The 115343-nt window shown below is 67.8% G+C and carries 99 protein-coding genes, 1 tRNA gene and 1 pseudogene (2 of these 101 cut by a window edge); 36 read left to right on the top strand and 65 right to left on the bottom strand.

Features of this window, described 5'->3' with window-relative positions; all coding sequences use genetic code 11:
- The 3 genes from selA to ISN75_RS10515 form a co-directional block, all read left to right on the top strand.
- Positions 1–205, top strand: the end of a protein-coding gene (gene selA, locus ISN75_RS10525) for an L-seryl-tRNA(Sec) selenium transferase (RefSeq protein ID WP_343821094.1). It extends 1220 nt beyond the left edge of the window; 205 of the gene's 1425 nt are visible here — the last part of the coding sequence; its start codon lies off the left edge, out of view; its stop codon occupies positions 203–205.
- On the top strand, positions 202–2190 hold the full coding sequence (gene selB, locus ISN75_RS10520) for a selenocysteine-specific translation elongation factor (RefSeq protein WP_343821095.1): 1989 nt from the start codon (positions 202–204) through the stop codon (positions 2188–2190). The genes selA and selB overlap by 4 nt, the downstream gene beginning before the upstream one ends.
- Positions 2143–2239: transfer RNA gene (locus ISN75_RS10515), tRNA-Sec, on the top strand. Before selB ends, ISN75_RS10515 begins: the two co-directional genes overlap by 48 nt.
- Positions 2240–2442: 203 nt before the next feature.
- On the opposite strand, the gene selD is transcribed toward ISN75_RS10515, so the two are convergent.
- Positions 2443–3483 (bottom strand): selenide, water dikinase SelD, encoded by a 1041-nt coding sequence (gene selD / locus ISN75_RS10510; RefSeq protein ID WP_343821096.1) that lies wholly within the window; start codon positions 3481–3483, stop codon positions 2443–2445.
- A 125-nt stretch (positions 3484–3608) separates the two neighbouring features.
- Between selD and ISN75_RS10505 the strand changes: the two genes are divergently transcribed.
- The 3 genes from ISN75_RS10505 to ISN75_RS10495 all read left to right on the top strand — a co-directional run bounded on the left by ISN75_RS10505 (position 3609) and on the right by ISN75_RS10495 (position 5931).
- A complete protein-coding gene (locus tag ISN75_RS10505; protein WP_343821098.1) occupies positions 3609–4439 on the top strand; it encodes an endonuclease/exonuclease/phosphatase family protein in 831 nt (276 codons plus the stop codon).
- 87 nt (positions 4440–4526) lie between these two features.
- Positions 4527–5381, top strand: a complete 855-nt coding sequence (locus tag ISN75_RS10500; protein WP_343821099.1) for a class I SAM-dependent methyltransferase — start codon at positions 4527–4529, stop codon at positions 5379–5381.
- A gap of 82 nt (positions 5382–5463) precedes the next feature.
- Positions 5464–5931: an H-NS histone family protein gene (locus ISN75_RS10495; RefSeq protein WP_343821101.1), complete on the top strand. Its 468-nt coding sequence runs from the start codon at positions 5464–5466 to the stop codon at positions 5929–5931.
- A gap of 242 nt (positions 5932–6173) precedes the next feature.
- On the opposite strand, the gene ISN75_RS10490 is transcribed toward ISN75_RS10495, so the two are convergent.
- On the bottom strand, positions 6174–6485 hold the full coding sequence (locus ISN75_RS10490) for a hypothetical protein (RefSeq protein ID WP_167257272.1): 312 nt from the start codon (positions 6483–6485) through the stop codon (positions 6174–6176).
- Positions 6486–6913: 428 nt separating this feature from the next.
- Complete coding sequence (locus tag ISN75_RS10485) at positions 6914–7186, bottom strand: hypothetical protein (RefSeq protein ID WP_167257225.1); 273 nt, start codon at positions 7184–7186, stop codon at positions 6914–6916.
- Positions 7187–7525: 339 nt separating this feature from the next.
- Here ISN75_RS10485 and ISN75_RS10480 point away from each other — a divergent pair, with 339 nt between their 5' ends.
- Together ISN75_RS10480 and ISN75_RS10475 are read left to right on the top strand one after the other, a co-directional pair.
- Positions 7526–8743, top strand: a complete 1218-nt coding sequence (locus ISN75_RS10480) for an SGNH/GDSL hydrolase family protein (RefSeq protein ID WP_168647427.1) — start codon at positions 7526–7528, stop codon at positions 8741–8743.
- Between the two features lie 147 nt (positions 8744–8890).
- Complete coding sequence (locus ISN75_RS10475; RefSeq protein WP_168647428.1) at positions 8891–9457, top strand: dihydrofolate reductase family protein; 567 nt, start codon at positions 8891–8893, stop codon at positions 9455–9457.
- 80 nt (positions 9458–9537) lie between these two features.
- Here ISN75_RS10475 and ISN75_RS10470 read toward each other — a convergent pair whose 3' ends face one another.
- The 6 genes from ISN75_RS10470 to ISN75_RS10445 all read right to left on the bottom strand — a co-directional run bounded on the left by ISN75_RS10470 (position 9538) and on the right by ISN75_RS10445 (position 16058).
- On the bottom strand, positions 9538–9873 hold the full coding sequence (locus ISN75_RS10470) for a hypothetical protein (RefSeq protein ID WP_167257269.1): 336 nt from the start codon (positions 9871–9873) through the stop codon (positions 9538–9540).
- Positions 9874–9952: 79 nt separating this feature from the next.
- Positions 9953–10774, bottom strand: a complete 822-nt coding sequence (locus ISN75_RS10465; RefSeq protein WP_343821103.1) for a heme ABC transporter ATP-binding protein — start codon at positions 10772–10774, stop codon at positions 9953–9955.
- Complete coding sequence (locus ISN75_RS10460; protein ID WP_343821105.1) at positions 10771–11829, bottom strand: iron ABC transporter permease; 1059 nt, start codon at positions 11827–11829, stop codon at positions 10771–10773. The genes ISN75_RS10465 and ISN75_RS10460 overlap by 4 nt, the downstream gene beginning before the upstream one ends.
- Positions 11826–12674, bottom strand: a complete 849-nt coding sequence (locus ISN75_RS10455; protein ID WP_343821107.1) for a heme/hemin ABC transporter substrate-binding protein — start codon at positions 12672–12674, stop codon at positions 11826–11828. The genes ISN75_RS10460 and ISN75_RS10455 overlap by 4 nt, the downstream gene beginning before the upstream one ends.
- Positions 12667–13752: a hemin-degrading factor gene (locus tag ISN75_RS10450; RefSeq protein ID WP_343821109.1), complete on the bottom strand. Its 1086-nt coding sequence runs from the start codon at positions 13750–13752 to the stop codon at positions 12667–12669. Before ISN75_RS10450 ends, ISN75_RS10455 begins: the two co-directional genes overlap by 8 nt.
- A 14-nt stretch (positions 13753–13766) precedes the next feature.
- Positions 13767–16058 (bottom strand): TonB-dependent hemoglobin/transferrin/lactoferrin family receptor, encoded by a 2292-nt coding sequence (locus ISN75_RS10445; protein ID WP_343821111.1) that lies wholly within the window; start codon positions 16056–16058, stop codon positions 13767–13769.
- Between the two features lie 163 nt (positions 16059–16221).
- On the opposite strand from ISN75_RS10445, the gene ISN75_RS10440 reads away from it, so the two are divergent.
- Positions 16222–16491 carry a hypothetical protein gene (locus ISN75_RS10440; RefSeq protein WP_343821113.1) on the top strand — a complete coding sequence of 90 codons (270 nt, stop codon included), beginning with the start codon at positions 16222–16224 and terminating at the stop codon, positions 16489–16491.
- A gap of 74 nt (positions 16492–16565) precedes the next feature.
- Complete coding sequence (locus ISN75_RS10435) at positions 16566–16832, top strand: hypothetical protein (protein ID WP_167257263.1); 267 nt, start codon at positions 16566–16568, stop codon at positions 16830–16832.
- Positions 16833–16850: 18 nt separating this feature from the next.
- Here ISN75_RS10435 and ISN75_RS10430 read toward each other — a convergent pair whose 3' ends face one another.
- The gene (locus ISN75_RS10430; protein WP_167257262.1) at positions 16851–18770 is read right to left on the bottom strand and encodes a hybrid sensor histidine kinase/response regulator; all 1920 of its coding nucleotides are present in this window, start codon (positions 18768–18770) and stop codon (positions 16851–16853) included.
- A 533-nt stretch (positions 18771–19303) separates the two neighbouring features.
- Here ISN75_RS10430 and glgA point away from each other — a divergent pair.
- From glgA to ISN75_RS10385, 9 genes are all read left to right on the top strand, one after another.
- On the top strand, positions 19304–20845 hold the full coding sequence (gene glgA / locus ISN75_RS10425; protein WP_168647434.1) for a glycogen synthase GlgA: 1542 nt from the start codon (positions 19304–19306) through the stop codon (positions 20843–20845).
- Positions 20846–20849: 4 nt separating this feature from the next.
- A complete protein-coding gene (glgB, locus tag ISN75_RS10420; protein ID WP_343821115.1) occupies positions 20850–23090 on the top strand; it encodes a 1,4-alpha-glucan branching protein GlgB in 2241 nt (746 codons plus the stop codon).
- Between the two features lies 1 nt (position 23091).
- Positions 23092–24843, top strand: a complete 1752-nt coding sequence (gene treZ / locus ISN75_RS10415; RefSeq protein ID WP_343821118.1) for a malto-oligosyltrehalose trehalohydrolase — start codon at positions 23092–23094, stop codon at positions 24841–24843.
- Positions 24833–26746: a 4-alpha-glucanotransferase gene (gene malQ / locus ISN75_RS10410; protein WP_343821119.1), complete on the top strand. Its 1914-nt coding sequence runs from the start codon at positions 24833–24835 to the stop codon at positions 26744–26746. Before treZ ends, malQ begins: the two co-directional genes overlap by 11 nt.
- The gene (gene treY / locus ISN75_RS10405; RefSeq protein WP_343821121.1) at positions 26743–29343 is read left to right on the top strand and encodes a malto-oligosyltrehalose synthase; all 2601 of its coding nucleotides are present in this window, start codon (positions 26743–26745) and stop codon (positions 29341–29343) included. The genes malQ and treY overlap by 4 nt, the downstream gene beginning before the upstream one ends.
- Positions 29340–29513 (top strand): DUF2934 domain-containing protein, encoded by a 174-nt coding sequence (locus tag ISN75_RS10400; protein WP_167257256.1) that lies wholly within the window; start codon positions 29340–29342, stop codon positions 29511–29513. The genes treY and ISN75_RS10400 overlap by 4 nt, the downstream gene beginning before the upstream one ends.
- Complete coding sequence (gene glgX, locus ISN75_RS10395) at positions 29503–31680, top strand: glycogen debranching protein GlgX (protein ID WP_168647439.1); 2178 nt, start codon at positions 29503–29505, stop codon at positions 31678–31680. Before ISN75_RS10400 ends, glgX begins: the two co-directional genes overlap by 11 nt.
- 58 nt (positions 31681–31738) lie before the next feature.
- Positions 31739–32110 (top strand): hypothetical protein, encoded by a 372-nt coding sequence (locus tag ISN75_RS10390; protein WP_167257254.1) that lies wholly within the window; start codon positions 31739–31741, stop codon positions 32108–32110.
- 227 nt (positions 32111–32337) lie between these two features.
- Positions 32338–33285: a DUF535 family protein gene (locus tag ISN75_RS10385; protein ID WP_343821124.1), complete on the top strand. Its 948-nt coding sequence runs from the start codon at positions 32338–32340 to the stop codon at positions 33283–33285.
- 3 nt (positions 33286–33288) lie between these two features.
- On the opposite strand, the gene ISN75_RS10380 is transcribed toward ISN75_RS10385, so the two are convergent.
- The 27 genes from ISN75_RS10380 to ISN75_RS10250 are packed head-to-tail and all read right to left on the bottom strand — an operon-like array spanning position 33289 to position 53405.
- Positions 33289–33642: a hypothetical protein gene (locus ISN75_RS10380; protein ID WP_343821125.1), complete on the bottom strand. Its 354-nt coding sequence runs from the start codon at positions 33640–33642 to the stop codon at positions 33289–33291.
- A gap of 33 nt (positions 33643–33675) precedes the next feature.
- Entirely contained in the window at positions 33676–34386 is a 711-nt protein-coding gene (locus tag ISN75_RS10375; protein ID WP_167257251.1) for a sigma-70 family RNA polymerase sigma factor, read from the bottom strand.
- A gap of 10 nt (positions 34387–34396) precedes the next feature.
- Positions 34397–35149, bottom strand: coding sequence for a flagellar type III secretion system pore protein FliP (gene fliP, locus ISN75_RS10370; protein WP_168647442.1), 753 nt, complete (start codon positions 35147–35149; stop codon positions 34397–34399).
- Positions 35146–35523, bottom strand: coding sequence for a hypothetical protein (locus ISN75_RS10365; protein WP_423385151.1), 378 nt, complete (start codon positions 35521–35523; stop codon positions 35146–35148). The genes fliP and ISN75_RS10365 overlap by 4 nt, the downstream gene beginning before the upstream one ends.
- Before the next feature lie 4 nt (positions 35524–35527).
- On the bottom strand, positions 35528–35842 hold the full coding sequence (locus ISN75_RS10360; protein ID WP_168647444.1) for a FliM/FliN family flagellar motor switch protein: 315 nt from the start codon (positions 35840–35842) through the stop codon (positions 35528–35530).
- Positions 35839–36558, bottom strand: a complete 720-nt coding sequence (locus ISN75_RS10355; RefSeq protein ID WP_343821129.1) for a FliM/FliN family flagellar motor C-terminal domain-containing protein — start codon at positions 36556–36558, stop codon at positions 35839–35841. Before ISN75_RS10355 ends, ISN75_RS10360 begins: the two co-directional genes overlap by 4 nt.
- A 13-nt stretch (positions 36559–36571) precedes the next feature.
- Complete coding sequence (locus tag ISN75_RS10350; protein ID WP_243868172.1) at positions 36572–37741, bottom strand: flagellar hook-basal body complex protein; 1170 nt, start codon at positions 37739–37741, stop codon at positions 36572–36574.
- 11 nt (positions 37742–37752) lie between these two features.
- Positions 37753–38178, bottom strand: coding sequence for a flagellar hook assembly protein FlgD (locus tag ISN75_RS10345; protein WP_167257246.1), 426 nt, complete (start codon positions 38176–38178; stop codon positions 37753–37755).
- Positions 38168–38905, bottom strand: coding sequence for a hypothetical protein (locus ISN75_RS10340; protein ID WP_343821131.1), 738 nt, complete (start codon positions 38903–38905; stop codon positions 38168–38170). Before ISN75_RS10340 ends, ISN75_RS10345 begins: the two co-directional genes overlap by 11 nt.
- Positions 38902–39345, bottom strand: coding sequence for a hypothetical protein (locus ISN75_RS10335; protein WP_343821132.1), 444 nt, complete (start codon positions 39343–39345; stop codon positions 38902–38904). The genes ISN75_RS10340 and ISN75_RS10335 overlap by 4 nt, the downstream gene beginning before the upstream one ends.
- Entirely contained in the window at positions 39342–40676 is a 1335-nt protein-coding gene (locus tag ISN75_RS10330) for a FliI/YscN family ATPase (RefSeq protein WP_343821134.1), read from the bottom strand. Before ISN75_RS10330 ends, ISN75_RS10335 begins: the two co-directional genes overlap by 4 nt.
- Complete coding sequence (locus tag ISN75_RS10325; RefSeq protein WP_343821136.1) at positions 40673–41347, bottom strand: FliH/SctL family protein; 675 nt, start codon at positions 41345–41347, stop codon at positions 40673–40675. The genes ISN75_RS10330 and ISN75_RS10325 overlap by 4 nt, the downstream gene beginning before the upstream one ends.
- Positions 41344–41790: a hypothetical protein gene (locus ISN75_RS10320; RefSeq protein ID WP_343821137.1), complete on the bottom strand. Its 447-nt coding sequence runs from the start codon at positions 41788–41790 to the stop codon at positions 41344–41346. Before ISN75_RS10320 ends, ISN75_RS10325 begins: the two co-directional genes overlap by 4 nt.
- Positions 41787–43157, bottom strand: a complete 1371-nt coding sequence (fliF, locus tag ISN75_RS10315; RefSeq protein ID WP_343821138.1) for a flagellar basal-body MS-ring/collar protein FliF — start codon at positions 43155–43157, stop codon at positions 41787–41789. The genes ISN75_RS10320 and fliF overlap by 4 nt, the downstream gene beginning before the upstream one ends.
- 7 nt (positions 43158–43164) lie before the next feature.
- Complete coding sequence (gene fliE, locus ISN75_RS10310; RefSeq protein ID WP_167257239.1) at positions 43165–43461, bottom strand: flagellar hook-basal body complex protein FliE; 297 nt, start codon at positions 43459–43461, stop codon at positions 43165–43167.
- Position 43462: 1 nt separating this feature from the next.
- Positions 43463–43846 carry a flagellar basal body rod protein FlgC gene (locus tag ISN75_RS10305; protein WP_167257238.1) on the bottom strand — a complete coding sequence of 128 codons (384 nt, stop codon included), beginning with the start codon at positions 43844–43846 and terminating at the stop codon, positions 43463–43465.
- A gap of 10 nt (positions 43847–43856) precedes the next feature.
- Positions 43857–44231: a hypothetical protein gene (locus ISN75_RS10300; protein WP_167257237.1), complete on the bottom strand. Its 375-nt coding sequence runs from the start codon at positions 44229–44231 to the stop codon at positions 43857–43859.
- Between the two features lie 11 nt (positions 44232–44242).
- Positions 44243–45346 carry a flagellar basal body P-ring protein FlgI gene (locus ISN75_RS10295; protein ID WP_343821140.1) on the bottom strand — a complete coding sequence of 368 codons (1104 nt, stop codon included), beginning with the start codon at positions 45344–45346 and terminating at the stop codon, positions 44243–44245.
- A gap of 17 nt (positions 45347–45363) precedes the next feature.
- Complete coding sequence (locus tag ISN75_RS10290) at positions 45364–45945, bottom strand: flagellar basal body L-ring protein FlgH (RefSeq protein WP_343821142.1); 582 nt, start codon at positions 45943–45945, stop codon at positions 45364–45366.
- Entirely contained in the window at positions 45935–46636 is a 702-nt protein-coding gene (flgA, locus tag ISN75_RS10285) for a flagellar basal body P-ring formation chaperone FlgA (RefSeq protein ID WP_343821144.1), read from the bottom strand. Before flgA ends, ISN75_RS10290 begins: the two co-directional genes overlap by 11 nt.
- The gene (locus ISN75_RS10280; RefSeq protein WP_167257233.1) at positions 46633–47403 is read right to left on the bottom strand and encodes a flagellar hook-basal body protein; all 771 of its coding nucleotides are present in this window, start codon (positions 47401–47403) and stop codon (positions 46633–46635) included. The genes flgA and ISN75_RS10280 overlap by 4 nt, the downstream gene beginning before the upstream one ends.
- Positions 47404–47410: 7 nt before the next feature.
- Positions 47411–48088 carry a flagellar hook basal-body protein gene (locus ISN75_RS10275; RefSeq protein WP_343821146.1) on the bottom strand — a complete coding sequence of 226 codons (678 nt, stop codon included), beginning with the start codon at positions 48086–48088 and terminating at the stop codon, positions 47411–47413.
- A 9-nt stretch (positions 48089–48097) separates the two neighbouring features.
- Complete coding sequence (locus tag ISN75_RS10270; protein ID WP_167257231.1) at positions 48098–50179, bottom strand: flagellar biosynthesis protein FlhA; 2082 nt, start codon at positions 50177–50179, stop codon at positions 48098–48100.
- The gene (locus tag ISN75_RS10265) at positions 50176–51246 is read right to left on the bottom strand and encodes an EscU/YscU/HrcU family type III secretion system export apparatus switch protein (protein ID WP_343821147.1); all 1071 of its coding nucleotides are present in this window, start codon (positions 51244–51246) and stop codon (positions 50176–50178) included. Before ISN75_RS10265 ends, ISN75_RS10270 begins: the two co-directional genes overlap by 4 nt.
- Before the next feature lies 1 nt (position 51247).
- Complete coding sequence (locus tag ISN75_RS10260) at positions 51248–51994, bottom strand: flagellar biosynthetic protein FliR (RefSeq protein ID WP_343821149.1); 747 nt, start codon at positions 51992–51994, stop codon at positions 51248–51250.
- On the bottom strand, positions 51991–52263 hold the full coding sequence (locus tag ISN75_RS10255) for a flagellar biosynthetic protein FliQ (protein WP_167257228.1): 273 nt from the start codon (positions 52261–52263) through the stop codon (positions 51991–51993). The genes ISN75_RS10260 and ISN75_RS10255 overlap by 4 nt, the downstream gene beginning before the upstream one ends.
- Before the next feature lie 2 nt (positions 52264–52265).
- Complete coding sequence (locus ISN75_RS10250) at positions 52266–53405, bottom strand: tetratricopeptide repeat protein (protein WP_343821151.1); 1140 nt, start codon at positions 53403–53405, stop codon at positions 52266–52268.
- A gap of 621 nt (positions 53406–54026) precedes the next feature.
- Here ISN75_RS10250 and ISN75_RS10245 point away from each other — a divergent pair.
- Positions 54027–54167 (top strand): annotated as a pseudogene (locus ISN75_RS10245) (DUF4291 family protein); the annotation flags it as partial.
- Positions 54168–54532: 365 nt separating this feature from the next.
- Here the strand turns inward: ISN75_RS10245 and ISN75_RS10240 are convergent.
- Entirely contained in the window at positions 54533–54967 is a 435-nt protein-coding gene (locus ISN75_RS10240; RefSeq protein ID WP_423385150.1) for a hypothetical protein, read from the bottom strand.
- Positions 54968–55371: 404 nt separating this feature from the next.
- Between ISN75_RS10240 and ISN75_RS10235 the strand changes: the two genes are divergently transcribed.
- Positions 55372–55734, top strand: coding sequence for a hypothetical protein (locus tag ISN75_RS10235; protein WP_343821153.1), 363 nt, complete (start codon positions 55372–55374; stop codon positions 55732–55734).
- Between the two features lie 41 nt (positions 55735–55775).
- Here the strand turns inward: ISN75_RS10235 and ISN75_RS10230 are convergent, their stop codons facing one another.
- The 6 genes from ISN75_RS10230 to ISN75_RS10205 form a co-directional block, all read right to left on the bottom strand.
- Positions 55776–56084: a hypothetical protein gene (locus ISN75_RS10230; RefSeq protein WP_168647461.1), complete on the bottom strand. Its 309-nt coding sequence runs from the start codon at positions 56082–56084 to the stop codon at positions 55776–55778.
- Position 56085: 1 nt separating this feature from the next.
- Complete coding sequence (locus tag ISN75_RS10225) at positions 56086–72846, bottom strand: LysM peptidoglycan-binding domain-containing protein (RefSeq protein ID WP_343821154.1); 16761 nt, start codon at positions 72844–72846, stop codon at positions 56086–56088.
- Positions 72847–73060: 214 nt separating this feature from the next.
- Complete coding sequence (locus tag ISN75_RS10220) at positions 73061–75469, bottom strand: TonB-dependent receptor (protein ID WP_343821155.1); 2409 nt, start codon at positions 75467–75469, stop codon at positions 73061–73063.
- A gap of 257 nt (positions 75470–75726) precedes the next feature.
- A complete protein-coding gene (locus ISN75_RS10215; protein WP_343821156.1) occupies positions 75727–76713 on the bottom strand; it encodes a FecR family protein in 987 nt (328 codons plus the stop codon).
- Positions 76710–77267 carry an RNA polymerase sigma factor gene (locus ISN75_RS10210; RefSeq protein WP_168647464.1) on the bottom strand — a complete coding sequence of 186 codons (558 nt, stop codon included), beginning with the start codon at positions 77265–77267 and terminating at the stop codon, positions 76710–76712. The genes ISN75_RS10215 and ISN75_RS10210 overlap by 4 nt, the downstream gene beginning before the upstream one ends.
- A gap of 183 nt (positions 77268–77450) precedes the next feature.
- The gene (locus tag ISN75_RS10205; RefSeq protein ID WP_167257374.1) at positions 77451–77945 is read right to left on the bottom strand and encodes a DUF6496 domain-containing protein; all 495 of its coding nucleotides are present in this window, start codon (positions 77943–77945) and stop codon (positions 77451–77453) included.
- 321 nt (positions 77946–78266) lie between these two features.
- On the opposite strand from ISN75_RS10205, the gene ISN75_RS10200 reads away from it, so the two are divergent.
- Genes ISN75_RS10200 through ISN75_RS10190 form a run of 3 tightly spaced genes read left to right on the top strand, consistent with a single transcriptional unit; the run spans position 78267 to position 80227 of the window.
- A complete protein-coding gene (locus ISN75_RS10200; protein ID WP_167257375.1) occupies positions 78267–78530 on the top strand; it encodes a stress-induced protein in 264 nt (87 codons plus the stop codon).
- Positions 78531–78582: 52 nt separating this feature from the next.
- On the top strand, positions 78583–79200 hold the full coding sequence (locus ISN75_RS10195) for a DUF4142 domain-containing protein (RefSeq protein ID WP_343821160.1): 618 nt from the start codon (positions 78583–78585) through the stop codon (positions 79198–79200).
- A 58-nt stretch (positions 79201–79258) separates the two neighbouring features.
- Positions 79259–80227, top strand: coding sequence for a BON domain-containing protein (locus ISN75_RS10190; RefSeq protein WP_343821162.1), 969 nt, complete (start codon positions 79259–79261; stop codon positions 80225–80227).
- Positions 80228–80335: 108 nt separating this feature from the next.
- Here ISN75_RS10190 and ISN75_RS10185 read toward each other — a convergent pair whose 3' ends face one another.
- Together ISN75_RS10185 and ISN75_RS10180 are read right to left on the bottom strand one after the other, a co-directional pair.
- A complete protein-coding gene (locus tag ISN75_RS10185) occupies positions 80336–82033 on the bottom strand; it encodes an ABC transporter ATP-binding protein (protein WP_343821164.1) in 1698 nt (565 codons plus the stop codon).
- Positions 82030–83061 carry a serine kinase gene (locus tag ISN75_RS10180; protein WP_343821165.1) on the bottom strand — a complete coding sequence of 344 codons (1032 nt, stop codon included), beginning with the start codon at positions 83059–83061 and terminating at the stop codon, positions 82030–82032. Before ISN75_RS10180 ends, ISN75_RS10185 begins: the two co-directional genes overlap by 4 nt.
- Before the next feature lie 200 nt (positions 83062–83261).
- Here ISN75_RS10180 and ISN75_RS10175 point away from each other — a divergent pair, with 200 nt between their 5' ends.
- Together ISN75_RS10175 and ISN75_RS10170 are read left to right on the top strand one after the other, a co-directional pair.
- Positions 83262–84752, top strand: coding sequence for a B12-binding domain-containing radical SAM protein (locus ISN75_RS10175; RefSeq protein ID WP_167257378.1), 1491 nt, complete (start codon positions 83262–83264; stop codon positions 84750–84752).
- A 55-nt stretch (positions 84753–84807) separates the two neighbouring features.
- The gene (locus tag ISN75_RS10170) at positions 84808–86010 is read left to right on the top strand and encodes a nucleotidyltransferase family protein (protein ID WP_423385169.1); all 1203 of its coding nucleotides are present in this window, start codon (positions 84808–84810) and stop codon (positions 86008–86010) included.
- A gap of 207 nt (positions 86011–86217) precedes the next feature.
- Here ISN75_RS10170 and ISN75_RS10165 read toward each other — a convergent pair whose 3' ends face one another.
- The 15 genes from ISN75_RS10165 to ISN75_RS10095 all read right to left on the bottom strand — a co-directional run bounded on the left by ISN75_RS10165 (position 86218) and on the right by ISN75_RS10095 (position 101186).
- Positions 86218–87321, bottom strand: a complete 1104-nt coding sequence (locus tag ISN75_RS10165; protein WP_343821169.1) for a glycosyltransferase family 4 protein — start codon at positions 87319–87321, stop codon at positions 86218–86220.
- The gene (locus ISN75_RS10160; RefSeq protein ID WP_343821171.1) at positions 87318–88445 is read right to left on the bottom strand and encodes a glycosyltransferase family 4 protein; all 1128 of its coding nucleotides are present in this window, start codon (positions 88443–88445) and stop codon (positions 87318–87320) included. The genes ISN75_RS10165 and ISN75_RS10160 overlap by 4 nt, the downstream gene beginning before the upstream one ends.
- 7 nt (positions 88446–88452) lie before the next feature.
- Positions 88453–89952, bottom strand: a complete 1500-nt coding sequence (locus tag ISN75_RS10155) for a B12-binding domain-containing radical SAM protein (protein ID WP_168647471.1) — start codon at positions 89950–89952, stop codon at positions 88453–88455.
- Between the two features lie 8 nt (positions 89953–89960).
- On the bottom strand, positions 89961–90659 hold the full coding sequence (locus ISN75_RS10150) for a class I SAM-dependent methyltransferase (protein ID WP_343821173.1): 699 nt from the start codon (positions 90657–90659) through the stop codon (positions 89961–89963).
- Positions 90656–91858 carry an amidohydrolase family protein gene (locus ISN75_RS10145; RefSeq protein WP_423385168.1) on the bottom strand — a complete coding sequence of 401 codons (1203 nt, stop codon included), beginning with the start codon at positions 91856–91858 and terminating at the stop codon, positions 90656–90658. The genes ISN75_RS10150 and ISN75_RS10145 overlap by 4 nt, the downstream gene beginning before the upstream one ends.
- A complete protein-coding gene (locus ISN75_RS10140; protein ID WP_423385149.1) occupies positions 91855–92721 on the bottom strand; it encodes a class I SAM-dependent methyltransferase in 867 nt (288 codons plus the stop codon). The genes ISN75_RS10145 and ISN75_RS10140 overlap by 4 nt, the downstream gene beginning before the upstream one ends.
- 207 nt (positions 92722–92928) lie before the next feature.
- Positions 92929–93762, bottom strand: coding sequence for a Wzz/FepE/Etk N-terminal domain-containing protein (locus tag ISN75_RS10135; protein ID WP_343821175.1), 834 nt, complete (start codon positions 93760–93762; stop codon positions 92929–92931).
- A complete protein-coding gene (locus ISN75_RS10130; RefSeq protein ID WP_343821177.1) occupies positions 93752–94906 on the bottom strand; it encodes a hypothetical protein in 1155 nt (384 codons plus the stop codon). Before ISN75_RS10130 ends, ISN75_RS10135 begins: the two co-directional genes overlap by 11 nt.
- On the bottom strand, positions 94903–95829 hold the full coding sequence (locus ISN75_RS10125) for a glycosyltransferase family 2 protein (protein WP_343821179.1): 927 nt from the start codon (positions 95827–95829) through the stop codon (positions 94903–94905). The genes ISN75_RS10130 and ISN75_RS10125 overlap by 4 nt, the downstream gene beginning before the upstream one ends.
- Before the next feature lie 2 nt (positions 95830–95831).
- Positions 95832–97082: an O-antigen translocase gene (locus ISN75_RS10120; protein ID WP_343821180.1), complete on the bottom strand. Its 1251-nt coding sequence runs from the start codon at positions 97080–97082 to the stop codon at positions 95832–95834.
- Positions 97079–98191 (bottom strand): DegT/DnrJ/EryC1/StrS family aminotransferase, encoded by a 1113-nt coding sequence (locus ISN75_RS10115; RefSeq protein ID WP_168647477.1) that lies wholly within the window; start codon positions 98189–98191, stop codon positions 97079–97081. Before ISN75_RS10115 ends, ISN75_RS10120 begins: the two co-directional genes overlap by 4 nt.
- A complete protein-coding gene (locus tag ISN75_RS10110; protein WP_343821182.1) occupies positions 98188–99123 on the bottom strand; it encodes a GNAT family N-acetyltransferase in 936 nt (311 codons plus the stop codon). The genes ISN75_RS10115 and ISN75_RS10110 overlap by 4 nt, the downstream gene beginning before the upstream one ends.
- A complete protein-coding gene (locus ISN75_RS10105) occupies positions 99110–100093 on the bottom strand; it encodes a hypothetical protein (protein ID WP_343821183.1) in 984 nt (327 codons plus the stop codon). Before ISN75_RS10105 ends, ISN75_RS10110 begins: the two co-directional genes overlap by 14 nt.
- Before the next feature lie 5 nt (positions 100094–100098).
- Positions 100099–100764 (bottom strand): acetyltransferase, encoded by a 666-nt coding sequence (locus ISN75_RS10100; protein WP_343821185.1) that lies wholly within the window; start codon positions 100762–100764, stop codon positions 100099–100101.
- Positions 100761–101186, bottom strand: coding sequence for a sugar 3,4-ketoisomerase (locus ISN75_RS10095; RefSeq protein ID WP_167257393.1), 426 nt, complete (start codon positions 101184–101186; stop codon positions 100761–100763). The genes ISN75_RS10100 and ISN75_RS10095 overlap by 4 nt, the downstream gene beginning before the upstream one ends.
- Before the next feature lie 364 nt (positions 101187–101550).
- Between ISN75_RS10095 and ISN75_RS10090 the strand changes: the two genes are divergently transcribed.
- The 8 genes from ISN75_RS10090 (at position 101551) to ISN75_RS10055 (ending at position 108237) form a co-directional block, all read left to right on the top strand.
- Positions 101551–102126, top strand: coding sequence for a cytochrome b (locus tag ISN75_RS10090; protein WP_423385167.1), 576 nt, complete (start codon positions 101551–101553; stop codon positions 102124–102126).
- Between the two features lie 57 nt (positions 102127–102183).
- Entirely contained in the window at positions 102184–103524 is a 1341-nt protein-coding gene (locus tag ISN75_RS10085; protein ID WP_167257394.1) for a cytochrome C, read from the top strand.
- A 79-nt stretch (positions 103525–103603) separates the two neighbouring features.
- Positions 103604–103939 carry a c-type cytochrome gene (locus tag ISN75_RS10080; RefSeq protein WP_167257484.1) on the top strand — a complete coding sequence of 112 codons (336 nt, stop codon included), beginning with the start codon at positions 103604–103606 and terminating at the stop codon, positions 103937–103939.
- A gap of 56 nt (positions 103940–103995) precedes the next feature.
- A complete protein-coding gene (locus ISN75_RS10075) occupies positions 103996–104652 on the top strand; it encodes a hypothetical protein (protein ID WP_243868193.1) in 657 nt (218 codons plus the stop codon).
- Between the two features lie 98 nt (positions 104653–104750).
- Positions 104751–105335, top strand: a complete 585-nt coding sequence (locus ISN75_RS10070) for an RNA polymerase sigma factor (protein ID WP_167257396.1) — start codon at positions 104751–104753, stop codon at positions 105333–105335.
- Entirely contained in the window at positions 105332–105979 is a 648-nt protein-coding gene (locus ISN75_RS10065; protein ID WP_167257397.1) for a zf-HC2 domain-containing protein, read from the top strand. The genes ISN75_RS10070 and ISN75_RS10065 overlap by 4 nt, the downstream gene beginning before the upstream one ends.
- Before the next feature lie 32 nt (positions 105980–106011).
- On the top strand, positions 106012–107274 hold the full coding sequence (locus ISN75_RS10060; protein WP_343821411.1) for a S8 family serine peptidase: 1263 nt from the start codon (positions 106012–106014) through the stop codon (positions 107272–107274).
- Between the two features lie 210 nt (positions 107275–107484).
- The gene (locus ISN75_RS10055; protein WP_167257398.1) at positions 107485–108237 is read left to right on the top strand and encodes a carbonic anhydrase; all 753 of its coding nucleotides are present in this window, start codon (positions 107485–107487) and stop codon (positions 108235–108237) included.
- A gap of 182 nt (positions 108238–108419) precedes the next feature.
- Here ISN75_RS10055 and ISN75_RS10050 read toward each other — a convergent pair whose 3' ends face one another.
- The 3 genes from ISN75_RS10050 to ISN75_RS10040 form a co-directional block, all read right to left on the bottom strand.
- Positions 108420–108560, bottom strand: coding sequence for an AraC family transcriptional regulator (locus ISN75_RS10050; RefSeq protein ID WP_167257399.1), 141 nt, complete (start codon positions 108558–108560; stop codon positions 108420–108422).
- A gap of 42 nt (positions 108561–108602) precedes the next feature.
- Positions 108603–109142 carry a hypothetical protein gene (locus ISN75_RS10045; RefSeq protein ID WP_167257400.1) on the bottom strand — a complete coding sequence of 180 codons (540 nt, stop codon included), beginning with the start codon at positions 109140–109142 and terminating at the stop codon, positions 108603–108605.
- A 136-nt stretch (positions 109143–109278) separates the two neighbouring features.
- Positions 109279–112602 (bottom strand): autotransporter outer membrane beta-barrel domain-containing protein, encoded by a 3324-nt coding sequence (locus ISN75_RS10040; RefSeq protein WP_343821188.1) that lies wholly within the window; start codon positions 112600–112602, stop codon positions 109279–109281.
- A 421-nt stretch (positions 112603–113023) separates the two neighbouring features.
- Between ISN75_RS10040 and ISN75_RS10035 the strand changes: the two genes are divergently transcribed.
- Positions 113024–113470 carry a GNAT family N-acetyltransferase gene (locus tag ISN75_RS10035; RefSeq protein ID WP_343821190.1) on the top strand — a complete coding sequence of 149 codons (447 nt, stop codon included), beginning with the start codon at positions 113024–113026 and terminating at the stop codon, positions 113468–113470.
- Here ISN75_RS10035 and ISN75_RS10030 read toward each other — a convergent pair.
- Positions 113462–114316 (bottom strand): NmrA family NAD(P)-binding protein, encoded by an 855-nt coding sequence (locus ISN75_RS10030; RefSeq protein ID WP_343821192.1) that lies wholly within the window; start codon positions 114314–114316, stop codon positions 113462–113464. The genes ISN75_RS10035 and ISN75_RS10030 overlap by 9 nt on opposite strands.
- A 111-nt stretch (positions 114317–114427) precedes the next feature.
- Between ISN75_RS10030 and ISN75_RS10025 the strand changes: the two genes are divergently transcribed.
- Positions 114428–115343, top strand: partial view of a LysR family transcriptional regulator gene (locus ISN75_RS10025; RefSeq protein WP_343821194.1) — the 5' portion only. It continues 2 nt past the right edge of the window; only the first 916 of its 918 coding nucleotides appear in the window; it begins with the start codon at positions 114428–114430; its stop codon straddles the right edge of the window (only 1 of its three bases is visible, at position 115343).

Below are 115343 nucleotides of genomic sequence, written 5' to 3'. Positions count from 1 at the left end.
ACTGCTGATCCGCCCGCACGGCAGCCAGGCCGTGCTGGAACGCCTGTCCGCCGCCATGCGCGCCTTGCCGCAGCCGGTGCTCGGCCGCATTGCCGACGGCGCGCTGCGCCTGGATCTGCGCTGCCTGGCCGAGGCGGACGAAGCGGACCTGCTGGCCAGCCTGGCCTGGCTCGATCTCGACGGACTCCACGCGGGCACTCCATGATCGTCGGTACCGCGGGCCATATCGATCACGGCAAAACCTCGCTGATCAAGGCCCTGACCGGCGTCGACGGCGACCGCCTGAAGGAAGAAAAGGCCCGCGGCATCACCATCGACCTCGGCTTCGCCTACCTGCCGCTGGGCGACGCCGGCACGCTCGGCTTCGTCGACGTGCCCGGCCACGAGCGCTTCGTGCACACCATGGTGGCCGGCGCCAGCGGCATCGATATCGCCCTGCTGGTGGTGGCGGTCGACGATGGCGTGATGCCGCAGACGCTGGAACATCTGGCGATCCTGGACCTGCTGCAGATCCGCCGCGGCGTGATCGCGCTGACCAAGGTCGACCTGGCGCCACCGGGAAGGCTGGCCGAAGTAGGCGCGCAGATCCGCGCCGCCACCGCGGGCACGGCGCTCGGCGATGCCGACATGTTCCCGGTTTCTTCCGCCACGGGCCTTGGCATCGACGCGCTGCGCGAGCGCCTGGCCACCGAAGCGCGGACGCTGGGCGAACGCGCCGCCGACGGCCGCTTCCGCCTGGCGGTCGACCGCGTATTCACCCTGCCCGGCATCGGCCTGACGGTGACCGGCACGGTGCTGTCCGGCACGGTGCGCGTGAAAGACCAGGTGCTGCTCAGCCCTTCCGGCTTAAGCGCGCGCGTGCGTTCGCTGCACGCACAGAACCGTGCGGTGGAACTCGGGCGCGCCGGCGACCGCTGCGCGCTCAACCTCAGCGGCGAGGACATCGCCAAGGATGCGATCCGCCGCGGCGACATGGTGGTCGATCCGTTCCTGCATGCGCCGGTCGAACGCATCGACGCGCGCCTGCGCCTGCTGCCCGGCGAACCCAAGCCGATGAGCCAGTGGTTTCCCGCGCGCCTGCACCACGGCGCCAGCGAGGTGGGCGTGCGCGTGGTGCTGGTCGAAGGCGAGCAGCTGGCGCCCGGGGAGGCGGCCGACGTGCAACTGGTGCTGAGCCGTCCGATCGCTGCCGCCGCGCTGGACCGCTTCGTGCTGCGCGACGTCTCCGCACAGCGCACCATCGGCGGCGGCCAGTTCCTGGATCTGCGCGGTCCGCCGCGCCAGCGCCGCACCGCCGAGCGCCAGGCGCAGCGTGCGGCGCTGCTGATGAGCGATCCGCTGCAGGCGTTCGCGGCACTGCTCGATGCGCCGCCGTTCGCCTGGGACCTGGCGGCATTCGCAAGAGATCGCGCCTTATCTGCTGCCCGCGCGGACGATATTGCCGCCGCGCTGGCGCCCGTCATCTTCGCCGATGGCGCCGAACGCATCGCCATCGGCCAAGTGCATTGGCAACATTTCGTGGCGCGGCTGCTCGAGTTTCTCGGGGCCTTCCATACGGCCAATCCGGACCTGCAAGGCATCGGCCGCGAACGCCTGCGCCTGGCCCTGCAGCCGCGCCTGCCCGCGCCCGCCTTCGCGCAGGCGCTGCAGCATCCGGATCTGGCCGGGCGCATCGTCCGCGACGGCGCCTTCGTGCGCCTGCCCGGCCATACCCTGCGGCTGAGCCCCGAACGCGAAGCGCTGTGGCAGGCCATCGCCCCGCTGCTGAATGGCGAGGCCCGCTTCCGCCCGCCGCGAGTGCGCGACCTGGCCTGGGCGCTGGGGCGGCAGGAGCCTGAAGTGCGGCAGCTGCTGCGCTTCGCCGCGCGGCTGGGCCGAGTCGACGAGGTGGCGCACGATCATTTCTTCCTGCGCGCGACCATGCACGAGATGGCCCTGATCGCCGCCGCGCTCGCAGCCCAAGGCACGGACGGCCGCTTTACCGCCGCGCAGTTCCGCGACCGGCTGGACAATGGTCGTAAAGTGGCGATCCAGATCCTAGAATTCTTCGACCGGCAAGGCGTGACGCTCAATCGCGGCACCTTGCGCCGGGTGCAGGCGCGGTATCTGGATCTGTTCGCGCCGGCGGCAAGCGCAGCGCATGGAAGAGAATCGTCTCCGGTGGGGCGTCCGGACTTCAAATCCGGGTGAGGCAGATCAGACTGTCTCGGGTGGGTTCGACTCCCACTCTCTTCCGCCATCGTCGTTCGGCGTGACGGTATCGCCAGCGTTGAATTGGCTCGTCATCCCGGCGCAGGCCGGGATCCAGTGGCGGCAATGCCCCGCCGCTGCCGATACGCAACCCGTTGATGGGCTCTACGCGAAAACCTGGCCGCATCGTTACTGGATCCCGGCCTGCGCCGGGATGACGAGCATGGGACGACGGCGCACATACCAGCCGCCTCAAACCACGTCGATACCAGGCAGCCCTTTTTCCACTGTTCCGATGATGCTCGCCCGCGGATATCCCGCCGCCGCGATCGTTGCGCGTATTTCCTCGGCCCTGTCGGCCTTGCAAGCCACCAGCAAACCACCGGAAGTCTGTGGATCGGTCAGCAGCGCACGCCACCATTCCGGTACATCGGCAGGCAGCACCACACCGTCGCCATAGCTGCTCCAGTTGCGTTTCGATGCACCCGTTACGTAACCCGCTTCCGCCAGGGCTTCCGCGCGAACGAACAGCGGCAGGCTCGCCAGCTCGATGCGGATCCGCGCACCGCTGCCGCGCGCCATCTCCAGCGCATGCCCGAGCAGGCCGAAGCCGGTGACATCGGTGAGCGCGTGCACGTCCTCGTCCTGCGCCAGCTCGTGGCCCACGCGGTTGAGCAAGGTGGTGGAAGCGAGCATCTCGTCATACGCATCCATCGGCAGCATCTGCTTCTTGAATGCCGCCGAATAAATGCCGACGCCGATGCCCTTGGTGAGAATCAGCGCATCGCCCGGCCGCGCCCCCGCGTTGCGGCGCACCTGCGCCGGCGTGCACAGGCCGATCGCCGCCAGGCCATAGATCGGCTCGGCCGAATCGATGGAATGGCCACCCGCCACCGGGATGCCGGCCTGCGCGCAGATCGACTCGCCGCCGGCGAGAATGGCGCGCACCGTGTCCACCTCCAGCTTGCCCAGCGGCATGCCCAGGATGGCCAGGGCCATGATCGGCTTGCCGCCCATGGCGTACACGTCGGACAGCGCATTGGCCGCGGCGATGCGGCCGAAATCGTAAGGGTCGTCCACCACCGGCATGAAGAAATCGGTGGTGGCGATCACGCAGGTGCGTTCGTCCACCTGCCATACCGCCGCGTCGTCGCTGGATTCGGTGCCCACCAGCAGTTGCGCGAACGGCTGCAGCGCAGGCTTGCCGGCCAGCAATTCCTGCAGCACCGCGGGCGCCAGCTTGCAGCCGCAACCGCCACCGTGGGCCAGATCGGTCAAACGTTCAGAGGCCATGCCGGATCCCTTGAAGAGCCGCTGGCCCGAGGCCGGGCCGCGGCCAGCATAACGGAACGATTACCCACTTTCCGTCACACGGCGGGGCTATAGTCGGACGTCCATTCCGCCAAGCGCTTACGTCCATGCCGAACTTTTCCCGCCTCGCCTTCGCCCTGGCCCTCGCCGCCTCCGCCCTGTCCGCCTCCGCGGCGGAGCTGAAAGTGATGAGCTTCAATGTCCGCACCCTCGCCGCCCAGGACGGACCCAATGCCTGGGACAAGCGCCGCGAACTGTTCGCCGAAACCATCCGCCAGGCGCATCCGGACGTGATCGGCACGCAGGAGCTGTTCAAGCAGCAGGGCGACGACACCGTGCAGCGCCTGCCGGAATACACCTGGTTCGGCCGCGACCGCTTCGGCAAGCATGCCGAGGAACACATGGGCATCTTCTATCGCAAGGATCGGCTGAAGCTGGTGAAGTCCGGCGACTTCTGGCTGTCGGACACGCCCGACAAGGTGGCCAGCATCACCTGGGGCAATGTCTTTCCGCGCATGGTCAACTGGGCGCTGTTCGAACGCCTGGACGACCACAAGCGCTTCTATCTGCTCGACACCCATTTCCCCTACCGCGACCAGGACGAGGACGCCCGCACCAAGGGCGCGCGCGAAATGGCCGCCTGGATCGCCAAGCTGCCGGCCGACGTGCCGGTGATCGTCACCGGCGACTTCAATACCGAGCCGAGCAGCGAAGCGCACAAGGTGCTGACCGCGGAACTGAAAGACGCCTGGGACACCGCGCCCAAGCGCGAAGGCCCGGCCAAGACCTTCCACGACTTCACCGGCCAGCCGACCGTGCAGATCGACTGGATCCTCTATCGCGGCGTGAAGGCCAACGCGGTACGCGTGCTGACCACCTCGGAGGACGGACGCTATCCGTCGGACCACTTCCCGATCGCGGCCGATTTCACCTTGTAAGCCGCGCATCGCAACCATTCGCCGCCGCGGGGCGACTCAGTAGTGATCCAGGGCATCCGGCCCTGGCGAGCGACCGTCGCCCCGCCCATGAACGCACCGCAGCTTCGTCCCGCCGCCGGCCCGGGCCTCCTGGGCGATACCGTCGCCCGCGATTACTCGCACAAGCTGCGGCTGTTCAATGCCTACGCCGAACCGGAACTGCGCCAGGCCATCGCCGCCCTGGACCTGCAACAGGGCATGCGCGTGCTGGATGCGGGCTGCGGCACCGGCGAAGCGCTGGGCTGGCTGGCCGCCAGGGTCGGCCACGCGGGCATGGTGGTGGGACTGGACCTGGCCTCGGCGCATACCTCGGCGGCGCGCACCTGTGCGCCGCGCGATGCCTGGATCATGCAGGCCAACCTGCTGATGGCGCCGCTGGCGCGCGAGACCTTCGACCTGGTGTGGTCGGTCAATACGGTCAACCACCTGCGCGATCCCGAACAAGGCGTACGCGCCCTCACCGCCCTGCTGCGCCCGGGCGGCCGCATCGCGCTGGGCCAGAGTTCGCTGCTGCCGGACATGTATTTCGCCTGGGACTCGCGCCTGGAGCGCGTGACCAACGAAGCCGTGCGCCAGTACTACCGCGACCGCTACGGCCTGCACGAACGCGACCTCACCGCCGTGCGCTCGCTGGTCGGGCTGCTGCGCCGCAGCGGCCTGCGCGACGTGGCCGTGCGCACCTGCCTGATCGAGCGGGTGGCGCCGGTGAGCGCGGCGGACGAGGCGTATCTGGTCGAAGCGATCTTTCGCGGCAGCTGGGGTGAGCGGCTGCGGCCTTATCTGTCGGATGGGGATTACGCCGCCCTGGTGCGGCTGTGCGACCCCGAACATCCGGACTTCGCCCTGCGCCGTCCGGATTTCCATTTCCTGCAGAGCTTCACCCTCGCCGTCGGCGCGATCTGATCGACAGAATCGGCGGCGGCGCCCCATGCCGCCCGCAGGCCATGTGTTAAGGTCGGCCGCCTAACGGGTACAGGACATTTATATGGCTATCAATCTGAAGTCGCTTTCCGCCGACCAGCTGGCAACCCTTATCTCCAATGCCCGCTCGCAACTGGAACAGTCGCGCAGCCAGCAGATCGGCGAAGTGCGCGGCAAGATCGAAGCGCTGCTGAAGTCCTCCGGCCTGACCCTGGCCGAGGTGTTTCCGCGCCAGGTCGGCAAGGGCAAGGCCAAGGGCACGGTGGCGGCCAAGTACCGCAACCCGGAAGACCCGAGCCAGACCTGGTCGGGCCGCGGCAAGCGCCCGCTGTGGCTGGTGGCCCAGCTGAAGAAGCGCGGCGTCACGCTGGACAGCCTGCTGATCGACGGCACGGCCGCACCGGCCCGCAAGAACGTCGCCGCCAAGCGGGTGGTCAAGAAGGCCGCCGGCAAGAAGACCGGCAAGCGCGCACCGGCGCGTGCCGCGAAGAAGGCCACGAAGAAGACCGTGCGCCGCGCCCGCAAGGGCTGAGATCCTGCCTCATGGCGTGGCGCTTGCCGCGCCGTGCACTGCCGCTCGATGGCTTTCCCTGCTGATTCGGCATGAATCCCCCCTCGACCGGACGGCGCCCCCGCGCCGCACCCGATCTCAGCGCACGAGATCACCGGTTTCCGTGACATAACCCGCAGTGGCCGCAGCCACGCAGGTTCCGTAACGCAAAGTGCCCCGCAAAGGCGGGGCACTGGATGCTGCATCGAAGCCGCCGGTGGCGCTTACTGGTGCACCTGCACCGGATTGCAGCTGGGCGAGCTCAGCGTCGGCGGCGAGGCCAGCAGGCCCGGGGTCTGCACCGACGAGCAGTTGAACACGCGACCCTTGGTGGTGGTGGCGGTGTAGGTCAGCTGCTGGGCGCCGAGCTTGTCCGGCTCGCCCGCCTTGACGTTGGAGATGGTCAGCTCGTCCGACGAGGCCAGGCCGATCATCTTCGCCGTCTCGGTCTGCAGCGGCACGATCGCCTCATTGACGCTCATGGTGGAGCAGCCGGCCAGCGCCAGCATGGACAACAGGCTCAAAGTCTTCCTCATGATTCCCTTTCCTTTTCCATGGTCGGTGTGGTCCCGCCGCCGTCGCGGACAAACGGAGGAACGCCAGAAGCGCGTGGGGTGGATGGTCTTGCCGGTATCCCCTGAGCAGCGTGGAATCTCCCTTTCGACGCCGTAGCGCTTCGCGGCAAGATCCCTTTTCCGCCGACCGAGACACCGGCAATGCGACCGATCCGACAGGGTGTTCCTGGATCGGACGCATGACCGGCGCGCCTCGCCGCCGAGAATAGCACGCAGGTATTTGCGTACCAGACGCGGATCTCGGCCAGCGGAAATCCGTCACGTAATGCGCCCGTACCGGCAATGCAGGACAGTGGCGCACGCACCGGCACGGAGCACCATCGGCGCATCGGTCACGTCACGCAAAGCCGATGACGCGGCACCGCCACGCTCGCCGCGGCAACAACACCCTAGGTATCGAGAGCGTCTTCCTCGCGCCGGCTTGCCGTCGCCGCGACCAGCGACTCCAGCTCGTAGCGAGCCATCCCCGTGTCGCCCTGCTCCAGATAACCGAGCGCCTTCTGCAGGCGCTCGCGCAGCACCTGTGCCTGCGCTTCGCGGCGGGCACGGAAACGCGCCTGGCGCTGGGCACCGGTGAGCGGACTTTCCTTGCGCGGACGACCGCGGCTGCGCTTGAACGCCAAAGGCAGCTGCAGGGTGCCGGGATCGCGTGCGTCGACCATGTTCGTGCTCCTGGTGAGATGGCGGGCATTTTAAGTTACGTAACTATAAATAGCAAGCGAAAATCCGTCATTTCTGGAAGAAATTTCCAGATAAATAAGTTCTTTAAGAAATTTTCTTAGAGTGATTTGTCTTGCCGTGGCGCGGTCTTTTGGCCAGCCGAGGGCGCTGGGGCAGACGTCACGTAACGTCGCCTCGCATCGCCAGGAAAAAGGAGCCCCCACCCTTCAGGCCGCCCGCATCGGGCCGGCCCGTCTGATTTTGCAAACGCCGGTCGCGGATACCGTAAGCGCGACTTTGTTATACAAACTCCCCCGATCACCCCAGGCAAAGGATCCGGCATGCACCGTCATCTCCTGCAGTTTTTCCTGGCCGGCGCACTGTGCGCCCTGCTCGCCCCGGCCCTCGCCGCCCCCGCAAAAGACGCGCATTGGGTGGCCGCCTGGAGTGCATCCATGGATTCGCCGGGGCCGCGGCTGTCGGACCAGACCGTGCGGCAGATCGCCCGCGTCAGCATCGGCGGCAGCGCGGTGCGCGTGCGGCTATCCAATCTCTATGGCGACGGGCCGGTGACGCTGGGGCCGGTGCATGTCGCCGTGCGCGCCGAGGGTTCTTCGACCGTGGCCGGTTCCGATCGCGAACTTCGCTTCGGCGGCAAATCCACCGTCACCATTGCAAAGGGCGGCAGCGCCCTGAGCGACGCCGTGACGATGGAAGTGAAGCCGCTGCAGGAACTGGCGGTAAGCCTCTATGTTCCCGCCGGCGCCGCGCCGGGCCCGTCGACGTTACATAACGCCGGCCTCGCCACCGCGTATCTGACCGAGCACGGCGACGCCACCGCAGCCACCTCATACCCCGGCACCGAAGTGCACGGCAGCCGCTTCTTTCTCAGCGACATCCAGGTCGCCGGCCCTGCCGAACGCCACGCCGTAGTGGCCTTCGGCGACTCCATCACCGACGGCGTCGGCGGCCAGCAGAACACCTACGAGCGCTGGCCCGACCAGCTCGCCGCACGCCTGCGCGCCGACCCGGCGCTGGCCACGGTGGCGGTGGCGAATGCCGGCATCGGCGGCAATCGTGTCTTGAACGACAACTTCGGCCCCAGCGCGCAGAAGCGCTTCGACCGCGACGCGCTGGACCAGCCCGGCGTGCGCTGGATCGTGCTGCTGGAGGGCATCAACGACATCGGCGGCTCCGGCCAGCCGGCCACGCCGAAGGACGACGTCTCTGCCGAGCAGATCATCGAAGGCATGAAGGCATTGATTGCCCGCGCTCACGCCAGGGGCGTGAAGATCTACGGCGCCACGCTCACCCCGTTCGGCGGCGCGGGCTGGCCGTATCACTCGTCACGTAACGAGCAGAAACGGCAGGCGGTGAATGCGTGGATCCGCAGCGGCGGCGCCTTCGATGGCGTGGCGGATTTCGACCAGGCCACCCAGGACCCGGCCCACCCCGACCGCATGCTGCCGGCCTACGACAGCGGCGATCACCTGCATCCGAACGGGGCGGGTTTCGAGGCGATGGCGAAGGCGGTCGACCTGAAGTGGTTTGCGCACTGATCTGACATCCATCCGATAGCCACCTCTCCATCAAACGTCATCCCGGCGCAGGCCGGGATGACGTAGCGGGCCCTGGTCGATTTCCGGAAACTCCATTCGTCGTTCCCGTACAAGCCGGATGCACCGGCCCGACCTGGAGACCCGATCATGCGACGCCTTATCCTGAAAATGTCCATCTCGCTCGACGGCTTCGTCGCCGGCCCCAACGGCGAAGGCGACTGGATGGTGCCCAGCCGCGACGAAGGCGGCCGCGAGTGGGTCGGGGAGACGCTCGCGCAGGCCGGCCTGCATCTGATGGGGCGCAAGTCGTTTTTCAGCATGGCCGGTTACTGGCCGACCGCCGGCGACGCTCTCGCCGTGCACATGAACGAGATTCCCAAGGCGGTCTTTACCCGGCAGGACGCGCTGGATGTGAGCTCGGCCGGCTCGGGCAACTGGCCACAGGCCGAAGTGATCCGCGGCGACCTGGTGGCCGAGGTCAACCGGCTCAAGCAGCAGCCGGGCAAATACATCCTGGCCCAGGGCGGCGTCGAATTCGCGCAGCACCTGGCGGCGGCCGGGCTGATCGACGAATACCGGCTGGTGGTGCACCCGGTGGCGCTGGGCTCGGGCCAGGCGCTGTTCGCCCGGTTACCCAAGCCGCTGCATCTGCAGCTGCGCTCGTCGACGGTGTTCCGCTCCGGCGCCATGGCCCAGGTTTTCCGGCCCGCCTGATGCCGCTCAGCCGGGCGGCGCGAGCTTTCCGGCGGCCGCTTCCAGCGCAAGGCACAGCTCCGCGGCGGCTTGGGCGATGCTCAAGCCGGATGCTGTTTCCCGCACCCCATGCAACGCCGGTAGCGCCCCCAGCGCCCTTCGCCCACGCCGCCGAGCAGGCAGCCGCAGACATAGCAGACCGCGCCGCGCCCGCGCCGCCAGCGCAGCAACCGCCCGGCCTGCACCGCATACAAGGCCACGCTCGCCGCGCCGCCGGCGACGATCAGATACGAAGGAAGATCCAGCGCCGACACGCCATGCGCCACGCGCGGAAGGCCGAGCAGGCTTTCCGTGCCCCATGCGAACAGTGCGCCGCACAGGGCCGGCAACAGGCAGGGCGCCATCAGGCGCAGGCACATCCGGTCGACGTACGACATGGCGGGCTTTCCGGGGACGAGTCGGAAAGCGTCGCCCAGGCACATCTCAGGGATTGAGACCGGCCGGCCAGGCGGTCGGCTAGACGGCATGAATCAGCGGCCGCCCCTCGCCATCGCGCGCGCAGGCCAGGGCCACGCCATAGATCTTCGACAACACCTGCGCATCCAGCACCTGATCGCGGCCGCCATGGCGCACCAGCCGCCCCTGCGCCAGCAGGGCGACATCGTCGGCGTAGCGCGCGGCAAGATTGAGCTCGTGCAGCACGGCGATCACGCCGAAGCCCTGCCCCGCCAGCTGCCGCGCGTGTCCAAGCAATTCGTGCTGGTGGGCGATATCCAGCCCGGCCTCCGGCTCGTCCAGCAACAGCCAGCCCGGCGCCTCGCGGCAATCCCAGATCTGCGCCAGCACGCGCGCCAGCTGCACGCGCTGCTGCTCGCCGCCGGACAGCTCCAGGTAATTGCGCTGGCGCAGCTCCCAGGTACCGGTGGCCCGCAACACCGCCTCGACGATGCGGCGATCGGATGCCTGCGGCGACGCGGCGCCGTGCGGACTGCGCCCCAGCATCGCCACTTCCTCCGCGCGAAAACCGAAACCCAGCTGCACGCGCTGCGACAGCATGGCGCGCCGCCGGGCCAGTTCCGGTGCCGGCCAGCGCGCCAGCGACACGCCATCCAGCATGGCCACACCCAGCGAAGGCCGCAACAGGCCGGCCAGCACCCCGAGCAGGCTGCTCTTGCCGGCGCCGTTCGGGCCGATCAGCGCCAGCACACGCCCCGGTTGCGCACGCAGGTTGACCGCTTGCAGCACGCGGCGCGAGCCATAGTGCAGATGCACGTCGCGCGCTTCGAGCACGCGTTCGTCCGCGCCGGATACGGCGCGCCAATCCACCGCGAGGTTCATCCCGCCTCTCCCGCGCGCAGCCGCGACAGCAGCCATAAGAAGAACGGCCCGCCCAGCAGCGCGGTGATCACGCCCACCGGCAATTCCGCCGGCGCCACCGCGACACGCGCCACCGCATCCGCGCCAATCATCAGGCTGGCCCCGGCCAGCGCCGAGCCCGGCAGCAGCAGGCGATGGTCCGGCCCCCACACCAGCCGCAGCACATGCGGCACCAGCAGGCCGACGAAGCCGATCACGCCGCACATCGCCACCGCCGCCCCCGTCGCCAAGGCCACTACCGTCACCAGCCGGCGGCGCAGCTTCCGCGGTTCGAAACCGAGCAGGCTGGCCTCGCGCTCGCCGAGCAGCAGCGCGTTCAGTGCGCGCGCCTGGGTCGGCAACCACAGCAGCGGCAGCAGCATCAGCGGCGCCACCGCGCCGAGCCGCGCCCAGCTGCTGCCGCCGAGGCTGCCCAGGGTCCAGAAAGTGAGATCGCGCAGCTGGTGCTCGTTCGCCAGATAAGTAAGCACACCCACCCCAGCCATCGCGATCGCATTGATCGCCACACCGGCGAGCAGCAAGGTGGCGACGCCGGGGCGGCGGCTGCCGAACCGATAGACCAGGAAGGTCGCCAGCAAGCCGCCACCGAACGCGGCACCCGCGATGGCGAACGAACCGAGCAAGGGCGACAGCGCCGCGGTCACCGCACCGCCGAGCACGATCATCCCGATCGCGCCCAGCGCCGCGCCAGCCGACACGCCCACCAGTCCCGGTTCCACCAGCGGATTGCGGAACAGGCCCTGCATGGTGGCGCCGCTGCACGCCAGGGCCGCGCCGACCAGGCTGGCCATCAGCACGCGCGGCAGGCGCAGCGTCAGCACCACCGCGTCCCGGCCCTGCATCGGCAGGCCATCCAGCCAGCGCAGCAAGGCGCCGAGCACTTGCGTGGCCGACAACGGCATCGCACCGACCGCCATGCCGCCGATCGCCGCAACCGCCAGCAGCGCCGACAATCCGCCCAGCGCCCAGCCGCGAGCGTTCAGGGCATGGCGGCGAGGCAAGGCAATGCTGTTCACGGCTGCGCGCCGGCGAAGACGCGCTGCAGCTCCAGTTCGTGCTCGGCGTTGCGCGGACCGAAACCGAGCAAGGCCTGGCCGTCGACGAAGACGATGCGGCGCGCCTTGCCCGCGGGCGTCAATGCCACGCCGGGGAGTTGCAATACGCCACTCACGCCGCCCACCTCATCCGCGCGCTCGCGCATCAGCAGGATCACGTCCGGCGCCAGGGCAACGAGCGCTTCGGCGGAGACCGGCTTGTAGCCGGTGAAGCCGTCCGCGATCTGCGTGCCGCCGGCCAGCACGATGGCGCTGGCGGCGGCGGTCTCGCGGCCGCCGGCCTTGGGACTGCCTTCGGTGGCCATCAGGAACAGCACGCGCGGGTGGCTTTTCATGCCGGCGACGGCTTTCGACAGTTCGGCGTATTGCGTTTCGATCCGGTGCGCGATGGCATCGGCTGCCGCCTCGCGCCCCAGCGCGCGGCCGATCTCCCGTACTTTCGCCACTACGCCTTCGGGCGTGCGCGTGGCCGGCATCAGCTCGATGCGCACGCCCGCCTCGCGCAACTGCGCCATCACCGGCGGCGGACCCGCATCGTGCGTGGCGAGAATCAGGTTCGGCCGCAAGGCCAGCACGCCCTCGGCAGCCAGTTGACGCACATACCCCACATTCGGCAGCTCGCGCACCGCCGCCGGCCACAGGCTGGTGCTGTCGACGCCGACCAGGCTCTGTTGCGCGTCCAGCGCATACACGGTTTCGGTGATGTCGCCACCGAGTGCAACCACGCGCGGCGCGTCAGCAGCCGCCACCTGCGTGCACAACGCGAGCGCCACGGCGCCCAACCAGCAACGGCTGCGCTCAAACATGCGGCACCTCCGCATCGGCCAGGCCTTCGGCCAGTTCGCGCCAGGCCGCCAGTTCCGGCGTACCGGGCTTGCGCTTGCCGAAGAACTGCACGATCTGGCCACCGCCGCCGTCGTACAGCTCCAGCGAGGTGACCTGCCCTTCCGGGCTGGGCTTGCGCACTATCCAGCTCTCGGCGATGCGGTCCTCGCGCAGATGCAGGTTGAAATCCTCGTCCAGCACGTTGAGCCAGGGTCCGACGGTTTTGATGTTACGTACCGGACCGGTGTGGATCTGCACGACACCGGGCGAACCGACGAACACCATGACCGGCAGGCCGCTGGCCGCGGCACTGTCCAGCACCGTGCGCACCGCGCCGCCATCGACGCGCCGCGCGAATTCGGCGCCGGCCAGGCGCAAGGCCTGGGTGCGCGTCACCTCGTGCTTCTTCAGCAGCGCGAAGAAATCGTGCGGATCGCGCATGCGGCGCCATTGTTCGCGCAGCGAGGCGACGTCCACCGCCTCGTCGTCGCGGCGCAGCGGCAGCGGGTCTTCCACTGCCGCCAGCTCCAGCAAGGGCGACTGCACCGGCGCCGCGAAACGCGCCACCAGGCCGGACCAGGCATCCTGCAGGCTCTGTTCGGTGAGATACACCTTGTGCACCGCGCGCCCGTCGCCATCGAAGAACTGCAGGCTGCGCAGCCAGCGCCCGCGCGATTCCTCGCGCACCGCAAAGCCGAACACCCAGTGGCGCAGGAACAGGCGCAGGTCGATCGCCTCATCCAGCACCACGCCCATGCTGCCGCCGATCTCGATGTTGGCGAACGCGCCCTTCTTCTCGTGCACGCAATGCTCGTTGCGGGTCAGCACCATCACCGGGCCCAGTTCCGGCAAGGCGCGTATCAGTCCGGCCCACGGACCTTGCAGGCGGGTGACGCCGTCGCCGCAGCGGCTGGCGACCAGCTCGGCCTCGCTCACGCCCAGCCGTTCGGCCAGGTCGCGGGCGCGCAGTTGCGGCTGTTCCTGGCGCAGGCGGCGCCAGGCCTCGAGCAGTTCCGGCAGCGAGGGCGCGGCGGAAGCGGAAGTGATTTCGTTCAACATGTGCGGCACTCCTTTCAGAACGCGATGCGCGCGGCCACGCTGAAGCTGCGGCCGGGCATGGAGAGGCGGTCGGCCGGGATGCCGCCGGTGCCGGCGTCATTGATCCCGTTGCCGGTGACGAGGTTGCCGAGCGCGCCGCTGTTCAAGCTGCCCCAGTCCCAGTACTTGCGGTCGGCCAGGTTGCTGATGCCGGCATACAACTCGACGTTGGCGAGCGGCGAGTAATGCGCGTACAGATCCAGCGTGGCGTAGCCGCCGGGGCGGAAGGCCCCGGGATCGCCCAGCCGGCTGTGCCTGCGCACGCCGGTGCCGATCAGTTCCGCGCCCCACCGGTTGGCGTCGTAGGCGATGCCCAGCACCAGCTTGGCCGGATCCACCGTATTGAGCGGGCTGTAGCCGCTCGCACCGGGTTCGATCAGGCGCCCGCTGGCCACCGCCGCGCTGCCGCGCACGGACCAGCCCTGCAAGGCTTCGTTGAAATAAGCCAGCCGCAGCGCGCCGCTGGCTTCGGCACCCTTGATATAGGCCTTGCGCGCATTCACCGCCTGATAGAACAGGTTCATGCCGGGGTTGACCTGCACCCAGTCCGGCACCTGGCTGGCCTTGAGCTGGTAGCCCGACCAGATGAAATCGCGATAGCGGTTGTAGTAAGCGGCGACGTTGAACCAGCCCGCCTCGCCCTTGCCGCGCAGGCCCAGCTCCAGCCCGCGGCTGGTCTCGGCCTTGAGCTTTTCGTTCGGCAGGAAGGCGATATTGAAGCCGGGGAACGGCTGCTCGTTCCAGGCGCCGGCGATCTCGCTGTACAGCGGTGGGCGAAAGCCCTGCGCGTAGTTGGCATACGCACTGAGCACGCCGTTGAAATGCCACAGCACGCCCAGCTTGGGTGAGGCGTGGGTCTTGCTGTAGTCCTGCCGCACGTAGCCGGGGTTGTAGGCGGCGTAGAGCGCGTCGTCCTGCGGCTTGTACGAGTAGCGGTCCACGCGCACGGCCGGCGTGAGTTCCAGCCTGCCGCCGAGCAGGCCGATCTCGTCCTGCGCGAAGGCGGAGTAGCGATCGGTTTCGCTGTCCGGAATCAGATGCAAGGGATAGTTGCCCGGCATGAACGGCTTGCCGCTGCCGCTCGCGCCGGTGCGCTTGTTGACGCCATAGCCGCCGGCGTACGACTGCGCATCGGTGCGCGACAGCTCCACGCCATAGCTGATCGCCTGCGTGACCGGCCCGCCCTCGCCCAGCTGCTTCACCGCCACCAGCTTGCCGCCGAACACCTTCTCCTGCAGCGGCAGGCTCTGGTAGTAGCGCGTGAGCGTGGCGGTTTCGGTCTGCGTGCTGGTGCGGGTGCGGCTCTTCTGCCAGTAAACGTTCCAGTCCAGCGTGTCGGCCAGCGCGCTGCCCAGTTGGGGGAACCATTGGCCGGCGGTGGCGCGCACGCGCATGTTCTCGTCCTGCGAGCGGTAATAGCCGGCGGCCGGCGTCACGTTCGAGAGCGAATTGGTGCGCGTGCGCGTCTGCGAGCCATCCACGCCGATGCGGTCGGCGCGGCCGCTGTCGGCGGTGTGCACGTATTTGCCGAGGAAACTGTCCAGGCTGTAGCTGCGCGGATCCGGCCGCGTGCGCGCGGCGCCGGTACCGCCGGCCTCGCCCTGGTTGGCAAGCTCGCTGCCCTCGCGGTGGTTGCCGACAAACAGGATGCCGTTGCGCTTGTCGCCACCGGCCAAGGTCACGGTGGAGGCGAGGCTGCGGTCGCTGCTGTCGTACAGCTCTTTCAGCGAGACATAGGTATCGCGCCCGTCGCGCAGATAGTCCGCCGGATCCTTGGTGCGCAGGCTGACCACGCCGCCCAAGGCGTCGGAGGGATACAGCACCGAGGCCGGGCCGCGCACGATCTCCACGGATTTGAGCTGATCCAGGTCGACGAAGTTGCGTCCCGCGCGGAAACTGCCGCCGGCCACGTCGGCACCGAACGACGCCGGCATCGACACACCGTCGATCTCGATGCGCGTGCGGTTGCCGGACAGGCCGCGGATATTGAAGCTGTCCAGCCCGAAGCGGCCGCCGCTGCCGATCGCCGACACGCCGGGCTCGTAGCGCACCAGATCGCGGATGGACACATTCAGATGCCGGTCCATCTGCGCGCGGTCGATGGTCGACACCGTGCCGGGCACATTGAGCTGGATCGACGGCGCCAGCGCGGTGACCTGCACGCGCGGCAGATCGGTGGCGTCGGCGGGCGCGGCCGACTCGGCGGCCACGGCGGGAACAGCAAGCAGCGCGCCGATCACGGCGGCCAATGGGGCGATGCGAAGCATGGGCGAACCAGTCCTTTGCCTGAGCGTGGAATCACGCGGCGGGCTGGCAAAGGAAACGGAACTGCGGTCCCTGAGGCTGGCGGCCGATCGATGGAAAGCGGCGAGGTGCTGAAGCCCTCGCCGACAAATGAGAATCTATCTCATTTGTAAAACGGATGTCCAGATGAGTCCGCTGGAACGCGGCGAATGGGGACGCCGTGGCTGCAATCTGCCGCCCAACGTCACCTGGAACGAGACAAATGCCATGCCGTTTTCCGCTGACGAGGCATCCGATAAGCCACGAATGCCGGCCCATGGAGGATGCGCATCTCCATACAAACGCGTTTCGACGCAGCCATCAGGCCACTGCAGTTACCCGGAGGGGCGCAATTCACGTCACAACCACATCGCTGAATTTGCCGAGCCAGAAAAACGTGATGCAAATCACACGTGATCTGCGCATCTGGCCCAGCCCCTGCTTACCTGCCATCGAGGCCAGAAGCCTCGGCTTTGCAGGGGGAAATCAATATGGAACAGATCGTCGAATGCCTGATCGCCGGAGGTCCGCAGCACGGACTGGTGCGCCGGCAACTGTGGGATCCGGACTACCCGGTAGCGCCGGTGCTGGCCTCCGCCGACGGCGAACTCTGCACCGCCGCGGCACGCCGCCCCGCCGGCCCGTGCAGCAACCGCTATCTGCTGCTGCATCCGCGCGCGACCGGCTCGGAAATCCTGTCCATGATGGCGGTGCTCGCCGGGCAGGCCGACAGCGCCTATATCTGCATCAAGCACTGAGCCGGCGATGCAGCGGCCTCAGGCCAGCATCTGCATCAGCACGGCCTTGTCGATCGCCTGCATCAGTTCGGCGCGGCCATACGGCTTGGCCAGGCGCACCACGTTTCCAGGCAGATCCTTCGGCGTTTCCGAATAGCCCGACGCCAGGATCGCCGGCAGCTGCGGCCACTGCGCACGCACCTGCAGCAGCAATTGATGGCCCTGCACGCCCGGCATCATCTGGTCGGTGATCAAAAGGTCCAGCTCCACGCCGCCGAACAGCGCTTCCAACGCTTCGTTCGCCGAGGACTTCTCATAGGTGAGATGGCCCATGTCCTCCAGCACCGCCGCGGTGGTGGCGAGAATCAGCGGGTCGTCGTCCACCAGCATCACGCGCAGCTGGCCGTTGCGCGAAGGCTCGTCCATCGGCGAGGGCGGCGTCTCCATCTGCGTCTCCGTCGGCGCCACCGGCAGCCACACTTCCGCGCGCGTGCCCTGCTCCGCTTCGCTGTGCAGCACCAGCCGGCCGCCGGACTGCTCGGCCAGGCCATGCACCATCGACAAGCCCAGTCCGGTGCCCTTGCCCACGCCCTTGGTGGTGAAGAACGGCTCGGTGGCGCGTTCCAGCGTGGCCGCATCCATGCCCTGCCCCTCGTCGGTCACCGACAGGCAGACATAGCGGCCGGGCGCCAGGCCCACCGCATGGCCTTCGTCCACCTGCACCGACTGCGCGCCCAGCGTGATGCGTCCGCCTTCCGGCATCGCATCGCGCGCATTCATCACCAGGTTGAGAATGGCCAGCTCCAGCTGGTTGGCGTCCACCAGCACGCGTTCCAGCGAGATCGGAAACGCCAGGTCGACGCCGATGCGCGGCCCCAGCGAACGCTCCATCAGCCCGACCAGGTTGCGCGCCAGCGGACGCAGATCCAGCGCCGCGGGTTTCAACTCCTGCCGCCGCGCGAAAGCCAGCATGCGCTTGGTCAGCGTGGCGCCGCGCTCGGCGCCGGACAGCGCGTTGTTGAGCAGGGCGAGGCTGGAAGGATCGTGCTGCAGGCGGCGGGTCAGCAGTTCCAGATTGCCGATGATCGCCATCAGCAGATTGTTGAAATCGTGTGCGACGCCGCCGGTGAGCTGGCCCACGGCTTCCATCTTCTGCGCGTGGAACAGCGCCTCGCGCGTGTTCGCCAGCTCCTGCTCGGCCTCGCGCCGGGCGGTGATGTCGCGGGTGATCTTGGCGTAGCCCACGTGCCGGCCGTGGTCGTCCAGGATGCGGTCGATCACGATATGCGCCCAGAAGCGGCTGCCGTCCTTGCGCACGCGCCAGCCTTCGTTCTCGAAGCGGCCGATCCGCGCGGCGGTGGCCAGGCCCTTGGCCGGCAGCCCGCGTTCACGGTCCTCGTCGGTATAGAAAGTGGAGAAATGCTTGCCGATGATTTCGCGCGGCGCATAGCCCTTGATGCGCTGCGCGCCGGCATTCCAGCTGGACACCTTGCCTTCCGGGTCCAGCAGATAGATGGCGTAGTCGGTCACGCCCTGCACCAGGATGCGGAACTGCTCCTCGCTGCGCCGCAGGGTTTCCTGCGCCTGCTTCGCGGCGGTGAGGTCGCGCGCCAGGATGGCGTAGCCGGCCTGCTCGCCGTCGTCGCCGCAGGCCGGATCCACCGTTACCTGCGCCCAGAAGCGGCTGCCGTCCTTACGCAGCTGCCAGCATTCCAGGTCGTGGCGTCCTTGTTCCCGCGCCTTGGCGAGAATCTCCGCGGGCAAGCCCAGCGCGCGGTCTTCGGGCACGAAGAAGGTCTCGAAGGGCGCGCCGAGGATCTCCTGCGCACCATAGCCTTCGCAGCGTTCCGCCCCCCGGTTCCAGCTGCGCACCGCTCCGTCGGTGTCCAGCATGTAGATGGCGTGATCGATGGTGGCGTCCACTAGCAGTCTGTACTTGTTCTCTTCGGTGAGGGGCATAGATCGGCCTCTGTCGCATCGGCAGCGCACCGCGGCAGCGCCGCGGCGTCGCATGCCAGAGGTTGGCATCGGACCGATAGTGAAACCTTTGACCGCCCCTTCGCAAGCTTTCGCAAAGCTCGCCCCTGCAATCTGCACGGAACGCGTCAGGCGATTTCGCGCGGCAGCGTAGACAGCGCGAAGTGATGGGGACGTGACCCGGATTCGCTGCTTGCACTCACTCCTGCGCGGCATCGTCAACGATCTGGTCCATGCGTGTTTCACGGCATGCGTGGCGTGCGCCTGCCGATACTGCGAAGACGAGCCCGACAGCGCGCGATGCACTGCGCGGCACGCGATCGCAGCGCCACGGAGAGTCCATGAGCAGCACTCGTCTTCACGCCATGCAGGGTCGCGCTATACGCGTGCTTGATCGAGGCATGCATAGCCTGTGCCTGCCGGATGCTCCCTCATCCGCGCTCCCCGACCGGCTTCTGCCGCTGCCTAGCCGCACGCATCCCGCGGCCGCGGTGTCCTACGCGAGATAAGTGCCCATGCCCTTCCAGCACAAGGATCCCCTGCCTTCCCACCGCCACGGCGAATCGCTGGCCCGCCGCGTGCTGACGGACCGCCATCGCCATGCGCGCCCCACGCGCATCGCGCCGACGCCGCCCTCGCGCGTACTGTTCGTCACCACCGAGATGACCGACTTCGTCAAGACCGGCGGCCTCGGCGACGTCGCCGCCGCGCTGCCGCGCGCGCTGCGCTCGATGCTCGACGTCCGCGTGCTGCTGCCGGCTTACCCGAGCGTGCTCGACAAGGCGCGCTCGGTGGTATGGGAAGGACGCACGCAAGCGCGCGCCGGCCTGCCCGCCTGCGAGATCGGCCGCATGCAGACCGAAGACGGCCTCACCATCTACGTGCTGAAGCAGCCGGAACTGTTCGAGCGTCCCGGCTCGCCGTACGTCAGCCCCGTCGGCGCCGACTGGAGCGACAACGCGCTGCGCTTCGCCACGCTGTCCATGGCCGCGGCGCAGATCGCCGCGGGCCGGGCGCACCTGCCCTGGCAGCCGGAACTGCTGCATCTCAACGACTGGCCCACCGCGATGGCCGCCGCCTATGCGCGCTGGGACGGCTGCCGGATACCCACGGTGCTCACCCTGCACAACCTCGCCTATCAAGGCTATTTCCCGCTGGCGCTGCGCAGCCTGCTGGACATTCCGCCGCATGCGGCGGAGGCGGAAGCGCACGGCCAGCTGTGCTTCCTGCGCGCCGGCATGGCGCATGCGGATCACCTCACCACGGTCAGCCCCAGCTACGCCCGCGAGATCACCGAAGGCGCGCACGGCATGGGCCTGCACCAGCTGCTGCGGAAGAAGGCCGCGCTGGGGCAGCTGGCCGGCATTCTCAACGGCATCGACGACAGCTGGGACCCGGCGGTCGATCCGGCCTTGCCGGCGCCGTTCACCGCCCATCGCAGCGAGGCCCGCGCGGAAACCGCCCAGCGCGTGCGGGTGGAACTGGGCCTGCGCGACAGCCGCGGGCCGCTGTTTGCGATGGTCGCGCGGCTGGTGCACCAGAAAGGCATCGACATGGTGTGCGAGGCCGCGCCGCAGATCGTTGCCGCGGGCGGCCAGCTGGCACTGATCGGCTGCGGCGATCCGGGCATGGAGCGCGAAGTCGCGCGGCTGGCGCGGCGCTTTCCCGGCCAGGTGGCCGCGCATGTCGGCTTCCGCGAAGCGCTGGCGCGGCGCATGTTCGCCGGTTCCGATTTCCTGCTGATGCCCTCGCGCTTCGAACCCTGCGGCCTCAGCCAGATGTACGCGCAGGCCTATGGCAGCCTGCCGATCGCCTATGCCACCGGCGGCCTGCTCGACACCGTGGAAGACGGCGTCACCGGCCTGCTGTTCCGCGAGCCGAGCGTGGCCGGCCTGCGCCGCGCGCTGCAGCGCGCGTTCCGCATCCACGAGGAACCGCGCCTGCTGGCCGCGATGCGCCGCGCGGCGATGCTGCAGCGGCACGACTGGAGCCGCTCGGCGCACGCCTATGCCGCGCTGTACGCGTCGCTGCTGCCGCGCCGCTCCGCGGCGGCCTGAACCGATGGAACACCGGCGCTCCAGCACCGCCGCGCCCGCGCAGGAGGAACACACCCGGAGCGAGCCGCGCGAACACGCGCACGCCAGCGGCCTGCTGGCGGCGGGCCGCCACCACGATCCGTTCGCCTGGCTGGGCCCGCATCGCGACGGCGCGGACGATGTGGTGCGCATCTGCGCCCCGGGCGCACTCGGCGTGGACGTGCTGCATGCGGACGGCCGGATCTGGGCCGCTGCGCAGCCGGCCGATGCACACGGCATCTTCGCCGCGCGCGGCCGCGCCCTGCCGCCCGGCTACCTGCTGCGCCTGCGCTGGCCCGGCAGCGTCGAGGTGGTGGCCGACGCCTATGCGTTCGGCCCCTTGCTGGACGAATCGGCGCTGGATCAGTTCCACCGCGGCAAGCTGCTGCGTCCGGGCGAGGTGTTCGGCGCGCATCCGGTCACGGTGAACGGCGTCGGCGGCGTGCGCTTCGCGGTGTGGGCGCCGAATGCGCGGCGCGTGTCGGTGGTGGGCGACTTCAATGGCTGGGACGGCCGCCGCCATCCCATGCGCTGCCGCCACGCCGCCGGCGTGTGGGAAATCTTCCTGCCCGGCGTCGTGCCCGGCGCGCGCTACAAGTACGAACTGCTGGACCGCCATGGCCGCCTGCTGCCGCTGAAGGCCGATCCGTATGCGCGCCAGATGGAACACCCGCCCGCCTCCGCCTCGGTGGTGGCCGCGCCGCTGCGGGTCAAATGGCACGACGCGCACTGGATGGAACGCCGCACGCGGCATGCGCGGCGCGACGCGCCGCTGTCGATCTACGAAGTGCACGCCGGCTCCTGGCGCCGCGCCGAGGACGGCTCCGGCTACGACTGGCCGCGCCTGGCGCGCGAACTGATTCCCTACGTGCAGGAGCTGGGCTTCACCCACATCGAGCTGCTGCCGGTGAGCGAGCATCCGTTCGGCGGCTCCTGGGGCTATCAGCCGGTAGGCCTGTATGCGCCCACCGCGCGCCTGGGCAGTCCGGACGACTTCGCGCGCTTCGTCGACTCCTGCCACGTCGCCGGCATCGGCGTGATCGTGGACTGGGTCGCAGCGCACTTCCCCGACGACGCCCACGGCCTGCAGCGCTTCGACGGCACCGCGCTGTACGAACATGCCGATCCGCGCGAAGGCTTCCATCACGACTGGCACACGCTGATCTACAACTACGGCCGCCGCGAGGTCAGCCAGTTCCTGCTCGGCAATGCGCTGGAATGGCTGGAGCGTTTCCACGTCGACGGCCTGCGCGTGGATGCGGTGGCCAGCATGCTCTACCGCGACTACAGCCGCCGCGAGGGCGAATGGATTCCCAATCATCAAGGCGGCCGCGAAAACCTGGAAGCGATCGGCTTCCTGCGCCATCTCAACCGGCGCGTGGCCGAGCACTGCCCCGGTACGATGCTGATCGCGGAAGAGTCCACCGCCTGGCCCGGCGTGACCGGCAGCGCCAGCGACGGCGGCCTGGGCTTCGCCTACAAATGGAACATGGGCTGGATGCACGACACGCTCGGCTACATGAAGCGCGATCCGATCCATCGCCGGCATCATCATCACGAGCTCACCTTCGGCATGACCTACGCGTTCGCCGAGCGCTTCATCCTGGCGCTCTCGCACGACGAAGTGGTGCATGGCAAAGGCTCGCTGCTGCAGCGCATGCCCGGCGACGAATGGCAGCGCTTCGCCAACCTGCGCGCGTACTACGGCTTCATGTGGGCGCATCCCGGCAAGAAACTGCTGTTCATGGGCGGCGAATTCGCCAGCCCCTGGGAATGGAGCCACGATGGCGCGCTCGACTGGAGCCTGCTGCGGTATCCGCTGCACGAAGGCGTGCGCCGCCTGCTCGCCGACCTCAACCGCCTGCTGGTGGTGGAGCCTGCACTGCACGAGAACGACGATCATCCGCGCGGCTTCTCGTGGGTGGTGGCCGACGATACGGCGCAGTCGGTCTACGCCTTCCTGCGCTTCGGCCAGCACCAGGCGCCGCCGCTGCTGGCGGTATGCAACTTCACCCCGGTGCCGCGCCACGGCTACCGCGTCGGCGTGCCGCATGCCGGCACCTGGCGCGAGCTGTGCAATACCGACAGCGCCGCCTATGGCGGCAGCAACCTGGGCAACGGCGGCATGCTGGCGAGCGAGCCGCTGCCCAGCCACGGCCACGCCCATTCGCTGTCGCTGCTGCTGCCGCCGCTGGCCACGGTGATCCTGCGCGCCGAAGGCGAGTGAGATGGCGGCGCAGGCCTTCCGCTACGGCGCCATCCTCACCGGGCGCGGCGTGCGCTTTCGCCTGTGGGCGCCGGCGGCGCGGCGCGTGGAGCTGATAATCGGCGCGCAAGCGCACGCGATGCGCGCAAAGCCGCACGGCGAGTTCGAACTGCTGCTCGACGTGCCCGCGGGTACCGCGTACCGCTATCGCATCGATGGCGCCAGCGAAGTGCCGGATCCGGCTTCGCGCCGCCAGCAAGGCGATGTGGACGGCTATAGCGTGGTGGTCGATCCGCACTATCCATGGCGCCATCCCGATTGGGCCGGCCGGCCGTGGAAAGAAGCCGTCATCTGCGAACTGCACGTGGGCTGCCTCGGCGGCTACGACGGCGTGCGCGAGCGCCTGGCGTCGATCCGCGCCGCCGGCTATACCGCGATCGAACTGATGCCGGTGGGCGAATTTCCAGGCCAGCGCAACTGGGGCTACGACGGCGTGCTGCCATATGCGCCGGAGTCCTCGTACGGCACGCCGGACGCGCTCAAGGCCCTGGTCGACGCCGCGCACGGACTGGGCCTGATGGTGCTGCTCGACGTGGTCTACAACCACTTCGGCCCGCACGGCAACTATCTGCACGCCTATGCACCCGCATTCTTCCGCGGCGACCAGGCCACGCCCTGGGGCGCGGCCATCGATTTCCGCCGCGCACAGGTGCGCCGCTTCTTTATCGACAACGCGCTGATGTGGCTGGAGGAGTTCCGCCTGGACGGCTTGCGCCTGGATGCGGTGCATGCGATCGCCTCGCCCACCTTCGTGCCGCGGCTGGCACAGGCCGTGCGCGAACGCCTGCCGCGCGGCCGCCACGTGCATCTCGTGCTGGAAAACGAGCGCAACGACGCCGGCCTGCTGCGCGGCGCGGCCCGCGCGCAATGGAACGACGACGGCCACAACGCGCTGCACGTGCTGCTGACCGGCGAACACGAGGGCTACTACGCCGACTACGCACGCGATCCGCTGGGCCGGCTCGCCCGGGTGCTGTCCGAAGGCTTCGCCTTCCAGGGCCAGCGCGACCGCCACGGCCGCCGCCGCGGCCAGCCCAGCGGCGACCTGGCGCCGACGTCGTTCGTGCTGTTCCTGCAGAACCACGACCAGATCGGCAACCGCGCACTGGGTGAACGGCTGAGCGCGCTGGTGCCGCCGGCGCGCTGGCGGGTGGCGATGGCGCTGGTGGCGCTGAGCCCGATGGTGCCGCTGTTCTTCATGGGCGACGAATGGGGCTGCGCCACGCCGTTCCTGTACTTCACCAGCCATCCGGCGGAGCTGGGCGCGAAAGTGCGCGAGGGCCGGCGCGCGGAGTTCGCCGCGTTCAGCGCGTATGCGTCGGCGCAGCAGCGGGCGCGGATTCCCGACCCGAATGCGCGGGCGACGTTCGAGGCTTCGGTGCCGCGCGTGGACGATGCCGGCGCTGCGGCGGCCGCGCGTGCATGGTTCCGCGGCCTGCTGGAGCTGCGCCTGCGCGTACTGGTGCCACGGCTGGAACCTTGCCGCGCGCTCGGCTGCGAACGCCTGGGCGAAGCCGCGCTGGCGGCACGCTGGGAGCTTGCCGATGGTTCGCTGTGGACGCTGGCGTTCAATCTCGGCGAGCGCGCGGTCGCTTTCGCCGCGCCCGATGGCAGCCGCCGCGTGCATGGGGAAGACGCGCATGGCGCCGCATCCGGCGATGGCCTGCCGCCCGGCAGTTTCGGTGCCTGGCATGGACCCGGCCATGCCGCGTGACGGCCTGCAGGCACGGGCGGCGGCGGCCGGCATCCGGGTGCGCTGGACCGATGCGCAGGGCAAGCCATGCCGTCTCTCCGACCGCACGCTGGAAGGACTGCTGCATGCACTGCCTCCGATCGACGCGCATGAAGAGCCTTGTCTTGTGCTTCCCATCGGCGGCGAACTGCCTGGCGGCGGCGCGCGGCATGCCGTGGACGAAACAGGCCGCCGCATGGCATTGAAGAACGGCCGCGCACCGTCGACGCCCGGCTATTACAGCTGGCGGCACGGTGCCCGCACGCTGACGCTCGCGGTGGCGCCGCCGCGCTGCTTCGGCCCGGCCGATCTCGCCGGCACCTCGCCGCGCCTGTGGGGTCTGGCGTCGCAGGTGTACAGCCTGCGGCGCAGCGGCGATGGCGGCCTGGGCGACAGCCGCGCCGTCGGCGAACTGGGCACCCGGGTCGGCGCGGCCGGCGGCGATGCGCTGGCTTTGAGTCCGCTGCACGCGGCCGCTCCGGTGACCGGGCTGCACAGTCCTTATGCGCCGTCGCATCGCGCGTGGCTGGACTGGCTGCAGATCGATCCGGCCACCGTCTTCGGCGAAAGCGCCTTGCACGATGCCATCCGGCACGCCGGCGCCGCCGAAGCCTGGGCGCGCGCCGAACGGGCGCGCCTTATCGACTGGCCCGCGCAGTACGCGCTGCGCCATCGCGTGTGGTGGCAGTTGTTCGAACGCCATGGCGAACGCGAACCCGCGCTGGCCGGGCTGCGCCGGTTCGTGCGCCAGGGCGGCGCCGCGCTGCGCGCCTACGCCGGCTTCGCCGCCTATCAACGCTGGCAGCTCGAACGGGACGGCACCCCCGATGGGCGCAGCTGGCGCGACCCGCGCGGCCTCGATGCCGCCGTGCGCGCCTTCGCCCGCGCGCATCCGCCGCGCATCGCCTTCGAGTGCTTCCTGCAATGGCTGGCCGCCACCTGCTGGGCGCATGCACACGCGCAGGCGCGGCAGGCGGGGCAGCGCCTGGGGCTGGTGTGGGATATCGCGGCAGGTTTCCAGCCGGGCGGCGGCGAAGCCTGGCAATCCCGCGACCTGCTGATGCAAGGCGCGCAACTCGGCGCGCCACCGGACGCCTTCAATGCGCAGGGCCAGGCCTGGGGCCTCGCCGCCTACGCGCCGCAAGGCCTGCGCGCCAGCGGCTACCGCCCGCTGATCGACCTGCTGCGCGCGGCGATGTCGCGCGGCGGCGGCGTGCGCATCGACCATATCCTCGGCTGGTCGCGCGCCTGGCTCATTCCAGCCGGCCTCGACGCGAACGAAGGCGGCTACGTGCGCTATCCGCTGCGCGAGCTGCTCGGCCTGCTGGCGCTGGAATCGTGGCGCCACCGCTGCGTGGTGATCGGCGAAGACCTCGGCACCGTGCCCGCCGGCCTGCGCGCCACGCTGGCCCGGCACGGCGTGCTGGGCCTGGACGTGCTGCTGTTCACCCGCGATGCGCACGGCCGCTTCATCGACCCCGCGCAATGGCGCCGCGGCGCGGTGGCGATGAGCACCACCCACGACCTGCCGCCGCTGGCCGGCTGGCGCGACGGCGTGGACCTCCACGTGCTGGCGCGTGCACAGCAATGGCCCGCCGCCGCGCAGCGCCGTGCCCACGCCGCGCGGCGGCGCGAGGCCGCCGCGCTCGATCGCGCCGCCGCGCGGCGCGGCCTTTCACCGGCGCGCGCGGCCATCGCCATGACCCTGCGTGCGGCCTCGCCCCTGGCGCTGATTCCCCTCGAAGACCTGCTCGAACGCCGTGAGCAGGTCAACGTGCCGGGCACCGTGGCCGAACACCCCAACTGGCGCCGCCGCCTGCGCTGGCGAGGCGTGCGCCTGCGCGAGGCGCTGGACTGGCTGTCGCGCGAACGGAGTCCCGCATGAAACCCTGGACCGCCACCGCGCGCCTGCAGCTGCGCCCGGAATTCGACCTGCGCGCCGCCGCCGCGCAGGTGCCCTACTACGCGGCGCTGGGCATCAGCCATTTGTATCTGTCGCCGATCGCGCAGGCCCGCACCGGTTCCACGCACGGCTACGACGCGGTCGATCCGACCCGCGTCAGCGCGGCGCTCGGCGGGGAGGAGGCCCTGGCCGCGCTGGTCGAGGCGCTGCATGCGCACGGCATGGGCCTGCTGCTGGACATCGTGCCGAACCATATGGCCGCGTCCGTCGAGAACCCCTGGTGGCGCGACGTGCTGCAGCACGGACGTGAAAGCCGCTACGCCGGATGGTTCGACATCGACTGGAGCTCGCCCGAAGCCGAGGGGCGCGTATGGCTGCCGGTGCTGGCCAAGCCGCTGGCCGAGGTGCTGGACGAAGGCGGCCTCACGCTCACGCGCGCGGGCGAAGCGGACAGCGAGCTGGCCTATGGCGAACTGCGCCTGCCGCTGGCGCAGGGTTCGCTCGAACATCTGCGCAGCCTGGGCCTGCCGCTGGACCTGCCCCTGCCGCCCGCGGCGATGCGCCGCCTGCTGGAGCTGCAGCACTACCGTCCGGCGTGGTGGCGCAGCGGACCGGACGTGATCAATTACCGGCGCTTCTTCGATATCGACGCGCTGGTGGCGCTGGACATGGACCACGGCGAGGCCTTCGACGCCGTGCATGCGCTGCCGCTGGCGCTGATCGCGCGCGGCTGGGTCGATGGCCTGCGCGTGGATCACGTGGACGGCATCGCCTGCCCGCGCCTGTATCTGCGGCGCCTGCGCACCGCGATGGACGAGGCCGCCGCACAGTCCGGCCGTCCGGCGCAGGCGGTGCGCCTGTATGTGGAAAAAATCCTCGCCCCCGGCGAAACATTGCCGCGCGACTGGCCGGTGGAAGGCAGCACCGGCTACGACGCGATGGACCTGATCGGCGCCGTGCAGCACGATCCGCGCGGCCACGCCGCGCTCGCACGCCTGTGGCAGGCCTGCACCGGCCACGCGCCGGACTTCCGCCGCGAGGAACGCCGCGCGCGCCGGCTATGGTTGCGCTACGGCCTGCGCAGCGATTTCATCCGCTGCCTGCGCCAGTGGGAAACCTATCTGGCCACTCAGCCGGAAGACGGCGACCTCAGCGCCGCCGCGCTGGCGCGCGCCTTGTACGGCGTGCTCGCGCGCCTGCCGGTCTACCGCAGCTATCTCGGCCCCGCGATCGCCACCGCGGCGGACAGCGAGGCGCTGGTCATCGCCTTCGAACGCGCCGCGCGCGATGGCCGCAGCGACGATCGCCCCGCCCGCGAATGGCTGCGCCGGCAGCTGCTGGAACGCGTGCCGTCGGCGATGCCCGGCCTGGCCGGCGTGGCGCTGAAGCGCGCGCGGCAGCGCTTCGAGCAACTGGCTGCGCCGCTGTGCGCCAAGGCGGTGGAAGACACCGCGGGCTATCGCTATGGCGTGCTGCTTTCGCGCAACGAAGTGGGCAGCGATCCGGCCATCTTCGCGCTGGCGCCGGAGGCTTTCCATGCGGCCATGCAGCGCCGCGCCGGGCAATGGCCGCACAGCCTCAACGCCACCGCCACGCACGACCACAAGCGCGGCGAGGACACCCGCGCGCGGCTGGCCGTGCTGAGCGAGCTGGCCGGCGACTGGAGCGTGCGCGCCGATGCGTGGATACGTGCGCTGCAGGCGCGTTGCAGCATCGATGCCGGCGATCTGTCGATGCTGCTGCAGACCATCGTCGCCGCCTGGCCGCTGGAGCTGCAGCCGCGGCAAGCCGCGGTGCTGGCCGCCTATCGCGAGCGCATCCATGCCTGGTGGATGAAAGCCTTGCGCGAAGCGCGCCTGCGCACCAGCTGGACCGCGCCGGACGAAGCCTGCGAAGGCGCGGCGCAGGCGCTGCTGCAGGAGCTGTTCGTACCCGACGGCAGGTTGCTGCACGAGATCGCCGCCGCGGCCCATGAGCTGGACGTGCCGGGCGCGGCGAAAGGTCTGGCGACGGTGGTCCTGCGCAACACCATGCCCGGCCTGCCGGATCTCTACCAGGGCACCGACTACTGGGATCAGTCGCTGGTCGATCCCGACAACCGGCGCGCGGTCGACTACGCGGCGCGCAGCGCCACGGCGGCCGCGGAAACACCGGTGGCCGAACTGCTCGAACGCTTCCGCGACGGCGCGATCAAGCAATGGCTGCTCGCGCGCCTGCTGCATCTGCGCCGCCGCGTGCCCGTCGTGTTCGATGCCGGCGGCTATCGCCCCGTGCCGGTGGAAGGCGCCGCGCGCGAACGCGTGCTGGCCTTCGAGCGGCGCTGCCATGGCCATCGCCTCGTCGTCGCCGTGCCGCATCTGTGCGCGGACTGGCTGCGCGGCGCGTGCACGCCGCGCATACCGCAAGAACACTGGGGCGACGGCAGACTGCGCCTGGAAGACCCGCCGCCCGGCGGCTTCATCGACGCGCTGGACGGGCGTCGCGCGATGCCCGGCGGCGCGGCGGCAGGATTCTGTTCCGCCCTGTTCGCGCAGCTGCCGCTGGCGGTGCTGTACGCGCAGGACCAGGAGGCCACATGAGCGACACAGCGAGCGGCGACGAGGAGCGCGAGCAGCGCATCCGCGAACTCGCCCACCATATCTGGGAAGCGGAAGGCTGTCCGGCCGGACAGGAGCTGCGCCACTGGTACGCGGCCACGCGGCTGGTGGAAGCGGAGGAAAGCAGCGGTGGCGACGACGATGCCCCCTGAAGAGCGCCGCGCCAAGCCGGTGGATCCGCACGACGCCGCGCCGCACCCGGCGCGCCGCCAGTCGCGCGTGCGCGAAGGCCTGCCCTACCCGCTGGGCGCTACCTGGGACGGGCTGGGCGTCAACTTCGCCTTGTTCTCCGCGTATGCCACGCGCGTCGAGCTGTGCCTGTTCGATCGGGACGGCAAGGAAACCGAACGCATCGTGCTGCCCGAGTACACCGACGAGGTATGGCACGGCTATCTGCCCGATGCGCGCCCCGGCCAGATCTACGGTTACCGCGTGCACGGCCCCTACGAACCGGACGAAGGCCATCGCTTCAATCCGAACAAGCTGCTGCTGGACCCTTATGCCAAGCACATCGTCGGCGAACTGCAATGGCACGACGCCGTGTTCGGCTACACGCTGGGCCATCGCGACCGCGACCTGTCGTTCGACACGCGCGACAGCGCGCCCTACGTACCCAAGGCCCGCGTGATCGACCCGGCCTTTACCTGGGGCCGCCACCGCGCGCCGCGGGTGGCGTGGGAAAACACGGTGATCTACGAGGCCCACGTGCGCGGCTACACCATGCGCCACCCCGGCATCGCGCCGGAACTGCGCGGCAGCTTCGCCGGCATGGCGGCGCAGGAGGTCACCGACTACATCCGCTCGCTCGGCGTCACCTCGGTGGAGCTGCTGCCGGTGCATGCCTTCGTCGACGACAAGCACCTGCTGGAGAAGGGCCTGCGCAACTACTGGGGCTACAACACGCTGGCGTTCTTCGCGCCGCACCCCGGCTATATGAGCGTGCACAGCATCGACGAGTTCAAGTCGATGGTCTCGCATTTCCACGACGCCGGACTGGAGGTGCTGCTGGACGTGGTCTACAACCACACCGCCGAAGGCAACGAACTCGGACCCACGCTGTCGCTGCGCGGCATCGACAACCGCAGCTACTACCGGCTGGCCGACGATCCGCGCCGCTACATCAACGACACCGGCACCGGCAACACGCTCAATCTCAGCCATCCGCGCACCCTGCAGCTGGTGACCGATTCGCTGCGCTACTGGGCGCGCGACATGCGCGTGGACGGCTTCCGCTTCGACCTGGCCACCATCCTTGGGCGCGAATCGCACGGCTTCGACCAGGACGGCGGCTTTTTCGACACCTGCGGGCAGGATCCCATCCTCAGCCGCGTGAAACTGATCGCCGAGCCCTGGGACCTGGGCCCCGGCGGCTACCAGAGCGGCGGCTTCCCGCCCGGCTGGGCCGAATGGAACGACCGCTTCCGCGATACCTTGCGCGCGTTCTGGCGCGGCGACGAAGGCATGATCGGCGAACTGGCCACGCGCCTTACCGGTTCGGCCGACCTGTTCGACCGGCGCGGGCGCCGGCCGTATGCCTCGGTCAACCTGGTCACCGCGCACGACGGCTTCACCCTGGCCGACCTGGTCAGCTACGAGCAGAAGCACAACGAAGCCAACGGCGAAGACAACCGCGACGGCAACGACCACAACCTCAGCCGCAACTACGGCGTGGAAGGTCCGAGCGGCGACGAAGCGATCGAGAGCGTGCGCCGCAAGCAATGCCGCAACCTGCTCGCCTCCCTGCTGCTGGCGCGCGGCACGCCCATGCTGGTGGCGGGCGATGAATTCGCGCGCACCCAGCAGGGCAACAACAATGCTTATTGCCAGGATAACGAACTGGCCTGGCTGGACTGGCGCGGACCGCGCGCCAACGAGGAGCTGGTGCGCTTCGTGCGCAAGCTCACCTCATTGCGCAAGCGCCACACCCTGCTGCGCCGCAACCGCTTCCTGACCGGCGAGCCGGACGACGTGTTCGGCGTGCGCGACGTCACCTGGCTCACCGCCGCCGGCACGCCCATGCAGGAGGCCGACTGGCACGAAGCTTCCAGCCGCAGCCTGGGCATGCTGCTCGACGGCCGCGCCAGCCCCACCGGCATCCGCCGCATGGGCGAGGACCTCAGCCTGCTGCTGATCGTCCATGCCGGCGAAGAGCCGCTGCGCTTCCAGCTGCCGGCGGTGGAAGACGTGCAGGAGTGGCGGCTGCTGCTGTCGACCGACGCCTCGCTGCAGGAAAACAGCCGCTACGACAGCCCGGGAATGCTGACGGTGCCGGGGCGCACCCTGTGCCTGCTCAGGGCGCGCAGCCGGCGCGACGCATAAGAAGAGTTTCCCTCTCGCGGCGTTCGGCGCGAACATAGCCCGATTCCCGGAGCCCACCATGCCCATCGCCACCCTGGTCCACGCCCCCCAGATCGCCTTCGACCTGGGCGAACTCGACGCCCTGCTCACCGGCCTGCCCGGCGATTTCCCGCCTCCGCTCTACCGCACCCTCGAGGAACTGCACACCCGCCTCAGCGACTACCACCGCCTGGCCGGCACCATCGTCCCGCGCGACGAACTGGCCGCCCTGTACGAGGCCATCGTCGCCCCGCTGGACGAAGTGGAAGCGCAGTCGCGCGCCCGCGTGCTCAGCGAATCGATGGAACACTGGTGCCACGAAGTGAATCGCCAGATGACCCCGCTGCGCGAGGCGATCACCGGCGAAGCCACCGATATCGCGGCGTTCGACGACGAAGGCTGGGACGCCTGAGCGGGCTGACGCAGGTTTTTTCGGCGAAACTGACTGGCGGCGAAACCATCGCGTGATGGATCGCGGCTTTTTTGACAGCCTCTTCACCGCGCATTTCAAAAATTCCGGCATCGGCCGTCTTGGCTTCCGTTCAAGCGGCTTGGACCGGAATCCTCATGAAGGCAGCAGTACACGAAGAGTGGCTGGACGCAGCCCCTGCGGCGCTAGCGCCGCGAGCGGGAGCGCTCTTGCTGCTGCGGTCGTTCCAGGGGCGCTGGGACCTGGGCTACACCCCCGCACCGCGCCAGATCCACGGCTATCTGAGCCACGCCCGCCATAGCCTCGCCTATCTGCCGCGCCAGCTGGACTGGCTGCGTTTTCTCGACGGTTCCGAAGAAATGCGCCAGGCCGTGCGCAGCGACCCCGGCCTCTACAGCCGCTGGCATGCGCCCTTTATTTCGCGCGAACTCGATGCCCCGGCACGCCTGCGCATCCTGCAGGCGCATTACCGCTTCCTGCTCGAACGCTTTCCCCCGCGCCTGCGCGACAAGCTGCTGCGCGGCCACGACGTGCGCATCGGCACCCTGCGTCTGCGCAATGGCGAGGCGGTCCATCTGCATCTGCGCAAGCCCGCAGTGCGTGCCATGGGCGAACTGGGCCTGTACCTCGTCACCGGCAGCAAGGAAGTGCTGTCCTCGTGCATCTTCACCTTCGGCGGCGAGGACGGCCTGCTGATCGGCGCGATGCAGGGCTCGTGGTCGTTCCTGGGCCGCGCGCCGATCCGCGAGTTCACCCGCGGCAGCCACGGCGTGCGGCCGAAGAACCTGCTGCTTACCTTGATGCGCGTGCTTGCGCGCCTGTACGGCATCGAGCGCCTGCGCGGCGTGGCGCAAGCGGCGCATCCCTTCGCCGCGCGCATCCACGCCGACTACGACAGCTTCTGGCAGGAAAACGGCGGCATCCCCGGCGAGCACGGCTTCCACGAACTCCCGCGCTTCGGCACCCGCCGCCCGGTACGCCTGCTGCCCAGCAAGCGCCGCGCCGCGCGCCGGCAGCGCGAACAGTTCCTGGATGAAGCGCGTGCCGTGTTCCTGCGCGCGCTGGACTGGCGCCGCCCTTCGCAACCCTCGCCCGACGATCAGCGCGATGTTTCGCGGCTGCCGCCAGCAGCGCTGCGCCCGCGCGCCTGGGCCTGAGGTTCAGCGCAAGGCGTGCAGCGCCTCGCGCAGCACGGCCTGCAGGCGCGGATCGCGCAACATCGCCTCGTTCACCGCGCTGACCACGCCTGCAAAGGCCGGATCGCTCTCCACGTCCTTACCCCACTCATGCTGCAGGATGCAGCGCAGCAGCTGGGGCTGGATCGCGCGTAAGGCTTCGTCGCTGTCGATATCTACGCCCGCCGCAAGGCTGCGCAGTTCGCCACGCAGATCCGGTGGCGCGGTATCGCCCGCCGCAGCGCCCGTTTCTGTGTCCGCCGCGCCCGCTTTCGACCTGGAAAGCTTGCGCAGCGCATCGATCAGGGCCGAAGTCTGGGTAGGGCGTATGCGATCCATCGGGAGACCTGGTTGGGCCGGGCAAGCCGGCAGCTAAAGCACGAATTGCCAGGCGTCCGCCTGCATCAGCGATCTTAACCGTTCGAGTCCCTGTCGATGCAGCTGGGAAATCCTGCCCTTGGTCAGCGCCAGCGCCAGGGCGATCTCCACGAAGGCCATATGCTGCAGATAATGCAGCTGCAGCACCAGGCGCTCCCGCTCAGGCAGGCGGGCCAGATGGCGATGGACGCGATCGCTCAGCTGGTGGCGCACCGCCTCGTCGTAGGGCGTGGGCACGCTGCTGTGTTCCGGTTCGACCGGCACCGACAAGGCATAGCCCGCACCCAGCGACGCCACTAGCCGCACCAGGCGCTCGACCGGATCGTCCTCGGTTTCTTCCAGCAGGGAATCGATGCCATCGGCGCGCACCTGCTGGCGCACCTCGTGCGTGCCCGCCAGCGCGCGCAATCCGTTGAACACCGCGCCGCGCACGCGCTGCCTGGCATAGGCCTCGAACGGCACGCCGCGCCGGTGGTCGAAAGCGTCGATGGCTTCGATCAGGCCGATCGAGGCGTTCTGCACGTAATCCGGCCAATCGGCGCTGCGTCCGCGCACGCGCATGAACACGGCGCGCGCCAGCTTGCGCGCCCAGCCCACGTAGTGTCCGAGCAAGGCCTCGCGCGCCTGCATGTCCCCGGCCACGCGCCAGCGCGTCCACAGCTCGGCGCCGGGTTCGGCGGCGTGCTCCTGCGCTGGATACGGCATGGCGGCCATTTCAGTGCCTGTAGCTTCCCAGCAGGGCCTGCGCCACGAGCACCCAGCCGTTGATCAGCAGGAACAGCAGCACCTTCAGCGGCAGGCTCACCGTGGCCGGCGGCACCATGATCATGCCCAGCGCCATCAGGATCGCCGCCACCACCAGGTCGATCAGCAGAAACGGCAGGAAGATCACGAAGCCGATCTGGAAGGCTGTGCGCAACTCACTCAGCATGAAGGCCGGAATCAGGTGCAGTGCCTGTACGTCGGCCAGCGACTTGGGCTGCGCCGCGCCGGCCATGTCCACCACCGCGCGCAGATCGCCTTCGCGGGTCTGCCGGATCATGAACTCCTTGAACGGTTGAAAGCCCTGCGTCACCGCCGTTTCCGTGCTGATGCCGTTGGCCAGCCACGGATCCAGCGCATGGTCCTTGGCCGACTGCAGCACCGGCATCATCGAAAACAAGGTAAGGAACAGCGACAGCGTGATCACCACCGCGTTCGGCGGCGTCTGCTGCAGGCCCAGCGCCGTGCGCAGCATGGACAGCACGATCACGATGCGGGTGAACGAGGTCATCGCGATCAGCAGCGCCGGCAGCAACGACAGCGCCGTGAGCACCGCCACCTGCCGCAGCGCCGGCGCGAGATCCGCACTGTTCTGGTTCACCGCATCGCGCAGCGGATCGATCGCCGCGGCCGCGGGCAGGCAGAACGCTACGCCGAGCACTGCCGCGAAAGCCAGCCACACATAGCGCCGCAAGCGCGCCTTCATGGCGCTGCTCCATCGTTGGCCGTTGACGCAAGCGGACGCAGCGCAGCTACCTGCACACCGCTGCGCGCCTCCACCACCAGCAGCCGCTCGTCGCCATCATGCAGCACATAGGCCGAACAACCGGGCCCCAGGCGCAGCCGTTGCGCAACGCTGACGCCGGGCGCTTGTGCGCACGGCCCATTGATCAGTGCGCCACCTTTCCAGCCGCTGCGCTTGAGCAACCATAAAGCGGCAAACGCTGCGCCCAGCAATAAAGCGGCAACCAGCAGGCTGCCACCTCCCGAAGCGGCAGGCGCGCTCTCATGGCTGAAAGGAATCGGCGCGGCCGGCGCGACCGAAGCCGCGACCGTTGGCATGGCAACATCCACACGCATGGGCTTACAGCACCTGCACGATCTGCACGCCGAAGTGATCGCCCACCGCCATCAACTGCGCGGTGGCCACGGGCTTGCCGTTGAGCTGCAGAGTCACCGGCTCTTCCAGTCCTTGTCCCAAGGTAAGCACCTTGCCTGCCTTCAGCTCGAACAGTTCGGCCAGGCTTACTTCGGTTTCGCCGAGCACGGCGGTCAGGCGCACTTTGACGTGGCCCACCAGGCTCAGATCGGGCGCCGCGGCACGAGCGGATGCGCCTTCGTCCGCTTCGGCATCGGCGAGCGGCGGCAAGACGAGCGGTTCAACCAGTACGGAATTCATGGTGCGGACTCCAGATGTTCGGTGGACGCCAGGCGCAGGGCGGGGTGTCCGCCGCGCTCGCCCAGCAGTCCCTGAAAGAGCGGCCGGTCGACGCCGGCCACGGTGATATCCAGCGGGCGCGACAGCGGCGCCAGCGTGGCAATCACGTCGCCGGGCGCCAGGCCTTGCAGTTCGTCGAGCGAGATCTCGCCCAGATCGAGCGACGCGCGCAGTTGCGCGGACGCCGGCGCAATCGCTTCGATCCGCGGTACCAGCGCAGCCACGCGCGGCGCGGAAGCCGGCGCCCAATGCGCCGCCGCACGCCGGTCCAGCCACAGGCGCAAGCGCAATCCGCCGATGCCAAGCACCAGCGCACAGCCGCCCCAGCGCGGATCGGCCAGCGTGTCCGGCACGGCTTCGATCGCGCCGACGCTCGCATCGTCCAGCGTCTCGACGCCGGTCATGCGGCGCGCCAGATCCAGCAGCGCGGAACGCTCCAGATGCGCGGCAAGTTCACCACCCTGGCTGGCCGCGAGGCCGGTCAGCGAACCGACCAGATCGCCATCGACGCAGAACGCCACGCCGCGGCTTTCGACCTGCCGGCACACGCCATCCGGCACCACGTCGGCGCCGCCGTCGGCAAGCACCTGCGCCGCGCTCATGGCCCAGGCATTCCACCACGCCTGCACTACGGCGCCCGCCTTCGCCATGACGGCGTGGCGGCGCGTTTCGCCCATCCAACCAAACGCCTTAGCCGCCACCGCCGCCTCCCGTGCTGGAATACAGCTGCTGCAGCATGCTGTCGGTCACGGTGAGCACGCGCGAGCTGGCCTGGTAGCCGCGCTGCACGATAATCATCTCGGTCAGCTCGCGGGTGAGGTCGACGTTCGACTGTTCCAGGCTGCCGCCCAGGATCTTGCCCAGATGGCCGGAGGTGGCCTTGCCGTAATTGAGCTTCACATCCGGCCCTGCGGTATAGAGCGCGCCGGGACCTAGCTGCAGCAGCTGCTCGTCGGCCACTTCGGCCAGCGCCAGCTGCGGGCCGGTCTTCTTCTCGTTGTCCGAGTAGGTGATCTGCAGCAGGCCAGCACTATCGAAGCTCACCTGCGACATGCCCACCACGGCGTGGCCGTCGACCGCATGCGCACCGATATTGGAGCTCGCGCCGGTAATCTGCGTCGCGCCGGAGAACCCGCCCGGCGTACCCGCATTGAAGGTCACCTGCTGGCTCGCGCCGTTGCCGCTGATGGTGACGTTGAAGCTGTTGAAACCCGGCGTCGGCGTACCGCTGGTATCGAAACGCAGCTCGCCGCTGCCGACCACGTTGCTGCCCTCCTTCACGGAGACCAGCCAGTCGTTGGCGGTGACGGCCTTGTTGTTGGTCAGCGTCACCGTCAGCGTGTGCAGGCCGCCGGAAGCGTCGTACACCTGCAGCCCGGTGACCTGCTGAGTGGTGTCGTTCGGCGAAAGATTGCCGCTGAAATTCACCGAGGTGGTGGCCTGCGGCGGCAGCGTCTGCAGATCGGCAATGCTGAAATCCGCCAGCCCGCCAGCATCGTTGAGCGCGGCCACGCGGTAGCCGGTAACGTCGTCGATCAGCTGGCCGCTGTCGTCGAAACGGAAATGGCCGCCCCGCGTGTAGAACAGATTGCCGTTGTCGTCCCGCAGCACGAACAGGCCCTTGCCCTGGATCGCCGCGTCGGTGCTGGTGCCGGTCTGCTGCGTATCGCCCTGGCCCAGGTCGGTCACGTCCTGCGACAGCGTGGTGCCGATGCCGTCGCCGGCGTTCTCGAAGAACGCAGTCTGGCCGCGGAAGCCCGGCGTATTCATATTGGAAATGTTGTTGCCGATCTTCTCCAGGTCGCGCGAGAAGCCCAGCAGGCCCGACAGGCCGTTGAACAGTGCTTGCATCATGGGCATGGCGCTATTCCTCAGGGCTGCACAAGGGTGATCTGCGACAGGCGCACGCCGGTCATCACGTTGCCGCCGCTGCTGGCGGTCACCGACAGCTGCACGCCGCCAGTGGTGAAGGACACGGCCGTGATCTTGCCGGCGGTGGTCGAACCATCCACGCCGGTGACCTGCACCGGATGGTTGAGCAGGCTGATCGACTGGTCGGTGGACTTCATGCTGAGCAAGTCCTGGATGCCCTGGTTCATCTCGCCATTGAGCTCGATGCCCTCGAACTGCGACAGCTGCAGCAGGAACTGGCTGTTATCCAGCGGCTGCATCGGGTCCTGGAACTGCAGCTCGCTGACGAACAGCCGGATGAAGTCCTCCTGGTTGATCGCCTTGTTGCTGACGCCCGAGGCGGTGGCAGGCGCGCCGAGGACGGCGCCGATCGAATCAACGGCCATGCGGTTCTCCCTTGCCGATATCCTGGTTAACGGCGCCTGCGCGCCAGATGTCCTGTCCGTTGAGCACGATGCGCTGCAACGGCTGGCCCGCACCGCGGGCGAATGAGTGCAATTGTTCGACCAGCGCGCGCTGCTGCGGCGCGTCCAGGCGGTAGTCGCGGATCCACAGCGTGGCGGTGCCGTCGCTGAGGCGCACCATGCGGCGCGCCCATTCAGCGAAGTCGCCGCTGGTGCCGGTGCGCAGTGCGGTGGCTTCAACGGTAGCGCTGCTGTCTCGCTCGATCGGAATAGCCATTCCATCGGTGCGGATGGCAACCGCGTCGGCATCGCTGCCAACCGCCATAGCATCGGCTGATGCGTGTGGCACGGGCATGGCATCGGGTGTCGACGCCAACGCCAACTCCGGCGAAACGCCGCCGGCCGCATGGCCGTCCGCGCCGTCACGGTTGCTGTCGAGCATCGACAGATAACCGGTCGCATGCAGCCCCTGCGGGTAGATCCTTCCCGACATGCCCGCCATCGCCAGACGCACGTCGAGCGGTGCGGCGGCATCGTCGGCGTGAGGCTGAGCATGCTGGCGGCTTTGCGACAAACCATCGGCGCCGCTTTGCTCCGATGCGTGCGACGAACGCACATGCGCCTCGAAATCCTTGCGCGGATTCGGCTTGGGCGGAGCCGGCTTGGCAGGCAATACATCCGGCGTATTGAGCGGCAACAAAGGATTCACTTAGCCGCCCCCCTGCCTAGCCACAGATCCATCAGATCGGCGGCCACCTTGGCTTCGACCGCCTGTTCTGCCTGCTCTCGTGCTTCGGTGGCGCGCTCGCCGGCCATATCTCGCCGTGCGCGGGCCAAGGTCCAGTCCTCCGAAGCTTGCCGGAGCGCCGTTTCGCTCTGCGCCAGCGTGTCGGTGCTGCGCGCAAGGACGGTTTCGGCGGCCATGGCCGCGTCCGCATACAGCGCATAGCGCGCCATATCCGCCGCGGGATGATGCAGAGCCGACTCGCGTGCGCGTTCGAAGGTCTCCAGCGTGGCCTCGTCTCGCTCCTTGATCTCGCGCGCAGCCTGCGCATCCGCATGCGCAGTGGCCAACTGCTGCCGCGCGCGTTCTTCGCGGAAGCGCTCCAGCGCGGCAAGACGGGCCAGGGTCGCGGCGCGATCGCTCATCGGGCGAGGCTCCCCTGGCCATGAAGAATCGACGCCAGCGCCGCATAAGCTTCGTGGCGATCCAGGCTGACGTCGGGCGTCTGCCGCAGGCTCTGCTCCAATGCCGGAGCCAGCTCGACGGCGCGGTCCAACCGCGGATTGGCGCCGCGCTGATACGCACCCATGTCGATCAGGTCGCGCGAAGCTTCATAGGTGGCCAGCAGCGCCTGCGCTTCGGCCACATGCCGGCGCTCTTCCGCCGTGGCCAACCGCCCCAGCCAGCGGCTGACGCTGCGCAGGGGATCCACCGCCGGCAGCTGCCCGCGATGGGACAGATCGCGCGACAGCACGATATGCCCGTCCAGCAGCGCACGCATATGGTCGGCCACCGGCTCATTCATATCGTCGCCCTCGACCAGCACGCTGTAGACGCAGCTGATCGATCCCGAACCCTTGAGCGCACCGCCGCGCTCGGTCAGGCGCGGCAATGCATTGAAGACGGAAGGCGGATAGCCGCGCGACGTCGGCGGCTCGCCCGCGGCCAGGCCGATCTCGCGCTGCGCCATGGCGAAGCGCGTCACCGAGTCCACCATCAGCAGCACGTCCTTGCCCTGGTCGCGGAAGTATTCCGCCACCGCATGCACGGCATGGGTGGCATGCGCGCGCACCAGCGGCGGCTGGTCCGAGGTGGCTGCCACCACCACCGCATGGCGCATGCCCTGTTCACCCAGCGCCTGGGTGACGAAATCGCCAACCTCGCGCCCGCGCTCGCCGATCAGGCCGACCACCACCACGTCCGCGCGCACGTGCCGCGCCAGCATGCCCAGCAGCGTGGTCTTGCCTACTCCGGAACCGGCGAACACGCCCATGCGCTGGCCTTTGCCCATCGGCAGCAGCGTGTCGACCACACGCACGCCGGTTTCCAGCACCGTATCTTCCTCGCGGCGCGACAAGGGATCGATCGGCGCGCGGTAGACCTCGTAATGCGCTTCCGCGGCCAGAGCACCCTTGCCGTCCAGCGGTGCACCGAACGCATCCACCACGCGCCCGAGCATGCCCATGCCCACCGGAATGCGCAGGCTATGGCCCAGCGCACGCAAGCGATCGCCCACGCGCAACCCCGCGGCCTGACCCATCGGCATAAGCAGCACACGGCCATCGCGGAAGCCGATCACCTGCATCAGCAAGGCCTCGGTGCTGCCGGACTTCCGCAACTCGCACAGTTCACCCAGATGCGCATCGGGGCCGATCGCCTCCACCACCAGGCCATTGCTCGCCACCACCTCGCCTTCGCGCACGAACGCGGGCAGCTGGCGCAATTGCTCGTGGAAACGGGCGACCAGGGCGCTCATGCGTGGGCGTCGCCGTCATGGAGTGCGGCGAGCAAGGCATGGCGCAGTTGCTGCGTGCGCGCGTCGAGGCCCGCATCGAAGCGGCCTCGGCGGCTTTCCAGCACGCAGCTGCCCGCCTGCAGGCTGGCATCGGCGACAACGGGGATACCTGGCACCAGCGCCTGCAGCGCCGCCGCATCGGCTTCCGCCACGCGGACGCTGACCACCTCGCTGCCCAGCTCGCGGCGCGCTTGTTCGCACAAGGCCGCGACCAGGCTACGGTCCGCGGCCTTGTCGCCAAGCACGCGCAGCATCGCGGCATAAGCCATCTCGACGGCAGCCGACTCCGCCCAGCGGCGGTCTTCTTCCAGCGCGGCAGTCAATGCATCCGACACCGTGGCGAGGCGTTCGTGCTCGACGCGCAACGTCTGCTGCGCTTCATCCAACGCTGTCTTCGCCTGCTGCTCAAATTCAGTGCGCGCCTGCGCCGCGGCGGCCTCGAACTCCGTCCTCGCCTGGCGCAAGCCATCGCGATAACCCTGTTCGAAACCGAAGCGATGTTCCTCCGCGTCGGCCTCCTCCGGCATGATGCTGGCGAGCGTTTCGCCACGCTCCCCGAACGCGCGCGACTGTCCCTGCACGATATCGTGCCGTGACAGCCGGCGGGCGCCTTTGGTCAAATCCTGGCTCATAGCCACTCCGCGAAGCTACCGGCCTTGCCGGGCCATTGCGCCAGCGCTGCACGCAGCGAAGGCGGCAACGGCTGTATCAGGCGCGCGGCTTCTTCGCGCACCTTGCGGGCGCGCGTCACGCCGAGGCTGTCGAGGTCGACATCCCGATCTTCCGGCTGACGCGCGGCCAGCCAAAGCGCGATCCAGGCGGGATCGACCTGCTTCAAGGCGGCGGGCAGCGCAGTCTGCGTCACCGTCGCTTCCGTTTCCGCGGCCGCGATAGCGGGAGCCGGAATCTCCAGCTCGCCCAACTGGCCGCTCCAGCGCTTCAGTTCCGGCGAACGCAGCACCCTCTGCAACGCGCGTGCGTGCTCCACGGGCAGCTGCTTCAGCAGCCAGGCGCGGTCACCGGGATGCAGCGCCGCGAGCCGCGCGGCGGCTATGCGCAGGCCCTGGGTGTTCATGGACGCTCCGGTGCGTCGATCCAGCGGCGCACGTCCTGCAGCAAGCGCTCGCGTTCCGCGGCGGGCAGCCGCTTCGGCGAACGCAGGCGCGCCATGCCGACACCGGTGCCGAAACACAGCAGGCCCAGCAGGCCGGCCATCGCCCAAGGTGCGCCGGGCGGCAGTTTCGAAGACGCCGCAACCATCTCCGCCGGGCGTGCGCCGCGCTGGCTGGCCACGGGAGGCAGCACGATGGCGGCCTTCGGCGCGGCAGCTACCGCCGCGATATCCAGGCGGTCGCCGCGCTGCGCATCCAGACCGACCGCGGCACCGATCACCGAGGCCAGCTTGGCGCTGGTTACCTCGTCCACCGACGAAGGCAACATGATGCCCAGACTGATCCGCTGCACCTGCCCCGGCGCCACTTCGATCTCTTCCTGCTGGCGGCCGTGCGCGTATTCCAGTTCCGACTCGCCCGCGCTGCTCGCCGCACGGGCGGTGTCGCCCTCCGGACCCGGTGCGCCATGCGTGTTCGACGTCTTCTGCCGCACCAGCAGTCCGTTGCCATCCTTGCCCTGCGCCAGCAGCGTGTCCTTCACCTGCTTGATGCGGTCGTAGTTGAGCTGCACGTTCACCGACACCGCGAACGAAGCCGATTCGCCCAGCGCCTCGCGCAACAGCGCTTCGACGCGCTGGCGCAGGCGCGTTTCCACGCGCGCCTGCTCCTCGCCGCTGTCGCCGGCCGTGCCACCCGACAAGATGGCGCCGCCCTGCCCCAGCACCGTGACGGCATCCGGCGACAGACCATCCACCGCGGATGCAACGAGGCGCTGGATGCCGGTCACCTGCTTGGGCGCCAGCGAGCGCCCAGGCTGCAACGCCAGGCTGACCGAGGCCTTCGAAGGCGAATCCTGGCTTTCGAACATACCCGCGCGGCGCAAGGTGAGATGCACGCGCGCGGCCCGCACGTCCGGAATGGTGGCAATGGTGCGTTCCAGTTCGCCCTGCAGCGCGCGCTGGTAATTCACCCGCTGGGCGAACTCGGTCACGCCGAAATCCGAATCCTTGAACACCTCGAAGCCCACGCTGCCGCCGTGCGGCACGCCTTGCGCGACCAGCTTCATGCGCGCGTCGTAGACCGACTCCTCCGGCACCAGCACAGTGGCGCCGTCGTCGGCGAAGCGGTGCGGCACCTGCAGGCCATCCAGCGCGCCGGCGATTTCCGCGGCGTCGACCTGTTTCAACTCGGTGAACAGCACGCCGTAACGCGTGCGCGTCGACCACCAGGTCAGGCCGGCGGCCAGCACCACGATCAGCAGCAGGCCGATGCCGAATGCGAGGCGGCGCCCATGCGACCAACTGCCCCAGAGCGAACGAAGGAATTCCATGGACGGCTCAGACCTGCATGCTGGTGATGTCGCGGTACGCCGCCAGCACGCGGTTGCGCACCTGCACCACGAACTGGAGATCGATGCGCGCCTTTTCCAGCGCGATCATCACGTCGTGCACCGGCAGGTCCGCGCCGGCGGCCAGCGCACGCGTCGCCTGGTCGGCGGCGTTGAGCTGCTGGTTGACGCCTTCGACGCCTTGGGCCACCAGACTGTCGAAGCCCGGCGCGGTCTGCACCGGCGTGGCGCGCGCGGAAGGAGCGATATCGCCGAGCGCGGCAAGGGGAGCAATGGGTTCGATCATCTCAGCGGCCTCCGATGCTCAACGATTTCAGCAACATGCCATGCAGCGTATTGAAGGCGCGGATATCGGCCTGGTACGCGCGCTGCGCGGACATCAGCGTGGCCATCTCCTGCGCCAGGTCGACGTCCGGGTACTGCACCGTGCCGTCCGGCCCGGCCAGCGGATTGGACGGATCGAGCACGGTCTGCCCGGCGCCATCCGCGCTGGACGCGCCGGCGGCAATGGCCGGCCCATCCACTTCGCGGGTGAACGCAGCCGCCTGCGCCGCGGCGCGCTGCTGCACCGGCATGTCGGCGGTGGCGATGCGCTGGCTGGCCGCCTCCATGCGCATGCGCTCGTAATCCAGGCCGGAACGCGTCACGGCGAACATGGCATCAAGACTCATGACTGCAGACTCATGACTGGTCTCCGCTGAGCGCCAGGCTCATGAGGGCGAACTGGCGCGTAGCCGCTTCCGACAAGGCTTGGTAGTGCGCGCTGGCCAGGGCCAGTTCGGTCACTTCGTGATCCAGGCTGAGCGAGCCGTCGGCGCTGTCGATGCGCTGCGAGGTAGTGCTGCCCAGGCGGGCCGAGGCAAGCGCGCCGGCATCGACGTCGCCACCGTCGGCAACCCGCTGCAGCAGGTCCAGCGCGTCGCCGAAGTCCGCGCGCTGCACGGTGCCGTCGGGCCGGTTGGCAAAGGCCACGTTGTGGCTGGCGATCTCCGCCCGCCGCTGGGCCATGTCCAGCGCAAGGCCGATGGCGCCGAGAGTGACATTGTGATCGGACATCCGTATTCCCCTTACTGGATGAGCAATTCGCCGCGCAACGCACCGGCCGCCTTGATCGACTGCAGCACGGTGATGACATCGCGGGTGGAAAGATGGATCGCGCGCAGCGCGGAAATCAGGTCGCCCACGGTGGCGCCGGTGGGCAGCTGCACCATGCGGGCATCGTCTTCGTTCACCTTGATTTTGGTCTGCGGCACGATGGCGGTGCGGATATTGCGCGAGGGGTCGACAAACACGCCGTCGCCCGGCTGCGAAACCAGGTAGTCGGTCTTGATCGACACGCGCAGGTCGCCCTGCGAAATGGTCACGCTGGCCAGCTGCACGTCGCCGCCGGACACCACCGTGCCGGTGCGCTCGTTGACCACCACGCGCGCGACCTGGTCGGGCTGCACCATCACGTTTTCCAGCGCGGCGATGTTCTGCACCGCGCTGCCGGGCTGGCTGAAATGCACCACCACCTTGCCGGCGTGCGCGGCGCTGGCCTCGACGCCGGGCAGCGTGCGCTGCACCGCCTGCGCCACGCGCGAGGCGGTGGTGAAATCGGGCTGGTACAGAATCAGATTGATGGTGCCGCCCGGCCCCAGCGCACCCAGCGGCGCGGAACGCTGCACGGTGGCGCCTTCCGGTACCAGGCCAGCGGTGGGATGGTTCTTCTGTTCTAGGTTGCCGTGCGACTGCACCTTGTAGCCGCCGACCGAAATCGCGCCCTGGGCCAGCGCATAGACCTGACCGTCAGGGCCATCGAGCGGCGTCAGCAGCAAGGTGCCGCCGCCGAGGCTGCGCGCATCGCCGACCGAGGCCACCGACACGTCCAGCTTCTGGCCGGATTCCGCAAACGCCGGCAGCGTCGCGGTCACCATCACGGCCGCCACGTTGCGGCTGTTCAGATCGTCGGTGGACACGTTGACGCCAAAGTGGCTGAGCGTGTTCGCCACCGACTGCAAAGTGGCGTGGTTGCGGTTGGTATCGCCGGAGCCGGCCAGGCCGACCACCAGGCCGTAGCCGATCAGCGCGTTGTCCTGCACGCCTTCGGCGCGTGCGATTTCCTTCAGGCGCACGCCCACGAAGGTCTGCGTCTGCGCCGAAGCCGCGAACGCAGCCACGGCCAGCAGCACGGCACAGAGCCCGCGCCTCATAGCAACCCCAGCCATTTGCTGACCCTGTAGATGATGCTGCGCTTCTGCGGCTCGCTGACGTCGCCGCGGCCGGTGAATTCGATGTTCGCTTCGCTGATGCGGTTGGACAGGATGGTATTGGAGGAGGAGATGTCCTCCGGCCGTACCGCGCCGCTCAGCGCAATGCGCTGCTTCTCGCCGTTGACCACCACCGATTGCTCGCCGCGGATGCGCAGGGTGCCGACGTCGTCGATGCCGGTGACCCTCACCGCGATCTGCGCCTGCACCGCGCCCGAGCGCGTGGTCTGCCCCGCGCCGCTGTCGCTGCCGGAAAGACCGAGATTGCCGTTGTAATCGTGATGCGTGGTGCGCAGGCTGCCGCCCAGACTCACGTTATTGGCCGAGTCGGTGTTCGCGGCGGCTGACGCGCGCGAAGTCTCCACCACCAGGATGGTGAGCGTGTCGCCCACGCGGTGCGCGCGGCGATCCTCGGCCAGGCCGCGGTAGGTGCGCGGGTCGATCATGCCGCCGCTGTCCTGCGCGCATGCGGCAGGCAGGCCGAGCAGCAGCAGGGCTGCGAATGTGTATTCACGGAACAACTTGCGCCACTCCCCGGTCCGTCACCGTCGCCTTTACGGGTTCGCTGGTACCGGCCACCTGCACCGGCACCGTCTCGCCCTTGTTCGCAGCGCGCATGGCCACGCCCGCGCGCTCCACCGTGATCCCGCCGTAGCTCGCCATCAGGCGTACCTGCTGGCGATTGTCGACGTCGGGCACGTCCTCAAAATCTTCGATGCTGGCCACCTGCCCCGCGCGCACCGGATGGCGCAGGCGCTTGCCTTTGAGCGCATCCGGCGAGGCCAGCGGCGCGGACGAGCCGAGCGCCACGTCCACATTGCGTTCTTCCAGCTGCAGTTGATCGGCCGGCAGCCGCTCGACCACGTCATCGCGGTAAACCCAGGCCTGCCCCGTCGCCGACAGCGCAAAACCCACCGGCACCGTGCGCAGCACGCGACCGCCGCTGCGCACTTCCACCATCGCCGTGAAGCGTGCGCGCGGCCAGCGGCCGGCGATCGGCAGCGCGCGAAATTCCAGCGCGCCCTTGGCGGCCGGCAGGTGCTCCGGACGCGTCGTCACGTCCAGCTGCAAATGCTCATAGCCGTGGCCAAGGCGCTGCTCCACCGCCGCACGCGCTGCCGCCACCGCGCCATCTGCGGCGGCATCGCCGGCGCACGCGGCGGCCGGCGCCAGGCACGCCAGTGCGAGCAAGGTGGCGAGGCGAAGGCTCATCGATTGAGATTGTTGATGGTGTCCAGGATCTGGTCGGTCGCCTGCAGCACGCGCGCATTGAGCTGGTACGCGCGCTGCGCCAGCACCAGCGCGGACATCTCGCCCACCAAGTCGACGTTGGAACCCTCGACATAACCCTGCGACAGCGTGCCGAAGCCTGCATCGCCCGGCTTGCCCACCACCGGGTCGCCCGAATCCGGCGTCACCGCGAAATTGTTGCCGCCGACCGAGCGCAGCGCTTCCGGCGCGGCGAACGTCACCAGCTGCAGGTTACCGACCACGCTGTCCTTGGCGTCGCTGCCGAGCTGCGCATGCACGTCGCCGTTGCTGCTCACCGTGATATGGGTGGCGTCGGCGGGAATCTGGATGCCCTGCGCCAGGCGATGGCCTGCGGCGGTGGCCAGATAGCCGTCGTTGTCCACCTTGAGCTGGCCGGCGCGCGTGTACAGGCGGCCGCCGTCTTCGCCGCTTTCGATTTCGAAGAAGCCCGCGCCCTGGATCGCCAGGTCCCAGGTGTTGCCGGTCTGCTGCAGGGCGCCGTCGATCATCACCGGCGCGGTCTCGCTGATGCGCGTGCCGGCGCCGAGCTGGTTGGCCGCAAGGCCTTGCTGCGCCTGCGCCGGCGTCAGCGCCGACACGTCAGTGAAGGCCACGCGCGAGCGCTTGTAGCCCGGCGTCTGCATATTGGCCAGGTTGTTGGAGATCACGTCGATCTGCTGCTGCTGCGAGTTGAGCCCGCTGGCGGCGATATGGAGTGCTTCGATCATGGCGTCCTCAGGAGTCCTTGCCGATCTGGTCGATACCGGCCACGAGAGCCGTGTGATAGGTGGAAATCGCGTGCTGGATGGAACTGGCGTGGCGCGACAGCTGCATCAGCCGCACCATTTCCTCGCCGGGGTCGACGTTGGAACCTTCGAGCGCGCCCTGGTGCACGCGCACATCGGCGTCCGCGGTGGCGCTGGCGGCGTACATGCCGCCACCCAGCGGCTGCAGCGTGGCGCCGTCGGCCACGTCGACCAGGGCCAGCTGCGCGACCACGTCCTTGCCGTCGTGGATGGCGCCGTCTTCGCCGATGGTTACGGCAGAACTCGAGAGCACGATGGGGCCGTCGGCGCCGAGCACCGCGCGGCCCTGCGCGTCCACCAGGCGTCCGCTGGCATCCAGCGAGAACTGGCCGGCGCGCGTCAGGAATACCTGCTCGTCGCCCGCGCTCACCTGGAAAAAGCCCTGCCCTTGCAGGGCAAGATCCAGCGGTCGGCCGGTCTGGATCAGGGCGCCGTCGCGCTGGTCCACGCGCGTGGGCGCCGCACCCAACGCACCTTCGAAACCTTCGGCGCGCTGCACCGCGCGATAGCCCGGCGTGGTCAGGTTGGCCACGTTCTGGCTCAGCGTGCCCAGCGCGCGCACGTCGGCGCTCAAGTAACGGGCAATCGAGCTGATAGGGTCGCTCACTGGGTCTCCTTATGCCGCGGCCGGCGCCGCCGCGGTGGGCGTCACGCTGCCGAAGGCCCGCACCACGATGGTGCCGGGCAGTTCGTTGATGCCGATCACCGCCACATGCGGCAGCGAGCGCTGGATCAGGGCGCGCACGTGCCGGCGCAGCAGCGACGGGCACAGCAGCACCGGTGAAAGGTTCTTGGCCAGCATCGCGTCGGACTGCCGGGCCAGGCTGCCCAGGAAGCCGTCGAGCATGTTCGGATCGGTCAATAGCATCGAATGCCCCTCGCGCTGGCGCGCCGCCTGCAGCATCGAACGTTCGAATTCCGGCGCAAGGGTCAGCACGTGCAGCTCGCCCTGTTCGTTGCTGGCTTTCTGGCAGATACCCGCGCCCAGGCGCTCGCGCACTTTCTCGGCAAGGTCCTCGGCCTGCTTGCTCACCTTGCCGGCGTCCACCAGCACTTCGAAGATGGTTTCCAGCTGGCGGATGCTGACCAGTTCGCGCAGCAGGATCTGCAGCACCTTCTGCACGTCCGTATAGCTCAGGACGGTGGGCACCAGTTCGTCGACCAGACCGGCCTGGCGCTCCTTCAGGCGCAGCGCAAGGCGCTCGACTTCGGCGCGCGTGAGCAGGTCCGCCGCGTGGCGCTTGGCCAGTTCGTTGAGGTGGGTGACCAGCACCGTATCCGGATCGACCAGGGTGTAGCCCGCGCCGCGCGCGTACTGGCGCGCATCCGGCGAAATCCATTGCGCCGGCAGTCCGTAGGCCGGATCGCGCGTTTCGCGGCCTTCCAGCTTGGGCCGCTTGCCGCCCGGGTTGATCGCCAGCACCGCATCGAAATGCAGCTCGCCCTGCCCGATGCGGTTGCCGTTGAGCAGCACCTGATACTGATGTTCGCCCAGCGTGCCCGCGGTGGCTTCGCGCGTCATCACCGGCGGCAGCACGAAGCCGAAGTCCAGCGCGAACTGCTTGCGCAGGCTCTGCATGCGTTCGTTGAGTTCCGCCGCGCGGTGCTGGAAGACTTCCTTCACGGCCGCGCCCAGGCGCAGTTCGAGCGGGTCGATCTGCAGACTGCGGTAGAAATCCTCTTCGCCCTTGGGCTTCGCTTCGGGCGTGTCCGCTTCGGTTTCCGCGGCGGATTCAGTGGATGCGCTACGCCTTGCCAGCCAGATCATCGCCGCGATGCCGGCCAGCACGAAGGCCACCGGCAAGACCGGCAGGCCGGGCAGCAGCATCACGATAAACAGCGTGATGCCCACCACCATCAAGGTGCGCGGGTTGGACAGCACCTGCTTGGCGATCTCGCCGCCCAGCTCCGCATCCGACGCGGCGCGCGTGATGATGATGCCGGTCGCCACCGCGATCACCAGCGATGGGATCTGCGTGACGATGCCGTCGCCCACCGTCAGCAGCGTGTAGCGGTGCACGGCCTCGGTCCATGGCATCCCATGCTGGAGCATGCCGATGGACAGGCCGCCGATGATGTCGATCAGCAGAATGACGATGCCGGCGATGGCGTCGCCCTTGACGAACTTGGTGGCGCCGTCCATCGCGCCGTAGAAGTTCGCCTCGCGCTCGATCAGGGAGCGGCGGCGGCGGGCCTCGGCCTCATCGATCAGCCCCATGTTCATGTCGGCGTCGATGCTCATCTGCTTGCCGGGCATGCTGTCCAGGGTGAAGCGCGCGGCCACTTCCGCCACGCGCTGCGCGCCGCTGGTCACCACCACGTACTGCACCACCACCAGGATCAGGAACACCACCAGGCCGATCACATAGTTGCCGCCCACCACATAGCTGCCCACCGCACCGATCACATGGCCGGCGCTGCCGCCGTTGAGGATCAGCCGCGTGGCCGACACGTTCAGCGCCAGGCGGAACAGCGTGGTGATCAGCAGCAGCGACGGAAAGGTGGAAAAGCTCAGCGGCGAGTCGGTCAGGAAGGTGATCAGCAGCACCAGCAAGGCGATGCTGAAGTTCACGATCAGCAGGAAATCCAGCAGCCCCGGCGAGACCGGCACGAACAGGATGGTGAGGATGAAGATCATCGCGCCGACCAGCGCGAGATCCCGCCTGCCATCCAGCAGCTGGCGCAGCAGCCCCTTCATGTATGCACCTTGTGGCCCGGGCGCGACATCACCCAGCGGTAGACGGCGCCGACCTCGCCATAGCGTTCGGCCGGCACGCTCTCGTCCAGCGCGCATTCGCGGAACAGCGCACGGGCCAGCGCCGGCGAGCGCACGATCGGCACGCCATGCCGCGCCGCCACCTGGCGGATGCGCGCGCTGAGCCAGCCGCTGCCCTTGGACAGCACCACCGGCGCGAGCATGCGCGAGCGGCGGTATTGCAAGGCCACCGCCACGTGCGTGGGGTTGGTCACCACCACGTCGGCGGACGGCACGCGCGCCACCGACTGGATGCGCTTGAGCATGTCGCGCGCGAGGCGGCGGCGCTTGGAGCGGATGGCCGGGTCGCCTTCGCGGCGCTTGTGTTCGTCCTTCAGCTCGCGGCGGCTCATGCGCAGCTTGCGGATGAATTCGCGGCGCGAGAACAGCAGGTCCAGCACCGCGATCAGGCCGAATACGAACAGCAGCCATTTGGCCAGATGGCCGAACAGGTCCGCCAGCTCCGCCGGAATCGCCGACGGCGCCGCGCCCGCGGTAGCCATCAGTGGCTGCCACAGCGCATGCGCCATCCACGCCAGCACGGCGGCGAGGATGCCCAGCTTCAGCAGCAGGCGGCCCAGGTCCCACAGCGTGCGCAGCGAGACGATGCGCTTGAAACCCTTGACGGGATTCAGTCGCGAAGCGTCGGGCTTCAATGGCTGCGTCGAGAACATCGGCCCGGTCTGCAGCAGGTTGGCGGCGATGGCGGCGATGACCAATGCAAAGATCGACGGCGCCAGTGCATGCCACACCGGCGCGAACGCACCGCCCAGCCAATGCCACAGTCCGGCACCGGGCGCCGGCGCCGCACCGGCCATCGCCAGCGAAGCGCGCACCGCATCGGCCATGGCGCGGCCGATGCCGGCCAGCCCCGCGATCAAGGCGAAGCAGAACACCGCCAGGCAGATCACCGCCGTCAGCTCGGTGCTGCGCGCGGCCTGCCCTTTCTCGCGCGCTTCCTGCAGGCGGAACGGCGATGGCTGTTCGGTCTTGTCCTGGTCTTCGGCCATCTCAGCCCCGGACCATGGATTGCGCGCCGGCCAGGCCGTCCGCGAACAGCCGCCCCAGCAGCGCCGGCGCCAGGCGCAAGGAACCGGCCAGCAGCACCAGCACCGTCGCCACCTTCAGCGGCAAGGCAAGGAAATAGATATTCGCCTGCGGCATCGAGCGGCTGGCGAAGGCCACCGCGATATCCACCGCGAACAGGCCCAGCACGACAGGTAGCGTCACCATCAGGCCGAGCAGAAATTGCGAGCCGAGCAGGTTCAGCAGTGCTGTGAGCGAGGGCGCATGCGCTGCAGCGCCTAGCGGCACCCAGCGCACCGAGGCGACCAGGTGGCGCAGCAGCAGCAGATGGAAACCGAGCGCGAAGAAGGTGAGCGTGCCGGCCAGCGACAGCACCGTGCCGAGCAGCGAATCGGTGCCCTGCAAGGCCGGATTGAACAGGTTCGCCGAGGCCAGGCCCGCCTGCACGTCGAGCATGCGCGCGGAGAAACCCAGCGACGCCATCGGCAGCATCACCGCCAGCCCATAGCAGGCGCCGACCAGCAATTCGGAACAGGCCGCCAGCACCAGATCCGCCGGCAGCGCCGACGGCGCGGCAACGCCGGTGAGCAGCCAAGACAGCGCCAGCAGCAGGATCGCGCGCACGTGCAGCGGCGCCCACGCGAACGGCGTAAACGCCGGCATCAGCAAGACGGGGACGAAACGCAGCGTGGCCAGCATCCAGGCCACCACGGCAAGCTGCAGGCCGATCATGCCGATCCCATGCCTCCGGCCATGCCGATCACCTGCCGGGCGAATTCCACCACCACGGCCATCATCCACGAGCCCAGCAACAGGAACAGCGCCACCACCAGGATCAGCTTGGGGATGAAGGTGAGCGTCATCTCCTGGATCTGCGTGACCACCTGGAACACCGACACCAGCAGGCCCACCAGCAAGGTGCCGAGCAGGATCGGCGCGGACACCTTCGCCGCGGTCAACAGCATCTGGGCCAGCAGGTGCATGCCGGTATCGGCGTCCATGCTCAGGCGCGTCCGGCCGGGCGCAGGCGCGCCTGCAGCTGCTGGATGAAATCGACCGGGCGGCGCGTGGTGTCCATGCCCGCTTCGGCCAGGATGCCGTCGACCATCGCCGCCGCCTCGCGGTCGCGCCCTTCCGCGCTCCACAGCAGGCTTTGCGCGTAGCGGGCGTTGCGGCTTTGCGGGTCCAGGCGCAGCGCGCGCTTGATGTCGTTGCGCGCATCGTCGGCATGGCCGTTCAGCGCATGCACCAGGGCGATGCCGCCGTGGGATTCACCGAAGTTGCGGTCCAGATCGAGCGCCTTGCTGAAATGCGCGTACGCCTGGGCCGGGTTGCCGAGCAGAAGATCGCACCAGGCCAGCGCGTGCCAGGTGCCGATGTGCTGGCTCATGCGGTCCGTGGCGCGGCTGAGAAAAGCATGCGCGGCAGGCACGTCGCCATTGAGCATCAACGCTTCACCGGCACCGGCGAGTGCGCGGCCGGCTTCCGGCTGCGTGGCCAATACCTGGGCGAAGGACTGGTAGGCGGACTGGGCATCGTGCGACCACAAGCCGAGCGTGCCCAGCGTGGTGAGTGCGTCCGATTGCGCGGCGTCGATGCTGAGCGCGTGCTGCGCGGCATCGCGCGCATCGGCCACCTGCGCCAGGTCGAGGTAAAGCATCGCCAGCAGGCCCCAGGCCTCGGCATGCCGTGGATGGTTCTGCACCACCGCGCCGGCGACGGCCGCCGCGGCTTCGTACTGCTGGCGGTGCTGCAGCAGGCGGGCATGCAGCAGGGCGATCGCCGGTTCATCGGGCGAGCGCGGCAAGACGGAGGCAAGTACGCGTTCGGCGGCATCGAGCCGGCCCGCGCCCAGCAGCGCGAACGCAAGATCGTGGCGAACGGCGACGCTGTCGGCGCCGGCTTCGAGGCAGGCCACCAGCGCATCCGCGGCCACCGCGAAGCGGCCACGCGCCAGCTCGCATCGTCCTGTGCGGAAAAGGAAATCCGGGCGTTCGCGCAATGCGGTCGGCACGCTGTCGAGCGTGCTTTCGGCCTCGTCGAGCAGACCATGGGCCAGCAAGGCATCGACCAGATCGATCACGATCAGGTCATTGCCCGGGTCCTGGCGATGGAAATCCCGCAGTTGGATCAGCCTGTCCATGGCGACCTCCCGTTTGACCACTCCCTGTCACGAACGGCGGCGCCCGCAGGCACCACGACGAACCGGTACGACACTTCCCCTCCAACGACCCTTTCCAAGGCCGGCACTGCGTCCCCTGAACAACCGCCAGATCCCTATCCATGCGGCACGCCAAATCAGCATAGGGGTGAAGGAAATGGCATAGCAAGATCAACTTTGTGGCGTTTTTGGTTCACAAATGACCGAAAGAAAATGTGATTTATATCGTGAAGAAAATGTCTAAGAAGCTCCGTTTATCGGGTGATTGATTCGGCAACTTCTTTTGCTTGTTATAAATTTTTGTGTCGTTATTTCTTGCGACCGCATCAGGGCGCGACGCCACAGATGAATGATTTCTTGCACCAGGCTTTCCTGTTTTAGCGACTTTGGGTCATTTGGGCATGGGCAGGGATTTCAGCACTTGTATGCAGTGCAGCAATCGACGGAACATCGCGCACGCGTGCAAAGCGCCCTTCCCCAAACAACTCCTGTCTACTGGAATATCAAGCCACGTCGCGGGGTTTCGCGGCCTCGAATTGGGCTGAAATTACGCGGCGATAATCGACAGAATTAATCCAGTAGAAAATACAAATAGCCCTTGAAATGACGCAAACAAACTTTCCCCAACGCCAGATTCGCGCGCTTTACAACGAGCACACGCTCCGCGTTTATCAGGCCTATTCCCACGCCATCGCCGACAGCGCCCTCGCCCACCAGACCTTCGTCTCGCCACCGTTCAACATCCCCGATCTTAGTAAATCTCTAATGGAACTCATATATTCACCAGACAGACAAAGGGGCCGGAGGTGGTTAAGCGCTTACTCGAAACGATGGCGCCATCTGACATGCCGTAAAGAAGGATGCTGATGTCGCCAGCTTTTGTCATCGCCAAATATCTGCATATCAGTTCATCGAAGAACTCAGCATGCCTCGCGGACTGCGCCTACTTGAAGTATGAGCGCGAGCTGGGAGACAAAGGGGCCGGGGGTAGTTAAGCGCTTACTCGACTCGCCGGAAGCGCTCGATATGAGGCAGCCGAAGTTGAGATTCTGGCCACCGCACTTAACTACCTCCGGCCCCTTATTGCGCCCCTTTATCATACACGTCCATTATTGCGCTTTTTCAGGTGGCTCTGGCTGACTCTCCGTCCAGTTCCAGCCCGTCTCGCTAATTATGAGGTCCTCAAAATCGCAAGATGCAGTAACAATCCTCCCCCCACTCCTGATTTGCCGAATGAGTGCCGCAACCCTCAACTGGAAACCCATAACCTGCTCATCCAACTCGTCCTCCGCCACTATTTCGACATAGTACTTCGATGCCTCAATAAAATCGTAAGGTTTCTTATTTAGCCGCGACGGGTCAAAGTCTTCATTATTGTAAACCAGCAAACTAACATTCATGCCCGAAAAAATATTCTTTCCAGATTCATAGACCGCCCCTTTTACCGCATCAATGACCTCATTCGTATCTATGTACAACATGCAAGAGAACTGATCCATTAAAACATCCCTAGAATCCGAACGATAAAGGCGTTTGCGGGCCATTATCAAAAGCGCCACCCTCTTGAATGACAGTAATTTGAACCTTGTCTTCCGGAATGTCTAAGGTTCGCGCAATAATTGCCTTCATCGCCGTCAGTTTTGCCTCACCCGCAAATATCCTACCGTTTTGGATGGCGGCGGTGCGAGACCTAAATTTAGCGCCCTTGGGTCAGGACTGCCGAATCGCTGGGCAACCAGTTCATCGAAACGCTCAGGGGAAACACGGATCCCAAAGTCAAAGTCCGAATTAGACAAAGGGGCCGGAGGTAGTTAAGCGCTTACTCGAAACGATGGCGCCATCTGACATGCCGTAAAGAAGGAGGCTGATATCGCCAGCTTTTGTCATCGCCAAATATCTGCATATCAGTTCATCGAAGAACTTAGCATGCCTCGCGGACTGAGCCTACTTGAAGTATGAGCGCGAGCTGGGTGATCAACGACTCCAAGCGATGGTCAAAAAGGGCTTGGGCAGCCAGCATCTGTACGGCCAAAGGGCCAGCCGTCAGCCTCAAGAGGCAACCGAAGTTGACATTCCGGGACTGCGTATAACTACCTCCGGCTCCTTATTCGCTCTTCAACGTCATGGCCTCAACCCCTTCAAAGCCCAGGTCCCGCAAGCGCTGAGCGAGTTCGATGGAGTAATCCAAGTAACCTCGCTCGTTTATAGACTTTTCAGTAAAAAAATTCTTCCCGAGTATGTCGAGAGCATCGTCAAGCTCGATGATCGACTGGCGAGTCCTATGCGTAAACTCGAGTATGTAGATGTCTGACACCTCACCCTCTGGAATTCCGAATAACACGAATTCCAAACCTATTTGACGCCAAGCCTTTCATCGACCTCAATGAATCTCAACAGCTCGTCGAAAAAAGCAGTGAGGCCGTGATCAGCCTTAAGGTCGTCCCGAATATCTTTCATCAAGCCATAGAATTCGGCGAACTCACCAGCGCTTAGTTCATCTGCGCTGATCATGTTCATACCGAAATCATCTATAGACTCAAGAAGCCCCCTCGCTACAGGTGACGTCGACACGCGCGCACGAATTGCACTGGTAATGCGTGCAAAGTCTACCGTCCTTACGTCGAGCGATTTTTGCTTGCTAAGAATGATGGTTCCGGACATTTCAATGCACCAAATAGATGACTTTTTTCTGAGAAGACACAGGAAGATTGTTCACGAAATCAAACAACGTCCCCCGGTTCGTCGGCGTTAAGAAGCGGGTATCAAACGGCATCATATCAACGCCGTTAGGCGCGGCAAGCTTATCGGCAAACGATTGAGAGAACTTTGGGAATGTCTTATCAAAATACATATTGATCTTATCGGCCTGAGCAAAGCTATCTGGCGTAAGCTTGAAATCAATACGGGCCCCAGAGAAGTCCCCTGACGTCACCAGGTAGTCGGCACTCGTGCCGCTTGGGGCGCGCTCCAAAGTTCCACCCAAATAGTTTTCCATCTCAGCTGCTGCCCCAGCTTCGCCGGGCGCATACGCTGCTCTATCTCCGTCTATAACGTTCAAGCGTTGCTGGGCGGCGATGTCAACTGGATCACGCGCAAAAAGGGTAGTCGGCCCAGAAGGGTTCATTTGGAAACCAGTACGACCAATCGCTTCGGCGTTGCCAGCATCAGCAATCGTGTTTGGAACACTTCGAATTGTAATCCTCTGAGCCGAGTCTTCCGCAAAATCAAACTGCCACGCCCCCTCAGGCCTGGCCATCCAGGTATCCACCGTCGCCAGTTCCGCCTGCCTTTCCGACAGACTCATCGACGACGAGAACCATGGCCCACGTGCTGAAAGAACACTCTCCGCCAATACTTCCCTTACAGCCACCTGCCCGGCGCTCTCTAAGCCAAAGACGGGCGCCGTGACCACACTCACGCCCAGCTCCAAGCGGTCGTTCTTCACCTCCATACCCATGCGGGATCCTTGGGTAAACGGATTGATCCCCTGCAACGTCACGCCATTGTCTTCTGCCGTCAGCGCCGCCCAATAGTCTCCCAACCTCTTGAGGACTCCAGGTGCGGCAGTTAACCCGGGCATGGCCACTACGGGAACACCATTTGCATCTCGCGGCGTACTATGAGCCATCACCTCCGCGTTGTCGTACATCGCGTTCCAGGGCGTATAGGGAGTCGCCCTAAAGCTCGGCTCCTCGCTGCGACCCGTCAGGCTGGACACCAGATTCGACCACTGGAACGCCACGCCAGGCATGGGCATGGCTCCGACTTGCGGTTCCGTGCCCAAAGCAGCTTGCAGGCTGACCGGATCGCCGGATCCCAGGAAGGTATCCGACACATCAGCCGTCACGCTTACCCCCTCAAGCTCGCTTATCGCCGGCATGGCATAAGGAACCCCCTTCCAAGCCACGCTCGAAGCCCCACTCCAATCCGGCGTTCCGGTGAACCAGGTGTAGTTATCCCGACTTAGTCCGTCAAACGCATAGTTACCAGACTCTGCCGGCATAGCCGGACCACCAGCACCCACCCACGAGCCGTCCGGCGTCTCCAGGAAGTTCACGTATGGACCCGACGAACCATTCAGGTGCATGGCGGAGTAGGCAATGGCGCCTTCAGACGTGCGTACTTGATTTGCCACAAGCGCGGTATTCGTCACGCCATAGCCATTCCCAGGCGCTGCTTGTGCATAACGTTCATCCACGGCCGCAACCTGAGGAGAGTCATCCATCGCGCTCTGTGCTCGCAACTCATAAGCGAGCTCGTCCTGTCCGGCCTGAGAGTTCCATAGAGTGAGGGGATTCATGGAGTCATAAGCCGCGACTTGCGTAGGCAGGCCAATGGCAAGGCCACTTTGCCCACCTTGACCATTCCACCTCGACAGCGGATTCATCGGGTCATAAGCACCTCCGACCGAAACCTGCTGACGGGACGCCCCTGACGGCTCATCCGCCTGCGCGCGCAACGGGAACTCGGACGTCACCCCCATGGCTAACGCATTGCCCGCCACATCCTCACCGATCTGCTGCCAGCTCGGCACATGGTTGTCCCCCAGCGCGGACCCCGTCACTTTCCGCACCACATCGCCAAGGGCACGCGATTCAAGTCGCTGCAGATAATCGCTATCGCCGTATTGATTGATCCCCATACTGGCCACGGTGTCGCCCAGCGCGCCGCTCGTTCGATTCGCAAGACTGTTGGACACCAGCCCCGCCCAGCTGAAATGCGTCGGCTGGCCCGTGATCTTCGAAGCAATCACATCATCGGCATAGCTCCCCGCCCCCTGCAGTGCTTGCCCCCAGCCGTTCAACACCGGCTGCCCCGCGCTGTCCACGCCAGCGGTGAACGCCGTACTGCCCTGCAATCCAGAAGTCACGCCCGCCGTCGCCGCCGCACTCAACGCGCTTTGCCCGACCTCGCCCCAGCTGAAGCCCTGATGGACGCCGGTGATATCGCCGGCAATCTGACCGGCCGCGTTGCCGGCGGCCGCTGCCGCCGCGGCCGAGGCCACCGATACCGCCGCCGCCGTCGTTGCGGTCACTTCCACGCCGGCGGCAGCCAGCTGCTCATACAGAAAACTACTGACCTGGGGACCGGCGTAGTACGTCACGATCACCACCACCGCAATCACTACGATCATCGCCAACGCATTGCAATGATGCTGACTCGGCGGCGGCGGCGGCGCGATCGTCGGCAGACTCGGTGTGGTGCTGCCCGTGATATCACTCGGGTTGTACGGCTTGAACGTCGTCGCATCATTGACGTTCGTGCTCACCACCGGAATCGTCAGATCCTGGCCAATGCTCAAGTCATTGTCGCTACTCATGGCGTTCGCTTGAGCAATGACATACCAGAGACTGGCGTTGCCATAGACCGCCTGCGCAATGCTCTTAAGCGTATCCCCCGCCTGCACCACATACCCGCCCGGGCCACCCTCGCTACTACTGAACGCAGTAACCCGATCCAGCACATTCAAGGTGCCACCTTCGTCGTACTGGGCCACCTGCTCGCCCATCACATACACGAAGTGCTGGTTCTGATGCCCCGGATTCGCCCCCTGATCAATGGTCGAACCATTGGCCGTGCCATCCCGGCGACTGACGATCTGCCCATTCCCGTCATACCCGAACACCCGCACCGTATCCCGCACCGTGCCGCCGGCATATTGCGTGTGCTGCGCGATGGCCACGCGGTTGCCGCGGCTGTCGTAATAGCTCTCGTCCGTGGTCGGACGTACGTTCGGCGTATTGGAGATGTTCTGGCCGGTAGTGGCGGCCTCCAGGTAGCTGTCCTTGCGCAGATAGGTGATGGTGTACTGGTCGACGCGTCCGCCCGCATCGCGGTACTGGTACGACACGACATTGCCCATCGCGTCGTAACCGGCCGAGGCATTGGCGCCGGCATAGACCACCGCATTGTCGAGCGTCAGGCCACCATACGTGGTGTCGTCCGGGCCCGGCAAGGTGGTGGGCAGGTTGTCCGTGCCCGAGCCGTCCCAGCCGCTGAGGCGCGTAAAGTTCTGCTGCTCGGCCAGGCGGCCGACGGAGTCGTACCGGCTGACCGTAGCGCCGGAAAGCCTGCCGCCCACATCCGCACCAGTGCCGGTGTTACCGTCGATGTCATCCGGATCGCCCTTGGTGTTCGGGCGCTGATCCAGCGTGGTGCCCAGCGCATAGAACTGGTTGATCACCAGCACGTGCCCGGCCGCGTCGTAGCTGCGCGTCTCCGCGATGCCGTTGAAGCTGCCGCCGGCGGTGATGTCCACCGCATAGTCCGCGCGCACCATTTCGTTGCGGTCGTCGTAGTGCGAGCTCTGCACCAGCGTGTGGCCAGCCGCGTTCACCGTGGTACGCGTGACCACATTGCCCACCGCGTCATAGCCAAGCGCATAAGAAGACGAAGATGCAGTGACGACGATATTGCCGTTCTGCAGCGCACCTGCCGACACCTGCACGCGGTTGACGCCATCGTAGGTGTACCAGGCATCGACCGTGGTGCTGCCGCTGGTGGCCGTCACCTCGCGGCGGTTGCCCGCAGCGTCGTAGCGATAGGTTTCGTCCAGCGTGGTGGTGCTGGTGAGCACGTCCGTCACTACCACGTGGCTGATGCGGTTGTGGCTGTCGTAGGTGGTCTGCGTCACCGTGTGGATCGACTTGCCGTTGCCGTCCTTGGTGACGACCTCCTGCCGCGTCTGGTTGCCGTTGGCGTCGTAGCTGTAGCTGTAGACCGAGCCGTCGGCGAAGGTCTGGGTGGCGAGCTGGCCGTTGGCGTAGTAGGTGTTGGTGGAGCTGTTGGGTGAAGTGGCGGCGGTGACGTAAGGCGGCACCGATGCGTTCTGCGGCGTCGGTGACCAGTTGTCGCTCTCGCCCAGCAACAGGCCGCTGGACTGGTCGTAGCTGTAGTTGTAAGCGGCGCCGCTCATGTCCACGTGATGGACGACGCGGCCGTAGGCATCGCGGTCCCAGGTCTCGCTGTCGCCATTGGCATTGATCTGGCTGATCAGGTTGCCGCTGCGGTCGTACACGAAGGTGTTCTGGATGACGCCCGTGGGTACCTGCGGGACGTACTGATAGTTCCACACCGCCGCGTCGAAGGAGGCCGCGCCGATGCCGTTGGCATAGCCAAAAACGGCCAATGCCGCATAAGCCGCGCCCGGAGGTGCCGACGCCGTGACGGAGGAGTTCTTCCAGGCACCGCGGCGATCCGTGCTTATGAGGTTGCCCTGGCTAGTGCTGATCAGGTTGCCGGATGCATCGAACCACTGGATGGCCACCGCACCCGCAGCAGCGGCGCCGGAAGGAGACAGGTATAGCGACACCTGCACCGACGCGGAAATGGTCTGCCCCGCCGTGACCGGTACATGGTCGCGGTTGACCATGTAGCCGCTGCCATTGCCGCCATAACCGCCGACCCAGGAACCGTTGGAGGTGTTGTCCTGCGTATGGATGGACCAGCCGGCTCCCTTGTCCCAGCCGCTGTCGCCGTTCTCGAAATCCGGATTGGTCGGCTGCGGCGTGAAGGTGCCATTGGGCAGGCTCACCACCAGCTGGCCATCCGGCGCGAGCATGATGGCGCCGGCCGGGGGCACGTAATCCATCGACACGCCGTAGCAATAGACGCTGCTGGCGATGTTGTAGTTGATCGCGTTGATCCCGAATCCCATCCAGGCCGCGCCCGCCGGAGCCGTCGCCGTCTGCGTGGAATAGCCGATGCCCCGCCCCGCGGAAAGGATGTCGTTGTTGTAAGGCGCGCTGATGAAATTGCCGTTGGCGTCGAACCAGAGGATCTGGACCGCTCCGCCGCCATGTTCGCCGATCACCTGGAACTGGCCACGGGCGGTGACCGTCTGCCCGGGCACCACCGGCACGCGATTCAAGTTGGTCATCGCGCCGGCGCCGCTGGCGGTCTGGCCCGAGAAGCAGGCGGTCGAGCCCACCGAAGACCAGCCTGGATCCGCCTGCCAACCGTTCAAGCCATCGCTGAAATTCGGATTGGTCGGCTGCTGCGTCCACGCCTGGCCGACCCCGCCATGCTGATTGGCCTGGCTGGCGGCGCGCTGCGCCGCATCCTGGCTCCAGATCACCCGGCCCTGGCTGTCGTAGCCGTAGTAGTTGGCGTGCTTCGCCGCATTGGTCGCATCGCCTGTCTGCAGATAGGCGGCACCCAGGCCGTCGTAGCTGATCAGGCGATTGCCGGCTTGATCCAGCACGTAGGCCTGCTGCCATACCGCAGAACGCGTAGTGCCGTCGGCCGACAGCTCGAAGTCGCCCTGCTGCACCGTGCGGCCGAGATTGTCGAGATTCTTGAAAGTGATATGGCCGGTACCGCTCTGCTCAGCCACCTCGCGGCCGTAGAGGTCATACGCGGTGTACGAGGCCGCGCCGGTGCCATCGACCGTCTTCACCACCTGGCCGACTGCATCGTAGATGGTGCGGGAAGTGTTGCCGTTCTCGTCGATCGACAGCGTCAGATTGCCATCGACGTCATAACCTGACGTCTTCACCGTGGTGGTGGTGGTGCTGTTGCCGTGAGCGTCCACCACCGCAACCGCCGCCCCCGTTTGGGTGAGGACCTGATTGCGTTCGCTATAGGTATAGGTCGTGGTCTGACCCGTTGCATCGGTGGAACTGACGACATTGCCCCAGCGGTCGTAGCTGGCGGCAAGCGCGGCATTGCTGCCGCTGGCGGCGCTGTTGCTGGGAGCTTGTACGGCAGTGGCGCGGCCGTCCAGGTCACGGGTGTAGAACGTTGTCGCCGTGCCCGTGCCGCCAGTGAGCGGCACGGTGTCGGTGATGAGCTGGCCGGCGAGGTTATAGCCGTAGGTGTGCACTACGCCCGTCTTCGGGTCGGTCACCGTTACCGCGCGACCCGCCTCGTCATAGACGGTAATGCCGTTCAGCGTGACGCCATCGCCGGTGCCGATCGCTTCGCCGAAGGCGTTGTAGGCCGTCGAGGTGGCGAGATCCGGCGCGAGGGCGCCAATGCGCTGCACGCTGGTCGACAGCAGATGGTCGTCCAGATCGTAGGTGCTGGTCGAAACGATATGGGTGGTGCTGCCGTCGTTGCCATCCTGCGTCCAGAACGTCTGCCGCAGATGGCCGGCGTTGTCATAGGTCATGTACCTGGCCTTGCTGGAAGACCAGTCGACCAGCTCGCCCGAGCCCACGGTCAAGGTCGCCGTAGCGTGCCCCTGCCCGTCGTAGCGGGAATACGTCATCAAGGTCTGGCTTCCGTTCATGGAAGCCTGCATCGTCAGCAGACGATTGCCGAAGGCGTCGTAGTTATAGGTCACCCACTGCGAGGTGTTGATGTACAGCGAATCGCTGGTCAGATCCAGCGCAGGATTCGCCGCCAGCAAGGCCTGCCAGTTCGACACCAGCACCTTTTCCTGCGGGCTGCTCACCAGCAGGATCCGCCCCAGCGCATCGTATTGCGTGGTGATCGTACGCCCGCCCTGCGTCGTCATCATGACCCGGCCTTCGCCGTCGTAGACGTAGCTGGTGGTCACGAAACCATGGACCGTGGCGCCGCTGGCATCGACGTAAGTCCGCAGGACCGATTCGCTGCTCTTCTGGCCCAGGCTGTTGTAGGTGCAGGTCGAGGTGCGATCGGCGCCCGATGCGCCGGGCAACGCGGGCGGCGCACCGCCAGCCACCAGGCCGGCCGTGGCGATGGGTGTCGCCCACTCGGTGGTCGATACGGCATCGCCGTACGCGTCGTAGGTCCAGCTGGTGACGTAGCCCTGAGGATCGACCGAAACGGTCTTGTGGCCGAGCGCGTCGTAGTAATTGAACGTGGTCGCCCATACCGCGTCCCCGGAGGCGGGATCGCCCTCCACCAGGGTCGACTGGCTCGAGAGATTGCCGTAGGCGTCGTAGGTGTACGTGGTGACCGGCGAGCCGGTGGCGGTGCTGCCGTCGCTCCTGGTGTATGTCACCGCGGGCTGGGTGACGGCAACCTTGCGACCGAGGCGGTCGTAGGTGGTGACGATGGAGCGGTCGTCCGAAGACGTGGTGAGCTCGGACTGCAGCTGAGAGAGGGTGAGCGGATTGTCGGCGGACCAGGCGCCCTCCGACATTGCCTGAAGATCGAGCGCATTGGCGTAGCGCGTTACGACAGTCTGGTTGCCATGGACGTCGTACTGGTAGCCAGTGACATAGCCGCTCGCGTCGACGGTGTAAGCCAGGCGGTCGTCGGCCGTGTAGATCGCATAGGTGTGGCGGCCCGCGGCATCCTTGGTGACCAGCAGATGGCTGTTGTCGTCGTAGGTGGCGTAGGTCCACTGACTGGTGGACGTTTCGTCTACGGCGTGAGTGGTTGGGTTGTAGATATTCGCAGGGGACTGGTCGACGGTCAGTACGCTATGGCCTTGATAGTCGTTGTTGTACTGGAGGTAACGCGCCGCATACTGGCCGTCATCCACCGTGGACCGTGTGAGAAAGCCATCTGCGTCGTACTCGTACGTGGTGACGATGGGGCGCCAGTCCATGGTGTATTGGCCATCGACGATACGCCCGACCACGACGGATGGACTCGTCTGCTGAATGAGGTTTCCGCTGCTGTCGTATTGATAGAGCCAGGTCTGGCCGTCCTTATTGGTAAAGGAGGTCTTGAGGCCCCGTGTGTCATAGGTATAGGTGCCGCTTACCGAGCCGGACAGTGAATCCAGCGTCTTGATCACGTTGCCGGCTGCGTCGTAGACCAGGCCGCTGGCCCGGACATCCGATGCACCCGGGTTGGCCTGCGCGACAGCCGCACTCACTCCGCTCGCATCCCATGTGGAGGGCGCGATGGCGTTGGCGTAGGTCAGCGTCCAGGCCAGCCGCCCATCGCCGTCGTAGCGCTTTTCGGTGACGTAGCCATTGGCATCGATGCCATAGGCCTCCCGTCCGGCGCCATCGTAAACATGGCGGGTGATATGCGCGCCGCTCGTCGCCACGAGCTGTGCCACAGCGTCTGCACTGGTGCCGGCGTTGAACGCCGAGAGCGGCAGCAAGGCTCCGTAGGCGATATCTTCGATGGCGTTGCCATCGCCATCGTATCGATGCTCGATGACGGAGGCCTCACTGCTGGAAACCGCCTGTGCGGAGAAGCGCACCCGACCCATCGCGTCGTAGTAGGTGTACGTCACCTGGGCGGTGGACTCGCTCGCCCCCGCGGACTGGAGGGCTGTCGCGACATCCGCGGACGTAGCCGTTCCAGCGGCCAGTGCACTGGCAAGAGCACCTGCCGGGTGCAGGGCCGTGCCGTAGACGATCGTTTCCGTCACCTGCCCGGCGGCGTTGTAGCGGAGCTCCGTCACCATGCCGCTCGGGTCGATGGTGAACTGCAGTTGGCCGGCGGTGTTATAGACCAGGTAGGAAACGGAATCGTCATCGCTCGTCGCCAGCTGTGGCTGGCGAGGCGTGGTCGAATCGTATTGATAGGAAGGAAGGAGATTCTTGTAGCGCCGGATGGACACAAGCTGGCCATCGGCGTTGTAGCTTCTCTGGGTCACCAGGCCGTATGGGGGCTGGATTCCTTCGCCGCCGAAGGTTTTGTCTCCAACGGGGTCGACTTGGTAGATGAGCTGATTGGCTTCGTTGTAGATGAAGTAAGGGTTGTAGCCATCGAAAGAAGTGCCCTGGGAAGTGACATTCCCATTGGCGTCGTACGTGGTGGATACGTCGTTCCTGCCGCCGGTATCGGGGTAAGTCTCGGTCGCACGCCCCAGCGCATCGTAGTTGTACTGAGTGTTGCCCTGCCCCGACAAAACCTGCGATCCCCCGCGCCATACAGTAGTGATGTCATTGGCGGCGTTGTAGTAATACTCCGTGCGCAGATTCAGATGATCGGTACCCGCCCCCGGGTCCTGGATCATCACCGCCAGCTTGCCGTTGCCATCGTAGGCGTAGGTGGTGAGAACACCGCTGGCGTCCGTTTCGGCAATCTTCAAACCTGCGCCGTCATAGGTGCTGACGACGCGCAGGTTCAGGCCATCGGGATCGACCGTCTTCACCACCACTCGTCCAGCGTCGTCGTAGGTATATGTGGTGACGTGGCCAGCCGCATCGACGGTGCGCACCAGGCGGCCATCGCCGTCGTAGCTGTTGGTCGCCACGCTGCCGTCGGGGTTGTCCGTCTCCAGCAGCCGTCCGGCACCGTCGTATCGATACGTCGTGGTGTAGCCGGCGGCGCTGGTGGAAGACACAACCTGCCCTTCGCGATTGCGGGTCGTGCTGGTGACGACATTGCCGGGTGCCGTGACCACGACGCTGCGCAGGGCATCGTCGTAGGTATAGGTGGTCACCCGGCCCATGGCGCTCGTTTCGGCGATGACGCGGTCGTAGGCGTCGTAGTCCGTATGCGTCTCGCGCTGGAGACCATCCACGCTTTGGGCCTGGCTTATGCGGTGGCCGAGATGATCGTAGGTGTAGGTGGTAGTGACTTCGTTGCCATCCGTGGCGGAGATGAGTTCACCAAACGCGTCATAGTCGAATGCCACATTGCTCAGGCCAGGATCGGAGCTGTAGCGATCTGAAACGCTCCAGCCATTGCCTTCGACGCCATCGGACCGGCTGATCAGCAGCCCTCTTGCGTTGTATTCGTAATGGGAAATCCGGGAGTCGAACTGGTCGCTGGCCCAGATGCGCTCGCCGAAGCCGTTGTATTGGTAGAGGTAGACGTGCTCGTCGCCATTGCCGTCATAGGCGACAGTGGCCGTATGGCTGTCACCGACGCCGTTATAGGAGTAAGTGACGGAATATTGATCGCCCGAGATGACTTCGACCAGGTTGCCCAGCCCGTCGCGGACATACAGGGTGATCTGGTCGGGATTGTCGCTAGCCAGCTCGGCGGACTTGAATGCCTGCAGTTTCGCGATCGTCGGAGGATACCCGTCCGCCATTGAAAAGCGAGACGAATATACAATCGACGCAGAAATCTCGCCGAAAGCGTTGTAGTCCGTTTCGACGACCTCACCCATCAAGCCGTCGACGTCACTTTCCATACTATGGACCGTGTAATTGCGTCGACCTGCTGCGTCATAGACGTACCACGTGCGATTGCCAAGCGCGTCGGTAGCCAAGGTCTGGTGACCCGCCAGATCGTACTCATAGCGCGTCTCGATGCCGGCTCCATCGGTCTGCGACAGAATATTGCCTGAACCCCAACGGACCAGCGTGACCGTTCGGGCGTCAGCCGTACCGTCGGCCACGGTCGTCGACTTCAGCCGCCCGGCCAGGTCGTAGCTGTAGCGGGTGACGGTACCCTCTTCGTTCTGCTCGGTGGCCAATTGGCCGTACGCATCATAGGTGCGGCTACTGGAGCGGGATGAGGCGCCGACCAGAGCTGCCATCACGCCGGCCAGGCTGTCGTCGGCAAGTCCACGCACGGAGCGGTTATAGCGCTGTTGCGTCAGCTGCTGGCCATCGAGGTCATAGGTGTACTGCGTGAAATACTCGCCGTCGAACTCACCAACCACCTGGCCGAAGGCATCGAAGTACCTCTTGGTGGAGCGGTCGTCGTCGCTGGGCTGGATGATCAGGTTCTGCAGTACGTCGGCATTCGTTTCAGTATCCGCCTGCAACGCGTACGCATGTGTACCGACGAGATGGCCTGCCGCATCGTACTCATTGGTGGTCAGGTACCAATCGGCATCCAGCGCCCCGGTCAAGCGACCATTGGCGTCATAGTAGTAGCTGTTAACTCTCGGATTCGCGTTGCCGCCGCGATCGATCGCCATCTGTTGAACCAGGCGGCCGGCCGCATCGTAGTAGTACGAAGTAACCGAGCCATTGGTGTAGCCGCTGGACTGGGTAGAAGGGTCATTATTTTCGTCGTATTGCCAGGTGCCGCTTCCCACGGAATATCCATCAGTGACCGTCTGGACACGGCCCGCCGCGTCGTAGGTGGTGGTCACCACGCGATCAAGCAGAGGCTTTGCCGTCGGCAGCACCGACTGGAGGTTGACGCTGACGACACCATTAGCCAGCCAGCCGCTGGTACTGATCGTCGTGGCGTAACCGGTCTGATTGATAGCGCGGCCAAGGTCGTCCCGCGTATAGGTGATGACGGCACCTGCTGCATCCACCGTCGCTGCCACATTTCCGGCCGCGTCATAGAACGTGTAAGACGCATTGCCGAGCGGATCCACCACGGCGACCTGGCGGCCCGCCTGGTCGTAGACATACTGCGTGGTGCTGGTGGAAAGGGGCGTCTGCGTGCGTGGAACGATGAAGTCGAGCGACGAAGTAGTCGCCGTGCCTCCGAAGTACTGGGTTTCAAGCAGCGTACCGTACGATGTTTGCTTTACGACGCGTCCCGCCGCGTCGTAAGCGAACTGTGTAATGTGCCCGCCCGTCACGCCGTAGCCTTCCGCTACGGTGATGGAATAGACCACACGGCCGTTCGCGTCGTAGTACGTATAGGTGGCGTGTGCGTTGACATCGGCGTCGCCCGCTGCCGTCAGCGCGGCCTGCACATCGGCGATCTGGGCCGTTCCTTCGCTCAGGGCGAGCTTCAAGGCTGCACTTGGTGCTATCGGAGTTGCGTACGCCAGCTTCGCGCCGACCTGGCCAAGCGTGTTGTAGCGCGTCTCGGCCACATTTCCCAGTGGATCGATGGCGAAGCGCACGTGGCCGTCCGCGTCATAGACCACATAGGAGACATGGTCTGCGCCGGTCGCCGCGGCGGCAGCCAGTGTGGCACCGAGCGCCATATTGGAAGCGGTCGTTCCGGCAGCCAGTGCCGCGAGAGCCGCGGTGCTGACCAAGGCGCCATAGGCGTGCGTGGCTACTACGCGGCCGTTGGCGTCATACGACTGCTGGGTTACCGCCCCCATGGCCGAACCCGGCTGGCCTGCCGGGGTGATGGTGAAGACGGCTTCGTTGGCTTCGTTGTAGATCGTGTACGTCGTGGCGCCGTTGCCGTCGGTCGATGCGACGAGGTTGTCGTTGGCGTCGTAAGCGTACGTGGTGGTGATCTGGAGTCCTGTCGGATCCACGATCTTCCGGGTCAACCGGCCAAGGTTGTCGTAGACGTACTTGGTTGTGCTGGCTGCATCGGTGCCGCCAGCCACCGTGGTGGTCAATACGTGGCCGGCGCCGTCGTACGTATATGCCGTGACGAGTGCGGAACCACCAGACTGGGATCCCTCCGTCTTGCTCAGGACGTTGCCATCGGCATCGTAAGTGTAGCTGGTGATCGTACCGGCCGGGCTCGTCGTGCTGAGCAGGCGACCTTCGCCGTCATAGAGATTGGAAGTGGTGAGCGCAAGGCCTGCCGGGTCGACGGTTTCGCTGAGCAAGCGTCCATCGGCATCGTATATGTAGGCGACCTTGTGGCCAGTGGCATCGACGACCGTGCTCAGATGGCCATTCGCGTCATAGGTGTTGGTGGTGATTTTTCCGGCCGCATCCTTGGTGGTCAGCAGCCGGTTTTCGTCGTCGTAGGTGTAAGTCGTGGTATTACCGGCACTGTCTGCCGTACTCAGCGTATTGCCGAGCATATCCTTGGTGATCTGGGTAACGACGCCAGCGGGCGTCGTGATGGTGGTTACCAGGCCTGAGTCGTTGTACTGATAGGTGGTGACGCCACCGGCGGCGTCGATCTGCTTCACCACCCGGTCGTAGCGATCGTAGTTCGCCTGGGTCGTGCGGAGCTGGCCGTCGACGACCTGACTGGTTACAACCTGGCGAGACGAGACATCGTAGCTGTAGCTGATCGTCTGCCCACGTGCATCGGTGCGGCTGATCACCCGGCCGAACGCGTCGTAAGCCACTTGAGAAGTCTGGGATGCAGTGCCTCCGGCGTCGTCCGTTTCGCTGACGCGCTGCCCGCGCTGGTCATAGCGATACTGCGTAATTGAGCTATTGCTTGCGCTGGGCGTGCTGCCCGGGTTGCTCAGCTGGCTGGTGACCTTTACCAGATCGCCGAAGGCGTCGTACTCATTGGCAATGACGTAGCCGTCGCCATCGGTGGTCGAGGCCACCTGCCCATTGGCGGTATACACCGTCGCGATATGGTTATTGGCATCGCCAGCGGCGTTCGGCAACGCGGCAACCGCATCAGCCACCTGGGCCAGCGTCGCACTGCCCGCATTGAGTTCGGCCCCGGTTCCCGAGCCCCCGGTAATCAAGCTCAGCTGACTGGCATAGGCCGTGGTTGAAGTTGCCTCGCCAAAAGCGTTGTAGCTGTACGCAGTGACGCTGCCCAGCAAATTCGGGGTTCCGCCGCTCGACTGGCCATGCACGCGATAAGCCAGGCGCCCAGCGTCGTCGTAGTAGTACCAGATGCTGTTGCCCTGGCCATCGGTGGTCTGCACCAATTGGCCATCCGCGTTATACGCATTCGTAGTGACAGCGCCGGTACCGTCGGTTGCCGTCAGCACATCGCCATAGGCGTCATAAGTCGCGGTGCGGGTGCTGTCATTCGTAACTACGAGATTATTGCCTTGCCAAACCGAGGACGTCGAATGTGTATTAAGTAAATTTCCCGCTCCGTCGTACGAATAAGTCACCTTCGTGGAAGCCGAGCCGTAGACGTAGTCCATCTCCACCAGACGATTACTTGCATCGTAATAACGATGCACAACTTTGCTTTCACCTTGCCTGTAACTGTTCAAGGTGAGGAAATCCGTAAAGCTCGGAATATTCGCGATCTGATCGGAAGTAAGCGGTGCTGAACCCTTCAGCTCCAAGAAGCGCGTGGTGTAACCCGGTATAAATGTCGTCTCAAGATGGGCATAAACCGTCAGGTAGCCGCCCGCATCGATCACACCGATCAAGCGATTCTGCCGATCGTAGTATTGGTGCGTCACTTGGTCCGAATTGCTGGCCGGCACGGCGGCCTGGATAGCTGAAAGTGCCGGGGCCCCACCAAGTGCTGCGCGCTGACCCGCTGTCAAAGGCGTCGCATAAGTCGTGAGGAGAGTCGGGTTGCCTGCATTATCGTAACTTGTGGTCGTCACGTATCCCGATGCATCAATGGTCGCAACTGCGCGATTGCCTACGTCATAGACCGTCTGCGTCAGGCGATCGCCACTGCTGTCCACCATGGCCGCATGCAGCGCCGACCATGTCACCGGTGTCGCGAGGACGCTCCGCTGCGTCGCGGTCAAGGAAGTAGCGTAAGCCTTGCTAGCCAGCACATTGCCCGCGCCATCGTAGGTTTTCGTTATGACATTACCCGCGGCGTCGATAGTCGCCACGAGCCTTCCGGCTTCGTCGTAGACCGAATCGGCAACTCGATCTTCAGCGCTCGCCGCAGGCAGCGGCAATGCCTCGGGTTTCGCTGCTGTCAATGCCCCGGCGCTGATCCATCCGGCGATGTTGATCGTGGTCGCGTAGGCAATTGCACGAACGATTCGTCCGTCGTTATCCCGCAGGTATTGCGTCACCGCGCCAGCGGCATCCACTACTCCGCTCGCCAGTCCGTCTGCGTCATAGAAGGTGAAGACAGCCCTTCCCGCGGGATCGATGGCGGCGACAGGCTGGCCTGCGGCGTCATAGAGATACGAAGTGATACGCGAAGCGTTTCCAGCGGCAGCCTGAGTTTGGCTGATCAGCTGACCTCTGCTGTTTCTAAGCTCGGTCGTCGCCAGGCCGTTGGCCTGGGTAATGACCACGGTGCTCAGGCTGTCCGCATATGCGTAGGTGGTGATTCCCGCGGAATCCGCAGTGCTGATCAGGCGCCCCAAACCGTCATATGCGTAACTGCTGGTGAGCGTCAGAGTATTGCGATCCGGCTCGGTTCTTCGGATGACCTGTAGCAGGCGACCGCTTGCATCGTAAACATACTCAGTGAAAACCGAGCTGTAGCCGACCAGGCCGGCAGTAATACCGCTGCCATCGCTATTTACCGCTCCCCAAGCCGTGCTCGAAGCGAGCAATCCGCGAACGTCGTAGGCGTATTGAGTAAGCGTGGTTTTTGCGAGCGTTGCTTGCACCGCACCGCTGGCCACCCAGGCCTGCAGATCGGCCAGGACAGGAGGCGTGCCCGTCGTCAGCGACGTCACGTCATACTGCGCCCCCAGATAGGTCCGCACAGCACTGACCACACTCGCCCCCGACGCAATCGTCGAATAATCCTGCTCCGTCACCGCCCCTACCGGATCGACCACAAAACACAGCCGATCACTGGCGTCATAAACGTAATACGTCGTCTGCGCCCCGCTCGCCGCCACATACCCCGGCTGCCCCACCGTTCCCTGCGCCGCCACCGCATACGTGGTCTTGGTAAGCACCTTCCCATCCGCGTTATAGGTGTAGCCGACGGTATGCCCCGTCGCATCCACCACGCTCAGCAGATTCCCGTCCGCGTCATAGCTGTACCGCGTCGACGCCCCATTGGCATCGATCGACTGCAGCAGGTTGCCGTTGGCGTCATAGCTGTACTGCGTCGTCGGATTCGCGCCGTTGACCGCCGGCTCCTTCACCTGCACGAGGCGGCCCGAGGCGTCGTAGCCGTAGCTCCACACCTGCCCCAGCCCATTCGTCACCGTGGTGACGTCGCCGCCCAGGTCGTAGCCGATATTCACCGTCTGCGCCGCGGCGCCGGTGCCCGTGGTGGCGCTGGCAAGGCGATAGACGCCGTTCGCATCCTGCACATAGGTGTAGCTCGCCACCGTGCCATCGCTCTGCGTGACGGAGGCGATGCGATCGCTGCTGCCGTCGTACGTATAGGTGGTGGTGTAGCTGCCGGTGCCGGCGCTGTTGGTATCCGATGCCAGCGTGGTGGTGACGGTGCTCAGGCGTCCCTGCGTGTCGTACGCGTAAATCACCTGTTGCCGCGTCACCGCCGTCGTCTGGCCCGGCGGGATCTCGGTGATGGAAAGGCCGGTGAGCTGGCCGGCGTCGTTGTAGGAAAGCGTGAGGGTGTCGCCATCGTCGGCGGCGATCTGCGACAAGCGGCCGCCGGTATAGCTGAAGCTGTAGCTCGCGCCAGTCTGCGTATTGGTCAGTTTCTGCAGCTGGCCATTGCTGTCGTAGGTTTCCTGCAGGCTGTGCGCGCTGTCGGTCCAGGTCCAGGTGGACGTGCCGGCGTCCCAGGCCAGGCGGTCTTCGGAGCCGCTCTGTCCGGTGCTGACATAGGCGCCAAGCGTAGCGTCGTAGGCGTAGGCGACGGCGGAGCCGTCGTCGTCCGTGCGTGTCACCGTGCTGCCGGCCGCATTGAGCGTGCCGCTCAATCCGCCGACATGGCGCGTGAAGCCGAGCAGCCAGCCGTGGTTGCTCGCCTGCTGGCTGTTGTATGTCCGCAGGAAGTTCAGCGGCGTGCCGTCGAACAGCAGCGATTCGTCCTGTCCCTGCAACACCAGGTTGCCGGACGCGATATTCGCGTACTGCATGCCATGGGCCTGCCCCAGCGAAGCGGCTCCGCCTTGCGTCTGGCCCAGTTGGCTCAGCGACGTGTTGGTGAGGCCCAGCCCATTCCCTGCGATGACAGCGACCATGCGTATCTCCCGGATAAAACATTGAGGAGGACGCGATTTCTTGCGTCCACTACAAGGTCAATCCAGGAGTTGGGGAAAAAGTTTAGGGCTGGATGCGAATTAGCTTCGCAAAACAGCGAAGCCGATTTTGTCGGACGGAGCTTGGAGGTAAGAAATTACATCGGAAAGCCACGCAAGCAACTGATTTAAAATAAATCACTGGCCGCGACCGAACTCAGAAGTCGTAAACCCCCGTCACCATCGCCATCCGCCCCTGCCGCACCGGCACGAAGCTCTGGTCGGCATTGACCGCATACAAGGTGCGGTCGAACAGATTGCGCAAGCCCAGCGTCAAGCGCCAATCCCCACCGTAGTAGGTGACATTGGCATCCACGCTCGCCTGCCCCGGCAGATCGAAATAGCCGCCGCCCTGCAGGCGCCCCACGCTGCGGCTGCGCGCGGAAACGCCCGCCGCCACGCCCCAGGAGCGCAGCGATTCGCGCTGGAAGCGGTAGTTGGCCCAGGCGCTGAGCAAGTGCCGCGGCGCCGCCACCGGTTGCGTGCCATCGTCGTTGCGGATGTGCGCATGGGTGTAATTGAGCACGCCTTCCAGTCCGCGCGTGATCTGGCCGGTGAACTCCACTTCCACGCCGTGGTTGGTCTGACCGGGTCCAGGCGTGGCGAAGTACGGCGGCTCCGGCGCGATGTAATCCACGCTGTGGTCCAGCGTGATGCGATACCAGGCCACATTGAGCCGCGCGCGCTGCTGGAACAGGTCGATGCGCGTGCCCGCTTCCCATTGGCGCGATTTCGCCGGCGGCAGCGGCTGGCCGTCCTCGCCCAGCAGCGAATTGGCCTGGAAGCCGGAGGTGTGGTTGACGTACAGCGCCACTTCCGGCGTCGCTTTGAACAGCACGCCCGCCTTCGGCACCCACTGGTTCTTGCGCAGGCGGCGCGGGCTGCCGTCGGCCCAGGACGTGGACAGCTCGTACGAAGTGCGCCGCAGCGCCAGCAGCACGTCCCAGCGTTCGCCCAGCGCGAGCTGGTCCTGCAGGAACAGGCCGGTCTCGGTGGTCCAGTCGCCGCCGCCCAGGGCCTGCACGAAGGCCGCGTCGTCGGTGCTCACGCGCGCGCTCGGCAGCGCCGCATTGGTGAACAGGTTGTAGGACTGCGAAGGGCCCACCTTCAGCGTGTCGCGCTGGCGGTCGCGGCCGGCCTTGGTGCGCGCGTAGTCGACGCCCAGCACCACAGTGTGGGTGATGTCGCCCTGCTCGAACACGCCGGTGAGGTCGTTCTGCAAGGTGTAGAACGCATCCGAGTAGCGGAACGTGCGCGCGGTGGCGTCGACGTCGCCGGTCAGATAGCCGTCCGTCAAGGACCAGCCCTGCCCGCTGGTGCGCTGCTTCACGTACTGGCCGCGGCTGCGGAAGGTCCAGTGGCTGTCCAGGCCCTGTTCCAGCGTGAACACGGCGCGGTTGGTGCGATAAGTCGAATGGTCGCCGGGGTTGCCGGTCAGGATGCCGTACGGCGACATCGCGGCCAGCGTATCGCCGAGCAGCACCGTGTGGTCCGGCCCCGGCACGCGGTTGGTGACCAGCTCGTAGCCCAGGGTGAAGCGCGTGGCATCGCGCTCCCAGCCCAGCGATGGCGCGAAGTACGCGCTGCGCTGGCCGCGATAGCCCTGCGCGCTGCGGTCGGCGTGGTTGCCGGCGGCGACCAGGCGGTAGGTCCAGCCGCCGCCGTTGCCGAGCGCGCCAGCCAGATCCACGCCCAGGCGCGCGCCGTCGTAACGCCCCAGCGACCAGCTGAGCTGGCGCACCGGGTCGCTCTGCGGCCGCTTCATCACCACGTTCACCAGGCCGCCGAAATTGTTGTTGACCGAGGCGTCGCCGAGGATCGCCTCCGGCCCTTTAAGCACTTCGATGCGCTCGATGCCGATCAGCGGCGGCAGGTCTTCGGTGCGCGCGACGCCGTTGGGCATGCCGTCGGTCATGCCGTTGCCGGCGTTGAAGCCGCGGATGCGGAACAGCGCGGGGCCGTCGAAGCCGTCCATGTACTGCACGCCGGCCACGTTGCGCACGGCGTCGGCCACGGTCACCGCCTGCTGCGTGTCCATCAGGTCGCGGGTGACCACGCTCACCGACTGCGGCACCTTGGCCAGCGGCGTATCGGTGCGCGTGGCCGCGCTGGTGGAGCCGGCGCGGTAGCCCACGTCGCCGATCAGGGTGCCCTGCACCTGGATCGCCGCCAGCGAGGCGACGATCGGCACGCTGGGCTTGGCCTCCAGCAGGCTGCTGCGGTAATAGCTGGCCGCCACCGGCATGGGGCGGCGCTTGACCACCACGGTGCCGGCGTCCACCGCCTCGTATTCCAGGCCGGTGCCGCGCAGCAGTTCGGCCATGCCCTGTTCCAGCGTGAGCGCGCCGGCGGCGCCTTCGCTGCGCAGGTCCATGATCGCCTGGCCCGCGGTCAGCACCTGCACATTGGCCTGCTTGCCGAAGGCGATCAGCGCGCTGGACAGCGGCTGGGCGGGAATCGCGAAGTCCACCGTGACGCGCGGCGGCGCGGGCTCCGCCCAGGCGGCGGCGATGGCGAGCGACAGCGCGAAGCTGCCGCCGAACCATGAAAGCGCGCGCCGAACCATGCGGTGTTCAATCCCCCGGACTGCGATGTCCTAAAGGCCGAAGTCTGGCATGGGACGCCACATACACCAAGGCCGCGATTGTGAAGAGCGGCCCTGCCTTGCACAGGGGCTGCGGGCGGGTAGCGGAGGCGCATCGTCGCAACCCTTCGCCGGCGGGGAGTTGGCAAAGGCGCGCTCGCGTTCCATCCAGACCAAAGGCACGAGGCGGACTGGCGCCGCCACTACCCGCCCGCAGCCCCCGTGGAAGGGCGCTGCGTTCAATGCCGCTCCGCGCTCGACAGCACCACGTGGTCGCCGAACGCGCTCACCTGCACCGGGAAGACCCGCGGCAAGGCCTCCACCCAGCGGTCGATCGCATCCACCCGCACGGTGCCGGTGAAGGTCAGCGCGCCCACGCGCGGATCGGCGATCTGCACCGGCCGGCGGCTGTAGCGGTTGATGCTGGCCACCACCACGAACAGCGGCTCGTTGACGAATTCCAGGCGGCGGCCGCGCCACGCGGTGGCGTCGTCCACCGCGATCGGGCCGATGGAGATGCCGCCGTTACCGGTCTGGGGATCGTACAGCACCTGCTGGCCGGCCCCGGCTTCGAGCGCGTCCTTGCCGCCGGGCACGCTCACGCGCACGCGGCCCTCGGTCACCGCCACCGCGACGCGGTCGCCGGTGCGGCGCACGTTGAACGCGGTGCCCAGGTCGCGGATCAACAGCGGACCCGCCACCACCTCGAACGGCCGCTGCTCGTGCACCACGCTGAAGAAGGCCTCGCCCTCGCGCAGCTCGATCTTGCGCAGGTCGTCGGCATAGCGCGCGGTGATGGCGGAAGCGCCGCCCAGGGCCACGCGCGTGCCGTCCGGCAGGGCCAGGTCGCGGTTCTGCCCCACCGCGCTGGCGTAGGGCTGCGCCTGCGGGCGGTAGATGCGGTCGAGCATGCGCCCGCCGAGCACCGCCAGCAGCAGCGAGGCCGCCACCGCGCCGATCCACAGCGGCCAGCGCACGCGGCGCTCGGCGGCACCGGCGAATTCGGCCACGAAGGCCTCGCGCGCATGGCTGTCGGCCTGGCCCAGGCGCTGGCTCAGGCGGCTGACTTCCTCGAAGGCGCGGGCGTGGGTGTCGTCCTCTTCCATCCAGGCCAGCCATTGCTCGATGGTGGCGTCGGAGGGGTCCTCGGCACGCAGGCGCGTCCACCATTGCGCGGCCGCCTGCGTCACGCGATCGCCCGCGCCGGCAAAAGTCATGGCCATCATGGCGTCTCCGAGGGTTGGATGCGCGCGCGGCAATGGGCCAGCGCGTTGCTGACGTGGTAGCGCACCATGCGCTCGCTGAGTTTCATGGTCTGGGCGATGGCGCCGAAGTCGCGCCCCTCGATCACGTGCATCACAAAAGCCTTGCTGGTCTTGGCCGGCAGCTCGCGCAGCGCGGCGCGCACTTCGCGCCACTGCTGCAGCGCCGAGGCATGCTGTTCGGGGATGGGCTGGGCGAACCAGTCGTCGTCCGGCGCGTCGGCCGGGGCATTGGCGCGCACGGCGCGCATGCGCAGCCGGTCCACCGCCAGGTTGGCGGCGATGCGGAACAGCAGGGCGCGCGGCGCGGCGATGGGGTCGGCGTCCTTCATCGCCAGCATGCGCACGTACACCTCCTGGGCCACCTCCTGCGCATCCGAGCGCGAATTGAGGCGGGCGGCCAGGAAGGCGACCAGGGTGCGGTTGTGCTCGCGGAACAGCGCGGCGATCTGCGCGGCGCGGTCCTCCGTGCCGGCGGAGACCTCCGGCGGGGCGGCGTGCGGGCCCGGGCTATCCATGCGGGGCGCGGCCGTGCTGAGTGGGTCTGGCATTCATCAAGGCGCGGAACGTAGGTATGGCGGTGGAGAACAGCCTAGACGTTCGGCCCGGAGATTTTTGAAATCCGGGCCCTCGGGCGCACCCGCGCACGACGTAGGTTGGGGTTCGCTGCGCTCACCCCAACCTACGGCGCCTCCAGCGCCCTAGGCCCGACGCCGCGCCGCCCGCGTCTTCGCCGCCTTCTTCGCCGCAGCCGAGCGCTGCGCCGCACTCTTGGTCCGCGCGCCCTTCTTCGCCGCGGCAGAACGCGACGACGACGACCGCTTCGCCGCCGCCCGCTTGCCCTGCTTCGCCAGCGACTCGTGCGACGCGGCCGAGTGGCCTTCACGCTTCAGCGCCGTCTTGGTGGCGCGCGAACGCTTCGCCGAAGTCTTGTGCGGATGCTTCGCCGCACGCTCGTCCTGCGCGGCCTTCTTGCGCGTGGCCTTGCTCGCCGATTTTTTCGCCGGCACCTTCACGCCGGCCCGGCGCGCTTTCGACAGGCCGATGGCGATCGCCTGCTTGGCCGAGCGGGCACCGTGCTTGCCCTCGCGCACATGTTCGATCTCCTCGTGCACGTACTCGCCGGCCTGCGTGCTCGGCGCCTTGCCTTGGCGCTTGTCGCGTGCCGCGGCTTTGCGGGTCTTTGCTTCGGGCATGTCGTGATACTCCGCGATGGCTCAGGTATCGACGGGTGTAGGCCAGGCGCCGTCGATATCGAGTCGACAGCACGTCAAGCGGATGCCTGCATCTCACGCTCGTTCAGCCGCGCGGCACGCGCGCACGCATGAACAGCGCATGCGCCGTGCGTGTACTTCTTTCATGCTCGCGAAAAATTTGCGCGACGAAAACATCAAGCGTTGCAGGCTAAGCACGCCACGACGCCGATTGCGCACATGGCACGGATGTTGCGGCGACGAAAGCGCGCGAGGCCTGCAGGCCTGCGCGATCCCCCTTCGGCCACACACAGAGAGAAGCCCATGACTTCCAAAGAGACGACAGGACAAGCAGCGCCTCTTCGCGGTTTTGCGCGGATGGACCCCCAGCGTCAGCGCCAGGTGTCATCGCTGGGTGGACGCACCGCGCATGCCCGCGGCAGTGCCCACGAATTCACCAGCGAGGAAGCACGCCTCGCCGGCCACAAAGGGGGCAAGGCGGTCAGCGAGAACCGCGAACACATGGCGGCCATCGGCCGCATCGGCGGCCGCCGCCTCCGCGCGCAGCGGGAATCCCAGCCCTCCTGAGCGTCCATCGCACGCCCCGGCCATTCCCACCCCAGAAGGATCGGAGAGCGTCATGCCTAAACGCAGCCTGTTCCTCACGGCCCTGGCGTCGAGCCTCCTCGCGCTGGCCTGCCTTCCGGCGGCCAGCGCGAGCGAAGGCTCGCCCGCCGACCAGGCCTTTCTCACCCGCGCCGCCGCAGCCGGCAGCGCCGAAGTCGCCCTGGGGCAGCTGGCCCTGCAGAAAACCAGCTCGCCGCAGACCAGGCAGCTGGCCCAGCACATCGTGTCCGACCACACCAAGGCCAATGAACAGCTGGTCGCGCTCGCGCGCCAGAAGCAGATCACCGTCGCGCCCGAACCGGACGCAGCCGCCAAGCAGAAGCTGGACAAGCTGCAGAAACTCGACGGCGACGCCTTCGACCGCGCCTACGCGCAGGACATGGTCAAGGACCACCAGCAGGCCATCGCCCTGTTCACCAAGGCCTCGACCGGCGCCACCGACAACGACGTCAAGCAATTCGCCGCGCAGACCCTGCCGGTGCTGAAAGACCATCTGCAGATGGCGCAGCAGCTGCGCAAGGCCGGCCGCGACGAAATGCAGGGTCCGGCCACCCCGCGTTCGCCGATGCAGGAAATGCCTTCCTCGACGCAACCGCCGCCGAGTAGCGGACCGCCCAGCAATGGGCACTGATCCATCCCTCTTTTAGCCATCCATCCGACCGGCGCCTGCGCCGGTCCTGGAGAATGTCATGAAGCATCGCCACCCCTATCCTTCCGGGCCGCAACGCGGCGGCTACGGCGCGTATGACGAAACATGGCGCGGGCCCGGCAGCGGTCCGTGGCGGGAAGCCGGCGGGCGCGCCGAAGGCCGCGGCGATCCCCGCAACCCGCAAGGGCGCCGCGCCGGCCCCGGCTATCGCGACCACGACCGCTACGGCCCCCACAGCGATTACCTCTCCGCCACCGCCGAAGGCTATGGCGACATCGACGAAGGCTATCTGCCGCCCGCCTGGGACGAAGCCGGCCCGCAGCACGGCGGCTACCGCAACACCTTCGCCAGCGACACCGGCGGCTACGGCAGCGACCGCCCCGCCGACTGGCGCGAACGTTGGCAGGACGAATATCCGCGCGGTTTCGCCGGCTATGGCACCGACCGCGCAGGCCGCCTGCAGGGACCGCACGGCGTGCGCCGCGACTATGGCGACGAAGGCGGACGGCAACGCTTCGGCCAGGGCTACGGTTCACCCTCCGGAGGCGCCTCGTGGGGCGGCCCGCACTGGGACAATCCGCAATACCGCGACTACCAGGCCGACTACGGCCGCCGCCAGTACGCGCGCAGCCCCACCGACTTCATGGACGAGCGCTACCCGTTCGGCCACGACTACGGCGCCGGCCCCAGCCACTATCGCCAGGCACCGAAGGGCTATCGGCGCTCGGACGAGCGCATCCGGGAAGACGTCTGCGAACGGTTGTCGGAAGACCCGCGGATCGATGCGCGCGAACTCGAGGTGAGCGTGCAAGGCGGCGTGGTCACGCTCGAGGGCACGGTGCCTTCGCGCCAGATGAAGCACCTGGCCGAGGACTGCGCGGACCGCAGCTTCGGAGTGAAGGACGTGGAGAACCGGGTGCGGGTGGAGCAGCGGGATCATCGGGATGAGGATCTGCGCAGTTCGACCGCCGGCGCCGGGACGTATACAGGCGCGGCGCAGAAACACTGACACTCGTCATTCCGGCGCAGGCCGGAATCCAGTAGCGAGAGCCTCTCATGGAGCTTGTGCATCCACGATGCGGCTTTTGGACGTCCGTACGAAAATCGTACGTTGCCGCTACTGGATTCCGGCCTGCGCCGGAATGGCGGTCGAAGGCATCGAGCCGCCCAGCATCACGCACCGGTCCGCCAAAGCCCGCACGCTGGCACGGTGCGAAATCACCAGCAGCATCGTCTGCGGCAACCGCCGCTTCAGCATCGCCAGCACGTCGATCTCCGCCGCCGCATCCAGGGCCCCGGTCGACTCGTCCAGAATCGCCAGGAACGGCCTGCGCAGCAGCAGCTGCGCCAGCAGCAGGCGCTGCAGCTCGCCGCCCGACAGCTGGCTGGAGCGATCGCGCAGCGCGAGATCCAGGCCCTGTTCGCTCGCGCGCAGGCGCCGGTCCAGCCCGACGTCCGCCAGCACCTCGTGCATGCGCTGCTCGCCGGCTTGCGGATCGGCCCAGCGCAGGCATTCGCGCACCGTTGCCTGCCACGGCCGCACGTGCTGGCTGACGAAGGCCGCGTGCCGCGCATGGCGCCGGTAGGCATCGAAATCGAGCGTGCGGCCGCCGATCTTCGCGGCGAAATCGGCCGGCTCGATCAAGCCGGCCAGCACGTCGGCGAGGCTGCTCTTGCCTGCGCCCGAATCGCCGGCGATCAAAGTCAGCTCGCCCGGCGCCAGCACGATGTCGCGCACTTCCGCGCCATGCAGCGCCACCGCCGAGCGCACGCGCTCGATGCGCAAGACGGCCCCTTCCGGAAACGCCCCAGGCGCACCCGCGACCACCGCATCGCCGGCCAGCCCCGCGTAGCGCCGCCACAGCTCGAACGCCGGCACCGCCGAGCGCAGCTGGCGGAAACTCTGCCGCGTCGACACCAGATACGGCAGCAACCGCCCCAGCAGCAGGCTTACCGCGATCAGCGAGGCGCGCGCATCGCCCTGCAGCCGGTGCGCCAGCATGAACATCGCGGCGATGCCGGCGGCAGCGAGCAGTTCCAGCCATAGCCTGCCGGAGGCCAGCATGTCCTGCTGATGCTCGTAGCCGCGCGCCAGTTCGCGCGAGACATCGCCATACGCCGCCCGCTCCACGCCCTCGCGGCCGAACGAACGGATATGGCGCAGGCGCCGCGGAAAATCCTCGCTCAGCCAGAACAGCCTGGTCAGGTCCGCCACGTACTTGCGGCTGACCCGCGCCTGCTCCTGCCCGCGCGAACGCGACACCAGCACGCCCAGCAAGGCCAGCAGCGGCACGGCCAGCATCAGCATCGGCGAGATCCAGAACGCGAACGCCAGGCTGATCGCGCAGGTCAGGCCGGCCACCCACAGCTGCAGCAGGCCGCTGAAGCCCTGCATCATGATCTCGATGTTATAGGTGAGCACGTTGGCGATCTCGGCCGAGGTCGCATCGGCCAGCGCAGCCAGCGGCGCGTGGATCAGATGCCCGTGCACGCGGCGGCGCAGATCCGCGCCGTAGTCGCCGGTCAGGCGCGCGGCCAGCAGGGACGACCCCCAGCGCAACGCCGCCAGCGCAAACGCCGCGGCAACGAACGCCCCCGCCTGCACATCCACGCCGCGATGCAGATAGAAGCCGCTTTCGGCCCCCGGCGCGCCCAGGCTGACCAGCGGCACCAGCAGCACCGCGGCAAGACTGCCGGCGAGTGCGGACGCCACCGACAGCACCACATAGAACGCCATCTGCCACGCGTGCCGGCGTTCCAGCGTGTCGGCGAATGCCGCGGGCAGCAGCCGGTCGGTGAAATTGCGCGCGCTCATCGTTCCAGCCACGCCGATAGGGCGGCCACCGCTTCCCCGGGATGCCGCGCGCGCGCCAGGCGATACACGCCCAGCCGCACGCAGCGGCGGCAGAACTCGTCCCAGCCGGGCAGGCCTGCCGCATAGGGCTGATCCGCGGCCAGCCGCGCGATCGCTTCGCTGGGCGGCAGCGGCGTCAACAAGCGTTCGGCCGGCCGCGCCGACACCAGCACCACGCCTTTGAGTTGCAATGGCTCCGGCGCCAACCGCCCATGGCCGCCGCGCAGATCGACTTCATATTTCTCCACGCCGCTGCGGCGGCGGATCGTCGGCGAACGGCGAATCCAGTCGCGCACGCCCGCGTCGTCGACGAAGCGAAACGCATCGTCCGTCACATGCAGATAATTGGCCACGCCCGTCGCCCGCAGATAGTCCGGATGCACGAACACCGCATCCTCGGCGAGGAAATCCAGGCCACCCAGCAGGCTGTGCAAGGCCAGCGTCGACTTGCCCGCCCCGCTCTCGCCCAGCAGCAGCACGCCCTGCCCATCGCGCCCGACGCAGGCGCCATGCAGCGGCACCAGCCCCTGCGCGCGCTGCGCCAGCACGAACACGGCGAATTCCAGCAGCTCGTAGCGCACGTGGTACGGATGGCGCGCCAGCATCGCCGGGGAAGCCACCACCAGCGCCTGCCGCCGCGCCGGCGCGATCGCGGCGTAATGCGCCGCATCCATCACGCCGCACAGCAGCCCCGCACCGGAGCGCATATGCACCGGCGGCGGCGCGTCGAGGCTGGCGGCATCGGCCGGCTTGGCCAGCCGCAGCTCGATATGCAGCGCAGGCGCTGCCGCCGGAAAGCGATGCGCCGGCAAGCCGCCATACGCCGCCTCGATCACCTCCAGCCAGGCCTCGTCGTCGGCCTCGAACCGCACGTCCGCACCGAGCACACATGCATTCACGGCAAAACGCCGCGCCGTCCGTTCGCCGAACGGATCGATCGCGGCGTCGTCGACCGGCGCGGGGCGCGCGGCAAGGCCCAGGTTGGTCAAGCGTAGGACTCCGTCGGCGGGGCTGTGGTCCGCGTCTGGCGTGAGTGCCGCCGCGTCGCCGGAAAGTTGCCTTGTCGCGCGCCACGCCCGGCTGCGGGCGCCGCTCGCAACCGAACCCGCGCGGCGCGGCACTCACGCCCAGCGACAACGGAACACCGCGCCCGCGCGGCACGCTCCCGGCGATCACAAGGCCCCACTCCATGCTCAGAATCCAGGTCAGCCACTCCTACTTCCTGCGCTACGACCGCAAGCAGTGGGAACGCGGCAAGCCCTACCCGCCCCTGGCCACCCTGCAGGTGGCTTCCCTGCTGTGGGACCTGGGCCACGAGGTGAGCCTGTTCGACGCCATGCTGGCCGAAGGCGTGGAGGACTACGCCGGCTCGCTCGCCGCCGCGGCGCCGGACGTGGTGGTCATCTACGAGGACAACTTCAATTACCTCACTAAGATGTGCCTGAACCGGATGCGCGAAGCGGCCTGCCAGATGATCGGCGAGGCGCGCGCGCACGGTGCGCGCGTGATCGTCGCCGGCTCCGATGCTTCGGACCACCCGGAAGCGTTTCTCGCCGCCGGCGCCGAGGCGGTGCTGGTGGGCGAAGGCATCGCCGCGCTGCTCGACCTGATCGGCCGGCTCAACGACGACCTGCGGATGGATATCGCGCCGTGGACCGCGGACCTCGCCGGCGTGGCCACGCTGTCGCAGGGCCAGCAGCGCCTGACCCGCATCGGCGCGCAGCCGCCGGATCCGCGCCTGGGCGGGCATCCGGCCTGGGACCTGGTGGACATCGAGCGCTATCGCGCGCTGTGGCAGGAGCGGCACGGCTATTTCAGCCTGAACATGGCCGCTTCGCGCGGCTGCCCGTTCCGCTGCCACTGGTGCGCCAAGCCGATCTGGGGCAACCACTACAAGCAGCGCGGCCCGCGCGACGTCGCCGAGGAAATGATCTACCTCAAGCGCGCCTACGCGCCGGACCATATCTGGATGGCGGACGACATCTTCGGCTTCCACGTCGACTGGGTCACCCAGTTCGCCGAGCATCTGCGGGACGCGGATGGCTCGGTGCCGTTCACCATCCAGACCCGCGCGGACCTGTCCAGCGACCGCATGGTGGCGGCGCTGGCGCAGGCCGGCTGCGCCGAGGCGTGGATCGGCGCCGAAAGCGGCAGCCAGGCGGTGCTCGACCGCATGAACAAGGGCACCACGATCGCCGAGCTGCACAGTGCGCGCGACCGCTTCCGCCAGTACGGCATCCGCGTGGGCTTCTTTGTGCAGCTGGGTTATCTGGGCGAGCAATTGGAAGACTTGAAAGCGACGCGCGCGCTGATCGAACGCGCCGCGCCGGACGATATCGGCGTGAGCGTGTCCTACCCGCTGCCCGGCACCAAGTTCTACGAGCAGGTGAAGGCCCAGCTCGGGCGCAAGACGCATTGGCAGGACAGCGGCGACCTGGCGATGATGTTCCGCGGCGCCTACGACTCGGAGTTCTATCGGCGCGTGCGCGACCTGCTGCACGAACAGGTGGTGCTGCAGAAGGCGCAGCCGCGCAACCATCCCTCGCAGGACGCGCGGGCGCTGGCCGGACTCGACGCACGCTGGGACGCGCTGATGGCCGAGGAACGCCAGTACCGCCGCGCCGACGCCACGCCCGCGCACGACCTGGCCCTGCCCGCCGGCCGCACGGCCAGCGCCTGAAATGCCCGTGCTCGCCTTCCCCGCCGGACGTCTCCGCACGCCCACGCCCGCGCCGCTGCCTCCGCTGAAGCAGGTGCGCGCCGGCCTGCGCCGCGCCACCGAGGCCTTGGCCGAGGAACTGGCCCTGGTGCGCTCCGGCGGCGTGCTGCCGGCGTGGAGCGAACTGGAATGGCGGCTCGCCACCGCAGCTGCCGTCGCGCACGGCGTGGCGCCGCTGCTGCATCGCTTCTCGACCTGGCAGCGGGTGGAGTGGCGCCGTTTCCTGGACCGCCAGCGCCAGCACGTGGCGCAGCGCCATGTACGCATCGAAGCGCTGCTGCGGCGCATCGATGCTTCTTTCCGCGCCGCCGGCCTGCCTGTCCTCGCTCTCAAGGGGGTGGCCCTGCACGGTCTCGGGCTGTATGCGCCGGGCGACCGCCCGATGGCCGACATCGACCTGCTGGTGCGCGCCGGCGACGCGGACCGGGCGGCGGCACTGCTGTGCGGGCTGGGCTACACGGAAGCCTTCGCGCAGTGGAAGCACCGCGCGTTCAAGCCCGCCGCGGGCGGCGCGGTGGCGGGACTGGGCGAGCATCGCGACACCGCGGTGAATATCGAGCTGCATACGCGTATCCACGAGCGGCTGCCGGCCTCGATCGTGGACATCACGCCGATGGTGTTTCCGCCGGGTCCGCGGCCGGGACTGAATCCTTATCCATCGAACGGCGCGCTGATGGCGCATCTGCTGCTGCATGCGGCCGGCAATATCTGCAGCCGCACCTTGCGCCTGCTGCACCTCAACGACATCTCGCTGCTGGCCACGCGGATGACGCTGGCGGACTGGGAAGTGCTGTGGTCCGCCGGCAACCCTTGGTGGGCCTTGCCGCCGCTGCGGCTGGTGGCGCGCTATTACCGCAATGCGGTGCCGGCGGCGGTGCTGGCGCGGCTGCGGCGCGGCTGTCCGCCATGGCTGCGCGCCGCGGCGAAGCGGCAGACGCTGACGCGGGTGTCATGTTCGGACCTGTGGCTGCAGGCCTTGCCCGGGATCGAGTGGTCGCGCACGCCGGGCGAAGCGCTGCGCTATCTGCGGCATCGGTTCGTGCCCGACGAGGAAAGCCGGCAGGAACGGCAGGATATGGCGCGGACGCAGCTGTGGCTGCAGGGACAGGCGTGGGTGACGCGCTCGCAGGCGCGGCGCTTGCTGCGGCGGCTGGCGGGGTCGGTGCCGCGGATGGATACGTTGTATGTGGTGCGCGCCGCGCTTGAGGCGCAGGAGTGAAACGCAAAGCGCAAGATGAAACTCGCCCCACCTATCTGCCCCCTCTCCCCTCCGGGGAGAGGGTCGGGGTGAGGGGCCGGGCGGAGCGATGAGCTGACGGTCATCTCGAGCTCGAGAGCTTTTCTTCGCTCCGTAGAAGCGCTGCCGCGAGCACCCGCCCCTCATCTGCCTGCCGGCATCTTCTCCCCGGAGGGGCGAAGAGTTCGATTAGGTGGGCTTCAACAAGCTTTGATACAGCGCCTCGAACCGCTCCGCCGTATAAACCGCATCCTCATCCACCGCCCGCCGCTGTGCCTCGTACGCCAGCCGCAGGCGCAGTTCCTCATCCTCCAGCACCTGCCGCACCGCGCCGGCCAGCGCCGCATGATCCCCCACCGGCACCGCCAGCGCCGCCGCCGGAGACCACTCGGCCAGGTGGCCCACTGCCGTCCCGACCGTCGGCACGCCGGCCACCGCCGCCTCCAGCAACACCAGCGGCCCGGCCTCGTGCAGCGACGACATCACCAGCAGGTCGGCCGCTTCCATCAGCGGCCGCAGTTCGCGCTGCGTCTTGAAGCCGAGAAAGCGCACCTGCGCATCCAGATCGAGTGCGTGCCGTAGCCGCTGCATCTCGCCATCGAGCGTATCGACGCCGACGATGTCCATCTGGAATGCCACGCCTTGCGCGGCGAGCGCGGCCAAGGCACGCAGCAAGGTCGGCTGATCCTTCACCCGGTTGAGGCTCGCCACATGCAGCAGCCGCGCCGGCCCCGAGGCTCGCCGCCGCGGCGGCAACGGCGGCCACGCCGCCAGATCCACGCCCAGCGGCAAACGCTGCGCCTCGATACCCAAAGCCTGCAGCGATGCCAGGATGGGCGCACTCGCCGCCGTCACCGCCGCCGCGGCGCGCAAGGTCACCGCCTCGCGCGCGCGGCTCACCCATCGCTGCCGCCCGCCATACCGGATCGCGGGCAAGGCGATCAATTCGCCACCGGCGATATGCACCAGGCCAGGGCGGCGCATCAGCTTCGCCGCCGCGATCGCCACCAGGCTGCAGGTGCCGGAGAAAATCGCCTGCACCGCATCGAAGGCCCCGCGCCGGTGCTCGGCCAGGATCGCCGCGATCGCCCGCGAACGCTGCCTGCCATCGCCGATGTTGTGGACCGTCGCACCACGCAGCATCCATGTCGCAGGCTTAGGCTCCTGCCGCAGCACGAACACATGCACCTCATGCCGCCGCGCCAGCTGCCCGATCAAGGCCAGAAACGCCGGAATCACCCGCTCCTCGCCGCCGCGGTCCACGCCGCCCGGCAAGACCAGCGCGAGCTTCATGCCGCCTCCCACGCCGCCGCGCGGGGGCGTCCGGCCAGCAAGGCGGCATAAGCCTCGGCCCAGCGCCGCCCCACCGCCGCGAACGACAGCTCGGCGTCGAAATGCGCGCGCACCTCGGCGCGCGTGGGGCCGGCCGCGGCCATCGCCACCAGCGCATCCGCCAGGCGTCCGGTATCGCCGCAAGGCCACAGGCGGCCGAGGCGGCCATCGCCGCTCAAGGCGCGGAACGAAGGAATATCGGTCAGCACCGGCACCGCGCCGCAGGCCATCGCCTCCAGCGCCGCGTAGCCGCAGCTTTCCGCGCGCGAGCCGGCGACGAAGATATCCGCCGCGCGCTGCAGCAGCTCGACCTTCTCGTGCGGCACCCGCCCCAGCAGATGCACGCGCCCGGCCAGCCAGGGATCGCGCGCGATGCGCGCCTGCACGGCCTCCAGCATCGGCGCGTTGCCGTAGGCGCACCACAGTTGCAGGTCAGGCAGGCGCCGCGCGGCCAGCGCCACGCCGTCGAGTACCGCCAGGGGATCCTTGCCCGCCGCCAGATGCCCCACCCACAGCACGCAGGGATAGCCATGCAGGCCCGTGGCGTAACGCGCCTGGGCGCGGTCGCCCGGCGTAAAGCGGCAACTGGATTCGGGAATCGCGAACACCCGCGTTCCGGGCCGGAAAAGTTTTGCCTCGACAAACGGCGTCGCCAGCGCGGGCGCGGTGAACGCCACGCCCGCGGCCGCCGCATACCAGCGCCGCCACTGCGCGCGCCGCCACCAGCTTGGCGGACGGTTGGCATGGTCCTGCAGCAGAATCGGCAGCCACGGCAGGCGCTTCGACAAGGCATGCGCCTGCGGCGCGAAATCCAGGCCGTGCACGTGCGCCAGTCCGGCGCCGGCACCCACCAGCGCAGCGGCAAGACGCCGCGGACCGTCCTTGCCGTCCAGCGGCAGAAAACGGTACTCGACGCCTGCGCGCACGAATGCCGCCTCGCGTGCCGCATTCTGGATCACCGACACGCGCACGCCCGCCGAAGCCACCGCATCGGCGACATCCGCCAGCGTGTGCCAATGCACCGGCAGGTCGCCGGGTTCGATCTGCGGCGGCGCCGGCACCAGGTTGAGCTGGGCGATATGCACGGCGGGCCTACAGGCTCGACACCTGCGGCAGGCGCAGCTTCACCCAGCGGTTGGCCAGGTTCAGTTCCCACGGCTGGTCGTAGCGGCGATAGCGGTAGCGCCACGAGGCCATGGTGCGCAGGCCGTGTTTCGCCCAGCGCGGCGTGCGCATGTCCTGCACGGTGGGATAGCGGCAGCGCAGCACGGTAACGAAATCGTGGATGCGCTTGCGCATCTTGTCGGTCAGCCAGGGCGCATCGGCGTGGCAGGCATAGTCCACCCACTGCGGCTGCGCCCATTCTTCCGGCGTCGAGGGGAACACCACCGGCTCGCCGTTGAGATCAAGCAGCGGCATCGAGGCGCGCTTGCCGCGGTCGCTCTCGTGCTTGGCGCTTTCCGGCAGCGGCGTATAGACGTAGACGATGATTTCCGAGGCGGGGTTGATCCGCTTCAACTCGCGGATGAACTCGAAGGTGTGCTCGGTTTCTTCTTCGGTATCCACCGGCGGCGCCACCATGAAGGAGAGCTCCGGAATCACGCCGTTGCGCCGGCACAGCTCGGCCACTTCCAGCGTCTGGTCCGGCCGCGTGCCCTTGCGGATTTCCTTGAGCATCTTGCCGCTGGGCGATTCGGCGCCGATATAGGCCATCTTCAGGCGGCTCTTGCGCACCAGCTTCCAGGTGCTCTCGGAAAGATTCAGCAGCGCATCGGCGCGCGCATAGCACCACCACGGCATTTCCAGCTTCGCCATCACTTCCAGCAGCGGGATCATCTCCACTTCGCGGTCGAAGAAGTTGTGGTCGAAGAACTGCACGGAATCGGCGCCAAGCTCGTACTTCAGATACTTCAGGTCCCGCTCCAGCCGCTGCACCGCCGGCAGCGCGGTGGCGCCGCCGAACATGGCGTTGACGCCGCAGAAGGTGCAGCGGAAGCGGCAGCCCAGCGCGGCCTGGTGGCCGGCGGTGCGGCGGCCGAGGAAGGTGCGGGCCAGGTACTGCCGCGGATCGCCGAGCTTGTCGTACGGCAACTGCACCGAGGGGTCGCCGGGCACGAAGTGGCGGTTCGGGTTGTGCACGTGTTCGTCGCCGCGCTTCCACGACAAGCCGGCCACCTTGGCCACCTCGCCCTGCCCGCCCAGCGCCGCGACCAGCTCGGCCATGGTCTGCTCGCCCTGCGCACGGATCGCGTAATCCACGTAAGGCGCGGCCAGCGCGGTATCGGTGTACAGCGTGGGGAAATAGCCGCCCCATACGATCGGCACCTGCGGGTGGCGCTCGCGGATCGCCTTGGAAAGCTCGATCGACGGCGCCAGCTGCGGCCCGCCCATCACGCTCAGGCCCACCGCATCCACGCCGCCCCGGTCCAGCGCCTGCAAAGTGGTGCGGATGAAATCGCGGTCGACATTGCCGTCGACGATGCGGCTGCTGCCGCGCCGGTCCAGCGCGGCGGCCAGGTTCAGCAGGGCCAGCGGAAAGCGTGCGCTGGAGCGCGCGGTAATGGTCGGGTTGATCAGCAGGGTATGGGGCATGGCAGTCGTCACCCGTGCCGGCGCAGGCGGAACACCAGCGCCACCGGCACGTCCAGGGCGATGGGATCGAAACGCGCGTTGGCGGGAATATCGGCGGGATCGAGCATGGGTTCGCGCACCTCCTCGATCGCCAGGTCCAGCGCCGCGCAGGCGCGGTGCCAGTGGCTGTACAGATGCGGCGTGTGCCGTACGGCGTAGCGTTCGCCGCCGGCCTTGAAGTCGCGCAGCCAGCCCAGCGCATGGCCGGTGGGATGGAAATCGCTGCACAGCAGGCTGCCGCCGGGTTTCGTCGCGCGGCGCAGTTCGGCCAGCGCGCGCGGCAGGTCGTCGATATGGCCGAGCACCAGGCCGCTGATGGTGAGGTCGGCGCGGGCATCCTCCACCGGCAGCTCCACCACGCTGCCGCGCAGCAGGGTCAGTTCGGTATCCGGACGCAGATCGGCCAGCTCGCCGTAGGCGCGTTCGAGCATCGGCAAGGAGAGATCCACGCCAGTCAGGCGCGTGGCGCCGCGGCGCGCGACATGGCGCAGATAGCGGCCGCTGCCGCAGCCGGCATCGAGCACCGCCTGCTCGCGCAGGTCGGTGGGCAGCAGCGCGAGCATGGCGCGCTCCTCGGCCCGCATCACCGGGTTGTGCGCAAAGGCCGGGTAGCTGGCGGCCCACAGCGCGTACGCGGCTTCGGGTTCGAGGATGACGGGGCGGGTCATGCCTGCGCTCCCGCCAGCAACGAAGCCGCGCCGGCTGCGGCGAACGCCAGTCCTGGCTCCAGTGCCAGCAGCGCCGGGTCCGCCAGTTCCTTCGCCAGCAGCTTGGGCCGGCCGTCGAGCATCACCGGCACCGCCTCCACGCCCGCTGCGTCGAACCAGCCGGCGAAATCCGGATCGGCGATGCGCGGCACGCCGCCGCGTACCACCGCGCGCAAGTCGGCGCGGCTGAGGCCGACCAGGCTGTCGGCCACCGCGCCGCCGGCATCGGCCACGATCACCATGTCGGCGGGCGCACCGGGAACGAGGCGCCCATGTTCGGGCATGCGCAGCACATCGGCGCCCTGATGCGTGGCCATCGCCAGCAGTGCGTTGCTGTGCAGGCCGCCGACCACCGCGGCCACGCAGAGTTCTTCGAGCAGGTCGCGCGCGCCGCTCAGGCGCGAATCGCTGCCCAGCGCCAGGCGGCCGGCCGCATGCAGCTTGCGCGGATCGAGCGTGCGGCCGAGCAAGGTGAGATTGCTGGCCGGACACCACACCACCGCGGCGCCGCTGGCGATCACCTTGGCGATGTCCTGCTCGCCGAGGCCGACGCCGTGCGCCAGCACGGTGCGTGCATCGAGGCAACCCAGTTGCTCGAGTTGTGCGAGCTCGGCCCGCGCTACATCGTCCGTGCCTTCGGCCAGATGGATCAGCCACGGCGAACCGGCCGGCGTGGCATCGAAGCTCTCGCGCACCGGCGGGCCGTAAGCCCAGCCCAGCGCATAGGCCCAGCCATGGCCGCGCAACAGCGCCACCGGGAAATCCGGCGCATCCAGTGCTTCGTGCCAGGGATCGTGGTGCGCCACGCAGGTCACGCCGGCCAGCAGGTTCTTCAGTGCGCCGTGGCGCAGGCGCAGGTCCTTCGGCAACTGCAGCGCGGCCGCCACTTCCGGCGCGCGGAAATGCGCCTGGAACGCTTCGATCCAGGCGTAGCTGTTGGGAAACGGCTGTCGCCGCGGCAACGGCGGCACGGCATTGACGTGCAGATGCTCGTGCGCGTTGACCAGCCCCGGGAACACCAGGTGTCCGCGCAGGTCGAGCGAAAAACCGCGCACCGGTTGCGCTTCGGCCACGCATCCGTCGCGGATCGCCAGCGGCAGGCGCGAGGTGCCGTCCTCGCTCACCACCGTCCCGCCGTGCAGGATCGCGTCCACGCTCAGCGCCGGCGCATCACGATCAGGAAGTGATCGCCCATGTCGCGCAGCAGCGGCGCCGCGCCCCAGCGATCGTCGAGCAGGCCCAGCCGCTCGTAGCGCGCCGGGTGGCGCCGGTAGCGGTCCACCAGGTACGGCGGCGGCATGAACAGGCTCAGCGCGCGATAGCCCTCCAGCGCGAAGCCTTCGGCAAAGCTGCGGTAGAACTCGCGCGGCAGGTAATAGCGGGTCCAGATGGTGTGGTAGTTCATGCCCACCGCGGTGGCGCCGCGCGCGGCGCGCACGGCCGCGCGGCGGAAGCGGCCGCGCCGCACGTAGTGCGCGATCTCCCACGGGCAGATCCGGCCGATCACCGAGAACACCAGATAACCGCCGGGGCGCACCAGGCGCGCGCATTCGGCGGCGACCGCGGGCAGGTCCAGCGCGCAATTGAGCGGGCCGAAGTTGGAATACATCCCGTCGAACGGGCCTTCGAACAGATCGCCGGTACCGCTGCCGATGCGCGCCAGCTCCTGCACCCCGATATGCGCGGCGCGCACGTCGCCTTCCATGCCCGCGGCGGCGGCGCGGTCGCGCGTACGCTCGACCATGCGCGGCGACCAGTCGGTGGCCAGCACGCGGAAACCGCGCTGGCCGAATTCCACCGCATCGATGCCGGTGCCGCAGCCCAGGTCCACCAGCCGCGAGCCCGGCGCGAACAGGCGCTGCACGGTGTCCCACAGGGTCAGCCGCATGCGCTGGATCAATTCGTTGTTGCCGCGCGGGCCGTCGTAGTCGGCGGCCACGCTGTCGAACGCGCGCTGGGTGTCGAGCAGGCGCGCGTGGTCGAGGGCGGCCGGTTCCAGTTCGTGCGGACTGCTCATTTCCAACGTTGGTTCTCCACTTCAGTTAGGAATCCTTCTACCCGCCGGGGAGAAGGTGGCGGCAGCCGGATGAGGGGTGGGGCTCGCGGAAAGGGATCGACAAGGCGTCGCCCGCTTTCCGCTCCTGCTTCTATGCTCCGCCCGCCCCCTCACCCCAACCCTCTCCCCGGAGGGGAGAGGGGGCTGGCGTTGTGGCTATTGGGTGAGTGCCGCTCAGCCCCGCATCGGTTGCGCCGCGCGCCGCCGCGCATCCAGCGCCACCGCCACGAACAGGCCCAGGCCCAGGCCGCCGAGCAGGCCCACGCCCAGGATCAGCACGCGGTTCGGCGCCACCGGGTGGTCCGGCTGGTAGATCGGCCACGGCATCGAAGTGGCGAACGTGTAGTTGGCGCTCATCCGCGCGGCCAGGTCGCTGCGCGCATTGCGCAGCTCGCGCACCTCGGTGTCCTTGTTCGCCAGCAGCAGGCCGGCGGCCACGGCATTGCCCTGCCCGGCCACGCCATCCTTGCCGGCCGCCTGCTGCAGGCCATCGCGTTCGGCGGTCGCCGTGCGCAGGTCGGCCTGCACTTCGTCCAGGCGCGCCCGCGCCTGCGCCAGGGGCTCGGCCAGCAGCTGGCCGTGGATGGCCTGCAGGCGCTCGACCGTCGCCAGCACCAGGCGCCTGGCCTGTTCCGGGGAGGCCGCGCGCACGCTGAGCTTGATCAGGCCGGCATAGAACGACGGCTCGGCCTTCAGGCTCGCGCGATATCCGCGGGCTTCGGGCGAATTCGCCGCCAGCCCCGCGCTCTGCGTCACCTCGTCCTGGAACGAGCGCGTCTGCAGGCGATCGAGCACGCGCTGGAACGGTTCCGGCCGCGGGTCCTGCCCCGCCGGCGCGGTGCCGACCTGGCCCACCTGCACCCAGGCGGTGGCTTCGTAGCGCGGCTTGGCCAGGAACGCGTAGGCGACGGCCAGCGCCACCACGGCCAGCAGCGCCACGGCGAAACCGCGCCACTGGCGGATGAGCAGGCGCCACAGATCGATCAGGTAGATTTCGTCATGGTGCATGGTGGTCGACTCGGGGCAAGGAGAAGGAAGACGGCGGCCGGCGCGGCAGCCAGGCGGCGAACAGCTGCATCAGCAGGCACAGCGCGATGAAACCCGCGCTCATGAAGGTGTAGGCCTGCGGCGCGAACGGCGCCATCGCGGCGACATAGGCCATGCGCAGGAAGATCAGCAGCGAGAACAGCGAGGTGGACGCGCACAGCCGCCGCGCGCTCCACACCAGCATCGCGTACAGCCCCAGCATCGCCGCCACCGCCCCGGCGGGACCCAGCGCGAGCAGGAACGGGAAATACTCGGTGCCGACATTGATCGTCGGCGAATCCAGCGGAATGCCGGTGCCGGCGGTGACGATGGAACCGCGCAGCGGCACCACCTGGTTCAGCAGGAAATCCGCGTTGTGATACTGCTTGGCCAGCATCGAGGCGAAGTTGTACGGCCCCGCGGTGAGATACAGCAGCAGCCATTTCACGCCCGGCGGCGCTTCGCGGTACAGCGCGCCGAACGGCAGGGTCACGCCCTCCAGCGGCCCCGAACGCAGGATGCCCAGCACCGCGAACAGCACCGCGCCCACCAGCCCCAGCAACAGCACCGCCGGCCACGGCAGGCGCAGCCCGCCCTTGCGCCGCAGCACCAGCACCAGGGCCACCGAGAACAGGCTGGCGAAGATGCGGTTGCGGTCGATCACCAGGATCGGAAACACGATGCCCGCCAGCACCATCGCATAGCGCAGGCCGCGATGGCGCACGCACAGCAACCCCACCGGCGGCAGCACCCAGCACCACGCGGAAAGATGCCGGATATGTTCGCGGCCGCCTTCCATCTGTGCATAGGCGGAAGGTTTATCCAGCAGCGGAATCGGAAACAGCGCCAGGTCCAGCACGCAGAACACCGCCACCAGCGCGCAGAACGCGAAGGCGACCATGGCCTCGCGCGTGCCCGCGTACTCGCGCAGCGCGAAGCGCTCGAACGGCGGCAGGCGCACGCCGCTCAGGGCGTCCAGCGCCAGCATCGCCACCGCGCCGGCGATCAGCAGCAGCACGCCGTCGAGATAGCCTTCCGGCAGGTCGTACGTGAGCAGCGTCGCCCCGCAGGCCAGCAGCATCGGCAGGCCCAGATACGTGGAGGGACGGCGCAACAGGGCTTTCATGCCCGTTCCGCCTGCGGATGCGCCGACGGCAGGCGCAGCTTCGCCAGGCCGCGCAGCGCCAGGCAGGCGGCCATGCGCCAGGCCAGCCGCAGCGGGCGGCGCTGCAGGAAGGCGATCTTGGCGCCGATGAAATGCGCCTGCGCCTTCAGCAGCTGGCGGTCCGGCCCGTCGAACAGTTCCACCCGGCGCAGCGCCACCCGCCGCGACTCGGCCAGATTGGCCACGCGCGTGGCGACGTGGCGGGTCTTGCTCAGGTTGGCGTCGTGCAGGCGGTAGGCGCAGACCGGCCGGTCGATAAAGCCCAGCGCATCGCGCGCGACCAGGCGCAGGAAGAAATCCCAGTCGTCGATACGCAGTTCTTCCGTCCAGCCCGAGATCGCGCCGGGCACGCTACGCCGCAGCAGCGCCACCGGGCCGCCGATCGCCCAGTGGCGGATCACCGCGCGGCGGATGCCGTCGTCGGTGGCGTACTGGCGCTTGTCGGCATGGTGCAGGCTGCGCATGCCGCTTTCGTGCACGCGGTTGCCATAGCAGTCGACCACCACCGAATCGCCCACCACCGCCCATTTGCGCGGATGCGCCTGCAGATAGCGCACCTGCGCCTCCAGGCCGCCGGGCAACAGGAAATCATCGCTGGCGCCGAGCTTGAGGAAGTCGCCGCGCGCCAGCGAAGCCAGCTCGTTGAGCGTGGCCGCCACGCCGCGGTTTTCGCGGCGCCGGTAGACGATCGGCAGCGTGCTTTCGTGCCGCGCGATCCACTGCGCGATCTTGCCCGGCGTGCCGTCGATCGAGCCGTCGTCGATGATCACCACTTCCTTCGCCGGGTAGGGATCCTCCAGCACGCTGTCCAGGCAGCGCAGCACGAAGCGCTCGTGGTTGTGCGCGGGAATCAGCACCGACACCAGCGGCCATTCGCTGCCCATGGCTACAAGCTCCTCAGGTAGCGGCGCGCCACCAGCAGATTGAAGGCGAGATAGAACAGGTAGTTCACCGCGAACGCGTACACGGCGCCGGGCAGCCCGTACCAGCGGGTAAATACGAAGACCAGGGCCAGATAGCTGGCGGCGAAGACGAATTCCGACAGCACGAACAGGCCGGTCATGGCCTTGGCCAGCATCAGGTACGACAGCACGAACGAGACGATCTTGATCACGTCGCCGATCAGCTGCGGCCCGTACAGCGCATTGGCGGCGGCGAAGTCGGCGGTGAACAGCGCGCGCGTCACCCATTCGCGCGCCACGTACACCAGCAGGGCCAGCGTCGCCGCGGCCGGCAGCAGCTGGCGCCAGGCCTGGCCCAGCTCGCGCTTCAGCTCCTCGCGCTCGCGCACCGCGGCCAGCCTGGGCAGGTAGTAGACGTTGATCGCGGTGGTGAGGAACAGCAGGTAGGCGTCCGACACCCGCGTCACCGCCTGCCAGTAGCCCACCTGCTCCCAGCCGAACTGCGCGGCCAGATGGTCGCGCACCGCGATATTGACCAGCGGCGCGCACAGCGCGGAACTGAGCGTCATCAGCGAGAACGTGGCCAGCCGCACGATCATGTCGCGGTCGTAGCCGGCGCGCAGCATGCCGGGGCGGAAATCCGGGCTGCGCCACCACGCCGGCAGGCCGATCGCCAGCCACAGCAGCTGACCCAGCACCAGCGCCAGCAGCGCGCCGTACAGACCCTGCTGCCACGACAGCCACGCCGCCAGCAGGATGCTCAGCGCCGAACCCACCACCTGGATGAACACCAGCCGGCGCACGTCCATGAAGCCGTTGATCACCGCCAGCAGATAGTTGCTTACCGCAATGCCGACCTGCGCGAATGCCAGCACCCGCAGCAGGCCTTCGTAGCGCGCATCGTCCAGCAGCCACAGCGCGAGCTGCCGGCTGAACAGCAAGGCAGCCAGGCCCATCAGAATGGCCGCGCACAGCGCATAGCCCAGCGCCGCGCGCAGCAGGCGCGCCAGGCGTTCCGGATCGTCGCGGTATTCGGCCACGTATTTGACGATGGCCGCGCTGATCCCGCCGCCGGCCAGCACCGCCAGCAGCGACATCAGGCTCATGAACTGGCCGAGCTTGCCGACGCCGTCCGGCCCGGCCGCCCACGCCACCAGCTTCACCACCACCAGGCCCGCGAGCAGGCGCGCGGCGGTGCCGATGGCGCTGTACAGGCCGGCGCGGGCGATGCTCATGCGCTGCCCTTGAAGCTGCGGCAGGCGGCGATCACGCGTTCCACCGCCGCGTCGTCCAGCGCCGGATTCAGCGGCAGGCTCAGCACTTCCGCATGCAGCCGCTCGGCCACCGGCAGCTGCAGGCGATGCCATTGCGCATAGGCGGGCTGGCGATGCGCCGGCACCGGGTAATGCACCTGGGTGTGGATGCCGTGCGCCTGCAGATGGCGCTGCAAGGCATCGCGCCGCCGGCTGCGCACCACGAACAGATGCCAGACGTGGCCTTCCTCGCGCGCCACCGGCGGCAACGCGATGGCCGGGTTGTCGATGCCTTCGCAATAGCGCCGCGCGATGCGGCGGCGGAGCAGGATCTCTTCGTCCAGATGCGCCAGCTTCACCCGCAGCAGCGCGGCCTGCATTTCGTCCAGGCGCGAATTCACGCCCTGGAACTGGTGCTGATACTTGGTTTCCGAGCCGTAGTTGCGCAAGGCCGCGACACGGCGCGCCAGCGCATCGTCGCTGGTGGTGACCGCGCCGCCGTCGCCGAGCGCGCCGAGGTTCTTGGTCGGGAAAAAGCTGAAGGCCGCCGCATCGCCGAAGGCACCGGCCTTGCAACCATCGAGCGATGCGCCATGCGCCTGCGCGGCATCCTCGATCAGCAGCAGTCCGCGGCGGCGCGCCAAGGCGGCCAGCGCCGGCATCTCGGCCAGCTGCCCATACAGATGCACCGCGATGATGGCGCGCGTGCGCGGCCCGATCGCCTGCTCCACCTGGGCCGGATCGAGATTGAAGGTCAGCGGATCCGGCTCCACCGGCACCGGCACCAGCCCGCTCTGGCTCACCGCCAGGAAGGTGGCGATAAAGGTGTTGGCGGGCACGATCACCTCGTCGCCCTCGCGCAGCGCACCCAGGCCGCGCCAAGCACGCAGGATCAGCGCCAGCGCATCCAGCCCGTTGCCCACGCCCAGCGCATGGCGCACGCCGCAGTAGTCGGCGAACTCGCGCTCGAACGCTTCCAGCTCCGCGCCCAGGATGTACCAGCCCGAGTCGATCACGCGCGCGGCCGCGGCTTTCAGCGCCTCGGCGTAGCGCGCGTTGACCGCCTGCAGGTCGAAGAACGGGACGCTCATGCGAACTCCCATTCGTAGCAATCGTGCACCGCGGCGCGCGCGCCGAAGCGCTCCTTCTGCGCGACCAGCCCGGCGTTCAGCACGCGCCCGGCCTGCTCGGTGGAGATGCCGAAGCTGAAGTGGCGCTTGTGCGCATAGCTGTGCTCGATCAGTTCGGCCAGCAGCAGGCTCAGCGCATGGCGCTGGCGGCCGGCTTCGGAGGCGGCCAGGTATTGGGTATGGGCTGCAGGACCGAGGTCGTAGACGAGCGCGGCGGCCAGCACTTCGTGTTCGTCCACCACTTCGTGCAGCACGATCTGCTGCGGGAAACGGCCCTGCAGCAGGCGCAGCTCGGCCAGCGAATGGACCGGCGTGGCTTGGTGCCTGGCCAGTACGTCCGTCAGCAGCGCGTGGAAGGGTGCGAGATCGCCGCCGGTACGCATACTCAGCCCGGCCTTGCGTGCCTTGCTCACCGCACGGCGGCGCTCGTCGGTGAATTCGAACGGCTCGCGCAATGCGATTACCGAAGACAGGTCGCGCCGCACCAGCCGGGCGCCCAGGCGATGCAGCGCATAGAGATCTTCTTCCGCGGGATAAGCATGGAATACATGTGGCACGGCCTTGTAGAGCAGCCGCTTCGCACCCAGGGCGCGGTAGTGCCCGGCGATCTTTTCGAATGCTTCCAGCGCCGCCTCGGCGCGCAGCGCCCGCGAGCTGATCAGCCCCGCATAGGTCAGCCCGCCATGGCTGCTGACCTGCTCGCCGTCGCGGTTGGCCGGCAGCACGGCGACCGGCTCGCCGTCCTTCTCGATCAGCAGCGAGGCGTCAGCGAAGCGCTCGGCGTGATAGTCCATGTAGCCGCGCCGGTGCAGCAGGTTGCCGTTGCGCGAACGCGCCACCAGCGCATCCCAGGCCGCGGCGTCGGCGGGCGTGTAAGGCTTAACCGAGAGCATGCGCGCCCTCCGCGATGGCCTGGTCCGCCTTGCCTTCGAACGTAGCCTCGGCCAGGCCGAAGCCGGCCATGCCCATATCGTTACCGTTGTAGAACATCAGCAGCTTGCTGCCGTGGCGCAGCAGCGCCGGATAGCTCAGCGCGCGCGCATCCCAGCCGTCGCGGGACGGCGCGATACCCAGCGCCTCGTCGTGGCGTTCCCAATGCACGCCGTCGTCGCTGAACGCCACGCCGGGCTGATAGCGCCCCGCGCGGTCGCCCCAGGTGAAGTACATGACGTAGCCGCCGCCGAGCCGGTAGACCCGCGGCCGCCCGATGCGGTATTCGTCGCCGCGGGGCAGCAGGCAGATGCGGTCGCCGCGCGGGATGGCGCTGAGGTCGCGCGTCTCGGTGCAGCAGATGTGATAGCGCGGAAACGGCCGGCCACCGATCGATTCCCAGTCGTCGCCTACCGCGTACCACAGGCGCCACAGGCCTTGCTCGTAATGCGCGCTGTGGATGGCGGCGATGGTGCTGCGGCGCGGCGCGCGGTCCAGGATCGGCGTCTCCTGCACGCGCTGGAAGCGCTGCCCGCCGTCGGTGGACAGCGCCAGTCCGCTGAAGGCGAGGAACTTGGCCTTGGCCACTTGCTGGAAGCCCACGTAGAACAGATGCAGCCCGCCGGGTGCATCCACCACGTCGCCCAGGATCATGCCGTTGTCGTCGAAGCAGCCGCCACGGCCGACATCCAGCGCCGGCCTGGCGCTGACGCCGAGCACGCGCGTGGGCTCTGCCGCCGCCAGGTCGACATAGCCGAGCCGGCTGACGCCGGCATCGTCGCGAAAGCCCGCATAGACGCGGATGCGCTCCTCGTCGAGCCGCCACGGCGTGGGCGTCAGCGCCGAATGGCGCATCCAGCCGCCGACGCCCTGGCGCGCCACGTCGAAGACCAGTCCGCGCTTGGTCCAGGCGAGTGGGATGGCGGCAGGCATGCGCGCTAGAACCTCACATCCAGGCTGGAGCGGTCCGGCAAGGCGCGCGCAGGCGAGCCGACGTAGACCTTGCCCGGTTCGGTATCGCGCACCACCAGGGCGCCGGAGCCGATCACATTGTCGGCCGCCACTTTCACGCCGTCGTTGAAGGTGGCGTTGACGCCGACGAAGCTGCTTTCGCCGATGTCGCAGAAGCCCGAGATCACCGCGTGCGAGGCGACGAACACATGGTCGCGCACCACCGTGCGGTGCCCGACGTGGTTGCCGCTCCACAGGATGCAGTTGTTGCCCACTGTGACGAAGGGCTGGATCACGTTGTGCTCGAAGATGAAGCTGTTCTCGCCGATCTCCACATTGCGCCAGACGAAGGCGCGGCTGCTCACGTAGCTGGCGAAGCGGTAGCCCCTGGCCTTGGCGTCGAGATAGAAACGCGTGCGCAGGCGGTTGAGGCCCGTGGCGGGAATCGCCACGAACAACTCGGCGTCGCCGGGTGCGTAGCGCGAGGCAAGCTCCTCGTAAGCCAGCACCGGGCGGCCTTCCAGCTCGGTGTCCTTCAGGTGTGCGCGTTCTACGCTGAAGGCGACCACGTCGTAGTCGCTGTCGTGCTCGAAGTATTCGAGCGCGATCCGCGCCATCTCGCCCGCGCCGATCAGCACCAGCGGCCGGCTCATGCCACCGCGCCCCCGAGGCGGCGGAAACCATTGGCTTCGCGCAGGAATTCGTCGTAGTCGGTGATGTAGTCGGCCGGGTCGTAGAACTGGTCGGCCAGCACCATCAGCACGCAGTCGTCGCTGAAGCCGTACAGCTCGCGCCACACCATGTCGCCCAGCAGCAGGCCCTGGCTCGGGTCGTTCAGCACCACCTCGACCGGGCCGGTGCCGTCGTCCAGCAGGATGGTCACCGAGCCGCGCACGGCCACCGCCAGCTGCTTGAGGTGGCGGTGCGCATGGCGGCCGCGGTGCACGTTCGGCTCGGTGGCGTACACGTAGTACACCCGCCGGATCTCGAACGGCACGTTGCGCTCCTGTTCCAAGGCCACGAGCATGCCGCCGTGGTCGCCGTGCTGCTGAAACTGGATGCGTTCGATGTCCATCGTGGCTGGCTCTTCGCTCGTGTGAGAACGACCTGTTCGAGGCTGAGTGCCGGTGGCGCCGGGAAAGGTTGCAGCGATGCATTCCATCCCAGCGACAACCTGCTCCCTCTCCCCTGCGGGGAGAGGGTTGGGGTGAGGGGCCGGGCGGAGCGGAAAGCGAACGGTCTTCTCAAGCTCCAGAGCTTTTTCTGTGCTTCGTAAAAACACTGTGGCTAGAGCGTCCCCCTCACCCCAGCCCTCTCCCCGCAGGGGAGAGGGAGCAAGTTGTCGCAACCTTTTTGGCTCGATCCAGCACCTACGCCTCGACACGACGCGCGGGGATCGCCGGATGGGTTCGAGGTACCAGGACAAGGCCGACATGCCGATGCCGGGCAGCACGCCCGCCGTCGGCGGCCGCACGGAAACGCAGGAGCCGCTGCGCCGCCCGCGCGGCATGGCGATCCTGCACTGGAGCACGGTGCTGCTGCTGATCGCCGCCGCCGCCTTCGCGCTGACCCGCGACGAAGTCGCCGGCCGCGTCGCGCGCCAATGGCTGCTGGAAGGCCATCGCCATACCGGCCTGCTGGTGCTGCTGCTGGCGGTGCTGCGCATCGGCCTGCGCCTGCGTCACGGGCGCCTGCCGCAGGCCGTCCATTCGCGCGTCATCCGCATCGCCGCGTGGCTCACCCATGCCGCGCTGTATCTGATCCTGCTCGCGCTGCCGCTGGTCGGATGGGCGCTGAGCAATGCCGAGGGCAAGCCGGTGACGCTGTTCGGCGCCGCCCTGCCCGCGCTGGTGGCGGACGACGAAGACCTCGCCGACGCCCTGCTCGTATGGCACCAGGACATCGCCTGGTCCTTGCTCGCCCTGGTGCTGCTGCATATCGGCGCCGCGCTCTATCACCACTTCGTGCGGCGCGACGACGTGCTGCGCGCGATGTGGCCGTGGCGTTCGCGCTGAATCCTTCGCCGTAACCCCTCGCGCAAGTCCCCCATCCCGACACACCAAGGAGGTTTCATGCTGTCTCTGCCGTATCGCCGGATGGCGCGCCGCACGCGGAACATGACCGTGCTGTACGGCGTGGGCGCCGCCTTCTCGCTGGCCTGCACCACCGCGCAGGCCATTCCCGTTTATGCCCGCCAGACCGGCGCCGCCTGCGCCGACTGCCACGCCGGCTCCTATGGCCCGGCGCTCACGCCCTACGGCATGCGCTTCAAGCTCAACGGCTATACCGACACCGACGGCAAGGGCTTCAAGATCCCGGTGGCCGCGCAGCTGATCGGCACGCGCTCGGTGCCGGCGCGCGGCGAGAGCTCCAACCGGCTGACCGAAGCGGACGTCTATCTGGCCGGACGCCTGACCGAGCAGGTCGGCGGCTATGTGAAGGTGACCAGCAACAACGACGGCCACAACCGCTTCGACACCAAGCTGAGCGACGTGGACCTGCGCTTCGTCGCCAAGGAGCTGAAGCTCGGCGGCAAGGACCTCACGCTGGGCGTGAGCGTCAACAACAATCCCGGTTTCCAGGATCCGATCGCCGCCCTGCCCGCGGCATCTTCGCTGGGTCCGCCGGGCGTGACCGGCACCGTGCTCAATCCGTCCAGCCCGAATGCGCCGGCCAACCGCGTGTTCGGCGCCACCGTGTACGGCTTGTACGACTCGCGCTGGTACGGCGAGCTGGGCACCTACAACTCGATGCAGCGCTCCACCCAGGACCGCCTCGGCTACAACCCCAATGGCGACCCGGGCAAGCTGCACGACACCGGCTATGCGCGCTTCGCCTACATGCGCGACATGCGGCGGCAGTTCTTCTCCGCGGGCGTGGTCGCGCTCACCACCAAGCGCGAGCTGCCGCGCACCGGCGGCCCGATGGACCGGCTCACCGACCTGGGCTACGACCTCACCTACCAGTTCCTCGGCAACCGCGAGCACATCGTGCAGCTGAGCTACGTGAACATCCTGGAGCGGCGCAAATACGGCAGCACGCCGGCCAGCCCGATCGCGCCGGGCCTGCTGGCCAAGCCGCGCGGCACGGTGCACGACCAGACCCTGACCGTGGCCTACACCTTCAAGCAGAGCTACACCCTGCTGTTCTCGCACCTGGTCAGCACCGGCTCGCGCGACGACGCGCGCTTCGTCCCCTACGGCGTGCCGGATACCACCGCCAACCTGGTCAGCCTGTACTGGGCGCCGTTCGGCAAGGACGACTCGTACACGTCCATGGCCAATCTCAAGCTCGCCGCCAACTGGTTCCGCTTCACCCGCTTCAACGGCGCCCGCGACAACATCTTCGGCGCGCCGGGCACCAATGCACGCGACTTCAATGCCTTCTCCCTTACCGCCGCCGTGGCGTTCTGACCGGATCCGATGCGTGAAGACCTCAAGCCTTAAGCGAAACCTTCGAAACCTCGCCCTCGCCGCGCTGGCCTGCGCCTGGATGGCGGCCTCGCCGGCCTTCGCCGGCGATGCGTCGGCCGGCGCCGACGTGTTCAAGAGCGAATGCGCCGAGTGCCACAGCATCAAGGAGGGCCGCAACAAGAAAGGCCCCAGCCTGTTCGGCGTGCTGGGCCGCAAGGCGGCGACGGTGCCGGACTATGAGTACTCCGATGCGCTGCGTGCGCAGTCGTCATGGGTGTGGACACCGGAACAACTGCACAGTTATCTCGCTCAACCGGCCAAGCGCGCCAATCCCGGTACGAAAATGAAATACGATGGGCTGAACGATGCAAAACAGCTCGACGATCTCATTTCCTACCTGGGCACGCTCCACTGACGACACGTTCCGCCGCTGTATGTACTGCCTTGCCGCTACGCCGGATGCTTCCCGGCGTGGCGGCCCTCTGCATGGCGCTGCCGCTGCATGCGGGCACGCTCGGCGGCGGCATCGCACTGAGTTCGCAGCTGGTCGACCGCGGCCAGGCCATCACCAGGGCCACGCCAGTGCTGCAGGGCGTGCTGTCGTGGACCACGCCGGACGGCTGGGCGCTGGGGCTTTCCGCCAGCGCCCAGGCACGCTCGCCGGGAGGCATGGTGGAAGCGATGGGCCAGGTCGCGCACTACTGGACGCTGTCGGACGACTGGTCCATGCAGGCCAGCGCCATCTACTACAAATACCCCATGCGCAGCCGCTTCTTCGACCGCGGCGAAGGCGGACTGCACTGGACGTACCGCGACGTGCTCACCTTCGGCGTGTCGGCCACCCGCTTCACCCACGCCGACCACGAGCGCACCCGGCCGGGCGCGGATGCCACCTTTCACTGGCCGCTGACCGAAGAACTGTCGCTGTCGGTGGGCGCCGGCGTGGCCAAGTCCTATTTCGACCCCTACCCCTATTACCGCTACGGCCATGCCGGCCTGGCCTGGACCCGGGGCGCGTGGCGGATGGAGCTGGACCGGGTGGCGGCGGATGTGAAGACGCCCCGCTACTGGCGTTCACGTTCGCCCGAGGCGGAGCCCTGGGTGGCGACCGTGCTCTGGTCGTTCTGACCGCTTGCGACGGATCCCAACCCCGGCGCAACCTTTTCCTATCCGGTCGGCACTCATGGGGACAGCCACGCCGCCCTCAGACCGGTGACCTGACGATCATGAACGAAGCCGATATCGAAGCCGATGCCACCGACCGCGCGCTGTTGCAGCGCATGGCGGCGGGCGACCGCGTGGCCCTGGCCACGCTGTACCGCGGCTATCACGGCCGCCTGACCCGCTTTCTGACGCGCCTGACCCGGCGGCCGGACGTGATCGAGGAAGTCATCAACGACTGCTTCTGGATCGCCTGGCAGAAGGCCGGCACCTTCCAGGGCGATTCGCGGGTATCCACCTGGATCATGGGCATCGCCTACCGCTGCGGCCTGAAGGCCCTGCGCCAGCATGGCGACGAGCCGATCGAGGACGACGCCCTGTACGGCGACCGCGCCCCCAGCCACGACCCCAGCGAAGACCACGAACTGCGCGATTGGCTGGGCAAGGCGCTGGAGCGCCTCACCGTCGACCAGCGCGTGGTGCTGGAGCTGGTCTACGGCGTGGGCCATTCGCTCAACGACGTGGCCGTGATCATGCAGTGCCCGGTGGGCACGGTGAAGGCGCGGCTTTTTCACGCGCGGGTGCGCCTGCGCAATGTGTTGCCGGACCTTGCCGGCGAATCCTCAGCGCACGTTGGAGGTGCGCCATGACGTTTTCGATCAACGCCAGCCGGGATTGCGCCCGCGCCTGGGAAGCCATGCCCTGGGTGCTGCAAGGCAACGCCTCGCCGGAGCAGGCCGAATGGCTGGACGGCCATCTCGCGCAGTGCGCGGCCTGCCGCGCCGAATACGCGCAGCAGATCCGCCTGCGCGACGCGCTGGCGCTGCCGGCCGATGTCGCGGTGGACGCCAACGCCGGCCTGAAGCATCTGCTCGACCGCCTGGACGCGCACGACGCCGAAGCCGCCGCGCCCGCCAGGGCACGCGCGCGCAGCAGCGGCTGGCTGCTGCGCGGCCTGGCCGCCGCGGTGCTGCTGCAGGCGCTGGGCATCGGCATCCTCGGCCTGAAGCTGTATCGCGAACAGGGCGCGGCGGACTACCGCACCTACAGCAGCCAGGACGGCGCCGCCGCGCCGGCCGGGGCGATCCGCGTGATCCCGGATGCCAGCATGAAGGTGGTGGACTGGAATGCCGCGGTGCATGCGCTGCACCTGCAGGTGGTGGGCGGCCCCAACACCGTGGGCGCCTACACCGTGGTGGCCGCCGACACCGCCACCACCCAGGCCGAAGTGGTGCGCCAGCTGCGCGCCACGCGCGGCATCCGCATGGCCGAGCCGGTGGCCTCGGTCCCGTGAAAGCGACGCTGCGCGCCTGCCTCGCCTTCGCCATGGCGCTTGCGCTGGGCGCCTGCGCGTCGGCGCCGGCCGGGCGCGGCAACGCGGCGGCAACGCCTGCGGCCGCGGCGTCGATGAACAGCCAGCGCGACATCGTGCTGGCCGTGGCCAACCCTCTCGATCCGCCGGGCACGCATGCCGGCTCCAGCCTGCTCGGCTATGCGCCGCCGGGCCATTACGGCGCCGGCCAGCGCGCGGTCTCGCAGCTGGACGAACTGAAGCAGCGCTACGGCCTGCGCGAAGTGGTCGGCTGGCCGATCAAGGCGCTGGGCCTGTTCTGCATCGTGGTGGAACCGCCCGCGGGCGCCGACCGCGAGGCCCTGCTGCAGAACCTGGCCAAGGACGAGCGCGTGAAGCTCGCCCAGCCGCTGCAGGACTACGAAGTCTATGCGGATACGCAGCAGCAGGCCCCGCACAAGTACAACGATCCCTACGCCGACCTGCAGCGCGGCTTCGTCGAGACCGACGCCGCCACCGCGCACGAGACCAGCCAGGGCGGCGGCGTGCACGTGGCCATCGTCGATACCGGCGCGGACGTCACGCATCCCGACCTGCAAGGCCGCATCGCCGACACCCACAACGCGGTGGACGGCGACGCCACCGCCTTCGACCGCGATGCGCACGGCACCGAAGTGGCCGGCATCATCGCGGCCATGGGCGACAACCACCAGGGCATTGTCGGCATCGCGCCCAAGGCGGTGCTGAGCGTCTACAAGGCCTGCTGGTATCCGGACCGCAACGCCGGCGCGCGCTGCAATTCGTTCACCCTGGCCAAGGCGCTGGCGGCGGTGCTGGACACCGATGCGCGCGTGGTCAATCTCAGCCTGGGCGGCCCGGCCGATCCGCTGCTGGGCAAGCTGCTGGACGAACTGCTGCGGCAGAAGCGCATCGTGGTGGCGGCGCGTCCGCCGGACGGCGACGCCAAGGGTTTTCCCGACAACTCGCCCGGTGTGATCGTGGTGCGTTCCGCCGCCGCCACGCCGGCGCCGCCGGACGTAGTAAGCGCGCCGGGCAGCGACATCCTCACCACCCAGCCGCATGGCGGCTACGACTTCACCTCGGGTTCCTCGATGGCGGCCGCGCACGTCACCGGCATCGTCGCGCTGCTGCTGTCGATCCAGCCGGATCTCGATGCCGCATCGATCCGCAAGCTGCTGCTGATGGATGGCAAGACGGCCAACGGCCAGAGCCAGGTAAACGCGGCACTGGCGGTGCGGGCCCTGCAGAGTTCGCTGCACCACGCTGGGTCGCCTTGACGGCCGCTGCTTTGCGGCCGCGCGCCGCATAGACCCCGACGCTCAGCTCACTGGCCTTAAATGACATGGCGCAACCGCGCCCGTCATTTTATTCGTATGCGCCTGCGCGATCCTTTAAATCTGCGCGGCTCCCGAAGCTCCGGCGCGACATGCCGCGCAGCTTCGCCCGCAACGCCGGCGTTGCGCTTCCCCGATACGAATACCCAGACCATGACGCCCCCTTCGCGCCGCCAGTTCCTGCAGCTCTCCGCCCTTGCCATGGCTTCGGCGGCAACGCCCTGGGCCGACCTCCAGGCCCGCGCCCTGCCCTCGCCCGGCTTCCCGCCGCTGCCGGCGCACCGCCCCACGGGGCAGGAGGCGCTGGACCGGCTGTTGCAAGGCAATGCGCGTTTCGTCGCCGGCAAGGGCTCGGCCGCCTGCCGCACGCCGGAAGACTTCGCCAAGGTGGCGCAGGGCCAGGCGCCGTTCGCCGCCATCATCGCCTGCGCCGATTCGCGCACCGCGCCGGAAATCATCTTCGACCAGGGCGTGGGCCAGCTCTTCACCGTGCGCGCCGCCGGCAACGTGGTGGCCGGCAGCGGGCCGGTGATGAAGGGCAGCATCGAATACGCGGTGGCCGAGCTTGGCGTGTCGCTGATCCTGGTGCTGGGCCACAGCGAATGCGGCGCGATGAAGGCCGCCATCCAGTTCCGCCACGAGCAGAACAAGCCGGCCGGCGCGATCGACGACCTGCTGGAACTGATCTATCCGGCCGTCGATCAGGCCGTGGCGCAGGACGACAAGCTCAGCGGCAAGGCGCTGCAGAAGCAGGTGACCTACAACAACGTCAGCAACGGCGTGCAGCGGCTGCGCGGGCTGGATCCGATCATCGCGCCGGCGGTGCGTTCGGGGGCGTTGATGGTGGCGGGTGCGGTGCATGATCTGGCCACGGGTACGGTGACGGTGTGGCCGAAGCTGGCTTGATGCTGGCCGAAGCAATGCTCGTCATTCCGGCGCAGGCCGGACGAGCGCGCAGCGCGAAGAACGCCCGCAGGGCGGCCCCGAAGGGGTGAGCGAAGCGAATCATCCAGTAACCGCGCCGCCTGGTTTTCGGCAGAACGTTCAAGAGCAGCGCTCTGGGACTGCACGCTCCATAAAGCGCATCGCTACTGGATTCCGGCCTGCGCCGGAATGACGGAGGTTGGGGCTCCGTGCCTGCGGCGATATTCCGCTGGCGTTACTCCCAGGTACTGCACAAACGCACGCCGCAGATGATCGGCGTTGGAGAAGCCGCACAGCGCGGCCACCTGCCTGGGCGCATGGGCGCCTGCTCCAGACGAGCAGCCGGCTCACTCGCCGATCGCGTGGAAAACCTTGTCCGACGCCAGCGAGAGCAGGATCTTCGAGGCAGGCAGATAGGCGCAGCGCACGGCATCGCCCTTGCGCAGCTCGTTGAATACGCGCTCGGGCACGGCGAAGTTGCCGGGTTCCTTCAGCGGCGGCACCACCACGCGGATCAGGCAGTCGGGCGTGCCGCCGTTGCGGGCGAGATAGAAGCGGTCGCCGACGATGCCGTCGACGACCAGCTTCGAACCGACTTTCAGATCCTCGGCCAGCCGCTTCGCCTTGCGGCGCAGCGCCCACAGGAAGAAACCCGCCATCGGCAGCAGCATGCCGCCCAGCATCAGGAACACCCAGGCGTGCTTGTCGTGGCGATGTCCGAGGAAGGCGCCGGTCAGGCCGATCAGCAGGCATAACGCGCCGACGGCCATCATCAGAGTGGAGGCAACGGCGAGCACGCCTCGCGCCGTGCGCTGCGGCGACGCCGACCAGTAGGCCTCGACGGCCTCGCGCTCCCGCGGCGTGAGCCGCACGCGCGTGCCCGGCATGGCGGGGACTCGACGAGCGGCCATCTAAACCATGGCCCGCTGCGTTCTTACCGATCCCATCGCGCATTCCCTCGCAGGCCGGACCGCCCGGCGGGCCGCACCATGACATGCAGCCCGCCGCAGCGACAAGCCGCGGCTAGAAATTCACACGGAAGCCCGCCGAGGCGCGCCATCCACCGGCCAGTGCATCCGTCCGCGATGCATGCCCGGCTTCCGCATACGCACTCCACGTCAAACCGAACGCCACCCGCCCGCCCACGGCCACCTCGCGTGTGGTGGCGTGGCGCGCCGGCAGGATCACCGGCAGCGAACCACCGTCGAGCGAGGCGGTGATATCGGGGCGGTCGCCCACCGTATGCACCACCGCCACGCGGGCGTAGGCATCGCCGGTCAAGGTCGGGCCGAGGAAAAAGCTCTGGCCGAACAGCATGCCGGCGCGGGACATGAAGGTGTGGTTGCGCTGCGTATCGAAGCGCACGCGGTTGCTGGCCGTGTACCCGACCGCCCCGATCGAACCATAGGCCGCCTGCACCTGCGGCTCGATATAGCCGCCATGTTCGCCGCGGAAACGGCGGCCCACGCGCACCGACACGCTGGATGCGCGCGCATGGTAGCGGCCGGAGGTGACGCCGAAAGCGTCGCGCGAGGTGTAGTTGTCGCCCAGTCGCCCGGTGCGCGCCACAGCGTCGGCAAACAAACCGTTGCCCGTATTCCACACGCCATAGACGCCGACCGAATCGCCGCGCAGATCGGCGCTGCCGTTCTGCAGGTCGGCGCGGGATTGCGCATGCGTATACACCACGCCGACAGTGCCGCGGCCCTGGTCGGCATCCGCGCGCCATTCCGCACCGGCGCTGACGTTGGTGGCGTTCTGCCGGTAGCTGCGGCCGTCCGCGCTGTCGCCCTTCAGGCTGCCGCCGTCCGTATCGGCCCAGAAGGCGGAGCCGGCCGGCGCGTCGTCCAGGCGCGATGCTTCGCTGCGGCGGGAGACGGCGCGCTCGTCCAGTTGCCAGAGATTGGTCAGTGCAAGCGCGGCGTCGGCGGCGACCAGTACGCCGGTGGAGGGCGCGATCGCCACGTTGCCGGCGGCCGGATCGGAAGCGGCCGTGCCGGTGGCGGGTGGCGTGCCGCCGCTTGTAGTGGTGCCGCTGCCGGTGTTGGCATTCCCACCCGTCGTCGTGCCGCTGCCGGCGCCGGTATTCGAACCCGTCGTCGCGCCGCCGCCGCCGCCGGAGCCGGAGCCGGAGCCGGTGCCCGTGGTGCCGCCGCCATTCGGCGGCGCGCTCGATCCATCGCCAGCGATATCGATACCCGCCAGCAGGATCTGCCGATGATCCGCGCTCAGGCTCACCCGCGGCGTATAGCTGAAACGCACCAGCGCGTTCTGGTAGGTGCCGCTCCACTGACCCGACAACCCGGCAGCGGCCAGGAAATTCGCCGTGCCGTTCGCCGCCGTGCTGGCGTCGACGATCACGATCGGACTGGCGGCGAGGATCGACGTGCCGGTGCGCAAGCTGGTGGCATTGATCCAGGACGTATCGTCCAGCGCCGGGTCGTACGCCAGGCGCACGTTCTGCGTGCCTTGCGCGCTGAACGAGCTGACGCCGCTGCCGAACACCACCTTGTCCGCCGTGCCGTTGCGCACGTCGCTGAGCAAGGTGAACGCAGCGCCGTCGGCAAGACTGACCGTTGCGCCGCTACCCGCACTGCTGCCGATCTGCAGCGTGCGCAGGCTGTACGCCGGCACGCTGCCGGGTGCAAAGCTGCCCCAGCTGGCGGCCGTGTCGATCGCGCCGCCGCTGCCTACGCTGAGGCTGCCAGCGCCGAAGTCGGTGGCCAGGGTGCCGCTGCCGGCGGCGATCCAGCGCGCGCCGTTGTTCACCACCAGGTTGGCGGCGCCGACGCTACCGTCCGTATCGGCCAGCACCAGGCCGTTGAGCCAGGAGCCGGAGGTATCGAGCTTCAGATTCAGCGTGCCGAGGAAGCCGCCGCTGTTCGAAGCGGTGAGCACATCGCCCTGGATGGCGACGGGATGGCCGCCGCCCTGGTTGATGTTGGTGGTGGCCGACGCCCCTGCCGTGGGCCGCGTGACCACGCCGTAGTGATTGGCCGCCGTCGAGCCCGCCGCCTTGGCGATGGACAGCGCGCCGTTGAAATCCGCCGCGCCGTAGTTGGCCACGCCATAGGTGGCGCCAGCCTTTTCCGACACGGTGATATCGACATCGCTGGCCGCCGTGAACGACATGCCGTTGCGGATGCCGTACGCCGAATGCGTGCCCTGGTTGCCGGTCGGCAGCAGCCGCACCAGCTTGCCCGCGGTGGCCAGGGTCATGCGGCCGTTGTTGTCGATGCCCAGCACGTCCGAGTCGCCCTCGAAGGTGCCGTTGGTGGCGGTGACGGTCAGGTTGCCGTCGAAGCGCATGTAGCCGTTGCCGCCATTGCCGCCGAAGTTGTACGCGCCGACGGTGTCGCCGAAGCGGTTGGGGCCGCCCTGCACGGTGATGGTGGCGTCGCCGAAGAACTCGGTCTTGGACAGGCGGTGGCCGGCATTGACGCCGAAAGCGGTGCGGTTGCCGAACGCCGTGATGGTGGTGGTGCCGACCACGCCGATATAGCCGTTGTTGCGGATACCCATCACTGTCGAGCCGCGGGCGATGGCGTACAGCTTCAGGTTGCCGCCGATCTCCGTGCGCGTGGATACGCTGGGGTTCCAGATGCCGTTGACGTTGTCCGACGGGTAGATGCCGCTGGCGGTGAGGTCGACGTTGCCGCTGATGCGCAGGATGCTGCGCCCGTCGCCCATGATGGCGTAGTTGGTGTTGTTGCTGTCCGACTCGGCCGTGAGGTTGCCGTTGATGGTGATGCGGCTGCCGTTGCCGGTGAGATAGATGACGCGCCCATAGCCCGGCGTCGACGCGTGCAGCGTGGTGTCGCCGTTGATGGTGATGCTGGCGAAATCGTCCGCCCACAGCGCGTAGGCATTGCCGTAGATGCTGCCGTTGCCCTTGGAGTTTTTGTCGTTGGCGGTGACGCTGATGGGCCCGTTGACGGTCACCGATTTCGGATCGGACTGCGGGCTGGAGGCAAAGATGCCGATGGCGCTGCCGCCGGTGGTGCCGGTGGCCGGCACGTCGCGCGTGGCGGTGATCGACACGTTGCCCGCGGTGGCGTCGATCACGCTGGACGAGGACGACGAGGTAATGCCCACACCCACCACTTGCGTGTTGGCCGATTCCACATTGATGGCATCGCCCTGGGCCAGGGTGTAGGTGGGCGTACCGTTGTTGCTGGTGATGATGTAGCCGGGGTTGTAGCCGCCGGTGCCGCCGGGCGCATCGTTGCCGGCCACGCCGGTGACCGGTTGCGTATAGACCGTGGCGGCCGCTTCGGCCGGCACCGCCACGCAGGTCAACGCCACCGCGATCGACAGCGCCAGCTCTTGCCTTCTTGCCTGGAGCATGGCCTCGGCACTCCCCTTCGTATGCTGCGTCTTGCCCATGGTCTGGTTTCGGCCGCCGATAAAACGTTGGACAAAACACGCCACGGCTGGTCATTTCGGGCCAACCCGCGGGAGCTTCATCATGGACGGCGCCACCTTCGGGACACCGCGTTGTCGCGCTGCCGACGCATGCCCTTGCGGGCAAACGGCACGTCCCCTGTAGAACGCGGTCGACTTGCTTGGCGGTGGCTTTAGTAACACACGGGCCGCGCCAGGTGCCGGCGGTGTTGGCGCGGGCGTGACTGCAGTCACGCGGGGTTTTTCAGTGCGGTGAGCGGGCGCACATACCGCGAAAAAACATAAAGCAGGTGGTGGATATCGAAAAACATCCACCATTCGCACCAGGCGCGGTCCAGGCACGCCACGCGCTAGGCTGTGCGGCATGACCATCACGATCCGCCTCGCCACCGACGACGACCGCCCCGCCCTGCGCGAACTGTTCCTGCAGGCGCGCCGGGCCACCTTCACCTGGGCCGCCGCCGACAGCTTCCGGCTGGAGGATTACGACGGCCAGACCCGCGGCGAGCGCGTGCTGGTGGCGCTGGACGGCGACGGCAGCCTCGCCGGCTTCGTCGCGCTATGGGAGCCGGACCGCTTCGTGCATCACCTGTATCTCGCCGCCGGACAGCAGCGGCGCGGCATCGGCCGCGCGCTGCTGCAGGCGCTGGGCTGGCCGGAGCAGCCGCTGCAGATGAAATGCCTGCGCCGCAACGAGGCGGCGCTGGCGTTCTACGAGAAGCTGGGCTTCGCGGGGATCGGCCAGGGCCAGGGCGCCGACGGCGAATACGTGCTGCTCGCCTCGCACCGGGCGCGGGCCGTCTCAGGCTGAGCGCTGCACGATCCGGCGCAGCGCCGTTTCCAGCGACGTGGCCGCCTTGCGCGGCGCGCCTTCGAAATCGATCCAGCCCTGGTTGAAGCCGTCGAGCATGCGCATGCGCGGCTGCGGGTGCTGCGCGCCTTGCTGGCGAAACAGCGCTTCCCATTGTTCGCGCGGCACCGCCTGCGCACCTACCGGCTGGCCGAGCACGGCGGCATAGGCGCGAGCGATGTCCTCGGCGCCGTAGCGCGCCGGACCTTCCAGCTCCTGCACCAGGCGGCCGTTCCAGCCGCGCAGCAGCAGTTCCGCCGCCACCGCGCCGATGTCCTCGGTGGACACCATCGGGATGCGGTGATCCAGCGGCTGCAGAAAACTGTGGATCGTGCCCTCGCGCGCGCCGGGCAGGTCCCACGCGGCGTTCTCCATGAACCAGGCCGGGCGCAGGAAGGCCACCGGCATCGATACGCCGCCGAGCGCATGCTCCATCAGCCCCGCATTGTTCAGCAGGTTCGGTTCGGCAACTTGCGCGCCGACGGTGGAGAGAAACAGCGCGCGCCCCGGCTGCGCCTGTTCGAGCGCGTGACGGAAGCGCTCCGCCAGCGCATGGATCTGCGGGAAGCCCGGCGCCGGATCGTAGTCCGGCGGCATCATCAGAAATACGCCGTCGACGCCTTCGAAGGCGCGCGCCAGCGCGTCGCCGTCGTCGTAACCGGCCAGCGCCACCTCGCAGCCGCGCGCCCGCCAGGGCTCCCCTTTGGCCGCATCGCGCACGACGGCGCGTACCGCCGCACCGTGTGCCAGCAGCGCGCGCGCCACCGCGCCGCCAACCTGCCCCGTGATACCCGTGATCGCATACATGTCGAAGTTCTCCTCAAGCCAGGCGGCGTACGGCCGCGTCGGCAGGCATTGTTCGACTTCGCCCGCCCTGCGGCGATAACATCAATGGCATTTCATCCATGACTGGCGCGCATGAGCGGATTCGACGAACGCACCCTGGCCGGCCTGCGCGTGTTCTTCGCCGTGGTCGATGCCGGCAGCTTTGCCGGCGCGGGCGAGATCCTGGACATGTCGCAGCCCGGCGTCAGCCGCGCCATCGCGCGGCTGGAACAGCGCCTGGGGCTGCGCCTGTTCGACCGCACCACGCGCGCGGTCGCGCTGACCGAGGAAGGCCGCCGCTTCCACCGGCAGGTGACGCCGGTGCTGGCGGAGCTGGAGGAAGTGGTCGACGAGGCAGCGGGCAGCGCGGGCGCGGTGCGCGGCAAGCTGCGCGTGGGCCTGCTCGATCCGCTGTTCGCGCAGCTGCTGCTGGCGCCGCGCATCGAAACCTTCCTCGCCCGCCATCCGCAACTGCAGCTGGAACTGCTGGTGCGCGACCAGCCCGGCGACCTGGTCAGCGAAGGCATCGACCTGGCCATCCGCTTCGGCGAACCGCGCGCTTCCGCCCTGGTGGCGCGCAAGCTGCTGGAAACGCGCGTGCTCACCGTCGCCGCTCCCGCCTATCTGCGCCGCCACGGCCGGCCCGCCACGCCGCAGGCCTTGAGCGCGGACGGCCATACCTGCATCGACTTCCGCGATCCGGCCAGCGGCCAGCCCTATGCCTGGGAATTCCACCGCGGACGCAAGCGGCTGAGCGTGCCCACCGGCGGGCGCCTGATCGTCAACGACGTCGGCACCATGCTGCACGCCTGTCTCGCCGGTTATGGCATCGCGCAGATGATGTCGCTGGGCATCGGCGAGTTCCTGGCCAAGGGCAAGCTGGTGGAATTGTTTCCCGACTGGCCGGACGAGCGCTTTCCGCTGTACGTGCTGTATCCGTCGCGCAAGCATCTGCCCGCGAAGACGCGGGCGTTCGTGGATTTCCTGGTGGAGCTGTGCGGCGCAGGCT

Origin of the sequence: Dyella marensis (assembly GCF_049532885.1) — a bacterium.
Lineage (GTDB): Bacteria > Pseudomonadota > Gammaproteobacteria > Xanthomonadales > Rhodanobacteraceae > Dyella_D > Dyella_D marensis.
Note: the sequence above shows the minus strand (reverse complement) of the source record. Positions and strands in the feature narration are given on the sequence as shown.

Coding starts and splice junctions, on each gene's coding strand:
- selB (WP_343821095.1), top strand. CDS start 202: ATGATCGTCGGTACCGCGGGCCATATCGATCACGGCAAAACCTCGCTG.
- selD (WP_343821096.1), bottom strand. CDS start 3,483: ATGGCCTCTGAACGTTTGACCGATCTGGCCCACGGTGGCGGTTGCGGC.
- ISN75_RS10505 (WP_343821098.1), top strand. CDS start 3,609: ATGCCGAACTTTTCCCGCCTCGCCTTCGCCCTGGCCCTCGCCGCCTCC.
- ISN75_RS10500 (WP_343821099.1), top strand. CDS start 4,527: ATGAACGCACCGCAGCTTCGTCCCGCCGCCGGCCCGGGCCTCCTGGGC.
- ISN75_RS10495 (WP_343821101.1), top strand. CDS start 5,464: ATGGCTATCAATCTGAAGTCGCTTTCCGCCGACCAGCTGGCAACCCTT.
- ISN75_RS10490 (WP_167257272.1), bottom strand. CDS start 6,485: ATGAGGAAGACTTTGAGCCTGTTGTCCATGCTGGCGCTGGCCGGCTGC.
- ISN75_RS10485 (WP_167257225.1), bottom strand. CDS start 7,186: ATGGTCGACGCACGCGATCCCGGCACCCTGCAGCTGCCTTTGGCGTTC.
- ISN75_RS10480 (WP_168647427.1), top strand. CDS start 7,526: ATGCACCGTCATCTCCTGCAGTTTTTCCTGGCCGGCGCACTGTGCGCC.
- ISN75_RS10475 (WP_168647428.1), top strand. CDS start 8,891: ATGCGACGCCTTATCCTGAAAATGTCCATCTCGCTCGACGGCTTCGTC.
- ISN75_RS10470 (WP_167257269.1), bottom strand. CDS start 9,873: ATGTCGTACGTCGACCGGATGTGCCTGCGCCTGATGGCGCCCTGCCTG.
- ISN75_RS10465 (WP_343821103.1), bottom strand. CDS start 10,774: ATGAACCTCGCGGTGGATTGGCGCGCCGTATCCGGCGCGGACGAACGC.
- ISN75_RS10455 (WP_343821107.1), bottom strand. CDS start 12,674: ATGTTTGAGCGCAGCCGTTGCTGGTTGGGCGCCGTGGCGCTCGCGTTG.
- ISN75_RS10450 (WP_343821109.1), bottom strand. CDS start 13,752: ATGTTGAACGAAATCACTTCCGCTTCCGCCGCGCCCTCGCTGCCGGAA.
- ISN75_RS10445 (WP_343821111.1), bottom strand. CDS start 16,058: ATGCTTCGCATCGCCCCATTGGCCGCCGTGATCGGCGCGCTGCTTGCT.
- ISN75_RS10440 (WP_343821113.1), top strand. CDS start 16,222: ATGAGTCCGCTGGAACGCGGCGAATGGGGACGCCGTGGCTGCAATCTG.
- ISN75_RS10435 (WP_167257263.1), top strand. CDS start 16,566: ATGGAACAGATCGTCGAATGCCTGATCGCCGGAGGTCCGCAGCACGGA.
- ISN75_RS10430 (WP_167257262.1), bottom strand. CDS start 18,770: ATGCCCCTCACCGAAGAGAACAAGTACAGACTGCTAGTGGACGCCACC.
- glgA (WP_168647434.1), top strand. CDS start 19,304: ATGCCCTTCCAGCACAAGGATCCCCTGCCTTCCCACCGCCACGGCGAA.
- glgB (WP_343821115.1), top strand. CDS start 20,850: ATGGAACACCGGCGCTCCAGCACCGCCGCGCCCGCGCAGGAGGAACAC.
- treZ (WP_343821118.1), top strand. CDS start 23,092: ATGGCGGCGCAGGCCTTCCGCTACGGCGCCATCCTCACCGGGCGCGGC.
- malQ (WP_343821119.1), top strand. CDS start 24,833: ATGCCGCGTGACGGCCTGCAGGCACGGGCGGCGGCGGCCGGCATCCGG.
- treY (WP_343821121.1), top strand. CDS start 26,743: ATGAAACCCTGGACCGCCACCGCGCGCCTGCAGCTGCGCCCGGAATTC.
- ISN75_RS10400 (WP_167257256.1), top strand. CDS start 29,340: ATGAGCGACACAGCGAGCGGCGACGAGGAGCGCGAGCAGCGCATCCGC.
- glgX (WP_168647439.1), top strand. CDS start 29,503: ATGCCCCCTGAAGAGCGCCGCGCCAAGCCGGTGGATCCGCACGACGCC.
- ISN75_RS10390 (WP_167257254.1), top strand. CDS start 31,739: ATGCCCATCGCCACCCTGGTCCACGCCCCCCAGATCGCCTTCGACCTG.
- ISN75_RS10380 (WP_343821125.1), bottom strand. CDS start 33,642: ATGGATCGCATACGCCCTACCCAGACTTCGGCCCTGATCGATGCGCTG.
- ISN75_RS10375 (WP_167257251.1), bottom strand. CDS start 34,386: ATGCCGTATCCAGCGCAGGAGCACGCCGCCGAACCCGGCGCCGAGCTG.
- fliP (WP_168647442.1), bottom strand. CDS start 35,149: ATGAAGGCGCGCTTGCGGCGCTATGTGTGGCTGGCTTTCGCGGCAGTG.
- ISN75_RS10365 (WP_423385151.1), bottom strand. CDS start 35,523: ATGCGTGTGGATGTTGCCATGCCAACGGTCGCGGCTTCGGTCGCGCCG.
- ISN75_RS10360 (WP_168647444.1), bottom strand. CDS start 35,842: ATGAATTCCGTACTGGTTGAACCGCTCGTCTTGCCGCCGCTCGCCGAT.
- ISN75_RS10355 (WP_343821129.1), bottom strand. CDS start 36,558: ATGGGCGAAACGCGCCGCCACGCCGTCATGGCGAAGGCGGGCGCCGTA.
- ISN75_RS10350 (WP_243868172.1), bottom strand. CDS start 37,741: ATGCCCATGATGCAAGCACTGTTCAACGGCCTGTCGGGCCTGCTGGGC.
- ISN75_RS10345 (WP_167257246.1), bottom strand. CDS start 38,178: ATGGCCGTTGATTCGATCGGCGCCGTCCTCGGCGCGCCTGCCACCGCC.
- ISN75_RS10335 (WP_343821132.1), bottom strand. CDS start 39,345: ATGAGCGATCGCGCCGCGACCCTGGCCCGTCTTGCCGCGCTGGAGCGC.
- ISN75_RS10330 (WP_343821134.1), bottom strand. CDS start 40,676: ATGAGCGCCCTGGTCGCCCGTTTCCACGAGCAATTGCGCCAGCTGCCC.
- ISN75_RS10325 (WP_343821136.1), bottom strand. CDS start 41,347: ATGAGCCAGGATTTGACCAAAGGCGCCCGCCGGCTGTCACGGCACGAT.
- ISN75_RS10320 (WP_343821137.1), bottom strand. CDS start 41,790: ATGAACACCCAGGGCCTGCGCATAGCCGCCGCGCGGCTCGCGGCGCTG.
- fliF (WP_343821138.1), bottom strand. CDS start 43,157: ATGGAATTCCTTCGTTCGCTCTGGGGCAGTTGGTCGCATGGGCGCCGC.
- fliE (WP_167257239.1), bottom strand. CDS start 43,461: ATGATCGAACCCATTGCTCCCCTTGCCGCGCTCGGCGATATCGCTCCT.
- ISN75_RS10305 (WP_167257238.1), bottom strand. CDS start 43,846: ATGAGTCTTGATGCCATGTTCGCCGTGACGCGTTCCGGCCTGGATTAC.
- ISN75_RS10300 (WP_167257237.1), bottom strand. CDS start 44,231: ATGTCCGATCACAATGTCACTCTCGGCGCCATCGGCCTTGCGCTGGAC.
- flgA (WP_343821144.1), bottom strand. CDS start 46,636: ATGAGCCTTCGCCTCGCCACCTTGCTCGCACTGGCGTGCCTGGCGCCG.
- ISN75_RS10280 (WP_167257233.1), bottom strand. CDS start 47,403: ATGATCGAAGCACTCCATATCGCCGCCAGCGGGCTCAACTCGCAGCAG.
- ISN75_RS10270 (WP_167257231.1), bottom strand. CDS start 50,179: ATGAAGGGGCTGCTGCGCCAGCTGCTGGATGGCAGGCGGGATCTCGCG.
- ISN75_RS10265 (WP_343821147.1), bottom strand. CDS start 51,246: ATGGCCGAAGACCAGGACAAGACCGAACAGCCATCGCCGTTCCGCCTG.
- ISN75_RS10260 (WP_343821149.1), bottom strand. CDS start 51,994: ATGATCGGCCTGCAGCTTGCCGTGGTGGCCTGGATGCTGGCCACGCTG.
- ISN75_RS10255 (WP_167257228.1), bottom strand. CDS start 52,263: ATGGACGCCGATACCGGCATGCACCTGCTGGCCCAGATGCTGTTGACC.
- ISN75_RS10250 (WP_343821151.1), bottom strand. CDS start 53,405: ATGGACAGGCTGATCCAACTGCGGGATTTCCATCGCCAGGACCCGGGC.
- ISN75_RS10240 (WP_423385150.1), bottom strand. CDS start 54,967: ATGGCCCGCAAACGCCTTTATCGTTCGGATTCTAGGGATGTTTTAATG.
- ISN75_RS10230 (WP_168647461.1), bottom strand. CDS start 56,084: ATGTCCGGAACCATCATTCTTAGCAAGCAAAAATCGCTCGACGTAAGG.
- ISN75_RS10225 (WP_343821154.1), bottom strand. CDS start 72,846: ATGGTCGCTGTCATCGCAGGGAATGGGCTGGGCCTCACCAACACGTCG.
- ISN75_RS10220 (WP_343821155.1), bottom strand. CDS start 75,469: ATGGTTCGGCGCGCGCTTTCATGGTTCGGCGGCAGCTTCGCGCTGTCG.
- ISN75_RS10215 (WP_343821156.1), bottom strand. CDS start 76,713: ATGATGGCCATGACTTTTGCCGGCGCGGGCGATCGCGTGACGCAGGCG.
- ISN75_RS10210 (WP_168647464.1), bottom strand. CDS start 77,267: ATGGATAGCCCGGGCCCGCACGCCGCCCCGCCGGAGGTCTCCGCCGGC.
- ISN75_RS10205 (WP_167257374.1), bottom strand. CDS start 77,945: ATGCCCGAAGCAAAGACCCGCAAAGCCGCGGCACGCGACAAGCGCCAA.
- ISN75_RS10200 (WP_167257375.1), top strand. CDS start 78,267: ATGACTTCCAAAGAGACGACAGGACAAGCAGCGCCTCTTCGCGGTTTT.
- ISN75_RS10195 (WP_343821160.1), top strand. CDS start 78,583: ATGCCTAAACGCAGCCTGTTCCTCACGGCCCTGGCGTCGAGCCTCCTC.
- ISN75_RS10190 (WP_343821162.1), top strand. CDS start 79,259: ATGAAGCATCGCCACCCCTATCCTTCCGGGCCGCAACGCGGCGGCTAC.
- ISN75_RS10185 (WP_343821164.1), bottom strand. CDS start 82,033: ATGAGCGCGCGCAATTTCACCGACCGGCTGCTGCCCGCGGCATTCGCC.
- ISN75_RS10175 (WP_167257378.1), top strand. CDS start 83,262: ATGCTCAGAATCCAGGTCAGCCACTCCTACTTCCTGCGCTACGACCGC.
- ISN75_RS10165 (WP_343821169.1), bottom strand. CDS start 87,321: ATGAAGCTCGCGCTGGTCTTGCCGGGCGGCGTGGACCGCGGCGGCGAG.
- ISN75_RS10155 (WP_168647471.1), bottom strand. CDS start 89,952: ATGCCCCATACCCTGCTGATCAACCCGACCATTACCGCGCGCTCCAGC.
- ISN75_RS10150 (WP_343821173.1), bottom strand. CDS start 90,659: ATGACCCGCCCCGTCATCCTCGAACCCGAAGCCGCGTACGCGCTGTGG.
- ISN75_RS10135 (WP_343821175.1), bottom strand. CDS start 93,762: ATGCACCATGACGAAATCTACCTGATCGATCTGTGGCGCCTGCTCATC.
- ISN75_RS10130 (WP_343821177.1), bottom strand. CDS start 94,906: ATGAAAGCCCTGTTGCGCCGTCCCTCCACGTATCTGGGCCTGCCGATG.
- ISN75_RS10125 (WP_343821179.1), bottom strand. CDS start 95,829: ATGGGCAGCGAATGGCCGCTGGTGTCGGTGCTGATTCCCGCGCACAAC.
- ISN75_RS10120 (WP_343821180.1), bottom strand. CDS start 97,082: ATGAGCATCGCCCGCGCCGGCCTGTACAGCGCCATCGGCACCGCCGCG.
- ISN75_RS10115 (WP_168647477.1), bottom strand. CDS start 98,191: ATGAGCGTCCCGTTCTTCGACCTGCAGGCGGTCAACGCGCGCTACGCC.
- ISN75_RS10110 (WP_343821182.1), bottom strand. CDS start 99,123: ATGCTCTCGGTTAAGCCTTACACGCCCGCCGACGCCGCGGCCTGGGAT.
- ISN75_RS10105 (WP_343821183.1), bottom strand. CDS start 100,093: ATGCCTGCCGCCATCCCACTCGCCTGGACCAAGCGCGGACTGGTCTTC.
- ISN75_RS10100 (WP_343821185.1), bottom strand. CDS start 100,764: ATGAGCCGGCCGCTGGTGCTGATCGGCGCGGGCGAGATGGCGCGGATC.
- ISN75_RS10095 (WP_167257393.1), bottom strand. CDS start 101,186: ATGGACATCGAACGCATCCAGTTTCAGCAGCACGGCGACCACGGCGGC.
- ISN75_RS10090 (WP_423385167.1), top strand. CDS start 101,551: ATGCCGGGCAGCACGCCCGCCGTCGGCGGCCGCACGGAAACGCAGGAG.
- ISN75_RS10085 (WP_167257394.1), top strand. CDS start 102,184: ATGCTGTCTCTGCCGTATCGCCGGATGGCGCGCCGCACGCGGAACATG.
- ISN75_RS10080 (WP_167257484.1), top strand. CDS start 103,604: ATGGCGGCCTCGCCGGCCTTCGCCGGCGATGCGTCGGCCGGCGCCGAC.
- ISN75_RS10070 (WP_167257396.1), top strand. CDS start 104,751: ATGAACGAAGCCGATATCGAAGCCGATGCCACCGACCGCGCGCTGTTG.
- ISN75_RS10065 (WP_167257397.1), top strand. CDS start 105,332: ATGACGTTTTCGATCAACGCCAGCCGGGATTGCGCCCGCGCCTGGGAA.
- ISN75_RS10060 (WP_343821411.1), top strand. CDS start 106,012: ATGGCGCTTGCGCTGGGCGCCTGCGCGTCGGCGCCGGCCGGGCGCGGC.
- ISN75_RS10055 (WP_167257398.1), top strand. CDS start 107,485: ATGACGCCCCCTTCGCGCCGCCAGTTCCTGCAGCTCTCCGCCCTTGCC.
- ISN75_RS10045 (WP_167257400.1), bottom strand. CDS start 109,142: ATGCCGGGCACGCGCGTGCGGCTCACGCCGCGGGAGCGCGAGGCCGTC.
- ISN75_RS10040 (WP_343821188.1), bottom strand. CDS start 112,602: ATGCTCCAGGCAAGAAGGCAAGAGCTGGCGCTGTCGATCGCGGTGGCG.
- ISN75_RS10035 (WP_343821190.1), top strand. CDS start 113,024: ATGACCATCACGATCCGCCTCGCCACCGACGACGACCGCCCCGCCCTG.
- ISN75_RS10030 (WP_343821192.1), bottom strand. CDS start 114,316: ATGTATGCGATCACGGGTATCACGGGGCAGGTTGGCGGCGCGGTGGCG.